We start from the raw sequence: 115,343 nt of genomic DNA on the forward strand, positions 1-115,343 counted from the left end.
TAAAGCCGACACCGGCGGAGATCGACAACGCCAGGCCGCGCAGCGCCAGCGCCACCACGCCGCCGGTCAGCGCCAGCGGCACGCCGCTGAACACCACCAGCGCATCGCGCAGCGAACCGAACGACCAGTACAGCAGCGCGAAGATCAGCAGCAAGGTGCCCGGCACAACCCAGGCCAGGCGCTGGCCGGCGGAGATCAGTTGCTCGAAGGTGCCGCCGTAGCCGATCCAGTAACCGGTGGGCAGCACGACCTCGGCCTGCACACGCTGCTGCACCTCGGCGACGAACCCGCCCAGGTCGCGGTCGCGCACATTGGCGGTGATCACGATGCGGCGCTTGCCGTCTTCGCGATTGATCTGGTTGGGCCCGAGCACGGTTTGTACCTTCGCGACCTCACGCAGCGGCACCGTGGTCGGTTCGCCGCTGCGCCAACCGGCCGCGCGACTGGACTCGTCGACATCGGCGCGCTCGCCATCGCCACGCAGCGGGATCGGCAGATCGGCCAACGCCGTCGGGTCCTGACGCAGGCCTTCGGGCAGGCGCACCACGATGTCGAACCGGCGGTCGCCTTCGAACAACTGCCCGGCCGCCTGCCCACCCACCGCCGCCGACACCGTGTCCTGCACCACGCCGGGATTGAGGCCGTACCCGGCCAGTGCGACGCGATCGGGCACCACCGCCAGCATCGGCAAGCCGGTAGCCTGCTCCAGGCTCACGTCGGCCGCACCCGGCACCGTGCTGGCGACTTCCTGCACGCGCTGCCCCAGCTTGACCAGCGTGTCCAGGTCATCGCCGTAGACCTTGATCGCCACATCCGCACGCACGCCGGAAATCAGCTCGTTCATGCGCATCTGGATCGGCTGGGTGAACTCGTAGTTGTTGCCGGGCAGCTGCTTCACCGCTTCCTCGATCTCGGCCACCAGTTGCGCCTTGGGTTTGCGCGGGTCCGGCCACCGCGCGCGCGGATGCATGATCAAGAACGTATCGGCCACCGACGGCGGCATCGGATCGGTCGCCACTTCGGCGGTGCCGAGCTTGCCGAACACATGCGCCACCTCCGGAAACTGCTTGATGCGTTTTTCCAGCGTGGACTGCATGGTGATGGCCTGTTCCAGGCTGGTGCCGGGAATGCGCAAGGCGTGCAGCGCGATGTCGCCCTCGTCCAGGTTCGGGATGAATTCGCTGCCCAGGCGCGTGGCCAATACCGCGCACAGCGCCACCGCCACCACCGCACCGAGACCGACCCAGCGGCCGTGACGCAGCGCGCGATCCAGCAAGGGCGCATACACGCCGCGCGCCCAGCGCATCGCGCGGTTCTCGTGCTCGGCGACCTTGCCGCCGAGCAACAAGGCGATCGCTGCGGGGACAAAAGTGAGCGACAGCAACATTGCACCGCTCAGCGCCAGCACCACGGTGATCGCCATCGGATGGAACATCTTGCCTTCGATGCCGGTGAGTGCGAATACCGGCAGATACACCGCCGTGATGATGCCCAGACCGAACAGGCTGGGCCGGATCACCTCTGCCGTGGCTTCGGCGGTCAGTTCGAAACGCTCGTCGCGCTTGAGCACCCGACCCAGGCGCAATTGCGCCTGGCCGAAGCGGCGCAGGCAGTTCTCCACGATGATCACCGCGCCATCGACGATCAAGCCGAAATCCAGCGCACCCAGACTCATCAAGTTGCCGGACACGCCACCGCGCACCATGCCGGTGAGGGTGAACAACATCGCCAGCGGAATCACCGCCGCGGTGATCAGGGCCGCGCGCACATTGCCCAGCAGCAGGAACAGCACCACGATCACCAGCAACGCGCCTTCGATCAGGTTCTTGGCGACGGTGACGATGGTGCGGTCCACCAGCGCGGTGCGGTCGTAGACCGGCACCGCCTGCACGCCGGCCGGCAAGCTGGCATTGGCCACTTCCAGCCGCTGCGCGGCGGCCTGCGCCACGGTGCGGCTATTGGCGCCGACCAGCATGAACACCGTGCCGAGCACCACCTCGGTGCCGTCCTGGGTGGCCGCACCGGTACGCAACTCGCGCCCCTCGCCGACCTGCGCCACATCGCGCACCCGGATCGGCACGCCTTGGCGCCGATCCAGCACGATCGCCCCGATCTGCGCGATATCGTCCACCTGCCCCGGTACCCGCACCAGGAACTGCTGGCCGTTGCGTTCGATATAGCCGGCACCGATGTTGCGGTTGTTCGTCTCCACCGCGCGCGCCACATCGTCCAGCGTGAAACCCAGGGCGACCAGGCGTGCCGGATCCGGGGTGATATGGATCTGCCGCGCATAGCCGCCGATGGTATTGACCTCGGTGACGCCGGGCACATTGCGCAACTGCGGGCGCACCACCCAGTCCTGCAGGGTGCGTAGATCGGTGGCCGTCCACGCACTGCCATCGGGCTTGCGCGCATTCGCTTTGGCTTCGACCGTGTACATGAAGATCTCGCCCAGCCCGGTCGCGATCGGCCCCAGCTGCGGCTCCAACTCGGCTGGCAGTTGCGACTTGACCTGCTGCAGCCGCTCGGCCACCTGCTGCCGCGCAAAATACAGGTCCGTGCCATCGGCAAAGACTGCCGTCACCTGCGACAAGCCGTAGCGCGACAACGAACGCGTGGACTCCAGCCCCGGCAAGCCCGCCAGCACCGTCTCCAGCGGAAACGTCACCCGCTGCTCCGACTCCAACGGCGAGTACCCCGGCGCGGCCGTATTGACCTGCACCTGCACATTGGTGATGTCCGGGGTGGCATCGATCGGCAGGCGCGAAAAACTCCACGCCCCGATCGCAATCAACACCGCCGTCAACGCCAGCATCAACCACCGCTGCGCGATCGCGAACCGAATGATGTTAGTGAGCATGACGCGCACCTCCGCGCACGCTCGGCGCAACGGCGTGCGCAGCCACACCGATCAGTGCGTAAGTACGCACGCACGACGCCGGCGCAATCGCAGCGGGCTGCCGTCGGCCGGCGGCACTGCAGCCAGGATCCGGACCCTTGCCGCTATCGCGATCGCCCCCGACACATCCGACCTTCGCAGCGCAGATTCTCACGCTGTTGCTGGTGTGATCGCCTGCGCCGTGAGTGCGTGGACGACGTAAAAAACGTTTCATCGAAGGATTGACGAGCTGTTCGCAAGCACGCACTTGCGGTCGAGGCAGACGCAAACCGGAAGCGCAGCGATCAATGATCATGCGATGCCCCCGACTTCTCGATATCGGCCTTCACCAGATAACTCTGCTCCACCACCACCGCGTCACCCGCGGTCAGACCCGACACCACCTGCACCTGCTGTGCATCGCGCGCGCCCAGTGTCACCGGCCGCACCTCGTACACATCTCCCACCCGCACGAACACCACCTCCCAGTCGCGAAACTGCTGCAAGGCCCCCACCGGCACCACCATCGCCGCCGGCTGCTGCGCCACCGTCACCCGTGCCTTCACCGCCGAGCCCGGCCGCCATAAGCCATCGCTGTTGCGCAACACCGCGCGCGCCACCGTGCTCTGACTCGCGGTGGCCGTGCCCGGCAACACGCGCTCCAATGTGGTCTGCGCCACCACGCCATCGCTGATGCGGGTCACCGTCACCGGTGCGCCGGCGGTGATGTGCCCGGCATCGGCACCGAAGATGTGCAGATCCACCCACAGGCTCGACAGGTCGGCAATCTCGAACAACGCCTGGCCTTCGCTGGCGTTGCTGCCCAGGCTGGCGTTGCGGGCGAGCACGGTGCCGCTGATCGGCGCGCTGACCGAATACGTGGTCAGGCTCAGATTGCTCTCCACCGTGGCCAGCACCTGGCCGGCGCGCACCTGGTCGCCGACATTGACGCGCAGGCTGCGCACCGGCCCGGGGAAGCGGGCGGTGGCCTGCGCCTGCGCACCTTCTGCCGGCGTCAACAGGCCTTGTACTTCGTGCTGGTCGGCGATGCTGCCGGGGCCGACCGGCGCGACCCGGATGCCGGCGTCCTGCGCGATTTTCGCCGCGATGGTGGTGCGCCCTTCATAGCTGGGATAGGCCCAGCGATGCGACCTGCCCTGCACGGTGGCGCGTACTTCCACATCGAACGAATGCGGCTCGCCGACCGTGCTGTCGGCCAACAGGCTGCCATCGTCGCGTGCGCGCAAGCGATGCACTTCGTTGACGCCGCCAAGCCGGGTCAAACGCACTTCGACACTGCCGGCTCCGGGCGGCAAGGGCTTGCCGTCGCGATACAGCCAGGCTTGATACGTGGGTGGCGTGCCGTCTTCGGCAATCGCCAGCTCCACGCTGTCGCCGCCCTGTTCGAGCAGGCGCCCGCCGTGCGCGCCTTTTTCGGCTTCCTCGCCATGTGCGTCGGCTTCACCTTCGGCACCGGGCGTTGCGTGGTCATGCGATTGTTCGCCGTTGCGGCCGCAGCCACCCAGCAGCAGCGCCAGCAACAGCGGCGCGATCAGAAAACGTGTCATCGAAGAAAATCCTGGTTGGCGCCGACGCTGTGCGTCGGGCGAACGAACGAAGAAGGTGTGCGCCGGATGCCTTGGATGCGCAGTACGCGCGGTAGGCGCGAGCAGCGCTTGGCGACTGCTGGATGCCGATGCGGTTGCAAGCGCCGAGGCCGATACCGACGCAGCGGCTCCAGGCGGATGCAGGCAGGCAGGGCGAAAATGCGCAGCGGAGGTAGCGCTCATGGCCCCACCTGCGCAGTGCTGTCGGCCACGAACGGCTGCCCGGTCAGGCGCTGGATTTCGATCAATGCGGTCTGCGCTTCCAATGCGGCGGCCAGTTGCTGCTGGCGTGCATCGCTGCGCTGTGCCTGCAGCTGCGCCCAGTCCAGATAACTGGTGGCGCCGGCGCGGTACGCGCGCTCGGCGGCGGCATCGGCGCGCGCAAGTGCGGGCAGCACATCGCTGCGCATGCGCGCCACTTCCAGCTGCGCGGCGCGGTAGCGGCCATGCGCGTCGGCCAGCGTGGTGTAGAGCGTCAGTGCCTGCGATTGGCGTTCGATCTCCAGCAACGACAGCTCCGCTTCGGCGGCGCGGATCTCCGGTTGCGCACGCGCGGCGCTGCCCAGCGCCAGCGAAACGCTGCCGAGCAGTGCGGTGGCGTCGTTGGCTTCGAGCCGGCGCACGCCCACCTGCCAGTCCAGGTCCGGGCGCGCCTGGCTGCGTGCCAGCCGCACCCGTGCCTCGCGCACGCGCTGCTCACCGTTCAAGCGCGCCAGTTCGGGGGTGGCATCGAGCAGCTGCGCCAGCACCTCGAATTCGGGAATCGCCGGCAGCTGCAATGGATCGCCGGTCACATCGCCGAAGTCCGGCGTGCGCTGCCCCCACAACACCGCCAGCTGGCGGCGCGCGGCCAGCAGTTCCTGCTGGGCGCGATCGCGCTCCAGCTCCGCGCGCGCCTGCAGGGCCTGGGCGGTCAGCAGCACCGATTCGGGCGATGCGCCGGCCTGTAGCCGCTGGCGCGCGGCACTGACGGTGAGTTGGCGCTGGGCCAGGGTTTCCAGCGCGGCCGCATGCCGCTGCGCGGCCATGCCGATGGCCAGATAGCGCCGGGCGACTTCGGCCAGCACGTCCAGGCGCGCCAGCGCCCGCTGCGGCGCCAGTGCGTCGATACGTGCCTGGGCCAGGGTGCGGCGCGCGTCCAGCTTGCCGCCGCGTTCCAGCACGCCAGCCAGGGTGACGGTGAGTTCGGCCTGGTCCAGCGCGCGGGTCGGGCCGCTGCCGAACACGTTTTCCAGTTCAGCGCCGATGCGCAACGGCGGACGCAGCGCGTCGCGCTCGGCTTCGGCGGTGAGGACCGCGCGCTGACCATCGGCCAGGCGCAGGTCGGGGTGCTGCCGGGCGACGCGCGCAATGGCGTCGTCCAGGGTCAGCACGGGTTTGGGCGGTACGTCCTGCGCCATGGCGCACGGCACGACCGCGAAGACGGCAAGTGCCGTCAGTCGCAACCACATGAGGGTGTCTCCGGAATCGGGATCGATGGACAGGCCGGCAGCCGCCGGCGATGCATCAGGCCGCGATCGGGGGACGCAATCCGGTCTCGCTCAGATGCGAGCGGTAGTACGCGAGCACGGCCACGGGCTGGGCCTGCGTGTGCGTGGACAACGGCAACCATGCCAGCGCCGGCAAGACGGCCGGATTCTGGCCGTGGCAGTAGCCGCTATGCATCAGGGCGTGCATCAGGCCGGCCCCATCGCGCTCGCCGGCATCGCCTTCGTCGGCGCCGTCATGGCCGTGCGGCGCGGTGTCTTCCAGGTGCATCTGGTCGTGCGCCAGCGCATGCACATCGCCCAGCGCGCAGGCCACCGGTGCGACCAGCACGCCCATGGCCAGCACCGCCAGCGCCATCAGGCGCAGCAAGGGGTGCAACAGGCGGGCGCGACGCAGCAGCATGGGCGCAGCGTATCGGGGCCGGGGCAGTTACACAATCGCATGCACGGCCTGGCACGCAGCGTCGTAGGAGCGGACCTGGCCGCGACGCCGTCCGGTCGGATCGAGGGCATCACGCCAAGATGCCGGATTCTCGCGCACAGCGCGCATAACGTCGGTCGCCAGCGATCACCTGATGATTCAAGCCAGGACGGCGCCGGGGTCGGGACGGCGTCGCGGCCGGGTCCGCTCCTACGTGGAGCGGACCGTTCGCCTGGGTCAGGGCGCGGCAGCGCTGGGCTTGGACGTTGCCGGGCGCGCCTTGCTTTCGGCGATAAACGCGCGCACCTGCTGCTCCAGCACCGGCAAGGTCACCGAGCCCTGCTTCAGCACCGCGTCGTGGAAGGCCTTGATGTCGAAGCGGTCGCCCAGTTCCTGTTCGGCCTCGGCACGCAGCTTGACGATGCTGATCTCGCCCAGCTTGTAGCTCAGCGCCTGGCCGGGCCAGGAGATGTAGCGGTCCACCTCGGTGGTGACCTCGTGCTCGCTCAGCGCGGTGCGGTCGCGCAGGTAGGCCAGCGCCTGCTCGCGGCTCCAGCCGTCGTGGTGCACGCCGGTGTCGATCACCAGCCGGCAGGCGCGCCACATTTCGTAGGTGAGCCGGCCGAATTCCTCGTACGGGGTCTCGTAGATGCCCATCTCCTGGCCGAGCTTTTCGGTGTACAGCGCCCAGCCTTCGCCGTAGGCGGAGATGTAGTTTTCGCGGCGGAACGCCGGCTGGTCGCCCTGCTCCAGCGCCAGCGAGCCCTGCAGCGAATGCCCGGGCGAGGACTCGTGCAGGGTCAGCGCCGGCAGGTTGTACAACGGCCGCGACGGCAGATTGTAGGTATTGACCCAGTAGGTGGTGGCGCCGCCGCGGCCGGCGGTCCAGAACGGGGCAATATCGTCCGGCACCGGCTTGATGGTGAAGCGCCCGCGCGGCAGCGTGCCGATGAACCTGCCGACCTGCCCATCCACCCGCTTGGAAATCCACGCAGCGCGATCGAGCAGTTCCTGCGGGGTCTTGGCATAGAACTGCGGGTCGGTGCGCAGGAAGCTCAGGAACTGCGCGAAGCTACCCTTGAAACCGACCTGTTTGATGATCGCGTTCATCTGCGCCTGGATGCGCGCCACCTCGTCCAGGCCGATCTTGTGGATCTGCTCCGGGGTCAGGTCCAGCGTGGTGTATTCGCGGATCTGCTGGCGATAGAACGCCTTGCCGTCGGGCAGCGCTTCGGCCGCCAGCGTGGTGCGCGCCTTGGGCATGTACTCGTCGCGGAAAAAGCTCAGCAGCTTGCTGTAGGCCGGCAGCACTGCATTGCTCAGCGCGGCCTTGGCCTGTTCGCGCAACTGTGCCTGTTCGGCGGCGGGGATCTGCGCCGGCAGCTGCTTGAACGGCGCGTAGAAGCTGGACGCGGTGGGATCCTTGACATCGGCCACGGTGGCGATGGAAACGTCGCGGCCATCCAGCACCGCGCGCGGCACGCTGAACCCGCGCGCCAGGCCGGCGCGCATGTTGGCGGTCTGCTGGTCGAAGTAGCGCGGCACGTCGTTGAGGCGCGCGATGTAGGCGCGGTACTCGGCAGCGGTCTTCATCGGCCGCTGCGCCATGAAGCCGAGATTGGACCAGAACGAGCTGTCCGAATTGAACGGCATCTCGTACAGGCGCAGGCGCACCTCGGCGGCGAGGTTTTCCACCTGCGGGCGGTAGATGGCGTAGTTGACCTGATTGGCGGGCGAGAGCTGTTTCGGGTCGATGCCGTCGAGCTGCTTGAGCACGCCGTCCCATACCGCCAGGCGCGCCTGCTGCGCGGCCGGGCCGACATCGGGTAGATGGGTGTTGTCGCCGGTGGTGTCGCTGTCTTCGTCGGCCTGGCCGGTCTCGGCCTGGCGCCAGCTCCACTCTTTTTCGTAGATGGCGCGGAAGCGCGCATCGGCGGGGCGCTCGGCGGTCAGCGTGGCAGGCGCTGGCGGTGCCGGTGCGGCGGCCTGCGCCGAGGTGGCGGCGAAGCTTGCGCCCAGCAGGGCGAGCGAAAGTGCGGCGGCGAGAGGAGATGTCACGTGCGGGCGGCCTGCGTTCGGATCGAACGTTCGATCATGGCAGCCCGGGCGGCAGCTGCCATGGGCCGGAAGTCCCAGCGCGGGGATTGGGGATTGGGGGTTGCAGAGTGAATGCGCGCGACCGGACAGGCCGGCCGCTTCAGCCTGCCTTGCGCACCACCACCAGATGCCGTTCGCCGTCCAGGCCGGGCACCTGCAGCGGATGCACCTCGCCCACCGTCCAGCCGGCGGGCAGTGCGGCGATCTCGTCGTGCGGGTAGACGCCCTTCATCGCCAGCAGGCTGCCGCCCGGGCGCAGCAGGTGGCCGCCGACGTCAATGATGCCGGCCAGCGTATCCAGCGCCCGCGCGGTGAGATGGTCGTAGGCGGCCGGCTCGTCCAGCGCCTCGGCGCGCGATTCGGCTACGCGCGCGTTGCCCAGCGCCAGCTGGCGCAGCGCCTCGCGCATGAAGCGGGCCTTCTTGCCGTTGCTTTCCACCAGGGTCACCTGCAGCTGCGGGCGGGTGATCGCCAGCGGGATGCCGGGCAGGCCGGGGCCGGTACCCAGATCGGCCAGGGTGCCGCTGGCGATGTAGGGCTGCATGGCCAGCGAATCGAGTAGATGGCGGGTGACCATCTCGCGCGGGTCGCGCACGGCGGTGAGGTTGTAGGTCTTGTTCCAACGCACCAGCAGCGTCAGATAGCGCAACAACGGCGCGGCGAAGGCCGCATCCAGGGATTGGGCCTGCAGGCCATTGGCCAGCGCAGCGGCTACATCGGGGGGAAGTGCGGCATCGTTCATGGCGCGATTATCGCAGCTGGCTGGCGTGCAGGTGCGTGCGTGCCGCGCATGGTAGCGGCGCGTGGCACGTGAGCGCGTGGGCCGCAAGCCGACGTACGTGAACTTGCCCAGCACAACGTCCAGGCCTGCGATGCCGCAAGAGCTGCCTCCCACGACAGCCGCCGCTGCACCGGCGTATGGGCATCGCTGTGGGCAGGGTCACCCGCCGCAGTGGCATATCCGTATCCGTATCCGCCATCGGCAGCCGATGACGCAGGCAAGCCTGCGCCAGCAGCGACACCACTGCCGCTGCCATTGAACGGACATGCGCCCGTCGCACTATGGTCGCGTTCGCCAGATCGCCTGTATGCCCATGTCTTTGATTGACCCGTCGTCCGCTTCGCCCCTGCCCGGCCCCGGCAACGCAGCTGCCACCGTGGATCATGGCCGCCGCCGTCTTCTCGTCGCTGGCGCCGGGCTGGCGGCCGCCGGACTGCTCAGCCCGTTCGCGCGGGCCAGCGGCAGCCCGGACCCGTTCACCCTGGGCGTGGCCGCGGGCGACCCGCTGGCCGACGGCTTTGTCATCTGGACCCGGCTGGCGCCACGCCCGCTGGAGCCGGATGGACGCGGCGGACTGACCGCTCCGGTACAGGTGCGCTGGCAGGTGGCCAGCGACCCGGGCATGCGCCGCATCGTGCGCCAGGGCCAGACCGTCGCCAGCCCGGCCTGGGGCCATGCGGTGCATGTGGAGGTCGCCGGCCTGGCCGCCGATCGCCCGTACTGGTACTGCTTCCAGGCGCTGGGCGCGCGCAGCCCTATCGGCAGCGCGCGCACCTTGCCGGCGCCGCACCAGTTGCCGGACGCCGCACGGCTGGGCTTTGTGTCCTGCTCGCACTGGGAGCTCGGCTATTTCAGCGCCTACCGCCACCTGGCCGCCGAACAGCCGGACCTGGTGTTCTTCCTCGGCGATTACATCTACGAATACAGCAACCACGGCGAAGCAGCGCAGAAGATCGTGCGCCCGCACGGCAGCGGCGAGTGCCTGGATCTGGCCGGCTACCGCAACCGCTATGCGCTGTACCGCACCGACCCCGATCTGCAGGCGCTGCACGCCGGCAGCGCCTGCGTGGCGACCTGGGACGACCACGAGGTGCAGAACGATTACGCCAACCGCTGGTCGCAGGACCCGTCGATTGCGGTCGACACGTTCCTGGCCCGGCGCGCGGCCGCCTACCGTGCCTTCTACGAACACTTCCCGCTGCGCGCGCGCAGTCGCCCACATGGCGCCGACATGCGCATCTACCGCTCGCTGGACTACGGCCAGCTGGCGCGCTTCTACGTGCTCGACGGGCGCCAGTACCGCAGCGAACAACCCTGCCCGCAGCCCAACGGCTGGCGCGGCGGGCATGTGGTGGATGACAGTTGCCACGAACGCACCGACCCACGCCGCAGCATGCTCGGCTGGGAACAGGAGCGCTGGCTGCATGGCGCCTTCGCACAGTCGGCCACGCGCTGGAACGTGATCGCGCAGGACCTATTGGTGGCACCGATGAACCAGCACGGCCGCGACGGCGTGCTCGGGCACTGGACCGACGGCTGGGACGGCTACCCGGCCACGCGCACCCGCATGCTCGATGCAATTACCAGGACCCGACTGCGCAACCCGGTGTTCTGGGGCGGCGACATCCACTCGTACTGGGTCACCGATCTGAAGGCCGATCCGGCCAACCCGGACTCGCCGACGCTGGCCACCGAATTCGTCGGCACCTCGATCACCTCCGACGGCCAGAGCAACGCCGAGCTGCAACAGACCATGGCGCTCAATCCGCACGTGCACTACGCCGAAGGCGAAACCCGCGGCTATGTCTCGGTGACGCTGACACCGGGCCGGATGGACACGCGCCTGCAAGGCATCTCCGACCGCCGCGACCGCGATGCAACCGTCTCGACGTTGAAGCGCTTTGTGGTCGAAGACGGCAAGGCCGGTGCGGTGGAGGCGTGAGCCTGCGCTGCGCTGCCGCGGGTGGCGGCGCAGCGCAGGCTCACCATCCACCACAACTTGCCTTTGCCGATCTCCACGACTGTCGCAGCACGCGTGAACCGCCTTGCCACGACCTTGCCGCGCAGAGCTTGCGGTGCGTGCTGCGCAACGCGGTGACTGCATCCATCCCCACAGGCCGGGCGCGTCGTGCAGCGCAATGGACACGCGCCGGTAAGAAGGCGGCGCTATATCTGGGCGCCGCTGCCAGACGTTCGAGGATGCCATGACCGCCTCCGATCCCGCCCGCCGCCGCGTATTGCAAGGGCTGGGTGCCGGCCTGTTGTTGCCGGCCACTGCCGGTTGGTCCGCGCGCAGTCTGGCTGCGCCGTCCGGGCGGCCGCTGATCACCGATGGGGTGCAGAGCGGCGATGTCGTGGATGGCCGGGCGTTGCTGTGGAGCCGCTGCGATCGGCCGGCGCGGCTGCGGGTGGAATGGGATACGCGCCCGAGCCTGCGTCAGGCGCGTCGCGTGGATGGGCCGGTGGCTTCGCCAGCGCACGATTTCACTGCGCGGGTGGATCTGGGCGCATTGCCGCGCGATCAGGACATCTTCTACCGGGTGCGCTTCGAAGATGCCGACAGCGGCGTCTTGAGCGCGCCGGTGCACGGCCATCTGCGCAGTGCGCCGCAGGCGCGTGGCGATGTGCGCTTTGTCTGGAGTGGTGACACCGTCGGCCAGGGCTTCGGCATCAATCCGGACATCGGCGGCATGCGCATCTACAGCGCGATGCGCGAGCGCAACCCAGACTTCTTCCTGCACAGCGGCGACACCATCTATGCCGACGGCCCGATCCCGGCCGAGCTGATCGTGGAAGAGGGCAAACGCTGGCGCAACCTCACAACCGCGGCCAAGAGCAAGGTGGCCGAAACGCTGGACGAATTCCGCGGCAACTACCGCTACAACCTGCTCGATGAGCATGTGCGCCGCTTCAATGCCGAGGTGGCGCAGGTCTGGCAATGGGACGACCACGAAGCCACCAACAACTGGTCGCCCGGCAAGCAGCTGGACGAGCGCTATCAGGTGCGCGATATCGGGGTGCTGGCCGGTCGTGCGCGTCAGGCATTTCTGGAATACGCGCCGATGCGCGGTGTGCATGCCGATGGCAACGGGCGCATCTACCGCAAGATCAGCTATGGCCCGCTGCTGGATGTATTCGTGCTGGACATGCGCAGCTATCGCGGTGCCAACAGCGACAACCTGCAGCCGCAACCGGGCGCGGACGCGGCCTTTCTTGGCCCGCAGCAACTGGCCTGGCTGCAGCGCGAACTGGCCGGCTCACGTGCGCAGTGGAAGGTGATTGCCGCCGACATGCCGATCGGCCTGCAGGTGCCCGATGGGCAGGACGCCGCAGGCCGCGCGCGCTGGGAGGCGATCGCCAATGGCGATCCGGGCGTGCCGCGTGGGCGCGAACAGGAGATCGCCACGCTGCTGCGTTTCATCAGCACAGCGCGCATTCGCAACACGCTGTGGCTGACCGCCGATGTGCATTATTGCGCGGCGCATTACTACCACCCGGATCGCGCGGCGTTTCAGCAGTTCGAACCGTTCTGGGAATTCGTCGCCGGCCCGCTCAATGCCGGCAGCTTCGGCCCGAATGCACTCGATGCCACCTTTGGCCCGACGGTGATCTTCCAGAAAGCACCGCCGGCACCCAACCTTTCGCCGCTGGCCGGATTTCAGTTCTTTGGCGAAGTGGAGATCGATGCACGCACCGGCGTGCTGACGGTGACCTTGCGCAATCTGGATGGGGTGGCGCAGTTCCGTCAGCCGATTTTGCCGCACGCTGCGACGCGGCCGGAACATGCCTGAGACGTCGGTCGGGCCAGCAACGCAAGCATCCATGTCAGGCACGTGCTGCACCCCGGTCCAGGACGCAGCGCACATCTGCGCTGCACCACGCAATGAAGCGATCGCCGCACCTATTCGGCCGGCAACGGGTAGAACGCCAGCGCAGCGCGGCAGTCCGGTGCGGCCCACCATTCGTGTAACTGCCATTGCGTGGCCTGGCCGAGCGCGGAGTCGCACCACTGCAACTGCAATGCGCCGTCGGGCGCCACTGCGTAGGCGAGCCGATGCAGGCCAAACGACAGGCCATGCCCGTACGCCTTGAGCAGCGCTTCCTTGGCGCACCACAGGCGGAAAAACAGCGCCTGTTGCGCGTCCGGTTCCAGTCCGGCCAGCAATGCGATTTCATCGGCATGAAAAAATCGCTGCGCGATTTCCAGCAAACGCGGGCGCGCGCGGATGCGCTCCAGATCCACGCCCAGCCGCACGCCCTGCCCCAGGCCGACCAGCAGGTAGTCGCCGCTATGGCTCCAGCCGGTGTCCCGGTCGGGCAAGGCTGGCTGCAGCGACGGCCGCCCGCGCTCGTCACGCCGCAGCGGCACCTGGGCAGGTTCCAGTGCCAGGGCCTGGCCCAGCAACTCGCGCGCCTGCGGTTCGCCACGCTCGCCATGCCGGTGCGGACGCAGCCACAGCTGCACCGGGCCGATGTGCCAGCTTGCGTGCGCTGTCACGCTGCGTGCACCAAGCACAACAGTCGCATGCGCGTGCGACCGCGCTCGACAGTCACTTCACGCCGGCCTGCGTTGAATGGCGCCCATGCACTACTTCCGGTGCAATCGCATGAGGAGTTCGGCAACATGGGCATCATCATCTGGTTGATCGTCGGCGGCATCGTGGGTTGGCTGGCCAGCATCATCATGCGTCGCGATGCGCAGCAAGGCATCATTCTCAATATCGTGGTCGGCATCGTCGGCGCGCTGATTGCCGGGTTCCTGTTCGGTGGCGGTATCAATCAGGCCATCACGATGTGGACCTTCGTGTGGTCGCTGGTGGGTGCGGTGATCCTGCTGGCAATCGTCAATCTGTTCACCCGTGGACGCGTGCGCTAAGCACGCATCCACTGATGGAACATTCAACGCCCGGGCTTGCCCGGGCGTTGTCGTTTCAGCCATCGACCGGAGCGCGATCCAACGGATGGTGCACCCCATCTTCCACCGGCACGGCGATGTTCAACGCATAGGGATTGACGCCTTCCAGGCAACCGACGTTGTAGCCGTACTCGTTGGGATTGGAGCGCCGCCGGTGATGCGTGTAGATGCCGCACACGCCGCAGAAGTAATGCGCCGCCGCATGCGTGTTGAACTGATACAGCCGCAGCACATCCTCGCCCTGCAGCACGTGCAGGCCATCCAGCGTCACCGAGGCGACGATGGCACCACGGCGGCGGCACATCGAGCAGTCGCAACGGCGCGGATCGAGCAGGCCGTGCGGCAGATCCAGATCGATCTGCACCGCGCCGCAGTGGCAACTCAGCCGATGCACCGGCCCCAGGGTGACCTCACCGACCTTGTGCGTGCTACGCCGCAGATGCCGCTCGCTCATGCGCCCGCCTCGGCCAGGCGCACCCAGGCCGGTGCGTGGTCGCTGGGGCGCTCCCAGGTGCGCGGTTCGCGGTCGATGCCCGCTTCCACCGCGCGTGCGCGCAAGGCCTCCGAGACCAGGGTCAGATCGATGCGCAGGCCCAGATTGCGGCGGAATCCGGCCTGGCGGTAATCCCACCAGCTGAACTGCTCGGCTTGCTCATGATGCAGGCGGAACGCATCGTGCAGGCCCAGCGCCAGCAGTTGTTCCAGCGCGGCGCGCTCGGCGGTGGAGGTGAGGATGTGGTGCTCGTTCCACACTGCCGGATCGTGCACATCGCGCCCATCCGGGGCGATGTTGAAGTCGCCCAGCACCACCAGCTGCGGATACTTGTGCAGTTCCTGCGCCAGCCAGTCGTGCACCGCGGCCAGCCAGCGCAGCTTGTAGGCGTACTTGTCGGTGCCCACGTCCTGGCCGTTGACCACATACAGGTTGACGATGCGCACGCCATCGACGGTGGCGGCGATCACGCGCTGCTGCACGTCGTCGAAACCGGGGATGCCCATCTGCACGTCCAGCGCCGGCGAGCGCGACAGGATCGCCACGCCGTTGTAGGTCTTCTGCCCGCAGAACACGCTGCGATAGCCGGCAGCGGCCAGCGCCGCATCCGGAAACTTGTGGTCTTCCAGCTTGGTTTCCTGGATGCCGACCACGTCGGGCGCGAACGTGCCCAGCCACTGTTGCAGGTGCGGCAGGCGCACGTTGAGCGAGTTGACGTTCCAGGAGGCAATCTTCATGGCGTGGCGCGGACCGTGGTTCAAACCACCAATGGTACCGCGCCGCCGGAGTGTGCTCAGGGACGCGGGGCGATGCGCACGCCGAGCTGGTTGGCGACCGGGCGCTCGCGCCCCGGGATGCCGGTGTGGATGGGGCGATTGAGCGCGCGCACGCGGCCGTCCACGCGCGCGGCCAGGGTGCTGGAGCCGCCGCCGTCCAGGTTGATGGCGGATGTGGCGCCGAGTTGCTGCAGCACTGCGGTCAGCGCGTCCAGGCTGATGCCGGCGCTATAGCCGGGCTGGCGGCCATCGGCAACCACCATCCACAGCTTCCTGCGCGCGCGATCCAGGCCCAGCGCGCTGCGTGGCTCGGGGCCGTCGTAGTACTCGGCGCGGCTGGCCTCGCGTGGCTGGCGCCTGCCGTCGAGCAGCAGCAGCGGGCCGGCACCCACACCCAGACGGGTGCCGGGCGGGCAACTGCCGCGCACGATGCCGACCGCGTTGCGCGTGCTCACGCACAACGCCGCGTTGACGCGTGCATCGCTGGTGGTGGCGGCCGAATCGAGATGGCCGGCGTCGATCGCCAGACCTTCGGCAGTGACGTCCTGCCCTGCGGCGGGCACGAATGCCTTGTCGAACAGATGCCCGCCGTCGAACGGTAGGAAGTAATCGGCATTGATCGCCAGGGCCAGATCGCCGTCGCGTACGAACGCGGTGGTGGGGTTGGCCAGGAACTCGCCACCGCCGCTGCGCTCGCCGCGCGTGCCCACCAGCTGCAGCCCGGGCGTGGCAAGGTCGACTTCGGCGATGTGCAGCATCACCGATTGTGGCCCACGCACGGCCTGCCGCCAGTAGCGGATGCCCGGCGCCAGCGTGATCGGCGCGCCGGGCGCCGGTACCGGCTGCACCAACGGTTCGATGCTGACGCGCGCGCGGGCATGGGCCTGATCCAGCGCGGCCAGCACCGCGTCGATGCGTGCCGGTGGCGTGCGCAGCAGCAGCCGCTGGGTCGGCGCGGCTTGCAACACCTGCACCAGGCCGGCGCAGCGCGCGCCGCTGCAGGCCTTGGCATCGACGCCGACGCGTGCCGGGCCATCGGCGTCGTCCGGCACCTGCAAGGCGATGCGATTGTGTTCGGCCGGTTTGCAGCGGCTCACCGCGGCCAGCACATCGTCTGGCCACTGGCCCCAGCAATCGCCGCTGACCAGGGTCTCCATCGGCACGAGGGGCGCATCGGTTGGCAGCCTTGCAGCATCGGCAGCGGTGGCGCTGCCGGCCAGCGTTGCCAGCAGTGCAAGCACTGCATGCAATAGCGCCGATGCGGCGCGGCGATCAGAACGCATAGTCCACTCCCAGGTAGTAGGCACGGCCGTTGTCGAGCTGCTCGCGCAGCAGTTGCTGGTCGGCGCCGATCACGCGGGTGAGCCGCGCATTGCTGAGATTGCGGCCCTGGACGGTCAGGCGCAGTTGCTTGCTGAAACTCCACGCCAGCTGCGCGTCGTAACTGGTGATCGCATCGTAATAGCGGTCGTTGACGCGGTTATCGGTGGCAGCGGACAGCAGTTGCTGGCCGGTGTAGTTGGCACTGACGCGCGCACTGAACCGGCCGATGTCGTACAGCAGCGAGGCATTGGCGCTGCGCCTGGGCGATTCCATCAGGCCGGGCAACGCGCGGCGCGTGCCGTCGGCCATCTGCACGTCGGCGGTACGCGGGTCGAGCAGGGTCGCATTGAACATCGCGCCCAGGTTGGACCAGGCGCCGGGCAGGAAATCGAAGCGCGTGTCGATGGCGGTCAATTCAATGCCCTGCACCTGCGCAGCACCGGTGTTGATCGCCTGGGTGGTGGTGACCTGGTAGCTGCCGACCAGGCCGCCGGGGTCGCGCTGGGTATCGGTGCTGGTCAGGCGCACGATTTCATCGCCGATGCGCTTGTGGAACAGCGCCAGCGACAGCTGCGAATCGCGGTCCGGATACCATTCCAGCGACAGGTCCAGATTGTCCGCGCGGCGCGGGCGCAGCAGCGGATTGGCAATGCTGCGGTTGATGGTCAAGCCGGTGACATCCACCACCGGGCTACTGTTCTGGCCGATGTCGGCATAGGTGGGCAAGCCAATGGTGCGGCTGCCGGCCATGCGCAGTTTCAACGCCGGGGTGATGTCCCAGGCAACGTTGGCCGAGGGCAGCAGGAAGCGGCGATCGCTGTCGGCCGATTGCTGCAGGTAGTTGCTGGTGCTGTTCAAGGGCTGCGGCAGCGCGCTGCGTACGGCGCGCTGCAGGTATTCGTTGCGCAGGCCGACCGTGGCCAGCGTGCGCTCGCCATGCCAGGTGCCCATGAGATAGGCGGCGCCGTTGCGCTCGTCGATGCCAAAGTCGCTGATCGCGCTGTTGCGTGCATTGGTGTTGGCCAGCACATAGGCGCCTGGCGAGGCCGCAGCGAAGGCGGCGACCCTGGCCGGGTCGACCAGCAACAGGCAGCTGAAATCCGCATACGGGCAGATGCGTGCGTCATCGGTGCCGATCGTCGCCAGACTCACGCGGCCGGCTGGATTGCGGCGCACTTCATCGAGGTTGTAGCGCTGCTGCAGGTCGCGATATTGCAGCCCGGTCCGCATACCCCAACCGCGCGCATCGGCATCGGCGTTCTGGCTGTAGTCCAGCTTGAATGTTGTCGTGTCGGTGCTGCTCTTTTCCACGCGGGTCAGAAAATACTGCTGCGTGTAGTTGGCCGCATTGCCGTAATACCCCGGGTCGTTCAAGGCGATGCGCGGGCGCGCAGCATCGCTAAGCGCATACGCAAAGCCCAGCCGCGCGGAAGCGGCGGCGCTGAACACATCCTCGCGGGTGTCCTGCTGATACTTGCCGGTGGCGCGGTTGAGCACGACATCCACGTGGCCTTCCGGGTTGAGCCGGAAGCTGCCGCCCAGTTGCGCGTAGCGCAGTGTGCGGGTCTGATCGAAGCGGTTGGCATCCACCTGCGCGCTGCCCTGCGCATAGCGGCCACGGTCGCCATCGGTGATCGTGGCGTTGCCGACGCGGTTGATCCATTGCGAGCGCCGCTGCTCGTCGTTGCTGTGCTCGAAGGTGCCGGCGCTGAAGGCCAGTTTCAGGTCCTGGCCGTCGTCGTATTCCAGCTTGCCAAAGACACTGCGGCGCTGGCGCAGGTTGTCGTAACTGAGCGGGCGGAAGCGGTCCGGTGCGATCGCCAGGCCGTCCGGGTCCAGGCCGGGGGTGAGGTTCTGGCGCACGCCATTGGCGTAATAGCTGTAGCTGTCGATGGCGGTATTGAGCGAGGAGGAATCGCGCCGGAAGTAATCGGCCGACAGCACCACACCGAAGCGCTGGTCCGGCCCGAAAGTGTCGCTGAAGCTGCCCTGCACCTGCCCGGACGGCGTGCTGCCCTGCAGATGCCGGCGGTTTTCCCAATCGGCCAGGTTGGCGCGCACCGTGGCAAAGCGGCCGTCGTGATCGAAGGCACTGCGCGTGCGCAGCGCGGCGATGCCGCCGATGGCATTGCTGTCCATGTCGGCGTTGAAGGTCTTGTAGATATCCACCTGCTGCGCCAGCGAGGCGGGAATCACGTCCAGCGATTGCACGCGCCGGCTGGTCTCGGTGGACGGTAGCGCCACGCCATCGATCAGCACGTTGTTGTAGTCGGGATTGAAGCCGCGCAGGCTCATGAACTGCGCCTCGCCGCGGCCGTTGTTGACCACCATCGACACGCCCGGCACCCGCTGCAGCGCCTCGCCCAGGCCGAAGTCCGGGATCGAACCGATATCGTCGGCGGCCACGCCGTCGGACACCACGGCCGCCTCGCGCTTGGCGCCGATCGCCTGGCGGATCGACAGGTGCTGGCCGGAGACCCGCACCGCATCCAGCTGCACCGGGGCGGTGTCGCTGGCGGGCGTGGCAACCACGGACTCGGCGGCATGGGCGCCCAGGCTGGCACTCACGCACAGGGCCAGCAGGCAGCGGCGGGGATACGGACGGGTGCACAAACGTGACATGGGATGACCGGCGGTGGCAGAGGCCGCCAATTTAATAACTTACTGTGAATTAATTATTTCAGCCGGACCGGGTAAGCTAGCGCCTCCCCCGTGCCACCGCTCGCCATGCCGTCCACTGCCACCGTCGCATTGCCGCCGCATTCGCCGAACTTTCCCAGCCTGAGCCGCAACGAGCGCGACATGCTCGACCGCCTGCGCCTGGCCGGCGTGCTCACCCGCGCCGATCTCAGCCGCGGCACCGGGCTGACCGTGCAGACCGCGGTGCGCCTGATCGAAGGCCTGCAAGCGCGCGGCATGGTCCACATGGGCAGCGGCGTGGCACGCGCCGGGCGCGGCAAGCCGGGGGTGGCGGTGTCGTTGAATCCGGCGCACGGCCACACCTTGGGCGTCTCCATCGCCACCGACGCGCTGAGCCTGGCGCTGGTGGACTTCGCCGGCCAGGTGCTAGCGGTCAGCGAGCTGCCGCTGGATGCACGCAGTGCCGACGCGGTGTTGCTGCAGCTGCAGGCCGGCGACGCGGCGCTGCTGGCAGGCCTGGACCACGCGGTGGGGCCGCGGCTGGGGATCGGGCTGGCGATGAGCGGGTTTTTTACCGGCGAGGACGGGCGCATCAATCCGCCAGAGCCGCTGCGTGCGCTTGGCGAGTTCGCCCTGGCACCGTGGCTGGCGCAGGCCTGCGCGCAGCCGGTGTGGATGGACAACGACGGCAGCGTGGCAGCCGCCGGCGAAGCGATGCTGGGCGTGGGCCGTCGACATCGCGACTTTGCCTACCTCTATCTCAGCTACGGGTTCGGCGGTGGCCTGGTCATCGATGGCCAGGTCATGCGCGGTGCGCGCGGCAATGCCGGTGAATTCGCCGGCATGCTGCCGGCGCAGAAGCTCGAACGTGCCACGCTGGAACTGCTGCGCGAACTGCTGGCCGACGACGGCGTGGTGTTTGCCGACGTGCGCAGCCTGCTGGCCGCCTACGACCCGACCTGGCCGGCGATCGAGCGCTGGATCGCGCGCAGCGCGCCGGGAGTGTCGTTGATCGTCTCGGCGATCACCGCGGTGTGCGACCCGGAAGCGATCGTGTTCGGCGGCCGCCTGCCGGCCGACCTGGCCCGGCGCCTGATCGCCGCCGTGCAGATCGACAACCTGCCGCGTCGCGGTCAGGCCAGGCCGATGCCGCTACTGCTGCCGGCCGAAGCACCGGCCGATGCCTGCGCGATCGGTGCGGCGACGCTGCCGCTGCAGGCGCGGTATTTCCGTTGAGTGCTGGCGCAATGCGTGCTGCGTCATCGGACGCGGGCGAGCGCAGCGCGCCATTGGCGATGCTTCAGCACGAGGCCGCGTAGCAGAGGCAACGCCATCAGGGGCTGGACGCGATGCGCAGACGACGCCGCGACAACCGCACAGGCCTGCTTCACTCCCGTTGGCCGGCGCCCTGACCCGCACAGCAGTGCGCATGCAGCTCGCGGGCCAGTGCAACCACCTGCTGTTCGGTGTGCGCATCCATGTCTTCGAACATCGCTTCGCCACGTAGCGGTTGTGCGGCCGGCAAGGGACGCCCAAACGGCTGCTCGGCGACCAGCCGCCAGGCGTCGCCATACAACGGTTCGGCGGTGCCCGGCAGCGGCGAAGACAGCAGTTGATCGAGCACCGGCATGGCGGCGCGATGGCCGCGCATGGCCAAGTCTTCTAGCGCCGCCAGCACCTGGTCTGCCTCGGCATGATCGGAAGCAGACGGCGGCGCGAACAGGCCGTCTGCCACCGCAGGCGCCTGACGCTCCAGCACGGCGCTTGCCCGCCGACGCAGCAGCTCGATCTGCGCATCCACATTGCCGGCGGCGGCCGACTGACGCAGCAGTTGATCCACCTGTGCGTATTCGCCGGCCCCGACGTGACGGCATGCCGCGCGCTGCAGCGCCTGCGGGTCCAACCGGTTTCCGGCGCCGGCCGTCGCAGCGTCGCCGAGTCGGTCGATATCGTCCAGTTCGATCCCATCGCGCATGGGCTGCGACGTCTCGGCGATCAATGCGCAGCGTGCATACCGTTGCGCACGCGCGTAGCTGGCCGCAGCGCTGTTGCCCGATGCACTCGCCACAGCAGCGTGCGAATCCGCACCTGCAGCGGATGTCGCCTGCGCTGGAGTGTCGTTGTGCATCGGCGCCGGTGGCGAAGGCGCGCCACAGCCGCACAGCGCAGCGGCCCATGCCAATCCGAGCCAGCGTGCATGCGTGGCCCACTGCGCGATCATTGCAGGGCCTGACGGTCGCGGTTGTCGGCGGGCTGCGACGCATTGTCCGCCGCAGCGGCATCATCCAACCTAGCCGAACGCGCCTGCACCAGCTGCGCGATGGCGCGGTCACGTGCTTCTTCGCGTAGCTGCGCCTCGATCATGGCGCCGACGTTGTCCAGGGTCGCAACGTGTTTTTCCTCCAGCCGGATCAGGTGATACCCGCCCGGCCCACGCACCGGCGGTGAGACCTGACCGGGCGTCAACGCACGCACCGCCGCCTCGAACGGCTTGGCCAGATACAGGCCGAACATCGACGACAGCTGGCCGCCCCCGTGCGCAGTGGCCGCATCGTCGGAGTCGCTGCTGGCCAGCTGGCCAAAATCCGCTCCGGCGTCCACGCGGCGACGCAGCGCCTGCGCGCGCGCCAGTGCCTGCGCCTGACTCAATGGATGCCCAGCACGCGCACCGCTGTCGGGCTGCTCTGCGATAAAGAGATGGCTGAGCCGGAATTCGTCGAAATCGCCGGGCCGCTCAGCAAAGCGTTGCGCGATCTGGGCCTGGGTGATCGTCGCATCCAGCAACAGGCGATTGCGTTCGGCCTGCGCCAGCACCGTGTCCGGATCGGGATCGGCGCGCACCATGGCCGCTAGCTGCGGGTCGTCGGCAAGCCCATCTGCTTTGGCACGTTCGACCAGCACCTCGCGCTCGATCTGCGAGGCAGCGCGGTCCTGGCCCGGGTGCGAATCCTGCCCGACCGGCGCGGCATCGCCTGCGGAGACTGCGCCGGCCGACAGAGGCAGCAGCGCAGCGAGTAGACAGGTAGCGGTCGTCGTTGCGCCCAGCAGCCAACGCAAACCAATCTTCCTGCTTGCCGACGTCATTGAAACCACTCCAGCATCTGACATGAGGTTTCCTTCAAAGAGTCGCATCGCGGCGATCGAACGCCATGCGGTGCCCGGTGCAGGGTCGAGCCTCCACACCGGGCACCTCTCATACGATCAGCCTGTTACGGCGCGTAATGCGATACGCGTCGGCCGTTGGTCTTGAGCACGCGCATGGTGGCCTTCGGGTCGTCGGTGGTGATCAGCCCGAAGCGCTGCGACATCAGGAAGCCGATATCTCCGCGATGGTCGGCGGTATCGGCATTTCCCTGGTAAGCCGGCGCGAATTTTTCCGCCAGCGTGTAACAGCACGAGCCGTTGTTGTTGTAGAACTTGCCGGCCACCGGACCATCGGGAATGGCCTGGAACACGCCGATGCGCTTGCCTTCGGCACGCGCGGCATTCTTCTGGCCTTGCAGCAGGCCATCGTCCTGCTTGACGTTGATCTCCAGCGTATGTGCATAGCTCTGCCACTCGACCCGGCTGGCCGGCACGTCGATGCTCGACAGCATGTTGGTGGTGTAGACCGGGATGGCGTGCACGTACCTGGAATTGCCGACAAATGCGGCCGGATGCGGGAACAACGTGGCATTGACCTTCATCGCCACCACCTGCTCGGGATGGTTGGGAAATGCGCGCAATGCAGCGGTATGCACGGCACGTACGCCATCGGCCGTCTTGACGTCGAAGATCAACGGCAGCTGCATGTTGTTGTTCTTCCAGTACGCGAACAGCTCGTCCAGGCTGTAGACCTGCCAACCGGTGACGGTGCTGCGGTCGGGCGTGAGCAGATGCAGCCTCTTGATCGTGGCCAGCGGCAGGCTGCTGACGGTCGGGTTGGCGCCCTGATTGGTTGCCGGGTTGTACTTTGCTCCGCCCACCACTGCATACACGTCGGTGGTGCGGCCAAGATTGAAATCGTGCATCAGTATCGGCATGCCGTCCTGGGTGATCTTGACGTCCAGCTCCACACCGTCCATGCACTGGACGTCGGCGGTGAGCACGGCGCGGCTGGAATTTTCCGGAAGCGCTGCATCACCGGAATATTTACCCCACAGGCCGCGATGGGCCAGGACCAGGGTGTCGGCGGTGAATGTGTCGTTGAGGATTTCGGCCATCTTGTGGGCGGTGTTGCCGCACGATGCCGCAGCAAGTTGCGGCATTGCAGCCAGCACGGCCAGTGCGCCAAGCAGGCGGCAGGCACGGGCAAGCGGATGTGGAACGAGGGCGGTCGGCATGGTCTATGTCCCGGTTGTAGAGGCAGGAAAGGCAAGGGATGGACGAGAGCCGAGGGGTCGACGCCATCGGCGGACTCGCTTGCAGCGCACTCGCCAGCCGGTCGATACCGGGGGAGAGGCCAAGCCGCGCGTGATCAGCGTTCGGCTTGCCCGTCAATTTAGTCACTCTCCATGAATTAATTGTTTCTGCGAGATGGCGATCTGTCGCGCATGCGCAGCGCCGCGATGCGCAGCGATGCATGGCCTGCCCTGCATGCGCTGCGATGCACGCGGCAGCAGCGCATTGGTGCTTGCCGGCTCCACCAAAGTTGCAGCTCCGCATACCCGCGCAGCGGGCGTTGTGCAGCTGACCGCAAGCGTTTGCCAAAACGCAGAACGCCGGCACAAGGCCGGCGTTCTGCGACTGCGCAGTGACTGTACGTCAGTGACCCGACGCACCGCTGGCACCCAGGCCGGTTTCGGCACGGATCTGCTGCGCCTTGAACGCGGCACGTTCGTTGGCCGCCTGCGGGCTGTGATCCAGGATCGAGAACAGCCAGATGCCGACAAAACCAATGGTCATCGAGAACAGCGCCGGCGAGGTGTACGGGAACGGCGCCGAGCCGGCTGCATTGCCCAGCGTGTCCACCCACACCGACGGCGACAGGATGGTGAGCACCAGCGAGGAAACCAGGCCCAGGAAGCCGCCGACCACCGCACCGCGGGTGGTGCAGTTCTTCCACAACAACGACAGGATCAGCACCGGGAAGTTGGCCGAGGCCGCGATGGCGAACGCCAGCGACACCATGAAGGCCACGTTCTGCTTCTCGAACACGATGCCCAGCAGCACCGCGATCACGCCCAGCACCAGGGTGGTGGCACGCGAGACCTTCAGCTCCGAACCCGGCGCCGGATTGCCCTTCTTGATCACCGTGGCGTACAGGTCATGCGACACCGCCGAGGCGCCGGACAGGGTCAGGCCTGCGACCACCGCCAGGATGGTGGCGAAGGCCACCGCCGAGATGAAGCCCATGAACACGTTGCCGCCGACCGCATTGCCGACCAGCACCGCTGCCATGTTGGCCGCACCCTTGCCGCCGTGGATGGTGCCGGTGGTGACGTCCGCAAACTGCGGGTTGGTCAGCACCAGCGCGATCGCACCGAAGCCGATGATGAAGATCAGGATGTAGAAGTAGCCGATCCAGGTGGTGGCCCACAGCACCGACTTGCGCGCCTGCTTGGCATCGGGAACGGTGAAGAAGCGCATCAGGATGTGCGGCAGGCCGGCGGTGCCGAACATCAGCGCCATGCCGAACGAGATCGCCGAGATCGGGTCCTTCACGAAGCCGCCCGGGCCCATGATCGACAGGCCGGCCTTGGCCGCGTCCTCCGGCGATGCACCGCCATTGGCCGCGATCGCGGTCTTCACCCGCACGCCCTCGGCAAACAGCGCCTCGAAGCTGAAGTTGAAGTGCCACATGATCGCCACCGCCATGAAGGTCACGCCGGTCAGCAGCAGCACCGCCTTGATGATCTGCACCCACGTCGTGGCGGTCATGCCGCCGAACAGCACGTAGACCATCATCAGCACGCCGACCAGGGTCACCGCCACCCAGTAGTCCAGGCCGAACAGCAGCTTGATCAAGGCGCCGGCACCGACCATCTGTGCGATCAGGTAGAACAGCACCACCACCAGCGTGCCCGATGCGGCAAAGCTGCGGATGGCGGTCGGCGCGAAGCGATAGCCGGCCACGTCGGCGAAGGTGTACTTGCCGAGGTTGCGCAGCCGTTCGGCCATCAGGAAGGTCAGGATCGGCCAGCCGACCAGAAAGCCGATCGCATAGATCAGGCCGTCGTAGCCATTGGCCATCACCGCCGCGGTGATGCCCAGGAACGAGGCCGCCGACATGAAGTCGCCGGCGATCGCCAGGCCGTTCTGGAAGCCGGTGATGCCACCGCCGGCGGTGTAGAAGTCGGAGGCCGACTTGGTCTTGGCCGCCGCCCACTTGGTGATCCACAAGGTGCCCAGCACGAAGAAGCCGAACATGCCGATCGCCACCCAGTTGGTGGGCTGCTTGTCGACCTGGCCCATGTCGCCGCCGGCGGCCAGCGCGATGCCGGCCGGTATCAGCCCGGCCAGGATCAGGAGAAGGCGCGAATACTTGCTCATTTGCGTGCTTCCTCGAGGATCTGCGCGGTCAGCTGGTCGTAGGTGTTATTGGCGCGGCGCACGTAGATGGCGGTGATGACGATGGTGAACACCATCACCCCGATCGCGATCGGGATGCCGATCGAGGTCACGCCGGCACCGATCGGCTTGGCGAGAAATTCCTTGTCGAAGGCGATCAGGCCGATGTAGCCGTAATAGGCCAGCAACATCAGCACGGTGAGGGTCCAGCCCAGCGCGTTGCGCTGGCGCTTGAGTGCGTGGTACTTCGGATTGGCATCGATCTTGGCGATCAGTGCGTCATTCGAGACGGTCATTGTCTGTCTCCTGGTAGAGCGCGGGTAAAACGACGGTGGCCTTGCCCGTCCCACCGCAGTGGAACGAGCCGCCGGTGGCAAAAACTAGAAGCTGTACTTGGTGGTGAATTGCAGGCGCGAAATGTCGCCGCTGTCGCCGTTCTCGGCTTCGCGACGGCCATACATCAGCTCCGCGCCCACATCGACCTTGGGCAGCGGCGAATAGAACACGTTGGCGCGGATGCTCTGCTGCGATTTGCTCGCAAGCGCGCCGGTATTGGCGATGTCATGGTCGTAGTTCACGCGCGAATACATGATCGTGCTGCGCAGCTTGGCGTTGTAGTCGTGGCGCCAGGCCACCCAGCCGGCAATCGTGCTGACGGTCTGGATATTGCCGTCCATGTCGATCTCCACATCCGAGCCGTTGCCCAGGCCCAGATAGCGCCCCAGGCCCTCGCCGTAGCTGAGCTGGTAGCGCAGATCGTTGTTGGAATTGATGATCCAGCGGCCGCCGCCGGCAATCGCGCCACCGAAGTCGGTGTCGTTGGTCAGCGCGCTGCGCGTGCGGTACTGGCGCGCGATCGCCGACAGGCCGAACGTGCCCCAGGTGCCCTTCCAGTTGTAGCGCGCGGTCAAGTCCGGCATCGCACCGTGGTCGGAGGCCAGGATGGTGTTGCCGCCCTGGTAGGGCGTGGTCAGCGTCTCGGGATTTTCCGCCGACACGCTGAAGGCGCCACGGGTGTAGCGGATCTGGGTCTGACGGCTGAACAGTGCGCCGTCGGTCGGCCCGACGATGTCGGCGGCCTCGGGCAGGATCGTGGAATCGATGAAGTTGGACCAGGTCTGGCCGGCCAGCCAGTTGTTCCAGCTCACGTAGGCGTGGCGCAAGGTGCCGCCGTACAGATTGTTGACCTGGTTGGCCAGCGCGTTGCCGAAGAAATCCAGTTCGATGAAGCCGGTGATCTTGTCGCCGTTTTCGGTGACGGTGTCCACGCCCAGGTTGAAGCGCGAGAACTTGGCATGGAAGTCGGTATCGGTGCTCGAGGCCTGGCCACCGACCGGGGTCTGGGTCGGGATATACAGGTAACGGCCCACCGCGCCTTCGGGCAATGCGCCGTCGGAGGTGCGGGTGGTCATGAAGTCGGCCTTGATGAAACCACCGTAACGGAACGTTGTCCCCGCCGCTGCGTTCGGTGTGATGCTGGTCAGCTGGATCGGCCGCTTGCCGGCCGGCACCGCAGGTGCGGCCGGTGCCTGTGCCTGCGCGGCGCGCACCTCGGTCACCTGGGTCTGCGTCTGCGTGATCTGGCCCTGCTGTTGTTGCTGCGCCGACACCAGCAGCTGGACCTGACGCTCGAGCTCGGCAATGCGTGCTTCCAGCGCCTTTTCCTTGGCGGTCTGCGCGAACGCCACGCCCGGCAGGATGCTCGCCACGAACAAGGCAGCCGCCAGCGGATGGCGCACCAACGGTGCAGTACGGTGTGTCATGGACCCCTCTCCCCGATAAGGCCTCGCGCTTGATGGCGATGCTGTGCGGAGCGTGAGGCAGTCCGCGCTTTGGAGCCTATTCGCCTTTGGTCGTAGCTGCAACGCAGCATTCCGCAAGGTGACCGATCGTCGCACCAGGGCCGGCAACCGATTGCCGATCGCGCGCTGCGGCGGTTAAGACCAAGGTCTAAGGCGCGGTTGAACGCCGGGACAGAATGGATGCGGCACACTGATTGCCTACCGAGGGCAGCCGCAACGTCCTCTTCCGACAAGTTCATCGCAAGTGAGGGTGCCATGGCTGATGTTTATCCCGTCGATCCCGCGTTCGCCGCCGATGCGCGCATTACGCGCGAGCAGTACGCAACGCTGTACCGCGAATCGATCGAACACCCCGAGCAATTCTGGGGCAAGGCCGCGCAGCGGCTGGAATGGTTCAAGCAACCCACCCAGGTAAAGGACGTCAGCTACGCGCTGGACGATTTCCATATCCGCTGGTTCGGCGACGGCGAGCTCAATGCCAGCGTCAACTGCCTGGACCGCCAGCTGGCTACGCGTGGCGACAAGACCGCGCTGTTGTTCGAACCCGACAGCCCGGATGCGCAGTCCTACCCGGTCACCTATCGCGAGCTGTACGAGCGCGTCTGCAAGCTCGGCAATGCGCTGCGCAATCTCGGCGTCAAGAAGGGCGACCGCGTCACCATCTATCTGCCGATGATCGTCGATGCCGCCGTGGCCATGCTCGCCTGCGCGCGCATCGGTGCGGTGCACTCGGTGGTGTTCGGCGGGTTTGCCGCCAACTCGATCGCCGACCGCGTGGTCGATTGCCAGAGCAAGCTGATCATCACCGCCGACGAAGGCCTGCGCGGCGGCAAGAAGATTCCGCTCAAGGCCAATGTCGATGCGGCGCTGAAACTGCCCGGCACCAACACCGTGGAAACGGTACTGGTGGTGCGCCACACCGGCGGTGCGGTGGAGATGCAGGCACCGCGCGATCGCTGGTTCCACGATGTGGTCGACGGCCAGCCGGCCGAGTGCGAACCCGAGCGCATGAACGCGGAAGATCCGTTGTTCATCCTCTACACCTCCGGTTCCACCGGCAAGCCCAAGGGCGTGCTGCACACCACCGCCGGCTACCTGCTGTTTGCCAGCTACACGCATGAAGTGGTGTTCGACCTGCGCGAGGACGACATCTACTGGTGCACCGCCGACGTGGGCTGGGTCACCGGCCACAGCTACATCGTCTATGGCCCGCTCGCCAACGGCGCCACCGCAGTGATGTTCGAAGGCGTGCCGAACTACCCGAACGTATCGCGCTTCTGGGAAGTGATCGACAAGCACAAGGTCAGCATCTTCTACACCGCGCCCACCGCGATCCGCGCGCTGATGCGCGATGGCGAGGAGCCGGTCAAGAAGACCTCGCGCAAGAGCCTGCGCCTGCTCGGCAGCGTCGGCGAGCCGATCAATCCGGAAGCCTGGCGCTGGTACTACGAGGTGGTCGGCGACAGCCGCTGCCCGATCGTGGATACCTGGTGGCAGACCGAAACCGGCGGCATCCTGATCTCGCCGCTGGCCGGCGCGGTCGATCTCAAGCCCGGCTCGGCCACCCTGCCGTTCTTCGGCGTGCAGCCGGCGCTGGTGGATGCCGAAGGCAAGATCCTGGAAGGCGCCACCGAAGGCAACCTGGTGCTGCTGGACTCGTGGCCTGGCCAGATGCGCTCGGTCTATGGCGACCATCAGCGTTTCATCGACACCTACTTCCGCACCTATCCGGGCAGCTACTTCACCGGCGACGGCTGCCGCCGCGATGCCGATGGCTATTACTGGATCACCGGCCGCGTGGACGATGTGATCAACGTGTCCGGCCACCGCATCGGCACCGCCGAGGTGGAAAGCGCGCTGGTCTCGCACCCGAAGGTCGCCGAAGCGGCCGTGGTCGGCTTCCCGCACGACGTCAAGGGCCAGGGCATCTATGCCTATGTCACCCTGATCGCCGGCGAAACCCCGAGCGAGGAACTGCACAAGGAACTGGTGAGCTGGGTGCGCAAGGAGATCGGCCCGATCGCCTCACCCGATCACCTGCAATGGGCACCGGGCCTGCCCAAGACCCGCTCGGGCAAGATCATGCGCCGCATCCTGCGCAAGATCGCCGAAAACGCACCCGATCAACTCGGCGACACCTCGACCCTGGCCGATCCGTCGGTGGTGGATTCGTTGGTGAGCGAGCGGTTGGCGCGCTGACGCGCGTCGGAATGGGGAATCGGGAGTGGGGAATGGTTAGAGCCGTTCCCTGAGGAGCGGGGAGTAAATGTTCGGATTGGGGACTCGTAAAAGCGGTCCCCGGTCCACTCCTCTCCACTGCAGATCTTGATTTTCAACCCCGTCACACTGACCTCGCCATTACCTCGCCGTCGCCGTCTTGCTGTTGCTTGCCTTGCTGCCTTCGCTGTTGCCTTTGCGATTCCCCACTCCCAATTCCCGATTCCCAGCCCCTCAATGACCACCCTGCTGATCGCCGATGACCATCCCCTGTTCCGTGAGGCCTTGCGCGGGGCTGTGCAGCGCGTGATGCCGGGGGTGCAGTTGTTCGAGGCCGACACGGTGGATGCGCTGTACACCCTGGCCGATGCGCAACCGGATGCCGATCTGCTGTTGATGGATCTCAACATGCCGGGCGCGCAGGGATTCAGCGCGCTGGTGCACATGCGTTCGCTGCATCCGCAGCTGCCGGTGGTGGTGGTGTCGGCACGCGAAGAGCCGACGGTGATGCGGCGTGCGATCGACCATGGCGCGTTCGGGTTCATTCCCAAGTCCGCCGATTCGGACACCATCGGCCGTGCCCTGGCCACGGTGCTCGATGGCGAGCGCTGGATCCCGGCCGAAGCGCAGAACCTGCCGCCGACCGACAGCGAAGAACGCGAAGTGGGCCAGCGCCTGCGCGATCTCACTCCGCAACAGTTCCGCGTGCTGCAGATGCTCGGCGCCGGGCGTCTCAACAAGCAGATCGCCTACGACCTGGGCGTGTCCGAGGCCACCATCAAGGCGCATGTCACCGCGATCCTGCGCAAGCTCGGCGTCACCAACCGCACCCAGGCGGTGCTGATGGCCGGCAAGCTCGCCATCGATGCCGACGGCATCGTGCTGCCGCCGCCTGAAGAAGACTGAGCGTCTTCGCCAGCCGACCTGCGTCTGTGTAGGCCGATCGCCGCAGCGAAGCGGCGCGTGAGGTCACCACCGCAGACGGCAATCAGCGCAACGGCTGGCCCGTGCAGACCTTCGACGCGCTCTGCGGCGAGGGCACATGCCACACCGCGTTTTCATTTTCGTCCTCGCCTTCATAGATCGCATAGCGCCCGTCGTCCTGGCGATGCATGGTGGGGCTGAAGGTGACGAAATCGGTGCGGCCGTCGGGGCCGATGAAATGCATGTCGCCTCCGCACACGATATTGGAATTGGTTTCCGTCCCCAGGGCAGCGCAGGTGACCTGCGAGGTCTCCGCGCGCACCACGCGACTGACGCGTGGCCGGACCAGCCCGCGATCGGCGGCCTCGCAGAAGTAATCGGCAAGCACCGTGCGCATCTCACGCTGCGACGGCATCCAGGGCGGACAGCTGCCGTACGCATCGGCGGTGCAACTTGGGACCACGGCGGCAGGCTGGCTGCGATCGGGCGCAGCAGCGAGGCTGTCTTGCAGTGACAGCATCAGGCAGGCGGCAACAGCCAGCAGGGAAACGTAGGAAAGCATCGGAGCGTGGGCTTGGAGTGCACCGGGCGTGCGACTGTACGCCATGGGTGGTTGATGCCGTGCATGCCCGCGCTGCGGCATCGGCGGGTGCGTGGCATGCTGTGCGCCTGCGGCGCGTCGGTGCGTGCCGGTGCCAGGGGATCCATGCAGCCAATCTCTTTTCCGCGCGGCCCGCTCGGGCTGGTCCTTGCGCTGGCCGTACTCGGCTGCGGCAGTGCGCAGGCCAACGACAGCAGCTTCGGCGATGACAACGGCACCATCCGGCTGTTGCATCAGCCCGATATCAGCATGGACAAGGAAGCGCTGCTGCTCAGCGAGGAGCGCGTGCAGGTGGATTACGTGTTCACCAACCACAGCGCGCGCGCGTTGAGCGTGCCGATCGCCTTCCCGATGCCGCCGATGTATTTCGGCATGGCCGATCACAGCGAACTGACCGAGTTCAACCTGTGGGTGGACGGCAAGCCGGTGACCACCACGCGCAAGCTGGTGGTGTTGCTGGACGATGGCAGCGACATCTCCAAGGCATTCGCCGCCACCGGCTGGAGCACCGACGATATCGCCGCGTTCGCCGAATCGGGCAACGTGCCGACCGGGCGCACGCCGTTGCCGGCGCGCTGGATCGACCGGGACCAGCAACCACGCTTCACGCTCAGCGAGTACTTCGTCTGGCAACAGGTCTTCCCCGCACGGGGCAGCGTGCAGATCCGGCATGCCTACGCGCCCAGCCTGTCCACCGGCGTGCCGCAGGGCAGCGCGTTCCTGCTGGAATCATATGCAAAGCGCACCTGCATCGAACCGGCCACCAAGGCCAGCATGCAGCGGCGCGAGGGTGCGCACGGCCTGGGCTGGGCCAACCTGCGTTATGTGCTGACCACCGGCAAGAACTGGAACGGCCCGATCAAGGACTTCCAGCTGACCATCCGCAAGCAGAACGCCAGCGACATCCTCAGCCTGTGCTTCGACGGCGCGCTGAAGAAGATCGATCCGCTGACCTTCCAGTTCAGGCAGGCCGACTTCGTGCCGATGCGCGATCTGGAGCTGCTGTTCGTGCGCGGCGTGGAGTGACCGGCGGGGCAGCACCGGCTAGCCGAACGCGCGTCTGCCTGCTGTCGGCGCGTTGCAGACGCACTGCAGATCAGCGCTGGTTGATCGCGCACCGCTTGTGTTCGCCTGGCGGCAGGGCACCGCGTCATCGGTCGGCAATGGTCGGTGCCAGCGGCAAGGATCAGATGACGGCGGCAACGCTCGCAGCCACTGATCGCAGGAACACGCGCAGTCATTGCAGGCACTGTTTCATCGATGGTTCGGATGGTGCTGCGTGCCCCGCAGATACGGCGCACTGCTGTGGATCGACACGCCACCGTTGCGCAATCGCTGCCTGCCGACCGCTGCGTCACTGGCAAGCCCAAGCGCAGCGGCGTGACCGCCTCCACAACCCCGCACCGCGCGACATCGCAGTTGTCGATATCACCATTGACCATCAGCTCATGCCTGGGCAAGGCTCGGGCTTGATGACGCTACTGGAGCTGGCATGGCGCGACGTTTCCCCTGGCTCTGGATCGGGCTGCTGATTGCCTGTGCATTGATCGCCGTGCTGGCATGGCAGAACAAGCAGCTGCGCGCGCAGCAGCAGTCGCTGCAGGCCCGCATCAGCGCGCCGTATGACGGCATGTACGTGCCGCGCATCGAGGTCACCGATACCGCCGGCCAGCGTCATCTGCTCGGCGTAACGCAGGGACAGGCGCAGGTGCTGTTCTTCTTCACCACCACCTGCCCGTATTGCCAGCGCTCGGCACCCACCGTGCTGCGTGCAGCGCAGCAGCTGCAGGCCAATCTGCCCGGCCGTCCGCAGTTGCTCGGCGTGTGCCAGTGCGACGCGGCGCAGGCTGCGCGCTATGCGCATGTGCATGGCTTTGATTTTCCGGTGGTCACGTTGACCGATCGTCGCGCGTTGATGCTGTTTCGCGCGCGCAACGTGCCACTGCTGATGGCCATCGACGGGCAGGGGCGCGTGCGCCATTCCCGTCTTGGCGTCTTCGATACCACGGAGCAGGTGCAGGACCTGGTCGCCGCCTTGCGCCGCACGGATGCGCCAGCGGCTTTGGCAACGGTGAAGGAGTAATGCATGAAGAAGCGTTGGGGTACCTTGCGGACGGCGTTGATGGCGGCCACGTTCCTGGCCAGTACCGGTTTCGGTGCGTTCCAGGTGATGGCGGTCGATAACGCACAGCCGAAGACCGAATCGTGTAGTGCGTGGGCCTGCAAAGCCGAATGTCCGGAGTTTGGCGGCGACCTGGGGCAGGGCAACGTCTGCTACTGCTGCGGCTGACAGCGGCTATCACACCTACTGCGCAGTTACGCTTGGTCGGTCGCTGTAGGTCTGACGGCGGGGTCCCCCCGGGCCCCGCCGTTTGCCGGCAGCACCGCGCTCAGCGCAGCGCGCGATAGCGGAAATCGCGCAACACCACTGCGCCCTGCTGTGCGGCGTAGATGCCGAGCTGCAGGCTCAGGAAGCCACCGAACACGTTGTGGTGGAAGCCGGACATTTCCATGCGCGTCGGGTGGCGGATCCACTGCCGGCCATCGTCGAACGAATAGTCGAAGGTCACCACATGCGCCTCGTTGCCCAGACGCAGGCGGATGCGTCGGTGCGTGTTGGGCGCGCGTGCCCACACCAGCTCTTCGGAGTACTCGTAAGTCTTGATGGTGTCGGGCGTAACGCCGATGCCGACGAAGGCCTTGTGGTTGTAGAACAGCAACAGGCCGCCCTCGGCATTGCCGATGAGTTCCAGCGCGACCTCGGCGACGTAGCCGCGATCGGGCACGCCGCAGGTCAGTGGCGAGCTGTCGGCCGGCGAGCTGCCGGAACAGGCCAACGTGAGCGACCGATCTGCCCGATGCACGCGCGCCTGTTCGCCGGGCCCGGGCGCATACAGGCTCCATTGGGTGCCGAACCTGTCGCTGGAAAAATCGTCCGACAAGGCGAAGCCGCTGAGCGTCGCGTTGCCGGTGGCGTTTGCGCGTGCAGGCGTGGGCAATGGTCTGGACAGATCGCCACCGGTGGCGTGGAACCAGCCATCGGCGGTCCATTCGATCGGCTCCAGCAGGGTCTGCCGGCCCAGCGTGCGGAAGCCGTTTTCGTAGCCGTGATAGACCATCCACCAGTCGCCACGCGGCCCTTCCACCAGCGTGGCATGCCCGCGCGACCACCACGGCTCCTGTTCGGACTGCGTGCGCACCAGCGGATTGCGCGGGCAGTGTTCCCATGGCCCATGCACCGAGCGCGCACGCGCGGCGATGACCATGTGCCCGGTCACCGGACCGGCGGTGCCGCCGACCGCGGTGACCAGGTACAGCCACCCATCGTGCCAGGTCAGCTTGGGGCCTTCGGGGGCGAAGTTCTCCACGATCCAGTCGTCGGGATAGCGCCAGGGCGCGTAGGCCGGTTCCACCTGCCCGTCGGTGGCCAGGCCGTCGTCGCGCAGGCGCACCTTGCGGATGCCGTTGACGAACAGGTAGCGCTTGCCGTCCTCGCCCAGCACATGGCCGGGGTCGATGCAGCCGGCGATCTGCAGATCGATCGGGTCGCTCCAGGGTCCGCGGATGTCGTCGGCCCAGATCACGAAGATCGACCAGCCGGTGTCGTCCGGATTGGCCGGGATATAGATGAAATAGCGGCCATCGTGCTTGCACAGGTCCAGTGCCCAGATCGTGCCCAGCTGCTTGCGCAGCGCCGGGCCGAGCGGCGTCCAGTTGACCAGGTCGGTGGAATGCCACAGCACGATGCCCGGATAGGAAAGGAACGACGAAAACGTCATGTAGTAGTCGTCGCCATCCTTGAGGATGGTGGGGTCGGGGTGATCGCCGGCCACGATGGGATTGAGGTAGGTGCCGTTGCCCAGGTCTGCCTTGCGCTGGCCTTCGATACCGCGCGCCCACTGCGGGGTGCGGGTGCAGGCCGCGCGTGCGTCGCCCGCCAGTGCGGCCGGCGACAGCGGGGCGACAACGGCGCCGGCGGCAAGCACCTTGAACAGGTCCCGGCGGGTGGTGGTTGGCATGGGCGTGCGTTCGTGCGGGACGGGCTGGTATCTAGCCCCAGGCATCGGACCGGGGCAACCGCGCAGGCGGCGTTATAGGAAGCGCTCATGACATCTGCGGATTTCGACATAGATCAGCTGCCGCCGGCGTGCGGAGCTTGCGCGCGGGCAAGGTGCTGGAGTCCATGCATGTCGCACGTGCTGAACCGCCACCAGCTGCGATGCTGCACTGCAGCGTGATCTGTTCACTTATGATTGCGATATTCATATGCGAACAGTCCGGCACCGGCCGGCTGGTGGACGTTGCGATGCCCAGTAACTGCTTCAACGATTGCGTGAGCACCTGTTCGGCGACCGCCAGCTGCGCGGAGCGTGCAGCGTGACCATTGCACGGCAGCGTCTGGGCAACACCGACGTGCAGCTCTCGGCACTGGGCTTTGGCGCCGCGCCGATCGGCAATCTGTATGCCGAGGTCGCTGAGGACCAGGCACTAGCCGCCGTGGCGGCTGCGTTCCAGGCCGGCATCCGCCATTTCGATACCGCGCCGTACTACGGCTACGGGCTGAGCGAGACCCGCCTGGGCCGTGGCCTGGCCGGCGTGCCGCGCGGCGCCTATACGCTGTCGACCAAGGTCGGCCGCTGCATCTACGACGATGCGCAGGCCGCCGCCGGGCGCGACGGCTTTGCGGTGGCGGGCCGCCGCGCCGAGTTCGACTACAGCGCCGACGGCGTGCGGCGCGCGTTCGCCTCCAGCCTGGAGCGCCTGGGCACCGACTACGTCGACGTGCTGCTGTTGCACGACATCGGTGCGCTGACCCACGGCGACAACCACGCCAACGTGCTGCGCCAGGCCTTGGAGGAGGCCTTGCCGGCGATGGCAGAGCTGAAGGCGGCCGGTGCCTGCGGGGCGATCGGGCTGGGCGTCAACGAGCAGGACGTGGCACTGGAGGTGCTGCCACGCTTTCCGCTCGATTGCGTGATGCTGGCCGGCCGCTACACGCTGCTGGAACAGCACGGCGCCCGCGCCCTGCTCGAGCAGGCGCAGCAACGCAACGTGGCGATCCTGTCGGCCGGCCCGTACAGCTCCGGCCTGCTCAGCGACGCACGCGGCCCCGGCGCCACCTACAACTACGCCCCGGTCGACGCCGCCACCCTGCAGCATGCGCAGCGCCTGTACGCCGCCTGCGCGGCATTCGAGGTGGATATCGGCGCGGCGGCGTTGCAGTTTCCGCTGGCACATCCGGCGGTGACCACGGTGGTGGCCGGCATGCGGACGGTGGCCGAGGTGCAATCGGCCGCCGGGCGCCTGCAGGCGCCGATCGCACCGGCACTGTGGCAGCGCCTGCGCGATGGCGGCCTGCTCGACGCGGACCTGCCCATGCCATGAGCCGCATCGACGCACACTTGCATTTCTGGCAGCTGGCCCGTGGTGACTACCACTGGCTGACGCCCGAGTTGGCACCGCTGTATCGCGACTTCGGCCCCGCCGATATCGGCCAGGCGCTGGACGCTGCCGATATTGAGGGCGTGGTGGTGGTGCAGGCCGCCGCGACCGAGGCCGAGACCCGCTACCTGTTCGAGCTGGCGCGCGCCGAGGCGCGTATTGCCGGCGTGGTCGGTTGGGTCGATTTCGCCGCGCCCGACGCCGCCGCGCGCATCGACGCGCTGGTGCAGGCCGGCGGCGGCGTGCTCAAGGGCCTGCGCCCCATGGTGCAGGACATCGCCGATGTGCAGTGGCTAGCCCAGCCCGAACTGGATGCCGCCTTCGATGCGCTGATCGCGCACGACCTGGCCTTCGACGCCCTGATCCGCAGCGTGCATGTGCCGGCGCTGCAGGCACGCCTGAAGCGTCACCCTGACTTGCGCGTGGTCGTCGATCACGGCGGCAAGCCGCAGATCGCCGCAGGCGAATTCGTCGCCTGGGCCGCCGGCATGGCTGCGCTGGCCCAGCATCCCAACGTGCACTGCAAACTCTCCGGCCTGCTCACCGAAGCAGCGCGCGGCGCCGGCGTGGAGGCGCTGGCACCGTATGTCGCGCATCTGTTCGCACGCTTCGGCCCGCAGCGTGTGCTGTGGGGCAGCGACTGGCCGGTGCTGACCCAGCGTGCCGATTACGCGCAGTGGTTCGACATCGCACAGCAGCTGGTCGCCACATACGCCGACGGCCATGCCGGAGCGGTGTTCGGCGACAACGCACGCACGTTCTATCGTCTGCCACGGCCGGCGGCCCCCACCCACGGAACCTCTTCGGTATGACTGTCTCGATCCCTGCAACTCCCAACGACCGCCTGCATGGCAAGCGCTGCCTGATCACCGCCGCCGGCGCCGGCATCGGCCGCGAAAGCGCGCTGGCCTGCGCACGCGCCGGTGCGCAGGTGATCGCCACCGATATCGACGCCGCCGCCCTGCAGGCGCTGGCGGCCGAATCGGAGGCCATCACCACCCAGCTGCTGGATGTCACCGACGCGTCGGCGGTTGCCGCACTGGTCGCGGCGCACGGCCCGTTCGATGTGCTGTTCAACTGCGCCGGCTTCGTGCACCAGGGCAGCATTCTCGATTGCGACGAGCAGGCCTGGCGGCGCTCGTTCTCGATCAACGTCGATGCGATGTACTACACCTGCAAGGCGGTGCTGCCGGGCATGCTCGAACGCGGCCGCGGCAGCATCATCAACATGTCCTCGGTGGCCTCCAGCATCAAGGGCGTGCCCAACCGCTTCGTCTATGGCGTGACCAAGGCCGCCGTGATCGGCCTGAGCAAGGCCATTGCCGCCGATTACGTAGCCCAGGGCGTGCGTTGCAACGCGATCTGCCCCGGCACCATCAAGACGCCGTCGCTGGGCCAGCGCGTCAAGGCGCTGGGCGGCGACGAACAGGCGGTGTGGAAGAGCTTCACCGACCGCCAGCCGATGGGCCGCCTGGGCGACCCGCGCGAGATCGCACAGCTGGTGGTGTACCTGGCTTCGGACGAATCGTCGTTCACCACCGGCCAGACCCACATCATCGATGGCGGCTGGTCCAACTGATCGCGGCAACGCACCGCCGTGCCGCGCACCGCAACGTGGGCGGCCAGTGCCGGATGCGACTTGTATTGGCTTGATTTGAGCACGCCGTCCTTATCCACCCGATGCATGCGCGCTAGCGTTGCTGGCCGCTCCATTCCTCACCTGCAAAGGAAGACTGCATGAAACTCGTACGCGTTGGCGCCCCCGGCCAGGAACGTCCCGGCCTGATCGATGGCGAAGGCCGCATCCGCGATTTGAGCGGCGTGATCGACGATGTGGCCGGCGAGCACATCACCAATGCCGGCCTGGACAAACTGCGTGCGCTGGACGTGTCCACGCTGCCGCTGCTCGAAGGCGAGCTGCGTTATGGCGCCGCAGTGGGGCAGATCGGCAAGTTCATCTGCGTGGGGTTGAACTACGCCGACCACGCGGCCGAATCGGGCATGGACGTGCCCAAGATGCCGATCCTTTTCATGAAGGCCACCACTGCGGTGACCGGCCCCAACGACACCGTGATCATCCCGCGCGGCTCGGTCAAGAGCGACTGGGAAGTGGAACTGGGCGTGGTGATCGGCGATGTGGCGCGCGATGTGGCGGTGGACGACGCACTGAACCACATCGCCGGCTACGCAGTCATCAACGATCTGTCCGAGCGCGAGTTCCAGCTCGAGCATGGCGGCCAGTGGGTCAAGGGCAAGAGCGCCGACACCTTCGGCCCGATCGGCCCGTGGCTGGTCACCCGCGATGAAATCGCCGACCCGCAGAACCTGTCGATGTGGCTGGAGGTCAACGGCCACCGCTACCAGAACGGGAGCACCCGCACGATGGTGTTCGGCGTGGCCGAACTGGTCAGCCACATCAGCCGCTATATGACGCTGATGCCGGGCGATGTGATCAGCACCGGCACCCCGCCGGGCGTGGGCCTGGGCCAGAAGCCGCCGGTGTACCTGAAGCCGGGCGACGTGATGGAGCTGGAGATCGAAGGCCTGGGCCGCCAGCGCCAGCCGGTGGTGGCGCATCCGCGTGATGCTGCCTGAAGCCATCGCCTTCCCGAACCTAGGTTCTCGAAGAAAAGATTGAGTGAAAGTAAGTGGCTAGGTATCCGCACGAAGCAGCCCAAAGCCCCTCTCCCCTCGGGGCACTAGGGCACGGCTTGCGCGCCACTGGCGCGCGTGCGTTGGTGCGCCCGCGCCGCAAGCGCGGGCCGGGGCGCGTAGCGGAGTTGGGGTGAGGGTACGTAGCGACATATCCAAGCAGTTCGTCGCGATGTGCGTTTGTCGTCAGGCGTGACATGTCGGCATGTGTGTTGATGTGTCGTGCGCAAATTTTTCAAGCGGCTTGCGAGGGCGTTGAAGTTCCAGGTGCTTTCGCGCGTTGGTGTCTACACGCAGTTGGTTGTGCAGTGATGCGTTGATCTGTGTTGTTCGTTGATCTGTGTTGCAAACGCATGCGTACCTGCAGCGCTTCAATACAGTCGGCGCTTCGCGTCCGTACCCTCACCCCTCTCCCGGGGGGAGAGGGGCTCTGGCGCCCGTCTCCGTTTCCGTTCTCCGTTTCAGTTTTATTTCGCGCGTTTTATTCCCGTTTCCATCGCCCAGGACTTCCATGAGCACCATCATCGCCCTCGACACCCACGACGTCCGCTTCCCCACCTCGCGCGAGCTGGATGGGTCGGATGCGATGAATCCGGATCCGGATTACTCGGCCGCCTACGTCGTGCTGCGCACCGATGCGCCGGATGACCTGGCCGGCTACGGCCTGGTGTTCACCATCGGCCGCGGCAACGATGTGCAGACCGCCGCGGTGGCCGCACTGGCCGAGCATGTGGTCGGCCTGTCGGTCGATGAGGTCATTGCCGATCTGGGCGCGTTCGCGCGCCGGCTCACCAACGACTCGCAGCTGCGCTGGCTGGGCCCGGAAAAGGGCGTGATGCACATGGCGATCGGCGCGGTGATCAACGCCGCCTGGGACCTGGCCGCACGCGCGGCGAAAAAGCCGCTGTGGCGCTACATCGCCGAGCTCAGCCCGGAACAGCTGGTCGACACCATCGACTTCCGCTACCTCACCGACGCGCTCACCCGCGACGAAGCGCTGGCAATTCTGCGCAATGCGCAACCGCAGCGTGCGCAACGCATCGCCACGCTGATCGAACAGGGCTATCCCGCCTACACCACCTCGCCCGGCTGGCTCGGCTACTCCGACGAAAAGCTGGTGCGCCTGGCAAAAGAAGCCGTCACCGACGGCTTCCGCACCATCAAGCTCAAGGTCGGCGCCAACGTGCAGGACGACATCCGCCGCTGCCGCCTGGCGCGTGAGGCGATCGGCCCGGACATCGCGATGGCGGTGGATGCCAACCAGCGCTGGGACGTGGGCCCGGCGATCGACTGGATGCGCCAGCTGGCCGAATTCGACATCGCCTGGATCGAGGAACCGACCAGCCCGGACGACGTGCTCGGCCACGCCGCGATCCGCCAGGGCATCACCCCGGTGCCGGTCTCCACCGGCGAACACACCCAGAACCGCGTGGTGTTCAAGCAGCTGCTGCAAGCCGGTGCGGTGGACCTGATCCAGATCGACGCCGCGCGCGTGGGTGGCGTCAACGAAAACCTTGCCATCCTGCTGCTGGCCGCCAAGTTCAACATCCGCGTGTTTCCGCACGCCGGCGGCGTCGGCCTGTGCGAACTGGTGCAACACCTGGCCATGGCCGACTTCGTCGCCATCACCGGCAAGATGGAAGACCGCGCGATCGAATTCGTCGACCACCTGCACCAGCACTTCCTCGACCCGGTACGCATCCAGCACGGCCGCTACCTGGCCCCGCAAGCCGCCGGCTTCTCCGCCGAAATGCACCCGGCCTCCATCGCAGAATTCAGCTACCCCGACGGCCGCTTCTGGGTCGAAGACCTGGCCACGGCAAAGGCCTAATCCAACGCACCGCCTCACCTAATCCCAGGATGTCGTAGGAGCGGCTCAAGCCGCGACAGGCTTTCCCGATTGCCTGATCGCGACCTAGGCCGCTTGTGCATGGAGCACGCGCACGACGGCTCCAGATCGCAGAATTCCACCACCCCGACGGCCGCTTCCGGGTCGAAGACCTGCCCGCAGCGAAGGCGTAATCCAACGCATCACCTAATCGCAGGATGTTGTAGGAGCGGCTCAAGCCGCGACAGGCTTTCCCGATTGCCTGATCGCGACCGAATCCGCTTCTGCCTGGCGCATCTGCGATGCAGCTGCCACGCCTGCGCTGCACCACTCACGCTGCGCCCGCATAAGACACCTGTTTCGACGCCCGGCGGCAGCGGCAAGATAACCAAGACCAGCGCCCCACAACGGAGCCAACACATCCGCAAAAAACGCAGGCCAACACCCTAACCCTGCCCGGCTCCAACAGCCGCGCTCAAGGCAAAAATCCGCCCGGCCTCGCGCCACTTCTCTCCCGGCGCACTGCCAGGCAACGGCTTTTGAAACCGCCACATCAAGTCTTCCCAGGCCTGGATACGCGGATCTGCCGCATCCCGCGCCGCCTTGGCCGCCGGATCGTAGTCGTCGCCGACCTCCATCAGCATCACCAGGCGGTCGCCGCTGCGAAAGATCTCCAGCTCCCGGATGCCGGCCCGCTGCAGCGAGGCCACCACTTCCGGCCAGACCTCGCTGGGCCGATGCCAACGCTCGTACTCGGCGATCAACTGCGGATCGTCGTGCAGATCCAGCACGTAACACAGACGCCGCGTGCTCATGCGCCCACTCCTGCAACCACCGGCGCAGCGCGGCGCGCACGCAACGCGAACAGCAGAATCACCGCAAAGCACCCACCCGGCACCACCATCGCCCAATGGATACCGGCCATGTCCGATACGGCACCCATCACTGCCGTCAGCAGCGCGCCACCGATGATGGACATCACCAGCAACGACGAGCCCAGCTTGCGCGCATCGTCATGCATGCCATCCAGGCCCAGCGCGAAGATGGTCGGGAACATCACCGACATGAACACGCTTGCGGCCACCAGCGCGTACAACCCGGTCCAACCCGGCAACGCGATGGCAACGGCGCACAACACCAGATTGATCGTGGCAAAACTCGCCAGCAACCTGGCCGGCGCCAGATAGCGCAACAGTGCGGTGCCGATGAAGCGGCCGGCCATGAACAGCACCAGCGAGATGGTCAGGTAGGTGGCGGCGGTTTTTTCGGGCGTGCCCGGCACCGCATCCTGCAGATAGCGGATCAGATAACTCCAGATACCGACCTGCGCACCCACGTAGAAGAACTGCGCCACCACCGAAAACATGAAGCGCCGATTGCGCAGCAGTTCGCCGAAGCGTGCACGCTTGGGCGCCACGCCGCTCTCGCTCTCCGGCGCGCCGGTGGGAAAGCGCACCAGCGCGATCAGGATCGCCCACAGCACCACCACTGCGCCGATGATCAGATAGGGCGTCTGCACGGCTGAGGATTCGGCGGCAAAGAACGCCTCGCGCGCGGCGGGCGCCATTGCCGCCAGTTCGGCCGGCGTGTGTTCCACCCCGGAGAAGATGAAGTGCTGGCCCACCAGCACGCCGGTGATCGAGCCCAAGGGGTTGAATGCCTGGGCCAGATTCAACCGCCGCGCCGCGCCTTCTGCCGGGCCGAGCACGGTCACCAGCGGATTGGCGGTGGTTTCCAGGAAGGCCAGGCCGCTGGCGATGACGAACAAGGCCAGCAGGAACAACCAGTAGGTATGTACCTGCGCGGCCGGATAGAACAGGAACGCGCCGCACGCATACAGCAGCAACCCGAGCACCACCGCGGCCTTGTAGCTGTAGCGGCGCATGAACATCGCCGCCGGCATCGCGAACACGAAATAGCCCAGGTAGAACGCGCTCTGGACCAGCCCGGCCTGCAGGTCGGTCAGCTCGAAGGCCTTCTTGAACTGCTTGATCAGGATGTCGTTGAGGTTGTTGGCCATGCCCCACAAAAAGAACAGGCTGACGATCAACAACAGGGGAACCATGGCGGTACGCGCCAGGTTGCCGCGCGGTGACGCGGCAATGTCACTGTGATGCATGCGACCGATCCCCTCCCAAGGCTGTGGCGCTTGCGTTGCTGTGCGGCGAGCGTACTGCGCACGCCAGCGCCATGCAAATATAAAAACTTTGTTTATATTTGCACGCAAGCGCCACTTCTCACCGCTGCCCGCGATGCCTGTACCCTGGCGCGCCGCAGCCTTGCCTGGAGCCGCAAACGGATGAGCACCGAACCCGCCAAGTACCGCGCCCCTGCCCTGGACAAGGGTCTGGACATCCTCGAGCTGCTCGCCCGCCAGGCCCAGCCGATGAGCATGGGCGCGATCTCGCAGGGCATCGGGCGCTCGCGCGGGGAGATCTTCCGCATGCTGCAGGTGCTGGAGGAGCGCGGCTATCTCACCCGCGACGGCGAGGGCGACTACGTGCTGACCAATCGGCTGTTCATGCTCGGCATGCAGCAGCCGCAGGTGCAGAGCATCAGCGAAGCGGCATTGCCGGTGATGCGGCGGCTGGCCGATGCGATCTATCAGCCCTGCCACCTGGTGGCGCCGTCCGGCGACCAGATCGTGGTGATCGCGCAGATGGACGTGCCCAGCGACCTGGGCCTGGTGGTGCGTCCGGGCCACCGCCGCCCGCTGACCCATTCCAGCTCCGGGCTGGTGCTGTTCGCGTTCCAGCAGCCCGAGGTGCAGGCGCGCTGGCTGGACCTGCTCGACGCCAGCGAGGTGCCGTTCGAGCGCGCGCAGTTCCTCGCCGCCGCCGCGCAGGCCCGCAACGATGGCTACGCCATGCAACCCAGCGAGGCAGTGGTAGGCGTGGTCGACCTGACCGCACCGATCCTGCAACGCGGCAGCGCGACCTACACACTCACCGTGCCCTTCATCGCGCGCCGCCCCGAGCTGGTCGGCCCGCACGCGGCCTTGCAGGCCCTGTGCGCGGCAACGGCGGAGATCTCCGCCGCGTTGATGTAGCCGCGGCCCGCGCCGGGAGTCTGCGTCGGCGCTGGTGCTTCTTGTTGCTCGCTTCCGAAGGCTGACTTCTGCGGTCTATCCGCAGCGCAGCCGGACCTGTGCGTGGAGCGCAGCGCGCTCTTTCCGCAGCGCTGCGATGGCAGCCTGACCATCGCACTCCACCCAACGGCTTCGCCAGCACGCGCGGCATCGCAAGCCGTGCAAATCCAGACGCCATGGAGATCGCGGCATCGTTGCCGATCGCTGCACTCCTGCACGACGTCGGGAAAGACAGCACGACGCAGGCGCTGGCTCACGCACGCGCAGCCAGACATGAGGCTTCCATCTCGCACTGCTTGCAGCACACCCCACATCAGCGGCTTTCCCGGCGTTTTTCGCTACCTGGGTCACCGGCATGCAGACCGTTCGTCGCTATAGCCAAGGCTATCGGGCGCCGCATCGCTCCGTTGCGTGGACACGCCTGCCTGGCTTTGATGCCTGAAAACAAGGCAAAAACCGCGTCACCCCTGCTCGCAATAGCCACGGCTATAAAGATCAGACCGACCTTCGCGTGCAGTGCAGGCGCACCGAACGCGGCCATGCGTTGGTACACTGCGCGCCCCTTGGGGAGTAGCCTGCTTTCGCATCGTCGGAAGCGCCTGCATCAACATACTCGGCCGTTGCGCCGTGGTGCAGGCAACCAGTTCCGGTTTGGCGAGACCAGCGGCATGCGTGCACGACGAAGGTTGGCGCGGGCGCATGTCGTTGTGACCGTGCCCAACCCGAGAATGTCGATGTCCCCTTTTTCCATTGTTTTGATCGGTTTTGCGATGTCGACCGATGCGTTTGCCGCGGCGATCGGCAAGGGCGCGGCGATGCGCAAGCCGCAGTGGCGCGATGCGCTACGCGCCGGCTTGATCTTCGGCTGCATCGAGGCGATCACCCCGGTGATCGGCTGGCTGCTGGGGCGCGCCGCGTCCAGCTATGTGTCCGACTACGACCACTGGATCGCCTTCGTACTGCTCGGTGCGCTGGGCACGCACATGATCGTGGCCGGGCTGCGAAACGATGCGGACGACGCTGAAGAAGCAACGTCCGAGACGCCGAAACGGCACGGCTTGCTCGCCCTGGCCACCACCGGTTTTGCCACCAGCATCGATGCGATGGCGGTCGGCGTGAGCCTGGCGTTTCTGGACGTGCATATCGGCGTGGTGGCGGTGGTGGTCGGGCTGTGCACCTTCAGCATGGTCACCGCAGGCGTCATGCTGGGCCGCGTGCTCGGCAACCTGATCGGCAAGCGCGCCGAGATCCTCGGCGGCTTGATCCTGGTGATCGTCGGCAGCGTCATCCTCTACGAACACCTGAGCGGCGCAGCGTAAGCATCTCCCCTCGTAGGAGCGTGCCTGCGCGCGACCAAGCGTTATCGATAATGCTTCGTCGCGCGCAGGCACGCTCCTACGCTGCAGTCGCACCGGTCAGCGCGTTTTCGCATCGTGATGCGCACTCAGGAACGCGCGTAACGAGGCCGGCTTCACCGGTTTGGTCAGCAGGCGGTAGCCACGCGCACGTGCGAGCTGCTTGAGTTCGTCGCGGCCGTCGGCGGTGAGCAGGGCACCGGCAATCGGCGCGGTGGCGACGGCCTGCAGCGCATCCAGCGTGTCCAGGCCATCGAGCCGGTCGTGCAGGTGATAATCCACCAGCATCAGGTCCGGTTGTTCGCGCGCGCGTTCCAGCGCCTGGTCCACGGTACTGGCGGTGATCACCTCCACCTGCCAGCGACCGAGCAGGGCGCGCATGCCGTCGAGGATCTCGCGGTCGTTGTCCACGCACAGCACGCGCAGGCCCGCCAGCGAATCGCCGCTGGGCAGCGCGCGCGCAACGGCCACCGGCAGCACCGGCGGCAGCGGTACCGCCGCCACGCGCGGCAGCAGGATCGAGAACATGCTGCCGCGGCCGACCTGGCTGCGTGCGCTCAGGTCGTGGTCGAGCAGGCGCGAGATGCGCTGGCAGATCGACAGGCCCAGCCCCAGGCCCTGCTCGCCCCAGTCGAACGGCTGCTGATAACGGCGGAATTCTTCGAAGATCTGCCGCATGTGGTGCTCGGGAATGCCCGGGCCGGTGTCCCACACCTGCAGCTCCACGTGCTCGCCGCGGCCGCGCATGCCCAGCACGATGCGGCCCTGGCGCGTGTAGCGCAGCGCGTTGGCGAGAAAGTTCTGCATCACCCGGCGCAGCAGGCGGCGGTCGCTGCGCACCCACAACGGGCGACTGTGCACCTGCAGCTGCAGGCCGCGGCTGGAAGCCACCGGCGCGTATTGCGCGGCCAGTTCGTGCATCAGCGCGCTGGCATCGAAATCCTCGACCGTGGGCCGCAGGCCGCCGGCATCCAGCCGCGAGACGTCGAGCAGGCCATCGAGCAACTCCTCGGCCGCACGCAGCGAGGCATCCACGCGCTCGGCCAGATGGCGTTGTTCCTCGTTGTTCTGATGGCTCTCGCGCAGCGCCGAGGCGAACAGCCGCGCGGCATTGAGCGGCTGCAACACGTCGTGGCTGATCGCGGCCAGAAAGCGCGTCTTGGATTGCTGCGCCAGCTCGGCCTCGCGCGAGCGGTCGGCCACGCGCTGCTCCAGGTTCTCGTTGGCGTCCAGCAGCGCGCGTTCGGCACGCTTGTAGTCGGTGATGTCGTTGTAGCTGGTGACATAACCGCCGCCGGGCAGCGCCTGGCCGCGCATCTCGATCACCTTGCCGTCGCTGCGGGTGCGCTCGAACACATGCGGCGAGCCGGCGCGCATGTGGCGGATACGGCGATCGATCTGATCTTCGATATCGCCCTCGCCCAGCTCGCCGCGCTCGGCGTTGTAGCGGATCAGATCCGCCACCGGGCGGCCGACATACAGCATGCCGTCCGGGTAGCCGAACAGCTGCTGATAGCGGCGATTCCACGCAGTCAGGCGCATCTCCGGGTCGACCACGCTGACCGCGGCGCTGATGTTTTCCAGCGTGGTGGACAGGATCTCGCGATTGAAGCGCAGCTCCTGGCCGGCCTCGTCCAGCACCGCCACCACCTCGCCCAGGTCCATGCCCGAGCCGCGCAACAGGCTGGTCAGCACCAGGCGTGCGGAGGCCGCGCCGATCGAGGCGGCCAGCAGGCGTTCGGTGAACTGCACCCAGGCGCGGTCGGCCACCACGGTGGGTTGCAGCTCGCGCTCCAGCAGCACCGCCTGGTCGACGAAGGCGCGGTGCGCATGCCGCTCGCCCACCACGCGCTCGGCCAGGGCCTGCAGGTCGGCCACGCGCACATGCCCGGGCCAGTCGCCGGCCACCGCCGGCCGCTGTGCGTACGGGTCCAGGAAGGGCGCGGCGCGCAGGCGTTCGTCCACCCCGGGGCGCCAGCGTGCGGAGACCAGCATCATCGCGCCGACATTGATCAGCAGCGACCAGAACGTGCCATGCGCCAGCGGGTCCCAGCCGCGCATGCCGAACAGCTGCTGCGGCTGCAACCAGGCGATGCCGAACGGCCCGTCCACCAGCCAGTCCGGCTGCAGCCAGCCCGCGCGCGTGGCGGCCGGCAGCAGCAGCGTGTAGATCCAGGTCATGAAGCCCAGCACCATGCCGGTCTCCACGCCCTTGCGGCTGGCGCCGCGCCAGTACAACCCGCCGATCACCCCGGGGGCGAACTGCGCCACTGCCGCAAAGGCCATCAGGCCGTAGGCCGCCAAGGTGGTGTCGTTGGCCACGCTGCGGTGGTAGCCGTAGGCGATCAGCGCCAGCAACAGGATGGCGACGCGACGGATCCACAACACCCGCGAGGCCACCGCCGCGCGCGCATCGGCGCTGCCGCGGCGGCGCAGCAGCACCGGCATCACCAGGTCGTTGCTGACCATGGTGGCCAACGCGATGCTGGCCACGATCACCATGCCGGTGGCGGCCGAGAACCCGCCCACATAGGCCACCAATGCCAGCACGGTGTTGCCCTGGCTCAGCGGCAGCGCCAGCACCACCGCGTCGTCGACCACCGTGCTGCCCTTGCCGAACAAGGCCACGCCGGCCGATGCGATCGGCACCACCATCGCCGAGATGATCACCAGGTACGCACCGAACAACCAGCGCGCGCGCCGGATGTCGCCGACGTCGCTGCATTCCACCACCGCCACATGGAACTGGCGCGGCAGGCAGATCACCGCCAGAAAGCTCAGCAAGGTCTGCGAAATGAAGCCCACCGACGGGGTGTGCTCGAACAAGGTGCGCGCCGAGTCGGCGATGGGCACCTGGTGGTCACTCAGCCACACCCAGGCGAACAGGCCCACCGCGACGATGGCGATCAGCTTGATCACCGACTCCAGCGCGATCGCCAGCATCATGCCGCGGTGGTGTTCGGTGGCATCGACCTGGCGGGTGCCGAACAAGGTCGCGAACAAGGCCATCAACAGCGCCACATACAATGCCGGATCGGCAAGGATGCCGCGCCCGGCACTGCTATGCCCGGTCAGCACCTCCAGGCTCATCGCCACCGCCTTGTACTGCAGCGCCAGATACGGAACGATGCCGACCAGCGCGATCACCGCCACCAAGGCCGCCAGCCGCCGCGAGCGGCCATAGCGCGAGGAAATGAAATCGGCGATGGAGACGGTGTTTTCGGCGCGTGCGATCAGCGCCAGCCGCTCGATGATGCGCCAGCCAAACAGCAGCAACAGCAGCGGGCCCAGGTAGATCGGCAGATAGCCGATGCCATTGCGCACCGCCGAGCCGACCGCGCCGTAGAAGGTCCACGACGAGCAGTACACCGCCAGCGCCAGGCTGTAGACCGCCGGCCGCAACCACGGCCGCTCCGGGTACAGCGGACGACGGTCGCCCCACCAGGCCACGCCGAACAACAGCACGGCATAGCCGACGGAGACCAGCAGCAGGATCCAGCTTGATACCAAGGGGCGTTCCTAGGCCAATGCGAACGGGGAGTTTACGCAGTGGGGAATCGGGAGTGGGAAACAGCCCGCCTGGCCGCACGTGCGTAGGAGCGCGCTCGCGCGCGACAGGGCACCGGCGGGAAAGCCTCATCGCGCGCAAGCGCGCTCCTACATCAGCTTGGCAGCTATCGCAGTTGCCCCCAATCAGGCGCCGCACCTGGCGCGCCACTCAGCCTGGTAGCCGCACCCGCACCTGGTACGTGCGTCCGGCGACAATGCCGTGCACGCGCTGGTCCGGGCAGGCGGTGCCATCCACCTCAACGTCGACGTGCGTGCGCCCCGGTTCACGCGTCAGCGTTACCTCGAACTGCGCGCCGCGGAACTGGCGCGTCACCTGGGCCTGCGGCCAGTGCGAGGGCAGCTGCGGGCGGATCGCCAATGCATCGCCTTCGCCGACCAGGCCGAACAAACCTTCCAGCACGCAGCGATATACCCAGGCCACCGTGCCGGTGTTGAACAGCTGGCTGGAACGCCCGGCCGTGCGCGGGTACTGGTGCCAGGCGCCGCGGTAGTAATTGGGCAGCGACACCGGCAGGTGGCCTCGCTGCAGCACGTCCTCGCGGGTGGGGCCGGGCAGCAGCGCGCGCAGAATCTCCCAGGCGCGGTCGGCTTCGCCGATCTGGTACAGGCTGTACAGATAGAACGCCGCCGCGTGGTTGTAGACCGCGCCGTTTTCCGCGGCGCCCGGCCACTTCTGCGTCAAGCGGCCCACGTCATCGCGCATGTGCGTGTAGGCCGGGGCCAGCATCACCGGCCCGTACGGCGTATGCAGCTGCTCGCGCACCGCCTCCAGCAAGGCCGCGCGCTGCGCGCTATCGGCGGTGCCGGCCAGCAGCGCAAAGCTCTGCGGATTGAGATAGATGCGTCCTTCCACATCCTCGGCGATGCCGAAGCGCACGCCATCGTCGGTGATGCCGCGCGCATACCAGTTGCCGTCCCACAGCTCGCGGTTGGCATCGGCGTTGATCGCCTGCACGGCCTGCGCAAACGTCTCCGCCTGCGCGCTTCGCCCATGCGCTGCGCAGATGCCCGACCACAGCCGCAATGCATACGCCGTGGCCACGGTGAGCCAGCCGGACACGCCCTTGCCGCGCCAGCCGACCATGTTCATCGGGTCGCACCAATCGCCCTGCGCGATGAAACTCAAGCCACGGGCATCACGCGCGTCCAGCAGCCACTGCATCGCTGCATCCAGTCGCTCGGCCACGCTGAGCGCCTGTCCATCGTGCGTGCGGACCACCGCATCGAGCACGCTGGCATCGCCGGTTTCGGCCAGATAGGCGCTCAGGAAGATCGGCAACCACACGCAGTGATCGGTATGCGGCACCTGGTTGATGTATTTGAGCTCGGCGCCTTCCACCAGCAGGATGCCGTCCGGCATCGCACCGCTGGGCTCCTGCTGCGAGAGTGCGTGCAACAACGCCGCACGTGCGGTGGCCGGCTGCAGGTAGGCCATGCCCATGTGGTCCTGCAGATAGTTGCGCGTCTGCGGATCGGTGGTCAGGCGATTGACGTCGCCGTGATAGAACACCTGCCGCGGCAGCCAATGGTTGACCAGGTTGTCCAGGGCCGGATCGGGCGTGGCGATCTGCGCGCAACCCCGCCCGCCCTGCAGATACTGCGCGTAGTCGCGCGCGGCGGCGGCAAAGCCAGCTTCGGACAGATAACGCGCACGCAGCGCGGCGATCTCCGCATCGTCCTTGGCCGGCCCGAACGCGAAGCGGTACACGCTTGCCGCATCGACGTCCAGCGTCAGCCGATACTGCAACGCGGCGGCCGGGTTCTCGTAGTGCGCATCGCTGTTGCCCAGCTGCTCGGCCTGGATGGCCGAGGGCGCATGCAGGCCGCCCTCGCCTTCGAAGGCCATCTGCTGCGCATCCCAGGCCACCGGCGGCTGCTCATGCAACAGGAAGGTACAGTCCTTGAAATCGCGTTGACGGAAATAGTCGTCCACCTTCTGGTACGGCGCCACGCTACGGCAGACGATGCCGCCCAGCGCCGGCTCGTAAGCGCCGCCCTGATGCATCCACGACATGTAGCCGATCGGGAAATACGGATACAGGCTGAGCCGGCGCGTACGCCCGGACTGGTTATGCACGCGGCATTCCCACAGCTCCACTGCATCGTCGGTGGGCAACGCCACGCACAGCTCCACCACGATGCCGTCGTGGCGCACCCGCCAGCGCACATCGTGCTTGCCCGCGGAAAACGCGAACTGTTCCGGCGTTACGCGTACCGGTTCGTGCGGCACCGAATACACCGCGCCGCTGTCTTCGTCCTTGAGATAGAAGAAGCGCCCGGGATGATGCGCGTAGTACGGCTGCTCGGGCATCATGAAGTTGCGCGCTTCCAGCAGCGGCGCATGCGCGTACTTGGCCGGCTCCGGCTGCATGAACTGGCCGGTGGCGTAACCACGGCAGGTCAGCTGCAGCATCATGCGGCGGTTCCACAGGAACCCGCCCGCGTTCGGCATCACGGTGGGGCTGTAGAGCGCATAACGCGTGCCGTCGGCGCTGGGCGCCAGCAACGCGGAAAGATCGTCGTTGGACGTGGCCCTGGAATCGGCGTGGGAGAGTGCAGACACGGTCAGCGGTGCTCCTGTTCGTCGCGCTTGCGCGCGGCCAGTTCGTGTTGGATGCGGCGCAACAGGCCATCATCGAGTGGATAGAAACGCATGGTCCAGGCTGCCAGCAGCGCCACCGCGCCCGGGATCACCGTCAGCAGCAGCACGATGCCGGTCAACGAGGCGGCCGACTGCGCGCTGTTGGCCACATAGCCCATGCCCGCCAGCACCCAGGCGATGCCGGCCGAAGCCAGCGCGCCACCGAGCTTTTGCGAAAAGGTCGCGGCGGCGAAGGTCATCGCGGTGGCGCGCCGGCCGGTGCGCCATTCGGTGTAGTCGGCGCTGTCGGCATACATCGAAAATGCCAGCGGCGACTTCGGCCCCAATGCCAGCCCGATCAGCATGTTCAGCGCGAAGATCGCCCACACCGCATCGGCAGGAATGAAAAACATCAGGCAACTCAACACGCCCACCACCGCCATCAGCGCGGTCATCAACTGGCGCTTGTCCCAATGCCGTGTCAGCAACGGCGTGATCGCCGCGCCCACTGCCAGCGACACCGAATAGCCACCCAGAAACAGCCCGGTCAGGTCCGGCCGCTGCACGTAGTACTTGAGGTAATACACGCCCGCACCACCGCGCATGACAATGGTGATCATGATGATCAGCGACAGTACGAACAGCACGCACCACGGCTTGTTCTGCAGCAGGTCGGCGATATCCCGGCGGATCGGCGTGCGCTGTTGCGGCGGTGGCTGCACGCGCTCGCGCGTGGTCAGCGCCACGGTCACGAACAACGCCACCGCCACCGCGCCGTACAGCATCATCGTGCGCTGCCAGCCCAGTGCATCGTTGCCGGCACCGAACCAGGCCACCAGATCCAGCGTGCAGTAATTCACCAACGTGGTGCCGGCGAACGCGGCGATGAAGCGCAGGCTGATCAAGCTGGTGCGCTGGCTGCTGTCGGCGGTGATCACGCCGGACAATGCCGAGTACGGAATGCTCACCACCGTGTAGGCCAGCATCATCACCAGGAAGCTGATCGTGGCCCACCACATGCGCCCGTTCTGATCCAGCGCAGGCGTGGTGTAGGCGAGCACGCCGGTCACCGCCATCGGCACGGCGCCCCACAACAGATACGGGCGGAATTTGCCCCAACGGCTGCGCGTGCGATCGGCCAGTGCACCCATCGCCGGATCGGCGATCGCATCGGCGATCTTGGTCAACAGGATCATCGTGCCCACCGCCGCTGCCGGCAGATGCATGGTGTCGGTGTAGAAGATCAACAGGAATGCGGAGATGTTGGCCCAGTACAGATTCAGGCCCAGATCGCCGGCACCGTAGCCCAGTTTTTCGCGCCAGCGCAGGCGCGCCGATGCAGGAGACGTTGCAGGCGATGACGGCATCGGCAGACCTTGGAGTGCGTTGAACCCGGCCGAGCGCGCCGTTACGCTGGGCGGCCCGCTCACCTGGCGAGGAGCGCCGACGCTACACCACGCATCGACTGCCGCCAACGTGAAATCCGGCAAAATGCCGAATCGATCCGGAGATATAACCTGACGTGATGGACACCGCCGCCCCCGCTACACCCGCGTCCGCTTCGCCCCTGGCCATCGTGGTGATGGGCGTTTCCGGCAGCGGCAAGACCACCATCGCGCAGGCCCTGGCAGCGCATTACGGCTACCGTTTTCTGGATGCCGACGACTACCACAGCGTGGCCGCACGCGCGCAGATGGCCGCCGGCCAGCCACTCACCGATGCGATGCGTCTGCCGTGGGTGGAGTTGCTGGCGGCCACCTTGCGCGACTGCGTACAGGCCGGCGAGTCGGTGGTACTCGCATTCTCGGGCTTGCGCGGCACGCACCGTCAATTGCTGCGCCGCAGCGGCATTCCGATCCGCTTCGTGTTCCTGCACGCGGCCCCGCACGTGATCGCCGCACGCCTGAGCGCACGCGCCGGCCACTTTATGCCGGCCAGCCTGCTGGACAGCCAATTGCAGACACTGGAATTGCCGCTGGACGAAGCCGATGTGGTGTCGGTGGATGTGGACGCCACGGTGGCGGAGGTGGTGCAGGATGCGATCGCGCAGTTGGCGCTGATCGCTCCCGCTGCAGTGCACACCGCCGTGCCCTCGCCTCAGAGCGCATAACGCGCCGGATAGCGCAGCTACATGGCTGTTTCCTTCTCCCAGCGGGAGAAGGTGCCCCGAAGGGGCGAATGAGGGGACGCGCGAAGCCTCGTGCATTTTGACGACGCAGAAGCTTCGCCCCTTACCCTCACCCCACGCCCCGCTCCGCGCCCCGGCCCGCGTTTGCGACGCGAGTGCTCCAAGGCTTGCGCGCCAGTGGCGCGCAAGCCGTGCCTTCTCGCCCCGCAGAAATAAGGCTGTTCAACACAGTGGCCAGCCTCACAAGGTGGCGCAACATTTCCTGGTTACTTTTTGTAGACCATTGATTTGCGTGCAAATACGGATGCATCGCAACCAATCATTTTTTCTATCGCAGCGGCCGCCGATCGTGATGAATCATCAGCATTTGTGCGAATAGCGAACACGTTGAACGCAATTTTTTCGAGCTGGTGGCACCAGATGCGAGCGGACCCGACCGTTGAATGAATGCGGGAAGGTGCGTGTGTTGCACGCTCGCCACAATCGGCCATCTTCACCCGGCAGATCCGGGGGGATCCAGCGCTTCCTTCCATCTATGGACATGCCGTGATGACAAATTCAATTCGCCGCTTGCGATTTCGCAGTTTGACGCTCATTCCCTGCCTGCTTGCCAGCGCAGTGGCTTTCGCCCAGGCCGGCTCCGCAACCGCACAACAGTCGGTGTCGTCGCTGGATACCCAGGCTTTTGCACGCTCCGGCCAGATCTGGCGCAGCTTCGGCAATCAACTGCCGTTCGCCAGCCCCACCAGCTGGACCACAGCCGGCGGCGGCTACTTGAACCAGCGCTTCGCGCCGGGCGAGTGGAAGATCAACCGCACCACCGTCAAAGGCCTCAAGCCGGCCTGGACCCTGACCACCACCGGCGACATCTCGGCCACGCCGAGCGTGGAAGGTGGAACGTTGTATGTGCCCGACTGGGGCGGCACGCTGTATAGCGTCGACACCCAGACCGGCAAACCGAACTGGCAGGCCAAGTTGTCCGACTACACCGGCAATGCCAACTCGGTGACGCGCAACACGCCGGCCATCAGCGCCAACAGCATCATCGTCGGCGACCAGGCCGCCGGCACCGTGCTGGCGATCGACAAGAAGACCGGCAAGCTGCTGTGGAAGACCACCGCCGAAGCCAACCCGCAGGCGCGCATCACCTCCTCGCCGGTGATCTACGGCAACCGCGTTTACGTGCCCGTGTCCTCCGGCGACTGGGGCAACCTGGACCCGACCCACACCTTCAGCTTCCGCGGCAGCGTGGTGGCGCTGGATCTGAACACCGGCAAGAAGGTGTGGCAGTTCTACAACGTGCCCGAGGGCTATACCGGCGCATCGGTGTGGGGCCAGGTGGCGATCGACCCGATCAGCCGCCGCCTGTATTTCGGCACCGGCAACAACTACAACATTCCCGCCAGCGTAGGTAACTGCGTGTCCAACGCACGCTCCTACCGCGGCAGCGAACTCACCGTGCAGGACGAACTGGCGTGCATGGCGCCGGACAACTACGTCGACTCGGTGATCTCGCTGAATCTGGACACCGGCAAGCTGGTCTGGGCCGACCGTGCACAAGGCTACGACGCCTGGAACCTGTCGTGCATCGTGGCACCTACCAATGGCCTGTGCCCGAACACCCAGGCAACCAACCTGACCGGGCCTGATTACGACTTCGGCGGTGCCGGCGTGCAGCTGTTCACCGTGTGGCGCGATGGCAAGGCCCAGCAGCTGGTCGGCGCAGGGCAGAAGAGCGGCATCTACTGGGCCTTCGACGCCAAGACCGGTGCCAAGGTCTGGTCGACCCAGGTCGGCCCCGGCGGCACCACTGGCGGCGTCGAGTGGGGCACTGCGTTCGATCCGTACAAGTCGCAGGTCTATGTGGCCATCAACAACAGCACCAACGCCACCTATACGCTGGGGCCTGCGAATACCCAGAGCCACAACGGCGGCTCGTGGGCAGCGCTGGATGCCGCCACCGGCAGGATCAAGTGGCAGGTCAAGGTGCCCGGCATCAACCGCGTGAATCCGAATGTGCCGGCCGGCGGCCAGGGCTCGCTGACGGTGTCGCCGAACCTGCTCTACGCCGGTTCGATGGCCGGCAATATGGTCGCCCTCGACGCCGACACCGGCGCCACGCTGTGGAACCACGACGCCACCGGCTCGGTGATCAGCTCGCCGGCGATCGTGGACGGTGCGCTGTACTGGGGCGCAGGCTACGGCCGCTTCAACTTCGGCACTGCCGCAACGGCCAACCAGCTGACCAAGTTCGTGCCGGAGGCCAGCCCGGCCAAGTAAGCGTCAACCCATGTGATCTGCGGCGAACGACGCACAATCACGGCAGAACGACGGCGCCACCTTCGGGTGGCGTCGTTGTGTGTCACGCCGCTACAGCCGCGTGACCTGGCACAAGCGGATCTGCCCCGCCTCCAGCCCATGCGCCTCCGCCGCACGGCGGCGCAACGCAGTGACCAGCCCGGCGGCATCCAGCACGCCATCGGCAGGTACGTCCACGCTATGGGCCAGTTGCCCCCACAGCACCGGCCGACCGTCGCAATAGCCCTCGTAGTCGGCGAAGTAATGCAGCTGGCGCAGCTCAGGTACCGACGTGGACATCGCCCTGGATCTCCGTGCAGCCCAGATGTTCCAACGCAATTTCCAGCCCCAGCAGATAGCTCTGCGCGCAGTAACCGCGCACCGTCGCAATGCGTTGCACGAACCCCTCCGGCAGGCAACGCTCCGGACGGTCCACGCTATCGTCGTGAGCCTCCACGAACGGGTACGGCAACGCGCTGAGCACACGGTGCAGGCGCGCACTGTCCACGCAGCTACCCGGATCGATCAACGCGATTTCCATCCGCGCCTGACCGGCCACACGCAAGGCATCCAGCAACTCCTGCTCGGATCCGCAAGCACGCAACGCCACCGTCTTGCCCGCATCCCCCGCGCATGCCACCAATTGCCGGATGACGGCACGCGGCAACGGCTGCGGACCACGCACCAGCGGCATCGCCGCCTCCGGCCCACGCACGATCATGATCGACATGTCAGCCTCCTCAGGCAGCAGCGCGCAACGGCGCGTGCAAGGACAGCAGACAGCGCGCGGCAATGCCCAACGACATCGCATAGGCACGCGATGCATCGTGCGGCGTAATCACCACCGCAAGCGGTGCATGCTGCGGATGCAGCCACGGCTCCAGTTCCTGCGCCCCATCGGTATGTAGCTCGATATAGGGCGTGGGTAGCGCATCCAGTGCTGCACGCAAGGCTTTCGCATGCACATGCGCGGACGGGGAAAGATCGCCTGAGTCCAACAACACCAGCTCCACCTCGGCATCGCCACCAGCCGCCTGCAACGCGGCGATCAAACTATCGACATCGGTACAAACCACCGTGCGCAACGCACGCCCGGCACACTCGGGCAACATGACCGGCAAAAATTGCGCCGGATCGGCCTGGGGACCACACAAAATCAGAATACACATCGTCTAGACTCAACGCACCACCGTGCGGGAGTACTACGGTAGATCCTGGATGCGTAAAGGCGCTATTCGCGCAATGCGGATAAGGCATAAAAACATTGTATCTGCAGGCCTAATTGACGAACTCTTGGACCCAGCTTCACGGCAACATGGAGAAACCGCTCGGATGATCATCGGCGCTTCAAGGCCATCGTCCGGGCCGGCCATAAGTCATCGGATTGCAGTGGATTTCATCGTTCTAAATGCGGCCCGATGTCAAACTCGATACATGCAACAACTGCTTTACGAAAGCAAGCCGTCAGTACTGATCGCTCGGACAGTCAAAGCCACTGAGAGGATCGACGAGTCCAAGCCTATTCCCCGAAGCAGCTCGTCGAGGCTGGCTTACAGTTTTCCATGGGTATCGCGGGAAGCTCCTGCGACGATGGGTTGGCCGAGATACCATTTATATCTATTGAGCCGAAGTGATACATCGCAACTCGTGCTAGCGCACACTAGGTGAGGTCGAACCGCCAAGCTCAATCGGTTCGATTGGATCGGCATCCGTCGCCTACTAGGACCAATGGGAAATATCACTGCCCGAGGCTGATTCAAAACTGCCTTGCTCTCTAACCTGGGTCGATCAGGTTGGCGCAACTCGAATCCAAAGCCCCTGCAGGAAACTCTGCGCAGTTCAGAAGCCCATCGCGGGTCAGCGCTTATTTCGCTGCCTGATGACATCGCTCATATGTTCGCCCCAGGTCAGACACAGGGCTTGAATATCCTTATACTGAGTGATGGATTCATCACGTCCTGCCATACGCAAAGCCGCTCTCGGATGAGTTGATAGCAGTGCCACGGTGTCGTTGCTCAACTCGATCAAGAGGCATGCCTCCGCTCCTTCAGCAATTCTTTCGCTGCGCTCTGCGTCCTTCGGTGTCTGCCCAAGAACTGAAAGAGTTGCGTGGGTGGATTCATGCATGGCCACCATCAGTGCCACCCAAAGGGAGTCTTCGGTATTTGATGGAGTACATGGGACCAAATAGTCCAGATGGAACGCTTTGCCAAACCTGGCCGAGAATGCGTAACGTTGGACGGGCTTCACCGTTTCAACTAGCGTCAAGGTTGTTTCGCCCCGAGCGGGCCAGCCACCAATACGAGCAAAGACATTGTCGAGGGCCCTTGTCGTCTTTTCCTCAGCTACCTTGGACGGCCCACAGCCATCGGCTCCTCTCACATGAAGCCGGAATGATGATGATTTGGCATAGCTGTACTTGAAGACGTCACGGGACGCGGTAGACATGCCATCTCCCAATGGAAGATATGTCCCTGATATTGACCAGGTCACTCCCGGCCATCGTACAACTGTTGTATTGAAGGCGCTTTCGACCTCGTAGCCATCGCCTTCCAACTTAACGACCTTATTGAATGCCATCTTCGGAGCGCGCACCGCAAAAGTACAACCTGGCAAAAATACAGCAATGATGATTGAAAATATAATGACAGCCGGCTTATCTATCTTCATTACCAGCCTCCATTAACGGAAGTTACTGCCTGAGCGGCAACTTCCGTTGGCCTTACATACTGGCGCACGCCACCCTGGTCCTGAACCGTGACCAGCATTCAGCTGGCACCGTGATGCTACTTGATGCACGCTTTTCTCCCTGATACATAACTGCTGAAGAAATAACGTGATCAGCCCCATCTATAGGGGTGTTCCCATAATTGATCTTTGTATTCACCCCAACTGCTGATGGGTAGGAATTTAGCCACGATTGAACCGTTTCAGGATTCTGAAAAACGAGCTTTGTTCCAGATTTTACCCATGGAAATGTAGATGAAGCAAGAAGATTTCCAGCATCATCTGATAGCGTAATGGCAACATTTCCAACTGAATTCAAATTGAAATCTGTCCCGGCCGTTTCAATATAAATATCAGTAGCGCTAATAGCCGCACTTACTAGCCCCATATTTTTCAGGACAGAAGATCTTCCGCCACCTCTGATTGTAATTTCCCCCTCCGCAGGCTGTCCAACCTTCTTGCGGATAGTAGCCGACCATTCGCAACCTGTTAGCATAAGAACAGCGGCCATTACATTGGCGGCCAGAACGAATTTACGCTTTTGCATTTTAAAATCCTTTTAATGGATAGCTTAATTGATAATTACCAAGTGACTTGTAATCTTCAAACAGCTTTAGCCAAAACGCGCAAGACCATACGATCGTTAAAAATCTAACGGGGTTTTGCGGTTCGCCTGAGCGCAAGAAGCTATGCCCTTATTGCTTTATTAATTATAATAAACATATTCTTGCTGTAACAGGCTGAATTTAAAACCATTTAGCCTCGTCGTCTGTGAATGAAGCTACCAGAAGCATCCGCTAGCGCTTCGCCCAGTAGTTACGCTGAATCCTCGCAAATCCGAGCTTGGCGCAAAATTTAGTGAATTCTTCGCCTCCCTGCGCCAATCCTCAGGCATGGCGAGAAACTACTTCTCCCGCCGCCAGTTCACCGAGCCCTTGGTCTCCACCGTGCTGGATTCGGCTTCGATATCGAAGCCACGGCTGAGCAGGTATTTCAGCGTCAGGACCGAGCCGCTGCCGACCATCGAGACGCCGTAGCCGACGTAGAGTTTTGGCGAGAGGTACTTGCCGAAGCCCACGACCGAGCCGACGGTGCTGGATTCGCTCACGCCGGCTTCGTCCAAGCCGAGCTTGGCGCCGATCTGCGAGGCGATCAGGCTGCTGCCGGCCGACAGGGCGGCCGAGGCCGCGCTGACCTGCTGGGTTTCGTCGCTGCTGGCGGTGGACAGGCCGCGGCCGAGCACCAGGTACGACAGCGCTTCGGATTGCGACATCGCCGGCTCGGACCACACATCGGCACGCGGCGATTCGGCACGGCCGCTGACGTCGATGCCGGCGGTGACATCGCCGACCTTGCGCTCGGCGCGCAGGCTCACGCGTGGGTCGGAGACGATGTTGTTGTTCCAGGTCAGCTGGCCACGGCTGATGGTCAGGTCCTGGCCGTAGGCCTTGTAGCGGCCGCGCACGTCCAGCCCGCCGTTGGCAGTCATCTCGCGACCCGGGCGCGCGCGGATCTGCATCTGCCCGCTCAGCCCGCCCTTCAGGCCGAAGCCGCTCATGTTGACCTTGTCGCCAAGCACGATGGCTAGGTCCATATCCAGCGGCGAAGCGGGCGCTTCTTCCGGATCCACCGGGTCCAGCACCACCACGTCCTCGGATACCGAGGTGCCGCGATCCAGGCGTTCCAGGTCGATGTCGGCTTCGGGCACGGTGACCTTGCCACGCAGTTGCATGGTGTTGTCGGTGATGCCGAACTGCATGTCCGGGTTGGCGATGATGCGCAACTCGCTGGTGTTGTAGGCCAGCACGTTTTCGCCGCGGATATTCAGCAGCAACGGCGTGCTGGTGCCAAACCACGACAGCCCGCCATCGATGTTGAGCGTGCCCTGCCCCGACTTGGCAGAAGCAGTGATCTTGGCCGAGCCATCCGGCAATGCGTCGAAGCGGCCCTTGCCCTCGCTCAGGGTCAAACCCATCGACGGATATTCGGCAGTGAAATTGCTCAAGGTTGCATCGCCGCCCAGCAGCGGCTTGTCGCGGGTGCCGCGCAGGCTCACATGGCCTTCGACCAGGCCCTTGGGCTGCACCACATCGGCCACCACCAGCTCGAGCCAATACAGCCGCGACATATTGAGATACAGCTCGCCGTTGAGCGGCGCGTACGCATCCCAGCCGGTGTTGAACTTGGCATCGACAAACCCGGCGCCCTGGAAGCCGATACCCAGCTTGGCCTGGATCTGCTGCGGGGTGAAATCGGCCTGCACGCTGAACTGGTCGTAGCGCAGCAACTCGCCGCGATTGGGGTTGCCGGCCACCGCCGCGTAGCGGGTTTCGCCCAGGCGAATACCGCCTTCGGGCGAGGCGATGCGGAACGAGCCTTCCCAGGCATTGCCGCGCGGCTTGAAGCTGCCATCAAGCGCGAGCTCGCCACGCAGATAGATCTGCCGCCCTTCCTGCTTGGGCAGCCACGGTTGCACCAGCGACAGCGGCAGTGCATCGCCATGCACCACCATGCCGTCGCGCGGCCAGTTGGCGCTGGCGCAGAGCGCACCGCCGGTGGCCGCGCCCAGGCAGGTGTCGGAGAGGGTAAACGCGGCGCCATCGGTGCTGAACTGCGCCGGCTGGCGCAACGCCCAGGCATCGCCCTTGGCCGGTGCGATCCGCAGCGTGGCGACCTGGCCTTGCCAACGCTCGCCATTGCGACGGACATCGCCCTGCAGCGCGACGTTGGCCATGCTGTTGGCGATATCGGCATCCAGGCGCAGCGCTTCCACCGCACCGCGTGCCTGCACGCGCACGCTGTCCAGCACCACGCCGGCTTCGATCGCGGTGCCCTGCAAGGCCAGTTGTCCGTCGCTGCCGCGCCATGGCAGACGCCCGCGCAAGCTGATGCTCTGCGCGCTGTAGTCGTTCCAGCGCAAGCCATTGCCAACCAGGTCGGCAGTGATGTCGGGCGCGTCACGACGGCCGCTGACCTGCAGCTGCCCGCGCATCGTGCCGGTGGCGCCGGGCAAGACATCATCCAGCTGCAGCGGCTGCAATTGCGCGGCAATATCCAGCTGGTCGCCGACCTTGCCTTTGGCAGTGATGCGGCTATTGCCCAGCGACAGCTGCAATTGGCCCTCGCCCTGTTCACCACGCAGGGCGAACTTGCCGTTGGCCGACAGCGCGCGTTGACGCAGTTGGCCGGTCAGGCTCGGGATATCGGCCGTGGCCTCGAAGCCCGGCGACACGCCACCGGCGGGTGCCGGCAACTGGCGGCCCTTGGAGGCGACCTTGCCGGAGAGATTGCCGTTCCAGCCCGGCGCGAAGTAGCCCGGATCGAACTTGGCCAGCTGGGCAGTGACATCCCACTGCAGCTCCGGGGTCCAGCCCACCTCACCGGTGAGATCCAGCGAGCCGCCCGGGGTCTTGGCCTGCACCTGCTTGAGCTGCGCACGTTGATCGTTGCCGCGGCTGTCGAACACCAGCGCGGCCTGCTGCCCGTCGCGCTCCAGCGTGGCGCGGCCGATCGCCGCCCACGCCTTCAGGTTACCGGCCACGCCCAGGCGCGCATCGACCAACTCCACCGGCACCACCGGCGCATCGGGGGTGGCCGGGTCCGGCGTCGGGGTGAAGCGCAGGCCACTGGCGTTGACCGCAAAACGGAAACTCGGATTCTGCGTGTCGCGGAAATCGGCAGTCCCACGCAACTGCGCGCGGCCTTCGAAGGTATCGATCACCAATGGTTCGACGGTGATGACCTGGTCCAGCAGGCTGATGTGCGAGGGCTGCAAGGTGGCGCTCAGCTCGCCCTGCTTGACGCTGCCTTGCAGGTCGGCGTTGCCGCCCTTGCCGGAGGCCTGCAGGTTCAATGCGATCGGTGTGGCCGGGGCGGCGTACTGCCCATTAGTGGCCGGCGTCAGCAGCGAGGTATCCAGCGCGTCGGTGACGGCCTTGAAGGCCCAGGTCGGATCGTCGCGCCCGGTGAACACCAGGCTGGCCTGCAGCGGTGCCGGCGCGCGGCCGGCGATGGCCACTTCCATCTTGTCCAGATCGCCGCGTGCGACCAGCCCCAGGCTGGCCGGGGTGCGCCCACGTGCGGCCGGCAGCACCGCGGTGGCGGTCAGGTCGGCGCGGTAATCGTCGTTGGGCACGTAGTCGCCGTGCAGGCGGAAGTCGCCCATGTCGGTATCGACCACCAGATTGCGCGTGCGCAATTCGCCGGTGGCCACTTCCAGCCCGCCCTGCACCTTGTGCAGGACGATCATCGGCTGCTGCAGCTGGGTGATGCGCAGATTCTCCACGGCGATCTTGTCGGCCTGGATCGCCAGCGGCACGTTGATCTGCGGCAGCGATTCGGGCCAGCTCGGCAGCGTGAATGGCTCCTCGCTCTTGCCCAGATTCAGGCTGGCATTGCTGACCTGCACCGCATCCAGCTGCAGCTTGCGCCCGAGCAGCGGGCGCAGGTCCGGTTCCAGGTACACACGCTCGGCGGTGAAGTGGATGTCCTGATAACGGAAATCGACATCGCGCAGGGTCAGTGGGCCGGCCACCGGGCCCTCGACCTTGCCGTAGGTAAAGGTGGCACCGACCGGCAAGCGCGCGGTCACCTGCGCCAGCAACACGTCACGCCCGGCCACGGTCTGCAGCAGCCAGTACACCGCGATCAGCGCCAGCAACACCAGGCCCAGCACGGTCAGCCCGGAGCCCACCCAGAAGCGGCGGCGGCGGTAGAAACGCGCGCGGCGCGGTGCGGGGGGTGGCGTCGGCGTCGGCGTGCTCACAGGTTGGCCCCGATATCGATATAGAGCTGGAACTGCGAGTCGGGGTCGTTCAGGCCATGCGCGATGTCCACGCGCACCGGGCCCACCGGCGAGCGCCAGCGCAGGCCGAAGCCGATACCGGTGTGCCAGTCGGGCGTGTCGTCGAAGGCACTGCCACTATCGACGAACACCGCGCCGCCCCAGGGGCCGCCCTTGAGGTAATGCTCGTATTCGGCACTGGCAGTGACTACGTTCTTGGCACCGAGCGCGAATTCGTCCGGCTTGGGCGTGCGCGGGCCCACTTCGCGGAAGGCATAGCCGCGGATGCTGTTGGCGCCGCCGGCAAAGAAGCGCAGGCTCGGCGGCATCGCCACCAGGTCGCTGGTCCAGGTGGCGCCGCCTTCGCCGCGCAGGATCACCCGGCCGTTGTCGCCGGCCCCCAGGAACCAGCGCAGCTGGCCGTAGAGCTGGCCGAAATTGGTATCCGAGCCGGCGCCTTCTGCACCGCCGCGGATGAATGCCTGCCCGGACACGCCACTGCGCGGGAACAGGCGGTCGTCGACATTGACGTAATTGACCTGCAACTGCGGATAGATCAGCGTGGAGGTCTCGTAGACCGCATCGGTGAAATCGCTGCCGCTGCTGAACCGCCAGCGCTCGCGCAAGGCGTTGATCGAGGCGATTGCACTCCAACGCTCGTTGATCTGGCCGCTGCGGCTGCCGGTGAGTTTGACGTTGCGCAGGTCGATGTATTCGGTCTGCTCGTCGTAGAGCCGCGCCGAGGCGGTGTACCAGCCATCCAGCCAGCGGAACGCCGGCACGCGGTAGCTGGTGGTCAGGCTCTTGCGGTTCTGCGCGTAATCCAGCTGCGTGTCCATCTTGTGGCCGCGCGAATTGACGTAGCGGCGCTCCACGCCGCCACGCACACCGGCGCCGCTCTCGTTGCCGTAGCTCAAGCCGGAGGTGTAGACGGTGCGCTTGGCGCGGGTGAGCTTCACATCCACCGGTACCCGGCCCTGGTCGTCGGCTTCTTCCGGCTTGGGCTGGATGTCGATGGTGCTGAAGTAATCCAGCTTGGTCAGCGACTCGCGCAGGCGATCCAGCTTGCCTTCGTGGTAGTAGCTGCCCTCGTCCCAATACACCAGCGGCTCGAACAGGCCAGGACGGAAATAGTCGTAGTCAAAGCGCACCTTGCCCATGTCGTAGCGGCGGCCGCTATCCCAGTTCAGATCGATATCGGCGGCGTGCTCGGCGCGCGTCACCGCGACGCGGCGTTGGGTGAAGTCGGCATCGAAGTAACCGCGCTCGGCCAGCCGGCGGGTGATGCGCACCTTGCTCGCTTCGTACTGCGGATGGCTGAAGACCTGGCCTTCGCGTGGTTCGAACTGCTTGAGATCCTGGCCCAGGTAACGGTCCTGCTCGGCCCAGCCGGTGATGGAGATATGCGACTGCCGCACGCGTACCGGTTCGCCGCGCTCAACGGTGATCACCACCGTCACCTTGTCGCCGGTGCGCGGCGCGGCCAGCTCGATGGTCGGCGAGTAATAGCCGAACGGTTCCAGCGCCTCGCGCGTCTGCCGTTCGGCCTGCGCCAGCAGATATTCCAGTCGCGACTCGCCCTGCTCCTTGCCAACGGCCTCATACAGAGACAGGGAGACCTCGATGTTCTCGATCATCTCGGCGTCGGCGTCGTCGTCCAAGCCCTTGATTTCGATCTTGTCGATGGTCGCCCGGGCCACCGCTTGCAGCGGAACGAACAGGGTGCACAGCAGGGAGAGAGCAAACGCGGCTTTAAGCATCGGCAAAGGATACCCAGCCTGGGCGTGAAGGGACAAAAAAACTGAAGAAACACGCCTATACGGCATCGGATAGAACTCGGTACAGTCGGCACGTTGTTAACGTTTCGTTGACACCCATTGCGTGCGGCCCCCCGATTGCCGCGCGCCCGTTCATACCTTTGGAGAGAGAGGTGCGTTTCATGAAACGTCATTTGCTGGTCACCGCCGTGTGCACCGCCCTGACCATGCCATCGCTTGCGATGGCACAGGATTCAGGTGAAGTGACTCAACTGGACAAGGTCACGGTGACAGGGTCGTTGATTCCCCGTTCCCAGGTCGAAACCGCGACCCCGGTGTTTTCGATCACCGCCCAGGACATCCAGCGCCGCGGCTTCAAGGACGTCTACGACGTGCTGCGCTCGCAACCGATGGCCACCGGCTCGGTCCAGGACGGTCAGTTCAGTGGCGGCTTCACTGCCGGCGCCAAATCGCTGAGCCTGCTCGGCCTGGACCCCGGCTTCACCTTGGTGCTGATCGACGGCCGGCCGATGGCCGATTACCCACTGCTCTACAACGGCCAGAGCAATTTCGTCGACCTGGCCAGCGTGCCGGTGGGCATGGTCGAACGCATCGACGTGGCGCCGGGCAACCAGTCCTCGATCTACGGCTCCAGCGCCATTGCCGGCGTGGTCAACATCATCCTGAAGAAGCGCATGGACGGCGTGCAGATGAATTACCGCATGGGCACCTACGACGGGGGTGGCGGCAACAACCAGCGCTTCCAGCTCACCGGCGGCAGCGAGATCGGTGGCGCCAACATCGTGTGGGGCCTGCAGCTCAACAATCAGGATCCGATCTACGGCTACCAGCGCCGCGACTTCGATTCCACCAGCGACAATCCTGACCCGACCCTGCGTTACGGTTCACGCATTGCCTTGCATAACCTGCCCACCACCTATCTCGATCCGGGCGCCGAAAATTGCGCTGCATTGGGACCGCTGTTCAATGGCTCGGTGCAGTACGACAACCGCGCCAACCGCGGCAACTTCTGCAGCAGTCGCACCGAGCCGGGCTACGCCAGCATCCTCAACAAGGAACGCAGCGCCAGCGGCTATGCCAACCTGAGCTATGCCTTCAACGACAACGTCGAGCTGTACTCGACCCTGCTGCTCAATCGCACCAAGGTCGAGGTCAATAGTGGTCCCCGCTTCTGGCAGACCTCGTCCGATACCGGTGGTTTTTTCTACAATCAGGACAGCCAGCAGCTCGAAAGCTATCAACGCATCTTTGCGCCGGAGGAAACCGGCAATCAAAACTTCAACAACGACCGCCAGACTGCCGACTCCTACAACATCGCGCTTGGCCTGAAAGGCGGCCTGGGTGCCAGCAACTGGACCTACGATGCCTACTACGCACGCTCGGAATATCGCATCGAAAGCCGTCAGCAGTGGCCACTGGCCGACCGCATCGAAGATTTCTTCCGCGAACAGTTCCTTGGCGCTCCGCAGGGCGAGTACTACGGCTACCCGATCTATTCACCCAACGATGCCAACTTCTATCGCGCCTTGACGCCGGCGCAGTACCGCAGCTTCAACGACGAAATCCGCACCAAGTCCCGGACCTGGACCCAGAACGTCAACCTGCAGCTGACCAACACCGAGTTGTTCAACCTGCCGGCCGGTGCGGTCGGCGTCGCCGGTGTGGTGCAGGCCGGTAATCAGTACTGGACCAACCCGACCGACCAACGCGTGATCGCTGGCGACTTCTACCAGCTGACCGGCACCCAGGGCAGCGGCAAGCGCGAGAACTGGGCGGCGGCCTTCGAAATGCGGGTGCCGATCCTGAGCACCTTGACCGCCAATCTGTCGGGCCGCTACGACGACTACAAGAACCAGGGCGGCGGCGGCGATTCCAAGTTCACCTACAAGGCCGCGCTGGAATTCCGTCCGATCGATTCGCTGTTGTTCCGCGGCAATTACGCCACCGCGTTCAAGGCACCGGACATGGCGTTTTCCTTCGCTGGCGACAGCGGCTTCTTCCAGGGCGTCAACGATTACTACCGTTGCGCACTCGAAGAACCCAACGTGCCGATCGCCGACTGCACCTATGGCGGCACCAGCATCCAGGGCCGTCGGTCCGGCAATGCGGATCTGAAGTCGATCACCGCAAAGTCCTGGGGTGCCGGCGTGGTGTGGTCGCCGAGCGCAAGCTTCAGCGTCAACGCCGATTACTACAACATCAAGATCGATGACAAGGTCAGCGACCTGAGCACCGATGCCCTGCTGCAGAACGAATCGGCCTGCCGGCTCGGCGCCCTGGATATCAACTCGCCCACCTGCGTGGACGCGCTGTCGCGCATCGATCGCACGGCCGCCGATGCGCCGGTACCCAATCGCCTGAGCAACATCCGCATCAACCCGGTCAATATTTCCAACGAGGAAATCTCCGGCGTGCTGACCAAGGCGACCTACAACCTGGCTACCGACTCCTGGGGCCTGTTCGTGTTCGACGCGCAATACAACCTCACGCTCAAGCATGAAAGTCAGCAGTTCCCGCAAGACCCGGTGCGCGACCTGCTGAGCGAGCCGTTCTTCTCCTCCGAGTTCCGCAGCATCACCAATGCCTCGATCACCTGGCAGAAGGATGCGTGGACCACCACCTTGTTCGGCCAGCGTTACGGACGTACGCCCAACTTCACCGCACAGCAAAGCACCGATGGCTATGCGGTGGAAGGCGCACGCAAGGTCGGTGCCTGGACCACGCTCAATGCCACGCTGGACTATGCGGTCAACGACGACATCTCGCTGACCGCCACGGTCAACAACCTGGCCGACACCCGGCCGCCGCGCGATCGCACCTACAGCAGCTATCCGTACTACAACATCTTCAACTACACCGGTTACGGACGTTCCTACATGCTGGAGCTCAACTGGCGTTTCGGCGCGCACTGAGTCAGCCAGGGCGGTATTTGCCAACGGCAGCCATGGGGCTGCCGTTGGCGTTTTGAGACAAGCGTTTTTGGATCGAGCGCTTGGGGATCGCCGCTGCTGCGAGTGGGCGAACTTGGAGTGGCCAGACACGACGCGGCTGGCGACACGCAGGCACTTTGTTTGCTGCCACACTGCATGCGTCGCGGCGGCATCTTCGCGTCGTTTCGCTGGCCGTTGTCAGCGTGCGTCGGTCTGGATCAGGCCGGCATGCAACAAGGCCTGCCGCAGCGGCTCCAGCTGCGCGGCGTAGCGCCGCCATTCTTCAACGTTGCGCCCATGCACGCCTTCGCGTACCTGCACGCTGCTCAGCGTGGCCGATGCGGCCGCATTGCGGGTGATATCGATCTGCCCGGGCTCGATCTGCAGCCCGCAGCGCGCCATCAACTGCTGCAACACCGTGGATGGATCGCGCACCATCTGCGCATAGTCCACATCGATCACCCGGCCCGGCAATGCCGCGCGCCACTGCGCCATCAATGCGTGATACGCCTGATAGTGACGCGCCAGCGTGCGCAGGTCGTAGCTGTAGGCGTAGGAGTCGCCGAACAGCGCGCGGTAATTGGAGAAGCACACCGCCATCGGCTCGCGTACCAGATGCACGATCAATGCCCCCGGCAAGGCGCGCGCGATCGCGCCGATCGCCACTGCATTGGCCGGTAACTTGTCGATGTACCAGCGTGCCGATCCGGCCCGCCATTGCGTCTGTTCCAGGTAACGCGCGCCGATCTGCGCGTAGTCCAGCGTCGGCAAGGCCTGCAGCAGCCGCGCATCCAGCAGGCTGCGACCGGCCTGGTCGGCGCCCCAGCGTAGTTGATGGCCGAAGTCGTTCAACTCGCCAGCCGACACGATCTGGGAATGATTACCCAGCATCCGCTCCAGCACCGTGGTGCCCGAGCGCGGCAAACCGAGCACGAAGATCGGTTGCGGGCCGTGTGCGACGGGGGCTTGCTGCGCAGCGAACACGCCCTGGCCGGCCAGCGCACCCAGCTGCGCGTACAACGCCGCCTCGGCGTCGGCGTCATGACGCAGGCGTGCATGCATCACCGCGTTGCCGTGCTGTAGCGCGTCCCATGCGGCCTCGGTCTGGCCGAGGTCTTCCAGCTCCTTGTACAGCGCGAACGCCAGCCCGGCGCGATCTTCGCTGTCGGGCTTGGCGAGCTGCAACTGTTGACGCAGTTGTTCCACATGGTTGCTGCTGGCGCTCTGCCGGCGCAGGCGCGCACGCGTCAACGCCGCGCGGCCATAGCCGGGCGTGTGCGCCAGCGCATGCTCCAGCGCCTGCGCCGCTTCATCGAGGCGACCATTGAACTGCAATTGCACCGCAAGAAAGAAACGAAAATCCGGTCCATCGAATCCGCAGGCCTGCGCGCGCTGCATCATCGTTAGTGCGTCAACATGTTCGCCCAGGGATTGATGCACGTGCGCGAGCAGGGCCAAGGTCGCGCCGTCCTGGCACCGCATCACCGACGGGTGCCGCAGCAAGGCATGCAGTGCGCGATGCTCGCCGACACGCAGCAAGGCCTGCGCCACGCGGCAACGCATTGTCACGTCGTCGCCCAGATCGTTTTCGGCCAGCCGCAGCTGCACAACCGCCTCGCGCATCCTGCCGTTGGCCAGCACGGTGCCGGCCAGCAGCACGCGGGCCGCCACATGCGCCGGCTCCACCTCCAGCAGCGCCTGCAACGCAGACGCCGCCACAGCCAGGTCGCGGCGTGCCAACGCGGCCTGCGCGGTCTGCCAGTGCGCCGCGCCGGCGGACGCGGCCATCAGCTGGACAGATGCTCGATGGCGGCGACGCTGCCGAGGCGGTCGCCGAGCTTCTTCAGCAGGGCCAGGCGATTGGCGCGTAGTTGCGCGTCTTCGGCATTGACCATTACCCCGTCGAAGAACGCGTCCACCTGCGGGCGCAACCGCGCCAGGCGCGCGAGCACGGCGACGTAGTCGTGCCGGTGCAATGCATCGCCGGTATCGCCGATTGCCGCTTCCACCGCTTCGGCCAGGGCTTCTTCGGCCGGTTCGCGCAGCAGCGTGGTGTCGATGTCGCCGGGGATCTCGCCCTCGACCTTGCGCAGGATGTTGCGGATACGCTTGTTGGCTGCGGCCAGGGCTTCGGCTTCGGGCAGCGTGGCGAAGATGCCGATCGCATCGATGCGGCGGTCGAAGTCGTAGAGGGAGCCGTGGGTCGCGCCCAGGTGCGCTCCTACGAGCCCAGTAGGAGCGCCCTCGGGCGCGACCGAGAACAGTGCGGCGACCGCGTTGAAGTGCGTGGCAGGAACGCCCTTGTCTGCGTAGTAGCCGCGTAGGCGGTCGAGGATGAAGTCGAAGAGCTCAGCGCTTTTTGGCGCAAGATCAGGGATTGTGAATCGACGGGCTTGGATTTTTGAATTTTCTTCGGGGAGTTCTTCTGTCGTGATACCGCTATCGCCGAAGTGCGACTTGATGGCTTTAGTCTCGAAAGGCGAGCTATTGATCAACGCGTTGTACGCCGAACTCAAGGCTCTCGTTAACAACTCGCGCAAATCCAGATCAAACCCACTCTCAATCACCGTCCGCGCCAGCCCCAGGGCATTACGCCGCAGCGCGAACGGGTCCTTGTTGCCGGTCGGCTTCAAACCGGCCGCAAAGCCACCGGCCAAGGTATCCAGCCGTTCTGCAATCGCCAGCACCTTGCCCAGCGGCGACAGTGCGATGTCGTCGCCGGCAAAGCGCGGCTGGTAGGCCTCGTCGATCGCCAGCGAAATCTCGCTCGGCTCACCGGCGGCCTTGGCGTAATGACGCCCGGCAATGCCCTGCAGCTCCGGGAATTCGTTGACCATGCGCGATTGCAGGTCGTTCTTGCCCAGCTCCGCGGCGCGACGCGCCTGCGCCGGATCGGCGCCCACCTGCGGCGCAATCGTCTCGGCCAGCGCCGCCACACGCGCCACCTTGTCGGCCACCGTGCCCAGCTTGGCCTGGTAGGTCACGCTGGCCAGGCCCGCGCCCATCGCCTCCAGGCCCTGCTTGAGGTCTTCGTCGAAGAAGAACTTGGCATCGGCAAAGCGCGGACGGATCACCCGCTCGTAGCCCTTGGCGACTTCGGCCACGTCCTTGGAGGCGATATTGGCGATGCCGATGAACTGCTCGGTCAACTTGCCGCCGTCGTCCAGCACCGGGAAGAATTTCTGGTTGATCTCCATGGTTTCGATCAGCGCTTCCTGCGGCACCGCCAGGAAGTCGCGCTCGAAGCTGCACAGCACCGCCGACGGCCATTCGACCAGGTTGACCACCTGCTCCAGGTTGTCGTCGCTGATGCGCGCACTACCGCCGGCCTGCCTGGCGGCGGCTTCGACCTCTTCGACGATGCGCGCACGGCGTGCGTCCGCATCCACCAGCACATGCGCCGCGCGCAAGGCCTCGACGTAGTCGCCCGGTGCCGCCAGCGACACCTCGCCCTGATGCATGAAGCGGTGCCCGCGGCTGAGGCGATCGCCACGCACACCCAACAGCTCGGCCGGAACCACGCTATCGCCGAACAGCAGCACCAGCCACTGCACTGGCCGTGCGAAGGCGTATTCGTGCGCGCCCCAGCGCATCGGCTTGGGAATCGGCATCGCGGCGATCGCCTCGCGCAGGATGTCGGGCAGCAAGTCGGCGGTGCGCGCGCCCGGCGTCACCGCGCGGTGCACAAAGCGCTCGCCCTTGGCGTCGCTGGTGCGCTCCAGCGCGGTCCAGTCGATCCCGGCCTTGGCGGCGAAACCGGCCAGCGCCTTGGTCGGCTTGCCCTCGGCATCCAGCGCGATGTTGAGATACGGGCCCAGCACCTCGGAGCGCTGCTCGGGCTGCTCGGTGGCCACGCCCGGCAGCAGCACCGCCAGGCGGCGTGGTGTGGACAGCGGCTTGGCATCGCCACGGGTGACTGCGACGCCGCGTTTTTCCAGACCGTGCAGCACGCCATCGAAGAAAGCCTGCGCCAGACCCGGCAGCGCCTTGACCGGCAGCTCTTCGGTGCCCAGTTCGATCAGCAGGGGAAGTTGTTCGCTCATAAGACGTGGACCTTTACGTGTTCCCTTCTCCGGTCGGAAGAAGGTGCCCCGAAGGGCGGATGAGGGTACGGGCGAAGCTCTGTGGAGTTTGGGTGCAGGAGGGCTACACCTCGTCCCCTCACCCCAACCCTCTCCCGGGGGGAGAGGGGTCTGCTGGTCACTTCTCCCACCGGGAGAAGGTGCCCCGAAGGGGCGGATGAGGGTACCGGCGAAGCTCTGTGGAGTCTGGGTGCAGGAGGACTGCGCCTCCGTCCCCTCACCCCAACCCCTCTCCCGGGGGAGAGGGGCTTTGGTTACTTCTTTACTCCGGGAAAGCCCAGCTTCTCGCGTTGTGCGTAATACGCCTGCGCCACGCCCTGCGCCAGCGCGCGCACGCGCAGGATGTAGCGCTGGCGTTCGGTCACGCTGATCGCGCGGCGCGCATCCAGCAGGTTGAACGCATGGCTGGCCTTGGTGACCTGTTCGTAGGCCGGCAATGGCAGGCCGACCTCGACCAGGTGCCTGGCTTCGGCTTCGCAGGCGTCGAAGCGATGGAACAGCTCGGCCACGTTGGCATGCTCGAAGTTGTAGGCGCTCTGCTCCACCTCGTTCTGGTGATAGACATCGCCGTAGCTCACCGGCGTGCCGTCCGGGCCGTAGGTCCACACCAGGTCGTAGACGTTGTCGCAGCTCTGCAGGTACATGCACAGCCGTTCCAGCCCGTAGGTGATCTCGCCCAGCACCGGCTTGCACTCCAGTCCGCCGGCCTGCTGGAAGTAGGTGAACTGAGTGACTTCCATGCCGTTGAGCCAGACCTCCCAGCCCAGGCCCCAGGCGCCGAGCGTCGGCGATTCCCAGTTGTCCTCGACAAAGCGCAGGTCGTGCACCAGCGGATCGATACCCAGGGCCTTGAGCGACCCCAGGTACAGGTCCTGGATGTTGTCCGGGTTGGGCTTCATCGCCACCTGGTACTGGTAGTAGCGCTGCAGGCGGTTGGGGTTTTCGCCGTAGCGGCCATCGGTGGGGCGGCGCGAGGGCTGCACGTAGGCCGCATTCCACGGCTCCGGTCCCAGCGCGCGCAGGAAGGTGGCCGGATGGAACGTGCCTGCGCCCACTTCCAGGTCCAGCGGCTGGATCAGCACACAGCCTTGCTCGGCCCAGTACTGGTTGAGGGTCTGGATCAGGCCCTGGAAAGTGATTGGAACGCGCCGGGAATCGGACATGCAGCAAAGGCCGTGCGGAAGGGGTGCGCTAGTATACCGGCCGACCCGCAGCGCTTTGCCGCGGAGCACCGCTGCAGGGGAACATCGAACATGGAACAGCGGCGTACGGCCGATCCAGACAGCGCAGCGGCGATCCTGCCGCGCGGCCGGTTGATGTTCGATCCGGTGGCTGCCGCGTTGCTCGCCGATGGCATGGTGGTGCCGCACGAACACGAGCGCGTGCAGTTCTCCGCCGCCGGCGTACGCAATGCCAGCGAGGTGCATCCGCTGGTGCTGCTGGCCAATCTCAAGCTGCATGCCGCGCAGCCGCCGGCCGGCGAACTCGGGCTGGAACGGCTGACCGAATGGCTGGCCACCCGCACCGGCCTGCGCTATCTGCGCATCGATCCCACCCGCATCGATGTGGCCGCGGTCACCGGTGTGGTCTCGCATGCGTATGCGCGCCGCCACCGCATCCTGCCGCTGGCGCTGGATGCCGAGCGCGTGCTGATCGCCACCAGCGAGCCACTGGCGCTGGAATGGCTGGCCGACGTGCAGCATCTGAGCCGGCGTCGCATCGAGCTGGCATTGATCAACCCGCTGGACCTGCATCGCTACACGATGGAGTTCTTCGGCGTGACCCAGTCGGTGCGCGGCGCGCGCGGCGATGTGCGCAGCGCCGAACCGGGTGCCGGCCTGCCCAGTTTCGAGCAGCTGGTGGAACTGGGCCGCGCCGGCGACGTCAATGCCGACGACCACCACATCGTGCATATCGTCGACTGGCTGCTGCAGTACGCCTACGAACAGCGGGCCAGCGACATCCATCTGGAGCCGCGTCGCGAGGCCGGGCGCATGCGCTTCCGCATCGACGGGGTGCTGCACAAGGTGCTGGAAGTACCGCCATCGGTGATGACCGCAGTGGTCAGCCGCATCAAGGTGCTCGGCCGCATGGACCTGGCCGAACGCCGCCGCCCGCAGGACGGCCGCATCAAGACCCGCTCGCCGGGCGGGCGCGAGGTGGAAATGCGCCTGTCCACGATGCCCACCGCGTTCGGCGAGAAGTGCGTGATGCGCATCTTCGACCCGGATTCGGCGTTCAAGAGCATCGAGCAGCTCGGCTTCAGCCCGGAAGAGGCCGCCGGCTGGAGCGCGCTGGTCGAGCGCCCGCACGGCATCGTGCTGGTCACCGGCCCGACCGGCTCGGGCAAGACCACCACGCTGTATTCCACGCTCAAGCGCCTGGCCACGCCGGACGTGAATGTGTGCAGCGTGGAGGACCCAATCGAAATGATCGCGCCCGAGTTCAACCAGATGCAGGTGCAGCAGAACATCGACCTGGATTTTGCCAGCGGCGTGCGCACGCTGCTGCGCCAGGACCCGGACATCATCATGATCGGCGAGATCCGCGACCTGGAGACTGCCCAGATGGCGGTGCAGGCTTCGCTCACCGGGCATCTGGTGCTATCGACGCTGCACACCAACGACGCCGCCTCGGCGATCACCCGCCTGCTGGACCTGGGCGTGCCGCATTACCTGGTGGCGTCCACGCTCAACGGGGTGCTGGCGCAGCGGCTGGTGCGCACCCTGTGCGTGCACTGCAAGCGCCCGCATACGCTCAGCGACGACGAGTGGGCGGCGATCCGCGAGCCGGGCGAAGCGCTGCCGGAGGTGCTGAACGTGCACGCGCCGGTCGGCTGCCTGGAATGCCGCCGCACCGGTTACCTGGGCCGTGTCGGCCTGTACGAGTTGCTGCCGGTGAGCCCGCGTTTGCGCAGCCTGATCCGCGCCGACACCGACCTGGCCAGCTTCAGCCACGCCGCGCGTGGCGAGGGCCTGCGCACGCTGCGGCGCACCGGCCTGGAGAAGGTCGCCGCCGGGCTGACCACGGTGGAAGAGGTGTTGTCGGTGTTGCCGCCGCGGGACTAGGCGGATCGACTGGGACTTGCACGGTTATCGGCACAGGCGACCCTCGCCTCACCCCCCGCTCCGCGCCCGGCCCACGTTTGCGACGCGGGCGCTCCAAGGCACGCGCGCCAGTGGCGCGCAAGCCGTGCCCTCTCGCCCCGGCGGGAGAGGGGCTCGCTCCGTTCTCCCTTCTCCCACCAGGAGAAGGTGCCCGAAGGGCGGATGAGGGTACGTCGGCACGCACATGCCGCCATTGGCAGGGACCAGGCCTCACCATTGACCAGGTACACGGCACGGCCGAGTACAACCAGATCAGCGGCGCACGATCACCGCGGCAACCGAGTCGGCAACCGACGTGGCACAAGCCATCTCAGCCATCACTGCTCTTACATCCACACAGCGCAAGTAGCCAGCTCCCCGCCCCCCAGCCATCAGCACATAGCCATCCGGAATAACCTTAGCTGCATGCGTTGGCACGCCACTTGAAAAAAACCGGCTGGAGCTGCCTACAATCGGGCACATCAGTCGCTGCTGGATTTCCGTCCGCATGTCCGCCTTGCCGTTCCTGATCATCGAAACCGGGCATCCCGTGCCGGAGATGAAGCGATACGGCCGTTTTCGGCACTGGATCCGCGTCGCGGCCGGGCTGGCCGAGCATGAGACCGTCGCCGTCGATGTCGCCAACGGCGGCCGCCTGCCCGACCGCGACGGCTTTGCCGGCACCATCGTCAGCGGCTCGGCCGCCTACGTCACCGACCGCGCCGACTGGAGCGAACGCAGTGCCGCCTGGCTGCGCGATGCCGCCCACCAGGGCATGCCGCTGCTGGGCATCTGCTACGGGCACCAGCTGCTGGCGCACGCGCTGGGCGGCGAAGTCGATTACAACCCGGCCGGGCGCGAGTCCGGCACCATCGCGCTGGAATTGCACCCGCCAGCCGAGCAGGACCCGTTGTTTGCCGGCCTGCCGGCACATTTCCCGGCGCATGCCACGCACATGCAAACCGTGGTGCGCGCCCCGGACGGGGCCATCGTGCTGGCGCATTCGCGGCAGGACCGTTGCCATGCCTTCCGCTGGGGGCAGGCCACCTGGGGCGTGCAGTTCCACCCCGAGTTCGCCACCCACCACATGCGCGGCTATGTGCAGGCGCGCGCCGAGTGCATTGCCCGCCACGGGCACTGCGCCCGCACGGTCGCCCGCGAGGTCACCGCCGCGCCGATCGCCCGCAAGCTGCTGCGCCGGTTCGTGCATCACGCACGCGGCCTGCAAACAGTGACCACTCATCCCGCCGCACACACGCAAAAGCAGCGATAATCGCGCCACGCCGGATGGTCCGGTGCGTATCGATCCGGAATGGGAATGAGCGAAATCCGCAAGGTGCCGGCGTCTGCCGGCGCAGAATGGCTGTTGACCGGTTTCTCGCTGTTGAAGCGGGCGCCACTGGCGCTTGGCTCGCTGGGGGTGATCTGGAGCGTGGCGGCCACCCTGGTGGTGTCGCTGTCGGTGCTGGTGCCGCTGCTGGGCCCGGCCCTGCAGTTCCTGCTGGTGCTGGCCGGCCCGCTGTTCATGGGCGGCCTGCTGTGGGCGATCCGCGAGGTCGACGAAGGCCGCATCGCCAAGCCGTCGCATCTGCTGCACGGCCTGCAGGACGGCCGCGCGCCGCATCTGCTGGTGTCGCTGCTGCCGCAGCTGATCGCCGGCCTGCTGCTGGGCGTGCTGCTGCTGGTGATGATCGGCGCCAGCGGGCTGCAGCAGTTGTCCGAGGTGATGATCAAGATCAACCAGATCAGCCAGTCCGGCGCGCAGCCGGACCCGGTGCAGATCGAGCAGCTGGCCGCCAGCCTGCCGGCCGGGCGCATCCTGCTGTGGCTGCTGCTGACCATCGCCACCTTCGCGGCGATGACGCTGGCGCTGTTCGTGATGCCGCCGCAGGTGATGTTCGACCGCAGCACCGGCGGCCATGCGCTGCGCGAGAGCCTGCGCGCCAGCCTGCACAACCTGCCGGCGATGCTGGTGTTCTTCGTGCTGGCCTTCATCGCCATCTTCGCGATCTATTTCGCGGTGATGATCGTGGCGCTGATCGTCGGCCTGGTGGCCGGCCAGACCGTGGCGATGTGGCTGGCCCAGCTGCTGCTGATGGCGGTGCTGATGCCGGTATTCGCCGGCTCGGTGTACGCCGCCTGGAAGCAGATGTTCACCCACGCAGGCGCAACCGCGCAGCCCACGGCACCGTCGCGCCCGGATGTGTTTGCCGCCTGATCGCCTTGACCCGGGATGTGCTGACAACGACACCCTGATCCGTAGGAGCGCACCCGGGCGCGACGAAGCTTTCCTCAGGAGAGCCCCGGTCGCGCCCGGGTGCGCTCCTACGGGGGTGATTGCGTTCGGGTGATGCCGGATTGCGCGCCTGCATGTCGGCACGCCTCACCGCAGCAAAAGCGCTAGGCGGGTTTCGGCCCCACTGCGCGCGAGGCGATGATGCCCAGCTCGTAGAGCAGGCACATCGGGATGGCCAGCATCAGCTGCGAGACCACATCCGGCGGGGTGAGCACCGCAGCCAGGATGAAGATGCCAACGATGGCATAGCCGCGGCCTTCGCTCAGCTGCTTGGGGCTGACCCAGCCCAGCAGCACCAGGATCACCAACGCCACCGGCAACTCGAAACTCGCACCGAAGGCGAAGAAGATCGCCAGCACGAAATCCAGGTAGGAATTGGCGTCGGGGGTAATGGCGATCACGTCCGGCTTGAACGTGGTCAGGAAGTGGAACACCGCCGGCAACACCAGGAAGTACGCGAACGCGCAGCCGATGTAGAACAGCGCCACCGCCGAAGCCAGCAACGGAAATGCGAGTTTCTTTTCGCGCTGGTACAGGCCCGGCGCCACGAAGGCCCAGGCCTGGTACAGCAGCCACGGCACGCTGAAGAACACCGCCACGAAAAAGGTCAGCTTGAGCGGTGCGAAGAACGCGCCGGCCGGGTTCATCGCGATCATCGTCTGCCCCAGCGGCAGCTGCGAAATCAGCGGCGCGGCCAGCCACGAATAGATCGCCCGCGAGAACGGCAGCAACGCCAGCAGCACCACGCCCAGGCCGATCAGGGCGCGCACCAGGCGCGCGCGCAGTTCGACCAGATGCTCGATCAGACTGCTTTCGGCCTGTGCGTCGTCGAACAGGCTCACGGCTGTTTCTCCTGGATATTGCCCGGCGCAGCCGGCTCGGTCGGCGCTTTCAGCGTGCTCGGCTCCATCGGCGTGGTGGTGGCCGGCGTCTGCGCGCCGGTGCTGCTGAGATGCGCGGCATGCGGGGCCGGCACCACGGTATCGTGCGGGGCCGGTACCAAGGTTTGATGCGGCGCCGGCGCAATCGGCTGGGCCTGGGCAATGAGCGGTGCGGCCTCATGGTCGGCCGCATCCGCAGCGCCCGCTGCCGACGTGGCAGTCGCCGCGGGCGGCAGATCCGCATGCGCCAACTCCAGCGGTGTCGCCACTGGTGTGGCCGTGCTGCGGATATCGATATCGCGCCCTACCTCGTCGTGCAGCGCGCGGGCGCCCTGCTCCAGATGCTGCTGCTTGTTGCGCAGCTGGTCTTCGGCTTCGCGCAGCGAGGCCTGCACATCCTGCAGGCTGCGCTTGAGCTCTTCGGCTTCCAGCTCGCGCTCCAGTTCCTGCTTGACCGAATCCCACTGCATGCGCGCACGGCGCACCCACAGTCCGGCAAACCGGGCCGCCTTGGGCAGGCGCTCGGGACCGAGCACCACCAGGGCGACGATCGCAATCAGCGTCAGTTCGCCAACACCTATGTCAAACACCGACGCCGCTCCGGATCAACGCGCGTCGCGATCGCGCTCGGCCTGCGCCTCACGTGCCTGCTCGGCCGTGCGGGTGTCGTCACCGAGCTTGCCGGCCGGCTTGTCGTCGTCGTGCATGCCTTTCTTGAATTCCTTGACCGCGCTGCCGAGATCCTTGGCACCGCTGGTGAGCCGCTTGGTACCGAACACCAGCAACACGATCACCAGCACGATCAGCCAGTGCCAAATGCTGAAACCGCCCATGATCTGCTCGCTTGCTGAAGAAGAAGGAAGACGCAGGATACCCCAGCGCACCGCGCAGGGGGATGACAGCCTGTCAGCGGTTGCCGTCCAGCGATTCGGTACGGATTTCGCCATCGGACACCGGCTGGAAGCCCTGCTGCGGCGGTGGCGTCGTGCTGGGCTGCATCGGCACGGTGCTGGCCTCGTTCACCACTGGCGGCGGCGTGGTGGTCGCCTGTGCCGGCGGCGGCGTTGCCGGACGCGGCGCGCTGGCGCCGTCGACGGCGGTGCCATCGGTACCGCGATTGGCGCGTGCGGTGTAGGTCGCCTCTTCCAGGCGGTCGCGGAAGGCGATCACGTCGGTGGAGGCACGCTCGTTGGTGCGGCCTTCGAAGATCATGCGCGGGGTGGCGCCGCCGCCGTAGGCGTTGAGGTCGGCGGCATCGTCGATCTGCAGCACCGCGCCGTCCAGCGCCACGCCGGCGAACAGGCCACGGGCACGCGACCACGACCAGATTTCGGCCTTGAGCTGGCCGTCGGTGGCGGCGGCGGCATTGCGGCCGACCGGGCCGGCGGCCACGCCGGCATCGGCACCGAGGGTGAACTTGCCGTTGACGATGTTGTCCAGGCTGCGGTCGTTGCGGAACACCAGCACCACGTCGGAGGACTGCACGCCGGCCTGGAAGCCGATGCTGCCGCCGGTGAGCTTGACGAACACCGGCTGCGACCAGCTGCCGTCGGCATTCTTCATCGACATCAGGCCATGCCCGCGCCGGCCGCCGATCACCAAGCCGGCCTTGAGCGTGTCGGGGATGACCACGATGGCGCGCGCCTCGTCGAGCAGCTTGTCCGGGATCGCCTGCTCGGGGATCTTCATGATCTCGTTGAGCACGCGCACCGCGTTACGCGCGCGCTGGTCCTCTTCCGGGCCGGCGACGGCATGGCCGGCGGCGAAGGTCAGCGACAACAACAGGGCCAGGCGCGACAGACGAGGCATGACAAGCTCCAAAGGACAATCCGTCAAAGATAGCAATGGCGCGACGTTAGTGGTGGCGCAATGAATCGGTGGTGAGCGCAACTGGGGGGCAGAGGCGGTCAATGGCGGCGATCGATGCGCTGTCCTCGGCAGCACCGCTGCGCTCTGCCAGAATGGTGCGCATGAACACCACCTCCGATACCGCCCTGCTGGTTGTCAATCTCGGCACCCCCGAGTCGCCCACCGCCCCGGCCGTGCGCCGCTACCTGGCCGAGTTCCTCAGCGACCGCCGCGTGGTCGCGATCCCGCCGCTGTTCTGGAAGCCGCTGCTGTACGGGGTGATCCTGCCGATCCGCGGGCCCAAGTCGGCCGAGAAATACGCCAAGGTCTGGCTGCCGGACGGCTCGCCGCTGGCGGTGTACACGCGCCGCCTGGCCGAGGGCCTGAAAGAGGTCATGCCGGACTGGCACGTGGAGTGGGCCATGCGCTATGGCGCCCCGGCGCTGCGCAAGACGCTGGATGGCCTGCGCGCGCGCGGCATCAGGCGCATCGTGGTGCTGCCGCTGTATCCGCAGTATTCCACCACCACCACCGCCTCGATCCAGGACGTGATCGATGCCTGGCGCCCAAGCGCGCCGGAGATCGCGGTGGAGGTGATCCAGGACTATTGCGAAGACGCCGGCTGGGTCGCGGCGATCGCCGATTCGATCCGCGCGCATTGGCAGGCGCATGGGCGCAGCGAGAAGCTGATGTTCTCCTTCCACGGCCTGCCGCAGCGCGTGGCCAATGCCGGCGACCCGTATCCGCAGCAATGCGAGCGCAGCGCGCAGGCCATCGTGACTGCGCTCGGCCTCGGCGCAGACGAATGGCAGATGGGCTACCAGTCGCGCTTCGGTTCGGAACGCTGGCTGCAGCCGTACGCCGAGCCGACCTTGTGGAAACTAGCCGAAGGCGGCGTGCGCAGCTTCGACCTGGTCTGCCCGGGTTTTGCCACCGACTGCCTGGAAACCCTGGAAGAAGTGGCGCTGGGCTTTGCCGAAACGCTGGCCGAACGCGGCGCCACGCTCAGCTACATCCCCTGCCTCAACGCCAGCCCGGCACACGCGCAGGCACTGGCCGCAGTGGCGCGACGCGCGTGAGGTTGGAGCCGTTTGCGTGCGACCTGGCGATCGGCCGGGTCACCGGGCTGCGCAATCCCGAACGTGGCCCGCGCCGGGTGCTGGCGCTGCATGGCTGGCTCGACAATGCCGCCAGCTTCCTACCGCTGAGCGCGCATCTGCACGCGCAGGACCTGGATCTGGTGTTGCTGGATCTGCCCGGTCACGGCCATAGCGCGTGGCTGCCGACCGGCGCCGAATACACGCTCAGCAGCGCGATCGCGATTCTGCTGCAGGTGGCCGATGCGCTGGGCTGGGAGCGCTTCAGCGTGCTCGGCCACTCGCTGGGCGGCGGCGTCGCCAGCCTGCTGGCCGCTGCGGCGCCGGAACGCGTCGAGGCACTGATCGCGATCGAGGCATTGGGCGCGCTGGCCGAGCCGGTCGAGAGCACCGCCACCCGCCTGCGCGATGCGGTGGCGTCGGCACGCACGCTGGCGCAGCGGCCGTTGCGGGTGTTTCCGTCGATGGAGATGCCGGTGCGCGCACGCATGATGGCCAACCAGCTCACCGAACCGGCCGCGCGGCTGCTGGTGGAGCGCGGGGTCTGCGCGGTCGAAGGCGGCTATAGCTGGTGCAGCGACCCCCGCCTGACTTTGCCCACCGCCATCCGCATGACCGAAGCGCAGATCGACGTATTGCTGGCCTCCATCGCCTGCCCGACCCAGGCCATCTTCGCCACGCCGGCGCAGGTGTACTTCCCCGATGCCCTGCGCGATCACCGCGTGGCGCTGATGCGCGATGCACGCCTGCAGTTGTTGCCGGGCACGCACCATGTGCACATGGAAGCGCCGGACGCGGTGGCGGCGGTGATCAACGGATTCCTGGCGTCGTTGCCGCCGCCGCACGCGTGATGCGTGGAATGCGTGCATGCGTCCTGCGCGATGCCACGGCGTTGACGTTCGTGCTTGTTGCCTTGCATGCGCCAGCAGACCTCAGTGCCAGCAGGCATCGTCAGCGGCGCACGGCATCCTGGCACCGTTGAGCTAGCGCAATGGGCCATCCAGACCGGCTTGTCGCCGCGATCGAATCCTTCGAGCAGTGGAGTTTGCCAGGGACGTTCCTGGAGACGGTGCACGCGTCGCCGCAACTGGATCCGGACGATCGCCGGCGCCTGGATGAGGTCTGGTCGATGGCCTGCGACGCCGACCATTGGGGATCGGCACGCGAGCTGCAGGCCGGCATCGCGGCCATCGAGTGTGCCCTGACCAGGCGCTTTGCGTGGCTGTCGCCGCTGGCCTGCCGGCACCTTGCGCGCGCCGCGTCTTACCAATGGCGCTAGCGCAGCCGCGTGGCGCTATGTCGCTTCGCTAGCCGCGCCATCGCGCAGCAGCTCTCCGAAAGCCCGAAGAGCATTGGCGCCCCGACTTCGCGCCTTGATCGTTGCAGGAGCGCCGCCACAGCGACGGCAACTGCATCGCGACGATCTGGCTCACTCCACCTGCAACAACCGCCGCAGTTGCGCCTTGAGCTGGCGGCCGTGCTCGTGGAAATAGCTGCGCTCGTCGCGCCAGGCGGGGAAGCGCTGTTCCACCTCGGCCCAGAACGCCGGCGAGTGGTTGGCCTGCAGCAGGTGGCAGAGCTCGTGTACCAGCACATATTCGAATGCGGACGGGCGGCCGAGTACCAGCGCCAGATCCAGCGCCATCGAGCCATCTGGCGCCAGCGAGCCCCACTGCGAGGACATCACCTTCAGCCGCACCCGCGCCGGGGCGCGCGGCAGGCCGGGCAGATAGCTCGGCAACCAGCGGCCGACATCGGCGCGCGCCTGCGCTTCGTAGAATTCCCTCAGCGTGCGGCGCAGGCCTGCATCGCCGAGCCGGGTCGGCACATGGAACTGTGCGCCGTCATCGGTGACCTCGATGCGTGCGTAGCGCCCGTCGTGCCAGCTCAGCGGCAACAAGGCACCGCGTAACGGCAGCAGTCCCGGCACGCCACGCTCCAGCGCCGGAAACGCATCCACCTGCTGATAACGCGACAATTGCGTGCTCAGCCAGTCCAGATGCGCCTGCAGAAAGCGTTCGCCGGCCACCAGGCTTGCGCGCAGTGGCAAGGTCAGCCGCGCGCCGCGTTCGTCCACACTGAGCTTGATGCGCCGCGCACGCGGGTCGCGCACGCGCAGCACCGCGATCTCGCGCCCGTCCAGCTGCAGGCGCAGGCAATCACGTTCGACAACCTGCGGGGCGGGCGCGATAAGGCGGCGGACGGGCTTGAACATGGGCACAGGATAGCGCTGCGATGTGTCAGGCGGTGAGACGAAGCGATTGATGCATTCGATGTTGGCACGACTTATTTGAGCGACTGGCAAACGACGCTGCCCACCGCCAGGTGGGCGCAGCCGACGTCGCTAGATCTGCGGCCTGGTTGCAGGGCCCTTGCCCGTCCAGCACGGCCGAGTCTCTGTGCTTTGAGCGTCGTACTGGATAGCGCGAATGAAAAAGCTGCAGAGCGGCGGATCGGCGACTTGGCTGCAAGGTCCTTGCCCGCCCACCATCGCGGGACACGCCGCAAGTACGTCCTTGTAGGCTCTTACGCGGCATCCGTGCCGCGTAAGGTCCCGCGACGGTAGGCGGGCAAGGACCAGTCAAGATGGTCGGTCTTTTGAAGCAGTCGCCCGTGCGATAGCTCAATCGTAGAGCAGATGATCTGCGGCCTGGCTGCAGGGCCCTTGCCCGCCCACCATCGCAGGACACGCCGCAAGTACGTCCGTGTAGGCTCTTACGCGGCATCCATGCCGCGTAAGGTCCCGCGACAGTGGGCGGGCAAGGGCAAACTGAGATAGTCGGTGTGCATGTTTGCAAGCAGGGCATGACCTGCGCTGGTCGGATCACTGTGCGTCGACCAGCTTCTCACTCCCCTCCTTCGCAGGCCGAGCGGTGGACAGGCTTTCAGCACGCAACCTGCAAACTTTTCAATGCCTGACGCAGCGCAGCCGGACAACACGCTTTCAAGAAAGCAACCGACCAACTGACTGGTGCGGTGTCCTTGCCGGTTGCGGGACCCTTGGCGGCATGGATGCCGCCAAGGAGACTCCACGGACGGATGCACGGCGTGTCCCGCGAGCGGTGAGGGCACCGCGCGCTCGACTCACCAGGCGTTTGACTCAAGCATCGATCGCGACGCCACGACGCCACCGCTCGACCGTTGCGCTTACTCGGCCTTGCTCAGCTTCAACGCGGTCTCCAGCAGCAGGAACAGGCGCCGGATTTCCGCGCTCATCAGCGCGAAGCGGGCGTCGAGTTCGGCGCGTGCGCCGTCGTCTTCACTGTGTTCGAGCTGGTCCAGTGCGCCATCGAGGAACTTGAGCTTGCGGATCACCAGATCGTCGCCGAGCACGAACGATAGATTGTCGTCCAGCACCAGCGCCAGCTTGGTGACCTGCTTGCCGGCTTCCAGGTGCTTGTCGATCTCGTCGCCGCGCAGTTCCTGGTGCTGGCACTTGACCACCGCGCCGCCTTCGATCGGGTCCTTCATCTCGCACTCTTCGCCCAGGCTCAGGCCTTCGGGCAAGGGTTCGCCGGCGATCCAGCCGGTGAGGATGGCGCGCGGTGCGACTTCGGCATTCAACGGCAGTGCCGGGAAGCTGCCGAGTGCGCCGCGGATCTCGCTCATCACGTTCTCGCCGCTCTTGCGGCTGGAACTGTTGACCGCGATGTAGCCGTGCTGCAGGTCCAGAATGGCATCGGTGCGCGAGCTCTTGACGAAGGCGCGCGGCAACAGCTCATGGATCAGGTCGTCCTTCAGGCGCTTGCGCGCCTTGCCACCGGGGCGACGGCCTTCCTTCTCTTCGATCTCGGCGACCTTGCGCTCGAGCAGGTCGTTGACCACCGCGCCGGGCAGGATCTTGTCCTCGCCACCGACGGTGAGCCAGAGGAAATCTTCCAGACGGTGCGAGAGCACTTCCTGCTCGTCGCGGCCGAACGGGGAGATGAAACCGCGCGAGCTCATTTCCAGCGGGCCGACCGGCTTGAGCTGCACTTGCGGCAGCAGCGTGTCGATCTCGGAAAAATCCAGCGTGGTCGGGAAACGGAACAGGGTGAGATTACGAAAGAACATGCGTCAGACCGAAGAGGAAGAAACGGGGAGGGTGGAAAGACTGCCGGCGCCGCGATGGCCGCGTCAGTCGCTGTCGTGTGCGCTGTCGCCGGCGGCGAGCCAGGCGCTGGAATCGGGATCAGGATCGGGCGGTGCTGCATCGCCATTGCGGCCCAGCGCCAGGAAATCGAACAGGGTGCGGTCGGCCAGTTGCTCGGGCCGCACATCGCCTAGCGCGCGGGCGATCTGCTCGACCCGCCCGGGCTGCTCGCGGTCCCACTGCTGCAGCATCCGCCCGACCTGCTGGCGCTGCAGGTTTTCCTGGCTGCCGCACAGGTTGCACGGAATGATCGGGAACTGGCGCGCCTGCGCATAGGCGGCGATGTCGGCTTCGCGCACGTAGGCCAGCGGGCGGATCACCACATGCGCGCCGTCGTCGCTGCGCAGCTTGGGCGCCATCGCCGCAAGCCGGGCGTGGTGGAACAGATTCATGAAGAACGTGGCCACGATGTCGTCGCGATGGTGGCCGAGCGCGATCTTGGTCACGCCATGCGCCTGCGCGTAGGCATACAGCGCGCCGCGCCGCAGCCGCGAGCACAACGAACACATGGTCTTGCCGGCCGGAATCACCCGGCTGACCACCGAATAGGTGTCCTGCTCGACGATGTCGAACGGTACATCCAGCCCGCGCAGGTAAGTGGGCAGCACCTGCGCGGGGAAGTCGGGCTGCTTCTGGTCCAGATTGACCGCCACCAGGGTGAACGGCACCGGCGCCTTGCGCTGCAACTGCAGCAGCATGTCCAGCAAGGTGTAGCTGTCCTTGCCGCCGGACAGGCAGACCATGATCTTGTCGCCGGGAACGATCATGCCGAAGTCGGCAATCGCCTGGCCCACTTGGCGCTGCAGGCGTTTGCCCAGGCGCAGCTGCTCACGCTGCAACCGCTGGCGCGGGTCGCGCGGCGCGGGGTCGGCCAGGGGTTGCGGCAGCGGCAGGACAGCGGTCATAAGCCGGCCATTGTAGCTGCCCGGCGCGCGGCGGGCCGGCGCGGCGCGTGCGCGGCTGAACGGGCGGTCAGCCGCTTGCGGGCGGGGTGTCTGGCGCTGGTTTGGCGGTGCCGGGGCGCTGGCGAGCCGATCACCGCTGGAGGTGTGCCGCAGGTGCTCGGGGCAGTGCACATCTCGCAGCGCAGCAAGCCTTTCGGCGCCGGGCTGGGTAAAGTCGGGCAGACCGCTTCACTCGGGATCGGCATGGCATCTTCAGCTTCGCTCCATCGCGCGGCTTTTTTCGGTCGCGATTGTGGTAGCGCTAACATTCTGCGCGGCGCGGGTCAGGCGCTGTGCCGGCGTCCGTCTCCAGCGCTGATTGAGAGTGCGCGCCGGTGGCGGCGGTGACGGCCTGCATGCGCAATCGCTGCGCTGCGTGGCTGGTCACTCGCGTGCGACACCTTTCCCTTCTCCCCCTCGCCTCTCTGCAGGAGTTCCACCCCATGAGCAACACCGTCTACATCGGCGCCAAGGAATATTTCCCCGGTATCGGCAAGATCGGCTTCGAAGGCCGCGACTCGGACAACCCGCTGGCGTTCAAGGTCTACGACGCCAACAAGCAGGTCGGCGACAAGACCATGGCCGAGCATCTGCGCTTTGCCGTGGCCTACTGGCACAGCTTCTGCGGCAACGGCGCCGATCCGTTCGGCCCGGGCACGCGTGCGTACCCGTGGGATATCGGCAACACCGCGTTGAATCGCGCCGAAGCCAAGGCCGATGCCGCGTTCGAGTTCTTCACCAAGCTCGGCGTGCCGTACTACTGCTTCCACGACATCGATCTGTCGCCCGATGCCGACGACATCGGTGAGTACCAGAGCAACCTCAAGCACATGGTCGGTATCGCCAAGCAGCGCCAGGCCGATACCGGCGTCAAGCTGCTGTGGGGCACTGCCAACCTGTTCTCGCACCCGCGTTACATGAACGGTGCGTCGACCAACCCGGACTTCAACGTGGTGGCGCGTGCGGCGGTGCAGGTCAAGGCCGCGATCGATGCCACCGTCGAGCTGGGCGGCGAGAACTACGTGTTCTGGGGTGGCCGCGAGGGCTATGCCTGCCTGCACAACACCCAGATGAAGCGCGAGCAGGACAACATGGCGCGCTTCTTGACCCTGGCACGCGACTACGGCCGCGCGATCGGCTTCACCGGCAACTTCCTGATCGAGCCCAAGCCGATGGAGCCGATGAAGCACCAGTACGACTTCGACAGCGCCACGGTGATCGGCTTCCTGCGCCAGCACGGCCTGGACCAGGACTTCAAGCTCAACATCGAAGCCAACCACGCCACCTTGTCGGGCCATAGCTTCGAGCACGACCTGCAGGTGGCATCCGATGCCGGCCTGCTCGGCAGCATCGATGCCAACCGCGGCAACCCGCAGAACGGCTGGGATACCGACCAGTTCCCGACCGACCTGTACGACACCGTCGGCGCGATGCTGGTGGTGCTGCGCCAGGGCGGGCTGGCACCGGGCGGGCTGAACTTCGATGCCAAGGTACGCCGCGAGTCGTCCGACCCGCAGGATCTGTTCCTGGCGCATATCGGCGGCATGGACGCGTTCGCACGCGGGCTGGAAGTGGCCAATGCGCTGCTGACCTCCTCGCCGCTGGAGCAGTGGCGCGCCGAGCGCTACGCCAGCTTCGACAGCGGCGCGGGTGCGGATTTCGCCAACGGCAGCAGCACGCTGGTGGATCTGGCCAAGTACGCGGCCGGCAACGAACCCAAGCAGCTCAGCGGCCGTCAGGAAGCCTACGAGAACCTGATCAACAAGTATCTGACCCGTTGATGTTGTGCCAATGGTCGCCTGCACGCCTGCGCGCAGAACCACGTGCAGCGTCATGGCTGTTCCGTTGCATCCGGCGCCGCCGGTGCGGCCACCGAATCCCGCTTGACCAGCAGGTGCGCGACCACATGATCGACCATCTTCGCCGTGCGCTCCTTGGCGCGAATCGTCTTCAACAGGATGTCCAGCGCGGCGTCGGCCATGGCGGCGATGGGCTGCTGCACGGTGGTGAGTTCGGGCCATACCGCAGTGGCAGCGGAGGTGTCGTCGAAGCCGACCACCGACAGATCGCGCGGCACATCCAGCCCGCGCCGATGCGCGACCGAGATTGCGGCGGCGGCCATGTCGTCGTTGCTGGCGAAGATGGCGCTGGGGCGGCGTTTGCGCGCCAGCAGTTTTTCCGCAGCGACCAAGCCGGATTTGTAGGTGTAGTCGCCCGGTTGCACCAGGTGCCGGTCCAGCCGCAGGCCCGCATCGGCCAGCGCGGCCTGGAACCCCTCGAAGCGACGCGTGCTGGCAGACAGGTTGGGGTGCCCGGCGATGTAACCGATACGCGTGTGGCCCTGCGCGATCAGATGCTCGGTGATTTCCTTGGCGGCGGCGAATTCGTCGATGCGCACACAGGCCACATCCGGGCTGAAATGGTTAGAGGCGATCGCCACCACCGGCACCTTGGCACGTACCAGTTCCAGCACCGCGGCCTTGGATTCGCACAGCGGCGGCGGCAGGATCACCCCGGCCACGCCCTTGGCAAGCTTGCGTGCGGCACGGCGTTCGGCGTCGGCATCCAGGTCGTCCCAGCAATCGATCACCAGTTGGATCGGTGTGCGCGAGGCAACCCGCAACACGCCCAGCAGCAACTCACGCAGGTAGGCGCCGCTGGGATCGCTGTAGATCAACGCAATGCGCGTGCTCTGCGCGGCAGCCAGGGCACTGGCTGCCAGGTTGGGCGTGTAGCCCAGCTTGTCGACCGCGCGCAGCACGCGTGCGCGGGTGGCATCGCGCACGCTGCCGTTGTTGTTGACCACGCGCGAGACCGTCATCGGCGAGACCTTCGCCAGCGCCGCCACCTCGTCGATGGTGGTCGCGCGGCTGGTGCGGCGGACCGATTTCCTGACCTTCTCCAAGCGTGGCCTCTTCAAGTGGGTGGCGAACCTGCACGATGCACACAACCCGCTGCAGTAACGCAAGCGCCGACTGCGTGCATGACGATGCGACGCATGGTACCGGGAAGCAGGCAGAGCGGCGATACGCCGCAGCGTGCGGTGATGCCGCTGGAGCATGCCGCATGAGCGCGCGTGCAATGCGGCGCTGCGGCGCGTATTGCGCAGCGTTGACGCAGCCGTGGTGGCTGGCGCTGACGTTGCTATGCGGATTGATGCTGGCCAGTGCCGGCGCGCGGGCCGAGGATGGCTACGACTTATGGTTGCGCTACCACCCGCTGGCCAACGCGGCGCAGTTGCGTGGCAGCGCAAGCGAGTTGATCATCGCCGGCGACTCGCCGACGTTGCAGGTTGCACGTGAGGAATTGCAGCGTGGACTGTCGGGCCTGCTTGGTGCTGCGCCGCAGTCGTCCGCCAATGTCACGCGCGATGGCGCGATCTTGCTGGGCGCGGCCGCCGCGCCGCAGATCGCGGCATTGCAGCTGCAGACCACCGGCCTGGGCCGCGAGGGCTATCTGATCCGCAGTGTCAGCGTGGACGGGCATCGCACCATCGCCATCGTCGGCGGCAGCGATGTCGGCGCGCTGTATGGGGCATTCCACTTCCTGCGCCTGCTGCAGACCGGCCAGTCGCTGGCCGCGCTGGACCTGCGCGAGTCGCCGCGGCTGCAGCTGCGCATGCTCAACCACTGGGACAACCTGGACGGGGTGGTCGAACGCGGCTACGCCGGCGCCTCGTTATGGAACTGGCAGACCCTGCCGGGCTACCTGGATCCGCGCTACACCGACTACGCGCGCGCCAATGCATCGCTGGGCATCAACGGCAGCGTGCTCAACAACGTCAACGCCAAGGCCTGGAGCCTGACGCCGCAGTATCTGGACAAGGCGGCAGCACTGGCCAAGGTGTTCCGCCCTTACGGCATTCGCGTGTTTCTCAGCGCGCGCTTCAGCGCGCCGATCGAGATCGGCGGCCTGAAGACCGCCGACCCGCTGGATCCGCAGGTGCGCCAGTGGTGGCGCGACACCGCCGACCAGATCTACGCGCGCATTCCGGACTTTGGTGGTTTCCTGGTCAAGGCCAACTCCGAAGGCCAGCCTGGCCCGCAGGATTACGGGCGCAGCCATGCCGATGGCGCCAATCTGCTGGCCGATGCGCTGGCACCGCACGGCGGGGTGGTGATGTGGCGCGCATTCGTCTATTCGCACGAGCAACCGGACGATCGCGCCAAGCAGGCGTACAGCGAGTTCCTGCCGCTGGATGGGCAATTCCGCGACAACGTGATCGTGCAGGTCAAGAACGGGGCGATCGACTTCCAGCCGCGCGAGCCGTTCCATCCGTTGTTCGGTGCGATGCGCAAGACGCCGTTGATGCCGGAGTTCCAGATCACCAAGGAGTATCTGGGCTTTTCCACCCATCTGGCCTATCTGGGCACGCTGTTTGCCGAAACCCTGCAGGCCGACACCTATGCACGCGGCAAGGGCTCGACCGTTGCCAGAACCGTGGATGGCACGCTCTTCAACGATGCAAAACGCACGCGCCTGACCGGCATTGCCGGGGTGGCCAACATCGGTGCGGACCGTAACTGGAGCGGCTCGATCTTCGATCAGGCGAACTGGTATGCGTACGGGCGGCTGGCGTGGAACCCGCAATTGTCACCGCAGGTGATCGCGCAGGAGTGGGCGCGCATGACCTTCTCCAACGATGCTGACGTGGTGACGCCCGTGGTCGACATGATGCTGCGCTCGCGCGAGGCAGTGGTGGACTACATGACGCCGCTCGGCCTGCATCACCTGATGGGGCGCGGCCATCACTACGGCCCGGCACCCTGGGATGCGGGCAGCGAGCGCCCGGACTGGGACCCGGTCTACTACCACCGCGCCGACAGTAACGGGATCGGCTTTGACCGTAGCGCCAGCGGCAGCAACGCGGTGGCGCAATACGCCTGGCCGGTGGCGCGCGTGTTCGGCGATGTGCAGCGCGTGCCGGAGCATTACCTGCTGTGGTTCCACCATGTGCCCTGGGAGCACCGCATGGCCTCCGGGCGGCCGCTGTGGGACGAGCTGGTATGGCATTACGACCATGGCGTGGACGAGGTGCATGCAATGCGAACCACCTGGCAAAGCCTCGCCGGCAAGATCGATACGCCGCGTTACCAGCAGGTTGCGAACTTCCTGGCGATCCAGCAGGACGAAGCGCAGTGGTGGCGCGATGCCAGCATCGCCTACTTCCAGCGCGTGTCCGGGCGGCCGTTGCCGGCCGGCACGGCACCGCCGGCGCATCCGTTGGCGTATTACCAGGCACTGAAGTTTCCGTATGCACCGGGGAATCCGAAATGAGCGCGCGCCTCTCGACGGTCATCATGGCAACGCTCTGCGCAGCACTGCTGCCGCGCCTGGTGCAGGCGGCCGATGCGCCGCTGCTGCATGCACTGTTTCAGGAGCATGTGGTGTTGCAGCGCGATGCGCCGATCCGGGTGTGGGGCGATGCCCCCCCTGGCACACGCGTGAGCGTGCAACTGGATGCGCAGCAGGTGCAGGCACGCGCGGATCGGCAAGGCCACTGGGAAGCACGCCTGCCCGCGCACGCCGCGGGTGGCCCGTACAGCTTGAGCGCACGCACCAGCACGGGCGTGACACAGCAGGTCAATGACGTGCTGATCGGCGATGTGTGGCTGTGTTCGGGCCAATCCAATATGGAATTGCAGGTGCATCGCACCCTGGATTCACGCAGCGAGATCGCCGATGCCGACAACCCGCGCATCCGTATGTTCAAGGTGCCGGCGCAGTCCAGCCCGACGCCGCAGCGCGGCTTCGGTGGCACTGCGGCATGGCAACTCACCACGCCGGAGACGGTGAAGGAGTTTTCTGCGGCCTGCTATTACTTCGCGCGTGAATTGCAGAAGACCGTCGATGTGCCGATGGGCCTGATCAACGCCTCCTGGGGCGGCTCGCAACTGCAGGCCTGGATCGGCGAGAAGGCACTGCGCGCTGCCGGCGACGATGGCCCGGCGCTGGATGTGCTGGCGCGTTACGCACGCGACCCGGTGGATGCCGCGCCGCATTGGGGCGCGCTGTGGGAGGCCTGGTGGCATGCGCACGGCGAAGGCGAGCCCTGGCAGGCGGATGCGCCCGGCGCCTGGCAAACCGCACCGGCGGCATTGGGCGCGTGGGACGACTGGGGCGTGCCGCAGTTGGTCGGCTTCAACGGCATGGTCTGGTACCGCACCAGCGTGGAGCTGACGCCGGCGCAGGCCGCGCAGGACGCCAGCTTGTTGCTCGGGCCGGTGGACGAGCTGGACCAGACCTGGGTCAACGGGCGTGGCGTGGGCAGCAGTTACGGCGCCGACCAGCCGCGTCGCTACAGCGTGCCGCGCGGGCACCTGCATGCCGGGCGCAACAGCATCGTGCTCAATGTGCTCAATACCTATCGGCGCGGTGGGCTGCTGGGCGATGCGCAATCACGTGCGCTGCAGTTTGCCGATGGCAGCACGCTGCCGCTGGATGCGCCCTGGCAATACCGCATCGTGCCGCCGCAACTGGGCTCGCCACCGCGCGCGCCGTGGTCGTCGGCGGCCGGGCTGACCACCTTGTACAACGGCATGATCGCCCCGCTCGGCCAGCTCGGCCTGCGTGGCGTGCTGTGGTACCAGGGCGAATCCAATGCCGGCGATGCGGTGCATTACCCGGCCTTGCTCGCTGCATGGCAACGCGATTGGCGGCAGCGCTTCGGTGCGCAGTTGCCGCTGCTGATCGTGCAACTGGCCAACTATGGCGCGCCGCCCACCCAGCCGGTCGACAGCGGCTGGGCGCAGCTGCGCGAAGCGCAGCGCCGCTTCGTCACCAACGATGCGCATGCCGGCCTGGCGGTGACGATCGATATCGGCGACCGCTACGACATCCATCCGGCCAACAAGCAGGAACTTGGCCGGCGCCTGGCGCGTGTGGCGCGGCAGGTGGTGTATGGCGAGGCGCTTGCGCCCTCCGGCCCGGTGCCGCGCAGCGCGCAACGCGAAGGCGACAGCGTGCGCATCGCCTTCGACGATGTGGACACCGCCTTGCTCAGCTATGGCGCCGATGCGCCGATCGGCTTCGAGCTGTGCGGCGCTGCGCCCAACACCTGCCGCTATGCCGTCGCCAGCTTGCACGACCAAACCATCAGCCTGCGCGTTCCCTCCGGCCTGGCCGTCACGCGCGTGCGCTACTGCTGGGCCGACAGCCCGGTGTGCACCTTGTACGACCGCAGCGGCCTGCCGGCCGGCCCGTTCGAGCTCCCCCTCACTGCCGCCACTTCTCCCTGAGCGAGACCACGATGTCACAGACTCCCGACTCCCCTGCTCCGCTGCAAGGCTCGGCCCGCGATCGCGAGATCGTCGAGGCGCGCGTCATCGTCACCTGCCCGGGCCGCAACTTCGTCACCCTGAAGATCCGCACCCGCTCGGGCATCACCGGGCTGGGCGATGCCACGCTCAATGGCCGCGAACTGGCGGTGGCGGCGTATTTGCAGGAACACCTGGTGCCGAACCTGATCGGCCGCGATGCCGGCCGCATCGAAGACATCTGGCAGTTCTTCTACCGCGGCGCGTACTGGCGGCGCGGTCCGGTGACGATGAGCGCGATCGCCGCAGTGGACGTGGCCTTGTGGGACATCCTGGGCAAGATGGCCGGCCTGCCGCTGTATCAGCTGCTGGGTGGGCGCTCGCGCGAGGGCGCGCTGGTCTACGGCCATGCCAATGGCCGCGATATCGCCGAAACCAGCGATGAGGTGGGCCGCTTCCGCGAGCTGGGCTTCATCGCCATCCGCGCGCAGTGCGGCGTGCCCGGCATCAAGAAGACCTACGGCATTTCCAGCGGCGGCAAACCGTATGAGCCGGCAGAGAGCGAATTGCCGACCGAAACGGTGTGGTCCACGCCGCGCTATCTCGGCGTGGTGCCGAAATTGTTCGAGCAATTGCGCAACGACCACGGCGACGAGATCGAGCTGCTGCACGACGCACACCACCGGCTCACCCCGATCGAGGCCGCGCGCCTGGGCCGCGACCTGGAACCGTACCGGCTGTTCTGGCTGGAAGACGCCACCCCTGCAGAAAACCAGCGCGCGTTCGAGATGATCCGCCAGCACACGGTCACCCCCTTGGCGGTGGGCGAGGTGTTCAATTCGCTGTGGGATTGCAAGCACCTGATCGAGCAGCAACTGATCGACTACATCCGCACCACGATCGTCCACGCCGGCGGCATCACCCATGTGCGACGGCTGGCCGATTTCGCCGCGCTGCATCAGGTGCGCACCGGCTTCCACGGCGCCACCGATCTGTCGCCGGTGTGCATGGGCGCGGCATTGCACTTCGACACCTGGGTGCCCAACTTCGGCATCCAGGAATACATGTTCCATTCCGACGAGGCCAACGCGGTGTTCCCGCACGATTACGTGTTCCGCGATGGCCGCCTGCATTGCGGCGAAACACCCGGGCATGGCGTGGACATCGACGAAGCCCTGGCCGCGAAGTATCCCTACGTGCCCAAGCAGTTGCCGATCGCGCGGCTGGAAGACGGTGCGATGTGGGACTGGTGATGCGCTGGCTGCCGGCCGCGCTTGCAGCACTGCTGCTTGCGGTGGCCGCGCCTGCGCGCGTGCAGGCGCAAGCACACGCCGATGTCGCCTTCGACTGGTTCGAGTATCGCGGCGACGATGCGGTGTTCGCCACGCCGCTACCGCCCGGCCACTACCGCAACCCGGTGCTGGCCGGGTTCTACCCAGACCCCAGCGTGACACGCGTGGGCGAGCGCTACTACCTGGTCAACTCCACGTTTGCGTATTTCCCGGCGATCCCGGTGTTCGAAAGTACCGACCTGGTGCACTGGACGCAGATCGGCAATGTGGTCGAGCGCCGCGAACAGCTCGACTACGACGGGCTGGGCGTGTCGCGTGGCATGTTCGCTGCCAGCATCCGTCATCATGCCGGGCGTTTCTATGTGGTGGGTACCTCGGTCGACAGCGGCGGCAACTTCATCGCCAGCGCCCGCAATCCCGCCGGCCCATGGTCGGCACTGACGTGGTTGCCGGGCATCGACGGCATCGACCCGTCGTTGTTCTTCGATACCGACGGCAGCGCCTACCTGCTCAACAACGGCCCGCCGGAAGGCACGCCGTTGTACGAAGGCCATCGCGCGATCTGGATGCAGCGCTTCGACCTCGCCAACAATCAACCGGTCGGCCCGCGCAAGGTGTTGCTCAACGGTGGGGTGGATCTGGCCAGCAAGCCGATCTGGATCGAAGGCCCGCATCTGTATCAACACGACGGTTGGTATTACCTCTCGTGTGCCGAAGGCGGCACCGGGCCGCAGCATTCGCAGGTGGTGCTGCGCAGCCGCAACGTGTGGGGGCCGTATGTCGCATCACCGCACAATCCGATCCTGACCCAACGCGACCTGCCGGCCGAACGCACGCACCCGATCAGCAATGCCGGGCATGTGGATCTGGTGGACACACCGGACGGGCAATGGTGGGCGGTGTTCCTGGCCAGCCGCCCGTATGCGGGCGAACGCTACAATACCGGGCGCGAAACCTTCCTGCTGCCGGTGCACTGGCGCGATGGCTGGCCGTCGATCCTGCCGGCCGGCGAGCCGATTCCGTCTGTCGCACAGAGCCCGCGCGGCGCCAAGACCCCGGCCGATCAAGCGCCGTTGTCCGGCAACTTCACCTGGCGCGACGACTTCGCCGGCACCTCGCTGCAGCGCGAATGGCTATCTCTGCGTGTGCCCAAACATGAGGTGGCCGATCTAAGCGCACGCACCGGGTGGCTGACCCTCCACGCCAGTGCGCAAGGGTTGGATAGCACCGCCACACCCGCTTTCCTCGCGCGGCGCCAGCAACACACGCGCTTTGCCGCAAGCACCGCGTTGGCGGTGCCCACGCAGGCCGGCGTCAGCGCCGGGCTTGCCGTCTTGCAGAATTCCAACGCGTGGTATGCGCTGGGTGTGCGACGCACCGGCGATGCGCTGGACGTCTTCCTCGACAAGCGCGAGGGCGCAAAGACCACCACGCTCGCACGCACCCGCGTCCCCGCAACGGCGCAGCTACGTCTGCAGATCAGCGGCGATGGCGGTGCGTACAGCTTTGCCTTCGATTCCGATGGGCGCGGCTGGCAATCGCTACACCGCAACGATGCTGCGGGCATGCTTAGCACCGCACAGGCCGGCGGCTTCGTCGGCAGCATGATCGGGCCGTTTGCCCAGCTGGAACCGCATCGCACCCAGGAGGACTGACCATGCATTCGCACCCCGCCCACCGCGCCACCACCCCGCGTCGCCCATGTGCGCGCGTCTTATTGCTGGCGATGGCGATGGCGCTGGCCGCCACCGGCACGCAGGCCGCAACGCCGCCGCCGTATCTGGACACCCAACGCCCGTTCGACGCACGTGCGGCCGACCTGGTGTCGCGCATGACGCTGGAAGAAAAGGCCGCGCAGATGCAGAACGCTGCCGCGGCCATCCCGCGCCTGCAGGTGCCCGAATACGATTGGTGGAACGAAGCGCTGCACGGCGTGGCGCGTGCCGGCGGCGCCACCGTGTTTCCGCAGGCGATCGGCCTGGCGGCCACCTTCGATACCCCGTTGATGGCCGAGGTGGCCACCGCCATCAGCGACGAAGCGCGCGCCAAGCACCACGCCTTCCTGGCGCGCGGCGAGCACAAGCGCTACCAGGGGCTCACTTTCTGGTCGCCCAACATCAACATCTTCCGCGACCCGCGCTGGGGCCGCGGGCAGGAAACCTATGGCGAAGACCCGTTTCTGACCGCGCGCATGGGCGTGACCTTCGTGCAGGGCCTGCAGGCGCAGCAAGGGCCGTACCGCAAGCTCGATGCCACCGCCAAGCACTTCGCCGTGCACAGCGGCCCGGAGGCCGACCGTCATCACTTCGACGTGCATCCCAGCGAGCGCGATCTCCATGAAACCTATCTACCCGCGTTCCAGGCCTTGGTGCAGGAAGGCAAGGTCGCCGCAGTGATGGGCGCCTACAACCGCGTCAATGGCGAATCCGCCTCGGCCAGCACGCGGCTGGAAGGCATCCTGCGCCGCGACTGGGGCTTCGATGGTTACATCGTCAGCGACTGCGCCGCCATCCGCGATATCTGGCAGAACCACAAGATCGTGCCCACGCCCGAGGCCGCCGCCGCGCTCGGCGTCAAGCACGGCACCGACCTGGATTGCGGCGACACCTATGCCGCGTTGCCGGCGGCGGTGCGTGCCGGCTTGATCGACGAGGCCAGCATCGATACCGCGCTCAAGCGGCTGATGACCTCGCGCATGCGGCTGGGCATGTTCGACCCGCCGGCCAAGGTGCCGTGGGCGCAGATTCCCGTATCAGCCAATCAATCGCCAGAGCACGATGCACTGGCCCGCCGCACCGCGCGCGAATCGCTGGTGCTGCTGAAGAACGACGGCCTGCTGCCGCTCAAACCCACGCTCAAGCGCATCGCCGTGATCGGCCCCACCGCCGACGACCCGATGTCGCTGCTGGGCAATTACTACGGCACGCCGGCCGCGCCAGTCACCATCCTGCAAGGCATCCGCGACGCCGCACCGCAGGCGCAGGTGGTCTACGCGCGCGGCAGCGACCTGGTGGAAGGGCGCGAAGACCCCAATGCCGCGGCACCGATCGACACCCGCTATCTGCGCCCGGCGCCAGATGCCAAGCAGAACGGCCTCACCGGAGACTACTTCCGTGGACGTGCGTTGGCCGGCCAGCCGGTGCTGACCCGCATCGACCCACGTATCGCCTTCCGCTGGGACCGCAATGCGCCCACCGACGATGCCGTCGGCCGCGGTGAACTGCAGGCCGACCGTGCGCTGGCCAAGGACGACTTCAGCGTGCGCTGGCATGGCCAGCTGCTGCCGCCGGTGTCGGGCACCTACGAGCTGCAGATTGCCGCCGACGATGGCGTGCGCCTGTTTCTGGACGGCAAGCTGCTCATCGATCAATGGAGCGAGGCCCCGCGCATGCGCGGCGGCAATGCCAGCGTCGCGCTGGAAGCGGGCAAGGCCTACGACCTGCGCGTGGAATACTTCGAGGCCACACGCGATGCCGGCGTGCGTCTGGCCTGGCGCATGCCCGGCGCCAAGCCGCCGCTGCAGGAAGCGGTGGACGCCGCACGCAACGCCGAGGTGGTGGTGTTCGTCGGTGGCCTCACCGGCGATGTCGAAGGCGAGGAGATGGACGTCAACTATCCCGGTTTTGCCGGCGGCGACCGCACCGACACCCGCCTGCCCAAACCGCAACGCGAGTTGCTGCAGGCAGTGCAGGCCACCGGCACGCCGGTGGTTGCGGTGTTGACCACCGGCTCGGCGCTGGCGATCGACTGGGCGCAGCACCACGTGCCCGCCATCCTGCTGGCCTGGTACCCCGGCCAACGCGGCGGCAGCGCGGTCGGCGATGTGCTGTTCGGCCAGGCCAGTCCCGGCGGCCGCCTGCCGATCACCTTCTACAAGGAAGACGAGCGCCTGCCCGCCTTCGACGATTACGCCATGCGCGGCCGCACCTATCGCTACTTCGCCGGCAAGCCGCTGTATCCGTTCGGCCACGGCCTGTCGTACACGCAGTTTGCGTATTCGGATCTACGCCTTGATCGCACCACGGTTGCAGCCGATGGCACGCTCACAGCCACGGTCACGCTGAAGAACACCGGCCAACGCGCAGGCGATGAAGTGGTGCAGCTGTATCTGCATCCGCTCAAGCCGCAACGCGAACGCGCCATCAAGGAACTGCGCGGCTTCCAGCGCATCACCCTGCAACCCGGCGAACAACGCCAGCTGCGCTTCACCCTCAAGGCGCAAGACGCCTTGCGCATCTACGACGAGCAGCGCAAGGCCTACGCAGTGGATCCAGGCGACTACGAAGTACAGATCGGCGCTTCCAGCGCAGACATCCGCAGCACACAACGCTTTACCGTCACCGACAAGTAGCAGCCGTTGACACCCTCGCCATGCGGACGTGGGCGAAGAACCCACTCAGCCGCGATTGCCCTAAGCCCCTCTCGCCGGGGCGAAGAGGCACCGCTTGCGCGCCACTGGCGCGCGCGCCTTGGAGCGCCCACGTCGCAAGACGTGGGCCGGGGCGCGGAGCGGGGGTTGGGGTGAGGGTACGGCCACAGGCGAACTTGCAGCACCCCCACGATTCCAAACAAAAACCCATGCCAATTCCAACGCTCTCCATCGCAACACTCGCGCACCTACCAACCACCGTCCTCACTCCCAGCTACGACCCCAAACAGACCACCATCGGCATCGTCCATCTAGGCGCTGGCGCCTTCCACCGCGCCCACCAGGCCGTCTACATCGCTGACCTGCTCGCGCAAGATCCCACCTGGGCCATCTGCGCCGTCTCGCTACACAGCCCAAGGGTGCGCGACGCCCTGCGCCCACAAGACGGCCTCTACACCCTCGCCCTGCTCGACGAGCACCCGCAGCTACGCATCATCGGCGCCATCCGCGAGGTGCTGTGCGCAGCCGACGAACAAACCGCCGTGCTCGCGCGCCTGGCCGATCCCGTCGTGCGCCTGGTCACCCTCACCATCACCGAAAAAGGCTATTGCCTGGCCGGCGACACGCTCGACCTCGCCCATCCCGACATCGCGCACGACATCGCCAACCCCGGTACACCGCGCAGCGCCATCGGCTACCTGGTCGCCGGCCTGCAACAACGCAGGCAGCAGGGCAGCGCACCGTTCAGCGTGCTCAGCTGCGACAACCTGCCCGACAACGGCAACCTGCTACGCCGCGCAGTCTTGCTGCTCGCACGGCAAACCGATCCCGCGCTTGCGGCATGGATCGACCGGCAGGTCAGCTTTCCGCGCTCGATGGTGGACAGCATCACCCCCGCCACCGACGACGCACTGCGCACCAACGTACACGCGCAAACCGGTCTGCACGACGCCTGGCCGATCCAGCGCGAGCGCTACAGCCAGTGGGTGATCGAAGACCGCTTCTGCAACGGCCGCCCCGCCTTCGAAAGCGCAGGGGTGATTCTCAGCGACGATATCGCCGGCTATGCACGCGCCAAACTGCGCCTGCTCAACGGCCCGCACTCCGCACTCGCCTATCTCGGCAGCCTGCTCGATCTGGAAACCGTCGCCGACGCCATGCGCCACACGCAACTGGCCGCGTTTGTCGAAACCCTGATGCGCGAGGACATCGCCCCCACCCTGCAACGCATGCCGGGCTTCGACCCGCGGCACTATATCGACGCCATCCTCGCCCGCTTCCGCAACCCCGCCATCCGCCACCTGCTCGCCCAGATCGCCTGGGACGGCTCGCAAAAGATTCCGGTGCGTCTGCTCGGCGTCATCAGCGATGCATTGGACGCCGGGCGCCGGGTCGACCGGCTCTGCATTCCGGTAGCGGCCTGGCTGCAGTTCGTGCGCAGGCAGGCGGCCAACGGCATTACCCTGGTCGATCCACTGAGCGAGGTCCTCAGCGACATCGCCCGTTCGACCACAGGCGATGCCAGCCATGACATCGCGGCATTCCTCACCGTGGATGCGGTGTTCGCCGCGCCCTCTGGCGATGCGTGTTTTGTGGAGGCACTGCGCGCTGCCTATGCTGCGCTGGGCACTGCAACACCATCAGAGATACAGCTGGCAATCGATGCACGGTGATGCACGGCATACGCATCGCCGGCTGACACCGCATGCCAGAAAGGCCCGATGTCCGCATGGTGCGATGTCGGGCAGCGTGTATATCGTGCCACCTGGTCGATGGCCTGCTCCGGATATGCAGGTAAGCAAATGTAGCGGGCGATTGGACGCCTAGCTACCGATTACCTGTCCAATCCTGATCAGATTGCCGCTCTCATCGACAAGCGCAAATTCCCGCATGCCCCAGGGCTTGTCGCTGACAGCATCGAGCCTGGGGATGCCGTGTGCCGGAAGCTGCGCGGCACGCATGGCGGCGTAGACCGCATCGACATCGCCAACCCGGATATAGCAGCCCGCATAGCAGGCCGCAGGATCCAGGTCCGGGTGCGCGAAGAAATGCAGCTCCACCTCGCCACGCGTCAGGATCGCGTAGCCCGCATCGTGCGGGTGCGCGTCGCCGACAAAGCCCAGCCGCCGATAGAAGGCGACCGTGTGTTCGATCGAGCGACCGGGGAGCAGTGGGATCGCACGGTCTGGCGTTTCAGCAGTGGAAGTCATCGCTTTCTCGTAGTGGGATAACGAAGCCGTCTTTGAGCACAACGATACGCCAGATACGAGGGATCGGTTGGGAGCCGTGCCGTGCTGTCTTGACTCGCTGTGTTGGCGAGTAGCAAGATCGCTCTGCTGCGGCACATTCCGCAGCCGGGTTTAGCAGCCCGTAATCACAAGGCGCACCAGCGCCCATTGCACGATGTCGGCGCTTTTCTTTTGCCCGACTTATCGCATGGGCAGGCGTGCTCGCTTTACGGCGGGCGGTGCGCGGAGACCGCAAGGTCTGCCGGTTCCTTGTGACCGGTCTGCTAACCGCGCATCGTCCGCCACCCTCGTTTAGCAGCGATGCGGCGGACTTCCTATCGCACAAGGAGTTCGATATGACCCGTCCAAAAGCAACCGCCCGTGCACGCGCTGCATCGCCTTCCAGTCGATCTGTTGTGACACGCGCCAGATCCAAGCACCGCCCGGCCGCCAGCATGACCGACGCTGAGCCAGCGGTGGATCCAGCGCTGGCGCCTACCCCGCCCTTGCGCAAGCCCGGCTTCCGCATTCCAGAGCGGGTCACCATGAGCTACCAGCACTACGACGTGCGGCGTGCCGAGGATGTCATCGGTTGCGCGGTGCCCAAGCTGCGGCTGTCCGGGCGCTGGCTGGAACACTGCGGTTTCGCAGTGGGTGATGCCTTGCGGGTGACGGTGGGACGCGGCGTGTTGTTGATCAGCCGCGTGGCGCCTGCGGTACCAGCGGTGAGATCGCGCCGCAGGTGACACGCCTGGGGCGAGCACCCTTGCCCGGCGCTTTGCGGTTCCTTCTCCCGTGCACGGGAGAAGGGACACATCCTGCTCTTGTCTGGATTGGAGAAGGGAGGCCGGCTGTTCCTGTTTGCGCGTGAGAGCAGAGGTGTCTGTTGCGGTGCGGAGCAGCAAGCGCAGGGGTGTCGGCGGCAGAGAGCATCTTGCCTGCAATGGCATCTGCACCACATCGCTCGACATGACATGCTTGGCCTCACCTACGCCCCACCCACTTTCGGACAGGTTCAAGCGCCACATGGCCATGCGCAAGAAACACGAGTTGCCGGAAAAACCCTGCATGCAATGCGGGCGGCCGTTTCGTTGGCGCAAGAAGTGGGAGCGCGTGTGGGACGAGGTGAAGTACTGCTCCGACCGTTGCCGTGGCGAGAGCAAGCGAACGCGTCCGACTCCGTGACCTACGCGGTGTGTTGATCGCCGATCGACAACACGCGCAACCCCATCGCCAAACCAGCGCACACCGACGCATGCGCGTAGTGTTGGTGCGCGACATGCTTAGACTCTATCCGTCAGGCTGACGTCCATGCCGCCGCTTGAGCTAGCCACATCCGCACTGATTGGCGAATGTCAGTGGCAGACACATGGCATCTGATGGGTCACTGTCCTTCCGTATCGATGGAGTTCTCTGCATGAAAATGGCTGTCTTCAGCACGCGCCCTTACGACAAGCGCTTTCTCGATGAAGCGAAACTACGCCTAGGCACGCAATGTGCAGCCGAGTTCGTTTATTTCGAGGCATCGCTCGATCTGCAGACGGCAGCGTTGGCGCAGGGCTGCGAGGTGGTCTGCGTGTTCGTCAACGACCAGCTCGATGCGCCCGTGCTGCAGGCACTGCACGCGGCCGGTGTGCGCGCGGTGCTGCTGCGCTGTGCCGGTTTCAACAATGTGGATCTCGCTGCGGCCACCGCACTTGGGCTGTTCGTGGCACGCGTGCCGGCCTACTCGCCCGAAGCGGTGGCCGAGCACACCCTGGCGCTGGTCATGACCCTCAACCGCCAGACGCACCGCGCCTACAACCGCGTGCGCGAGGGCAACTTCATGCTCAATGGCCTGCTCGGCCGCACCTTGCACGGCAAGACGGTGGGCCTGATCGGGCTGGGCAAGATCGGGCTGGCGACTGCGCGTATCTTTCAAGGGATGGGCTGCGATGTGCTGGGCTTTGATCCTTATCCCACGCCTGGCTTCGATGCGCTCGGGCAGCGGGTGGAGCTGGAGACGCTGTTCGCCCGCTCGGACATCGTCTCGCTGCACTGCCCGCTGACACCGGCAACGCAGCACCTGATCGATGACGCGGCGCTGGCGTCGATGAAGCCGGGGGCGATGCTGGTCAACACCTCGCGCGGTGGCTTGGTGGATACCGATGCGGTGATCCGCGCGCTCAAGTCCCGCCAGCTCGGCCATCTGGCCATCGATGTCTACGAGCAGGAAAGCGCGTTGTTCTTCCAGGACCGCTCGGGCGAGATCATCGACGACGAAGCGTTTCAGCGCCTGATGACATTCCCCAATGTGCTGGTGACCGGGCACCAGGGATTCTTCACCGCCGAGGCATTGCAGGAGATCTCCGACATCACCCTGCGCAACCTTGCCGATTTCGCTGCCGGTTCCCCATGCGCGAATCGTGTTCCGGCACCTTAGCGGCACCTTCTCGCTCACCACCTGCGCAAGTTCGACGCATCGACTCCTCTGTCGTGCTACTCGGGTTCAAGCCGGTACGGCAGTTGCCTGGCGACGCAGCGCACAGATCCGCGTGCAACCAACCGCGGCGGCCAGCCCCAGCTGACCGGTGTACCAGCTCACCTGCCGCAAGTACCCACCCAGGCGGCAGTTGACTGCATGGCCCAGTGGCCGCACCAACCTGTGGCCCCGGCGCATGTATGCATCCCGGATCACCGGCGCCACGCCCTGCAGCAGAACCGGGTCCAGCCGGCTTGCCAACAAGTGTACAAACACGTCGATACCCACCATCTCCAGCAGTGGTATGGCCGCTGCAACCTCCGGATTGGATGCGATGCAGGCAATCGCCAGCGTGGTGATGGCAATGACCGCCCTGCGGTTCAAGTTGATCGGCCACATGTCGATGGTCCTGAGCGCTCTCTGGATGTCATGCAGATCTGCACCATTCAGACATCTTGGCTTGCCTGTCGGTCACGATACCCGGACGCCCTGGCTGCCGCCGGATGTATTGAAGATGCGCGTCAGCACCAGCACGAGCAGGACCACAAAGCTCAACTCCCACACATAGAATGCGGCGCCCACGTGATCGATCATGACTTGCTGGCCAGCCTCGTTCTTGTCGAACCGGGTTGCGCGAAAGGTATCCAACCCGATCAGGCAAGCCGCTACCAACAGTGCCGCCGCCATCTTGTCCGCCTTGAGGAAATAACACAGCCATGCCAGCAGGAACAGCGGGTTACTCATCCAGGCCAGGCACTGGCCATCGAGCACCTGCATCCAGCCAAGTAGCAGGATGACAAATCCACCCAGTTGATCATCACCACCATGCAGTGCAGGAAGGCACAGCGAAATGCCGTACAGCAGGGCAGATAGCAGAAGTGGAAACAGCTTCATGGGCGTCCTTGTCTGATGATGAGGCGAGTGCATGTCCCCGCGTTGGGGAGGCTCGTTCCATCTCGGCACAAGCCAACCTGCATCACTATAGACACTGCGCGTGCCGCTTTCACGACCACGCTGCCAAGCCCGCCGACGCATCTCGTGGAGCGGCGGACGCTTCGGCCCAATGCATCGCTATGGCATGCTTGAACCCCTGCCGCACAGCGTCCGACGTCCGCCTTCCCATGGCCGCCCACAAGAAGCAGAACTTGCCGGAAAAGCTCTGCGTTCAATGCAGGCGACCCTTCTGCTGGCGCAAGAAGTGGGAAAAGGTGTGGGACGAGGTGAAGTATTGTTCGGACCAATGCCGCCGAAACAGCAAGCGGCAGCGCCCGGAACAATAGCCTGCTCACGCACAACCCGTCTCTCCCGTGCCGTCGCGCCTGAGCCGAGCGGGTTCGGCCATTCTGACAGCCGGTTGCGGCTAACGTTTACCAGCTTTTTTCGCAGCACCCGATCCACTCGCCCGCTTGGCAGCGCTGCCTTTACCTGCCACTGCCATGTTGTCCACCAGATTGGGATAGGGGCGGCCTGCTGCCTTGGCGCGTTGTCTGGCCTGTGCCTTCTGCGCCGGGGACAGCGGACCTGAGCGCGAGCGACTCTTGGGGTTGGGCCTTTTCCATGGCGCAGACGTCTTGCTTGTGCCTTTCTGCGCTGCACCGCGCGTGGAAGCGCTCTTCCCGGCTGCAGTTCGGCGGGCGACCGTCTTGTTTACCGCTTTCTTCGTCGATGCTGCCTTCTTTGCAGGAGATTTCCTGGCCGCAGTCTTCTTGACTGCCTTCTTGACTGCCTTCTTGCCGGTCGCCTTGCGGGCACCGGCCGAGGGCGCCGACTTGCGCGTCGCTGCGTTACCGGCGCTCGTTTTCTTGGTCGCGGCCTGTGTTGCCGACGGTTTCCTCGCTGGCGACGTTCCGGTTGCTTTCTTTGCGACCGCCTTCTTTCTCGCGGTCTTCTTCGGGGTGCGCTTATCCGCGGCACCGGCATGGGCGGCGGCCGTCGTGGTCGCGCTTGCTCGTTTTCCTGCCGGGGTCTTCGCGCTCGCCGCCTCTTCCAGACGCTGGTACAGCCGCGCCGCCCAGCGCTGGCCGGCATCGCCGCCCCAGAGCAGCCAGGCAATGTAGCCGGCCGATGGCGCGCTACGGTCGGCCCAGCCCTTACCAGTCTTGTCCACGTTGTGGCGCGCGAAGTACGCATGCATGCGCCGGATGGTCTGCGTGGAAAGCGATTTCCGTGCCGAAAGATCGCGCGCACGCGCAACGCCGATTGCGGTGCCACCACGCCCATGCTGCTCGCGCAACCGCAGTCCGCGTGCCGCCGCGTCGGCAACTGTCTTGGGTGGTGTTGTCGAAGACGCCTGCTTTGCCGGTTTGCGTGCCACACCTTTCTCCTGTCGTATCGCGTTGCCGTAGTGTTCGCATGCGCGGTGCTGCTGCATGTGAAGAAGCCGGCAGCCAGGACTGCCTAGGCAGCCTGCCGGGGGACATCACGGCAATGCGCAAGCACGCGCGACCTGGCGCTGGATCGGCTTGCTTGTGCGAGTGGATCATCGCGCGCGTGTCGCTACACTGGCCTGCCCACGCCATCGGAAGAGTGCTGCATGCGCCTGTTGACGAGCTGGTTCCGCGCAAGCCTGTTTGCTGCCGCGATCGGCACTTTCCCCGCGCTTGGTCAGGCCACCGACAAGGCGGTGCCGGTGGCCACCTCGGCACAAGCGAAGCAGGCAGCCTCCTGGCAGACGCTGACCCCGCACGACAGACCGCATGCGCGCCATGAGAACAGCCTGGTGTCGGTCGGCGATAGGCTCTATCTGATCGGAGGGCGCGACGACCGCCCGCTGGACATCTTCGATACCACAACACGCCGCTGGTCCAAGGGCAGCACGCCGCCGCTGGCGGTCAGCCATGCGCAGGCGGTGGTGTCGTCGGGGAAGATCTACGTCGTCGGCGGCCTGACCGGCGACTACCCGGAAGAAGCCGCGCTGACCCACCTGTTGATCTACGACCCTGCCACTGATCGCTGGCAGGCCGGCGCGGAGATTCCCAAAGGCCGTCGCCGCGGCGCGGCAGGCGCGGTGGCGCACGACGGCGTGCTGTACCTGGTCGGCGGCAACACGCGCGGCCATATGAGCGGGTATGTGCCGTGGCTGGATGCGTTCGACACCAGGACGCAGCGATGGACGCAGCTGGCCGACGCACCGCGTGCGCGCGATCACTTCCATGCAGTGGTGCTCGACGGCAAGCTGTATGCCGCCGGTGGCCGCAGGTCCTCGCACGAAAGTGGCAACACCTTGGCGCAGACGATTTCCGAAGTCGATGTCTATGACATCCAGCGCGGCACCTGGAGCGTTGCCCCGGCCGCGCTGCCGACGCCGCGCGCCGGTGCCGCCGCCATTGCACGCAATGGCCAGCTGCTGGTCATGGGCGGCGAGAGCACGCGCCAGGTCAAGGCGCACGACGAGGTCGAAGCCTACGACCCGGCCACCTCCACCTGGCAGACCCTGGCTTCGCTGCCGCAAGGGCGCCACGGCACCCAGGCCGCAGCGGTCGGCAACGCGCTGTACATCGTGGCGGGCAGCGGCAACCGCGGCGGCGGGCCGGAGCTGGATGATGTGCTGGTACTGCATGAAAGCAGCGCGCAATAGGCCATGCCGACTCCCGCGTGCGGCATGCTGCGAGAGACCCGGTTGAAAATTGTGCCTCTGCAGATGAGGATCTAATCTGCCGCATCGTTGTTCAGTGTGCAGCGCCAGGGAGTGGTCATGTCGAAACGTGGATCAGATCACACGCCATCAACGATGCCTGGCGTTGCCGGGCAATTTTCGCTGCCACTGGTACAGGCGGAAGGCGAGCCGGCAACATCGCCACTGCTGGCGGCTGCCGACCCGCGTTACAGCAATTACATCGTCTATGTCGATGAAAGCGGCGACCACGGCCTGGAGTCGGTAGATCCCAACTATCCGGTGTTTGTGCTGGCCTTGTGTGTCTTCCACAAAGGCCACTACGCGCAACACGTGGTTCCCGCCATTGAGTCATTCAAGTTCAGGCATTTCGGGCATGACGTGGTGATTCTCCACGAGCATGACATCCGCAAGGAAAAGGGACATTTCCGCTTCAATGATCGGTTGGAAAAGACGATTTTTCTGGACGAGCTGACGGGCATCATCGAGTCGCATAACTTCATCCTGATTAGCTGTGTCATCGACAAGACACGGCTGAAGGAAAAGGCCCAGACCGCAGACAATCCCTACCACCTGGCGCTCGCATTCTGCCTGGAAACACTTTTCGAACTGATGCAGGAAAAGAAGCAGGACAACGTTGCAACGCACGTGGTGGTTGAATGCCGTGGCAAGAAGGAAGACCGCGATCTGGAGCTGGAATTCAGGCGGATCTGCGACGACGCAAACCGCTGGGGCCGGCAACTTCCCTTCACCATCGTCTTTGCGGACAAAAAGGCCAACTCATCTGGCTTGCAACTGGCTGACCTCGTTGCGCGGCCCATCGGGCTATCGGTACTTCGCCCGGATCATCCCAATCGCGCATTCGACGTGCTGCAGCGAAAATTCTTCTGCACGCAAGGCCGGCGTCAATTGGGTGTCGACTATGAAGGTTGGGGCCTGAAAATTTTCCCGCCGCCAGAAAGCGAAAAGCCCCGGTGATCTCACCGAGGCTATGACGCCGACCGGGAACCCCCAGTCCACTTAGGGTGCGAGTCTAGGGTTCTGGACCGAAGAATTCAAGGTTGCCTGCTACAAAACCGGTCTGTCAGCACATCGCATCCATCAGCTGTTGTGATTGCTGAAAGAAAAACGGCTTGCAACACAAGGCGATGGGTAAAGCTCCATCGCGGCCAGGGCCGCTCCTACTAAAGCGGCGATTGCGCGAACTCCAACCCAAGCGCCTTGACCCGCACCCGCGCCAGCATCGCGTGGGAGGTCATGTACAGCGTATGGCCGTCGTTGCCGAAGGCGCAGTTGGAGATGGGTTCACCGGTTTCAATACGGCCCAGCCTGCGGCCATCGGGGGCGAACACGATGACGCCGCCGGGGCCGGTGGCGAACAGGTGGCCGTCGGCGGAGACCGCCATGCCGTCGGGCAGGCCGGGCGAGTCCTTGGCGACCAGATCGGAGGCGTCGGCGAACACGCGCTTGCCGGTCACCGCACCGGCTGCGTCGAGCGTGTAGGCCATCCAGATCGGGCGCTCCGGATCGGAATTGGCCACGTACAGGGTGCGCGCATCGGGCGACAGTGCGATGCCGTTAGGAAGGCTGAGACTGTCGTCCAGCAGATGCACGCTGCCGTCGGTGTCCAGCCGGTAGACGCCGTTGTAGCGCAGCTCCTTGACCGGCGAATCGTTCATGCCCTTCAGGCCGTACGGCGGGTCGGTGAAGAACACCACGCCATCGCTACGGCGGACAAGATCGTTGGGGCTGTTGAAACGGTGGCCTTCGAACTGCGTCGCCAGCGGCGTCTTCTTGCGCGTGGCCGGGTCGAGCCTGGCGACGATGCGCGTGCCCGAATCGGCCAGCAACACAGTGCCGCCCGGTTCGGCATACAGCCCATTGGCGCCGGCTTCGCGCAGCGTGGCCTGCTCCGGGCCGCTGTAACCGGATGGCGATAGCAGGACCGACAGGCCTGCGTCCTCGGACCAGCGATAGAGCTTGTTTTCCGGCACATCGGTGAACAGCAGATAGCCACCGTTGCGGACCCAGGCCGGGCCTTCGGACCAGGTGAAGCCTTCGCTGAGCTTCTCGATGCGCGCATCGCCAGCGACCACCTCGCTGAAGCTGCGATCGAAGCTCTGCAGATGCCCGATCGCGGCAAAGCGCGGTGGCGGCACCTCCTTCCTGGTGCAGGCGGCGAGGATTGCCAGCAGCGGAACGGCCAACAGCAGATAGGGCGGCAAGCGCATCGGTCAGTCCAGTAACGAAGTCGGGCCATGATGCCACCATGTGTGTGCAGGCCTGCTGCGCACGCCGGCGGCCGTGCTAGCGCCCGCCAGCGTGCGCGGGTACCGCCAGCACCGCATCCAGCGCCGGCTTGGGCTGGTGATTGCGATCGAACAATAGCGGATAGTTGGTACGGCCCGGCACGGGGTAATCGTTCTTCCAGGACATGCCGTCGCTGACACCCCACACGCTGACGCGTGCGAGTTTGTCGCGCTTGCGCCAGAACAGCGCGAACAACTCGGCGTAGCGATCGCGCAGCTGCGCCTGCACCTGCGGAGGCAAACCCTCGCGATACGGGTCGAGAAAGCGCTTGAATTCCGGCAGCTGGAACTGCTTGTGTGCAAGCCCGGTCCCGATGACCTGGCCTTCCCTGGTGAGCGGCAACACGTCGATGTCCAGCTCGGTGATCATGACCTTGATGCCGAGCGCGGCGTAGGCATCGATGGCGTCTTCGATATCGCGCAGGCTGGGATAGTTGAGCCCCCAGTGTCCCTGCATGCCGACGCCATCGATGCGGATGCCCGATTGCTGCAGCATCCTGACCATGCGCACGATGCCATCGCGCTTGCTCGGCCGCCATGCGTTGAAATCGTTGTAGTAGAGCTCCGCATCCGGCGCATACCGTTGGGCAAAGGTGAAGGCGTTGCGCACCACGGTGTCGCCATCGCCGACACGCTGCACCCAGTTGGTATCGCGGTAACTGCCGTCTTCGTCGATGATCTCATTGACCACGTCCCAGGCCTGCACCTTGCCGACGTAGCGCCCCGCCACGCGCTCGATGTGCGCGCGCATGCGCTCCAGCTGCTGCGCCGGCGTATTGGGCTGGCCATCAGCGGTGGTGAAGAACCAGTCCGGCGTCTGGTTGTGCCACACCAGCGTGTGACCGACCACGAACATATGCTGCGCACGCGCGTCATCGACGAAGGCATCGGCGGCGGAAAAATCGTTGATGCCGCGACGCGGCGAGACCACTTCGGCCTTCATCACGTTCTCGGGCGTGAGCGCGTTGAAGTGGCAGGCGACCAAGGCCGCGGACGCGGCGTCGTGGCCTGACACGATCTCGGCATTGACGGCCGTACCGATCAGGAAGGCATCGGCATAGACCTGCTTGAGCGTCTGCCCCGGACAGGGAGAGGTGGCAACCGCCGACGGCGCAGCGCTGGCGATCGCGCTGCCACCCACCATGCCGGCCAGCAATAAGAAGGAAAACTGCGGAGGTGCGAACATGGAGGCAGCTCGATGAGGAAGGCATGGGCAACTGACCGGGACGCAGGCACGCACACTGGAGTGCAGCGTGCGTCGCGAGGGATGCGCAAGGCCATGGCACAGTCCGCCGGCGGCAAACTCTGGCGATAACGCAGCATAGCTGCTTCCGTCTCCAAGGGCGGCGACGACCTGGGTTGGCGCGTGCATGCCGGCAAACAGTGTGCGCCACGGCGTCCAGCGGTTGCGAGTACACATTGGCGCACCCATGTTGGCCTTGCCCCAACGTCCAACGGCTGCAGAGCGACATGGCGTGTCGGCGACGACGCGGCACGGAGCGTCTGCCGTCGCGTCGATCATTGCGCGAAGATCTACGTGCCGGCGGCAGTCGCATCGATCAGCGCGCCTGCGTTGTGCAGGGCGTACCGCACCCAACCAGTGCCTGTGCGCGGTAGCAGATGCAGGCACGTCACTGAGCGATGGATAGTGGCAGTGGCCGCAACGAGTTGCGTTGCACGAAGATGACCGGCGACGCGCCCCGGATCGGGGTCCACCCGGCCGCTGGCAAGTCCTACAACGAAAAACGCCCGGGAAGGCCAAGGCCTTCCCGGGCGTTGAGCACACCTTAGTTGTTTTGGGTGAAGCTGATGCGCGGCGACGAACCACCGGAAGCGGTGCAGCTGCCAAGGGTCAGGTTGTTCTGCTCAAACGTGGTGCCGGCGTTGCCCAGACACGTCGGGGCATTCGTCGTGCCGTCGTTGACGGCCACGTTCACGGTAACACTCGAGCCACGATTGAACGACACCACCGGATTGACGCTGCCATTGCCGAAGATATTGAACTCGGACTGCCGCCAGATCTTATTGATGTTCAATGTGGAGGCGGGTTGGTTCACGCTATAGGCCTGGCCGTTGACCGAGAACGAGACGGTGTCCACGCCACCAGCGGTCGCCGAGCCGGTCAGCTTGATGCTACCGATGTTCTTCACCGCGACCAGCGGTGCGTCCACTGCGTCGCTGTTGCGATAGCAGGCGTTCTGGTCGGGATAGGCGTTCCAGCCGGATGGACAGCCGACCGCGTTGTATTGCGAAGTGCTACCGGCGAAGAACCAGTCCTGGATGAAGACAATCGGAGTGCGGCCATTGCTGGCGTCGCCGTCACCATCGGTGGAGTAGATGAACTGCTCCCAGGTCTGGCACGTGGAGTAACCGAACTGCGAGCAGGTGGTGGGATTACTGGCGGTGTCGGTATTGATCTGCAACGAATAATCGGCCACGCCAGTGGTCACACCGCTCACGCTCGGGAACGAGCCCACCGCAGAGCGCGTGAACCTGCCGGTGCGTGCGGCGTAGTCGGTGCCGTTACCGACCGTGAAAGCACCATCGGTGTGCGCGGTGGTGGCGCGACCGTTGCCATTGATGGCGGCCGGTGGCACCGACACGAGCTTGGGTGGCGCTGCGCAACGTGTCGCCTGCCAGCCATTGTTCGGGAACGCCGAGCGGAAGCAACCCTCCATCGACGGCGCTTGCTGATGGATCGTCGCTTCCCAGGACGACATGGCCTTGGCGCGGCCGGCGGCGTTGATGGCCGAGCTCTGCGTCGCAGCCCCTGCGCTGGCCACACTTCCGATGATGCAGGCAACAAGCACTGACGTTGATCCAAAATTATTCATTCCCATTCCTTATGAAGGTGGAGTAAACGATCTTCCTCGCACGGCCAGGCCGGCCATGCGCCACCAGGAAGTAATGTCCGGGAAAACGAAGTTGAAGATGCAGCAAACGCATCAACTTTGGGCTGTGTCACGTTCTTGTGTTAAGCGCGCATCCGCGAGGTGTCGATGCTGCGTTACGGCATTTCGCAATCCGGGCGGCCGATGCGCGCAGACGACGTCTCAGCATTGATTGCCAGGGGCGATAGCGAAATACGCGCCCGACGGCGCCATGCAACGCACGCGTGATCAAGCCGATATCCATCACGCGAACTCCATGACGGGGCGGCTTTCATGGAACGATTACTACGGCATGGCCGATTGCTTTGGCCGCACCCGAGCACGCTCCCCATCTAGGCGGTGTTTTTTCTACGGCTGCCTGCAAGGTGAATTACTGCAGGCGACAGCTCATGCGCAATCTCATCACTGCGCCACGATCTGCGCCTGCGCGGCGTCCAGGCTGTCCGATTCGACATGCAGCGTGATGGTGCCACGCGCGCCGGACTTGGCACGCACGATCGCCAGGCACAGCCCGTTGAACGCATTGCGCTGCGGCGCGGCGAAGGATTCCAGGTTGGTGGGATCGCCGTTGTCGGTGGCGACCAGCTCGCCCGGGCCTTCGATGCGGAAACGCAGGCGGTCGCCGGCGGTCTGCGCAGGGCGTCCATCGCGATCGAGCAGGCGCACGGTGACGAAACTCAGATCCTGCCCGTCGCCACGGATGCTGCTGCGGTCGGGCGTCACCTGCATGCGCGCGGCGCTGCCAGCGGTTTGCACCCGGTCTTCGGCCCAGGGTTTGCCTTCCTTGTACGCCTGCACGCGCAGCTCGCCGGGTTGGTAGACCACCGCGTCCCAGCGCAGCCGATACTGCAGCGGGCCCTTGCGCTTGCGCCCCTGCGAAACGCCATTGACGAACAGCTCGGCCTCGTCGCCGGAGGTGAACACATGTACCGGCGTGACCTGACCCTCGCGGCCGGGCCAGGTCCAGTGCGGCAGCAGATGCGCCATCGGCAGATCGGGGCGCCAGCGCGATTGATACAGCCAGTAGCGGTCCTTGGGAAAACCGGCCAGATCGAAGATGCCGGAGTATGAACTGCGCGAGCTGTAGTACGGCGTGGGCTCGCCCAGATAATCGAAGCCGGTCCAGACGAATTCGCCGGCGACATACCGATGCCGGTCCTGTGCCGCGAACACCTTGTCGGCGCTGGAGCCGAAGTCCACCGCATGCAGTTCGTAGGCGCTGACCTGGTGCGCGACCGAGTCGCCGCCGCGCCCATCGCGCACCGGCGCGCTAATGTCTGGCGTCACCGGAAACAAATACACACCGCGGCTGCTCAACGCCGAGGCGGTCTCGCTGCTGAGAATGGGCTTGTGCGGGAACCTGCCATGGAACGCGGGATATTGCGGTTGTTTGCGGATGCGCTCGGTGCCTGCGAATTCCGGCGCGTCGCGGATGCCTTCGCCCTGGTAGTTAAGGCTGATGACATCCAGCGCAGCGGGCAGCGGCATCTCGGGCGAGGCGTAGTTCATCGCCACCGTGGCGGGGCGCGTGGGGTCTTCCTCATGCACGATGGCGTGCAGTGTGCGTGCGATCGCCGCGCCCTGCTCGCCGGTGTACTGCTCACCGACTTCGTTACCGACGCTCCACAAGATCACCGAGGGATGATTGCGGTCGCGCCGCAGCATCGCGCGCAGGTCCGGCTCGTGCCACTGCGGGAACACCAGGTGGAAATCCAGCGGGGTCTTCTTCATCTCCCAACTGTCGAACACCTCGTCCACCACCAGCAGGCCCATGCGGTCGGTCAGCTCCAATAGCTCCGGTGCGGGCGGGTTGTGGCTCATGCGGATGGCATTGGCGCCCATCTGCTGCAGCAACTGCAGTTGCCGCTCGGCGGCGCGCAGGTTGAACGCCGCACCCAGCGTGCCGAGGTCGTGATGATTGTTCACGCCGCGAATCGGCACATGTTC

91 protein-coding genes and 1 riboswitch (2 of these 92 cut by a window edge) are annotated in these 115,343 nt (G+C 66.1%); of the genes, 40 read left to right on the plus strand and 51 right to left on the minus strand.

Features of this window, described 5'->3' with window-relative positions; all coding sequences use genetic code 11:
- From ABQY74_RS19555 to rsmG, 6 genes are all read right to left on the minus strand, one after another.
- A protein-coding gene (locus ABQY74_RS19555) for a CusA/CzcA family heavy metal efflux RND transporter (RefSeq protein WP_349794494.1) crosses the window boundary here: on the minus strand, nt 1-2,860 show its 5' portion. The gene continues 320 nt to the left of window position 1, outside the view; the window shows 2,860 of its 3,180 coding nt (coding positions 1-2,860); its start codon is at nt 2,858-2,860; its stop codon lies beyond the left edge, outside the window.
- A gap of 323 nt (nt 2,861-3,183) precedes the next feature.
- Entirely contained in the window at nt 3,184-4,446 is a 1,263-nt protein-coding gene (locus ABQY74_RS19560; RefSeq protein ID WP_349794497.1) for an efflux RND transporter periplasmic adaptor subunit, read from the minus strand.
- Nucleotides 4,447-4,664: 218 nt separating this feature from the next.
- The gene (locus ABQY74_RS19565) at nt 4,665-5,936 is read right to left on the minus strand and encodes a TolC family protein (protein WP_349794500.1); all 1,272 of its coding nucleotides are present in this window, start codon (nt 5,934-5,936) and stop codon (nt 4,665-4,667) included.
- Nucleotides 5,937-5,991: 55 nt separating this feature from the next.
- Nucleotides 5,992-6,375, minus strand: a complete 384-nt coding sequence (locus ABQY74_RS19570) for a hypothetical protein (protein ID WP_016902720.1) — start codon at nt 6,373-6,375, stop codon at nt 5,992-5,994.
- A gap of 255 nt (nt 6,376-6,630) precedes the next feature.
- The gene (locus ABQY74_RS19575; protein WP_349794502.1) at nt 6,631-8,451 is read right to left on the minus strand and encodes a DUF885 family protein; all 1,821 of its coding nucleotides are present in this window, start codon (nt 8,449-8,451) and stop codon (nt 6,631-6,633) included.
- A gap of 139 nt (nt 8,452-8,590) precedes the next feature.
- The gene (gene rsmG / locus ABQY74_RS19580) at nt 8,591-9,232 is read right to left on the minus strand and encodes a 16S rRNA (guanine(527)-N(7))-methyltransferase RsmG (RefSeq protein WP_016901826.1); all 642 of its coding nucleotides are present in this window, start codon (nt 9,230-9,232) and stop codon (nt 8,591-8,593) included.
- Between the two features lie 352 nt (nt 9,233-9,584).
- Here rsmG and ABQY74_RS19585 point away from each other — a divergent pair, with 352 nt between their 5' ends.
- The gene (locus ABQY74_RS19585; RefSeq protein WP_349794504.1) at nt 9,585-11,213 is read left to right on the plus strand and encodes an alkaline phosphatase D family protein; all 1,629 of its coding nucleotides are present in this window, start codon (nt 9,585-9,587) and stop codon (nt 11,211-11,213) included.
- Nucleotides 11,214-11,475: 262 nt separating this feature from the next.
- The gene (locus tag ABQY74_RS19590) at nt 11,476-13,062 is read left to right on the plus strand and encodes an alkaline phosphatase D family protein (RefSeq protein WP_349794506.1); all 1,587 of its coding nucleotides are present in this window, start codon (nt 11,476-11,478) and stop codon (nt 13,060-13,062) included.
- Nucleotides 13,063-13,172: 110 nt separating this feature from the next.
- Here the strand turns inward: ABQY74_RS19590 and ABQY74_RS19595 are convergent, their stop codons facing one another.
- Nucleotides 13,173-13,769, minus strand: a complete 597-nt coding sequence (locus tag ABQY74_RS19595; protein ID WP_349794508.1) for a 4'-phosphopantetheinyl transferase superfamily protein — start codon at nt 13,767-13,769, stop codon at nt 13,173-13,175.
- Nucleotides 13,770-13,895: 126 nt separating this feature from the next.
- Here ABQY74_RS19595 and ABQY74_RS19600 point away from each other — a divergent pair, with 126 nt between their 5' ends.
- Nucleotides 13,896-14,147: a GlsB/YeaQ/YmgE family stress response membrane protein gene (locus ABQY74_RS19600; protein WP_349794510.1), complete on the plus strand. Its 252-nt coding sequence runs from the start codon at nt 13,896-13,898 to the stop codon at nt 14,145-14,147.
- A 55-nt stretch (nt 14,148-14,202) separates the two neighbouring features.
- On the opposite strand, the gene ABQY74_RS19605 is transcribed toward ABQY74_RS19600, so the two are convergent.
- The 4 genes from ABQY74_RS19605 to ABQY74_RS19620 are packed head-to-tail and all read right to left on the minus strand — an operon-like array spanning nt 14,203 to nt 19,400.
- On the minus strand, nt 14,203-14,640 hold the full coding sequence (locus ABQY74_RS19605) for a GFA family protein (protein ID WP_016901809.1): 438 nt from the start codon (nt 14,638-14,640) through the stop codon (nt 14,203-14,205).
- Nucleotides 14,637-15,416, minus strand: coding sequence for an exodeoxyribonuclease III (gene xth, locus ABQY74_RS19610; protein ID WP_349794513.1), 780 nt, complete (start codon nt 15,414-15,416; stop codon nt 14,637-14,639). Before xth ends, ABQY74_RS19605 begins: the two co-directional genes overlap by 4 nt.
- A gap of 56 nt (nt 15,417-15,472) precedes the next feature.
- On the minus strand, nt 15,473-16,738 hold the full coding sequence (locus ABQY74_RS19615; RefSeq protein ID WP_349794515.1) for a phosphodiester glycosidase family protein: 1,266 nt from the start codon (nt 16,736-16,738) through the stop codon (nt 15,473-15,475).
- The gene (locus tag ABQY74_RS19620) at nt 16,728-19,400 is read right to left on the minus strand and encodes a TonB-dependent receptor (protein ID WP_349794517.1); all 2,673 of its coding nucleotides are present in this window, start codon (nt 19,398-19,400) and stop codon (nt 16,728-16,730) included. The genes ABQY74_RS19615 and ABQY74_RS19620 overlap by 11 nt, the downstream gene beginning before the upstream one ends.
- 105 nt (nt 19,401-19,505) lie before the next feature.
- Between ABQY74_RS19620 and ABQY74_RS19625 the strand changes: the two genes are divergently transcribed.
- Nucleotides 19,506-20,654: an ROK family protein gene (locus tag ABQY74_RS19625; protein ID WP_039521210.1), complete on the plus strand. Its 1,149-nt coding sequence runs from the start codon at nt 19,506-19,508 to the stop codon at nt 20,652-20,654.
- A gap of 151 nt (nt 20,655-20,805) precedes the next feature.
- On the opposite strand, the gene ABQY74_RS19630 is transcribed toward ABQY74_RS19625, so the two are convergent.
- The 6 genes from ABQY74_RS19630 to ABQY74_RS19655 form a co-directional block, all read right to left on the minus strand.
- Complete coding sequence (locus tag ABQY74_RS19630) at nt 20,806-21,393, minus strand: hypothetical protein (RefSeq protein WP_146095953.1); 588 nt, start codon at nt 21,391-21,393, stop codon at nt 20,806-20,808.
- Between the two features lie 242 nt (nt 21,394-21,635).
- The gene (locus ABQY74_RS19635; protein WP_349794520.1) at nt 21,636-22,475 is read right to left on the minus strand and encodes a peptidylprolyl isomerase; all 840 of its coding nucleotides are present in this window, start codon (nt 22,473-22,475) and stop codon (nt 21,636-21,638) included.
- Between the two features lie 152 nt (nt 22,476-22,627).
- The gene (locus ABQY74_RS19640) at nt 22,628-23,665 is read right to left on the minus strand and encodes a glycerophosphodiester phosphodiesterase family protein (RefSeq protein ID WP_228424466.1); all 1,038 of its coding nucleotides are present in this window, start codon (nt 23,663-23,665) and stop codon (nt 22,628-22,630) included.
- Between the two features lie 496 nt (nt 23,666-24,161).
- The gene (locus tag ABQY74_RS19645) at nt 24,162-25,889 is read right to left on the minus strand and encodes a cation acetate symporter (protein WP_349794522.1); all 1,728 of its coding nucleotides are present in this window, start codon (nt 25,887-25,889) and stop codon (nt 24,162-24,164) included.
- Nucleotides 25,886-26,203: a DUF485 domain-containing protein gene (locus ABQY74_RS19650; RefSeq protein ID WP_039521212.1), complete on the minus strand. Its 318-nt coding sequence runs from the start codon at nt 26,201-26,203 to the stop codon at nt 25,886-25,888. Before ABQY74_RS19650 ends, ABQY74_RS19645 begins: the two co-directional genes overlap by 4 nt.
- A gap of 84 nt (nt 26,204-26,287) precedes the next feature.
- Nucleotides 26,288-27,670: a DcaP family trimeric outer membrane transporter gene (locus ABQY74_RS19655; RefSeq protein WP_039521213.1), complete on the minus strand. Its 1,383-nt coding sequence runs from the start codon at nt 27,668-27,670 to the stop codon at nt 26,288-26,290.
- 294 nt (nt 27,671-27,964) lie between these two features.
- Here ABQY74_RS19655 and acs point away from each other — a divergent pair, with 294 nt between their 5' ends.
- The gene (gene acs, locus ABQY74_RS19660) at nt 27,965-29,908 is read left to right on the plus strand and encodes an acetate--CoA ligase (protein WP_039513479.1); all 1,944 of its coding nucleotides are present in this window, start codon (nt 27,965-27,967) and stop codon (nt 29,906-29,908) included.
- 255 nt (nt 29,909-30,163) lie between these two features.
- The gene (locus ABQY74_RS19665; protein ID WP_016901792.1) at nt 30,164-30,832 is read left to right on the plus strand and encodes a response regulator transcription factor; all 669 of its coding nucleotides are present in this window, start codon (nt 30,164-30,166) and stop codon (nt 30,830-30,832) included.
- A gap of 82 nt (nt 30,833-30,914) precedes the next feature.
- Here ABQY74_RS19665 and ABQY74_RS19670 read toward each other — a convergent pair whose 3' ends face one another.
- A complete protein-coding gene (locus ABQY74_RS19670) occupies nt 30,915-31,493 on the minus strand; it encodes a hypothetical protein (RefSeq protein ID WP_372469979.1) in 579 nt (192 codons plus the stop codon).
- Nucleotides 31,494-31,556: 63 nt separating this feature from the next.
- On the opposite strand from ABQY74_RS19670, the gene ABQY74_RS19675 reads away from it, so the two are divergent.
- From ABQY74_RS19675 to ABQY74_RS19685, 3 genes are all read left to right on the plus strand, one after another.
- Complete coding sequence (locus ABQY74_RS19675; RefSeq protein WP_349794527.1) at nt 31,557-32,477, plus strand: DUF4424 family protein; 921 nt, start codon at nt 31,557-31,559, stop codon at nt 32,475-32,477.
- A gap of 493 nt (nt 32,478-32,970) precedes the next feature.
- On the plus strand, nt 32,971-33,534 hold the full coding sequence (locus ABQY74_RS19680; RefSeq protein ID WP_349794561.1) for a TlpA disulfide reductase family protein: 564 nt from the start codon (nt 32,971-32,973) through the stop codon (nt 33,532-33,534).
- 3 nt (nt 33,535-33,537) lie between these two features.
- Nucleotides 33,538-33,741, plus strand: a complete 204-nt coding sequence (locus ABQY74_RS19685) for a hypothetical protein (protein WP_016901788.1) — start codon at nt 33,538-33,540, stop codon at nt 33,739-33,741.
- A 100-nt stretch (nt 33,742-33,841) separates the two neighbouring features.
- Here ABQY74_RS19685 and ABQY74_RS19690 read toward each other — a convergent pair whose 3' ends face one another.
- Entirely contained in the window at nt 33,842-35,470 is a 1,629-nt protein-coding gene (locus ABQY74_RS19690) for a family 43 glycosylhydrolase (protein WP_104595348.1), read from the minus strand.
- Nucleotides 35,471-35,634: 164 nt separating this feature from the next.
- Between ABQY74_RS19690 and ABQY74_RS19695 the strand changes: the two genes are divergently transcribed.
- From ABQY74_RS19695 to ABQY74_RS19720, 6 genes are all read left to right on the plus strand, one after another.
- Nucleotides 35,635-35,832 (plus strand): hypothetical protein, encoded by a 198-nt coding sequence (locus tag ABQY74_RS19695; RefSeq protein WP_104575739.1) that lies wholly within the window; start codon nt 35,635-35,637, stop codon nt 35,830-35,832.
- Between the two features lie 2 nt (nt 35,833-35,834).
- Nucleotides 35,835-36,836, plus strand: coding sequence for an aldo/keto reductase (locus ABQY74_RS19700; RefSeq protein ID WP_104575737.1), 1,002 nt, complete (start codon nt 35,835-35,837; stop codon nt 36,834-36,836).
- Nucleotides 36,833-37,705: an amidohydrolase family protein gene (locus tag ABQY74_RS19705; RefSeq protein WP_349794531.1), complete on the plus strand. Its 873-nt coding sequence runs from the start codon at nt 36,833-36,835 to the stop codon at nt 37,703-37,705. Before ABQY74_RS19700 ends, ABQY74_RS19705 begins: the two co-directional genes overlap by 4 nt.
- Nucleotides 37,702-38,472: an SDR family oxidoreductase gene (locus ABQY74_RS19710; RefSeq protein WP_181118701.1), complete on the plus strand. Its 771-nt coding sequence runs from the start codon at nt 37,702-37,704 to the stop codon at nt 38,470-38,472. The genes ABQY74_RS19705 and ABQY74_RS19710 overlap by 4 nt, the downstream gene beginning before the upstream one ends.
- Before the next feature lie 158 nt (nt 38,473-38,630).
- Entirely contained in the window at nt 38,631-39,488 is an 858-nt protein-coding gene (locus tag ABQY74_RS19715; protein WP_349794533.1) for a fumarylacetoacetate hydrolase family protein, read from the plus strand.
- A gap of 568 nt (nt 39,489-40,056) precedes the next feature.
- Nucleotides 40,057-41,376: an L-fuconate dehydratase gene (locus tag ABQY74_RS19720; protein WP_349794535.1), complete on the plus strand. Its 1,320-nt coding sequence runs from the start codon at nt 40,057-40,059 to the stop codon at nt 41,374-41,376.
- A 443-nt stretch (nt 41,377-41,819) separates the two neighbouring features.
- Here the strand turns inward: ABQY74_RS19720 and ABQY74_RS19725 are convergent, their stop codons facing one another.
- Together ABQY74_RS19725 and fucP are read right to left on the minus strand one after the other, a co-directional pair.
- Nucleotides 41,820-42,188, minus strand: coding sequence for an L-fucose mutarotase (locus ABQY74_RS19725; RefSeq protein ID WP_349794537.1), 369 nt, complete (start codon nt 42,186-42,188; stop codon nt 41,820-41,822).
- The gene (gene fucP, locus ABQY74_RS19730) at nt 42,185-43,492 is read right to left on the minus strand and encodes an L-fucose:H+ symporter permease (RefSeq protein WP_104560314.1); all 1,308 of its coding nucleotides are present in this window, start codon (nt 43,490-43,492) and stop codon (nt 42,185-42,187) included. Before fucP ends, ABQY74_RS19725 begins: the two co-directional genes overlap by 4 nt.
- Before the next feature lie 180 nt (nt 43,493-43,672).
- Between fucP and ABQY74_RS19735 the strand changes: the two genes are divergently transcribed.
- The gene (locus tag ABQY74_RS19735; protein ID WP_104563742.1) at nt 43,673-44,422 is read left to right on the plus strand and encodes an IclR family transcriptional regulator; all 750 of its coding nucleotides are present in this window, start codon (nt 43,673-43,675) and stop codon (nt 44,420-44,422) included.
- A gap of 598 nt (nt 44,423-45,020) precedes the next feature.
- Nucleotides 45,021-45,183: riboswitch (yybP-ykoY riboswitch) on the plus strand.
- Between the two features lie 12 nt (nt 45,184-45,195).
- The gene (locus ABQY74_RS19740; RefSeq protein ID WP_039521230.1) at nt 45,196-45,780 is read left to right on the plus strand and encodes a manganese efflux pump MntP family protein; all 585 of its coding nucleotides are present in this window, start codon (nt 45,196-45,198) and stop codon (nt 45,778-45,780) included.
- Nucleotides 45,781-45,876: 96 nt separating this feature from the next.
- Here ABQY74_RS19740 and ABQY74_RS19745 read toward each other — a convergent pair whose 3' ends face one another.
- The 3 genes from ABQY74_RS19745 to ABQY74_RS19755 all read right to left on the minus strand — a co-directional run bounded on the left by ABQY74_RS19745 (nt 45,877) and on the right by ABQY74_RS19755 (nt 53,334).
- On the minus strand, nt 45,877-49,326 hold the full coding sequence (locus ABQY74_RS19745; RefSeq protein WP_102581244.1) for a PAS domain-containing hybrid sensor histidine kinase/response regulator: 3,450 nt from the start codon (nt 49,324-49,326) through the stop codon (nt 45,877-45,879).
- A gap of 208 nt (nt 49,327-49,534) precedes the next feature.
- Complete coding sequence (locus ABQY74_RS19750) at nt 49,535-51,949, minus strand: GH36-type glycosyl hydrolase domain-containing protein (protein WP_372469980.1); 2,415 nt, start codon at nt 51,947-51,949, stop codon at nt 49,535-49,537.
- 2 nt (nt 51,950-51,951) lie between these two features.
- Complete coding sequence (locus ABQY74_RS19755; protein WP_046345094.1) at nt 51,952-53,334, minus strand: MFS transporter; 1,383 nt, start codon at nt 53,332-53,334, stop codon at nt 51,952-51,954.
- A 158-nt stretch (nt 53,335-53,492) separates the two neighbouring features.
- Between ABQY74_RS19755 and ABQY74_RS19760 the strand changes: the two genes are divergently transcribed.
- Nucleotides 53,493-54,077, plus strand: a complete 585-nt coding sequence (locus ABQY74_RS19760; protein WP_065049481.1) for a gluconokinase — start codon at nt 53,493-53,495, stop codon at nt 54,075-54,077.
- 284 nt (nt 54,078-54,361) lie between these two features.
- On the opposite strand, the gene ABQY74_RS19765 is transcribed toward ABQY74_RS19760, so the two are convergent.
- Complete coding sequence (locus tag ABQY74_RS19765) at nt 54,362-54,592, minus strand: hypothetical protein (RefSeq protein WP_155758624.1); 231 nt, start codon at nt 54,590-54,592, stop codon at nt 54,362-54,364.
- Nucleotides 54,593-54,644: 52 nt separating this feature from the next.
- Between ABQY74_RS19765 and ABQY74_RS19770 the strand changes: the two genes are divergently transcribed.
- Nucleotides 54,645-56,375, plus strand: coding sequence for a PQQ-binding-like beta-propeller repeat protein (locus tag ABQY74_RS19770; RefSeq protein ID WP_349794540.1), 1,731 nt, complete (start codon nt 54,645-54,647; stop codon nt 56,373-56,375).
- A 90-nt stretch (nt 56,376-56,465) separates the two neighbouring features.
- Here the strand turns inward: ABQY74_RS19770 and ABQY74_RS19775 are convergent, their stop codons facing one another.
- From ABQY74_RS19775 to ABQY74_RS19805, 7 genes are all read right to left on the minus strand, one after another.
- Complete coding sequence (locus ABQY74_RS19775) at nt 56,466-56,693, minus strand: hypothetical protein (RefSeq protein WP_016903869.1); 228 nt, start codon at nt 56,691-56,693, stop codon at nt 56,466-56,468.
- Nucleotides 56,674-57,123: a type II 3-dehydroquinate dehydratase gene (locus ABQY74_RS19780; RefSeq protein ID WP_181098537.1), complete on the minus strand. Its 450-nt coding sequence runs from the start codon at nt 57,121-57,123 to the stop codon at nt 56,674-56,676. Before ABQY74_RS19780 ends, ABQY74_RS19775 begins: the two co-directional genes overlap by 20 nt.
- Before the next feature lie 10 nt (nt 57,124-57,133).
- Nucleotides 57,134-57,562: a hypothetical protein gene (locus ABQY74_RS19785; RefSeq protein ID WP_104555641.1), complete on the minus strand. Its 429-nt coding sequence runs from the start codon at nt 57,560-57,562 to the stop codon at nt 57,134-57,136.
- A 688-nt stretch (nt 57,563-58,250) separates the two neighbouring features.
- Nucleotides 58,251-59,063 carry a hypothetical protein gene (locus tag ABQY74_RS19790; protein WP_104571196.1) on the minus strand — a complete coding sequence of 271 codons (813 nt, stop codon included), beginning with the start codon at nt 59,061-59,063 and terminating at the stop codon, nt 58,251-58,253.
- A gap of 52 nt (nt 59,064-59,115) precedes the next feature.
- The gene (locus tag ABQY74_RS19795) at nt 59,116-59,667 is read right to left on the minus strand and encodes a hypothetical protein (protein ID WP_126968713.1); all 552 of its coding nucleotides are present in this window, start codon (nt 59,665-59,667) and stop codon (nt 59,116-59,118) included.
- 357 nt (nt 59,668-60,024) lie between these two features.
- On the minus strand, nt 60,025-63,885 hold the full coding sequence (locus ABQY74_RS19800; protein ID WP_349794545.1) for a translocation/assembly module TamB domain-containing protein: 3,861 nt from the start codon (nt 63,883-63,885) through the stop codon (nt 60,025-60,027).
- Nucleotides 63,882-65,663, minus strand: a complete 1,782-nt coding sequence (locus ABQY74_RS19805; RefSeq protein WP_349794548.1) for an autotransporter assembly complex family protein — start codon at nt 65,661-65,663, stop codon at nt 63,882-63,884. The genes ABQY74_RS19800 and ABQY74_RS19805 overlap by 4 nt, the downstream gene beginning before the upstream one ends.
- A 239-nt stretch (nt 65,664-65,902) precedes the next feature.
- Here ABQY74_RS19805 and ABQY74_RS19810 point away from each other — a divergent pair, with 239 nt between their 5' ends.
- Nucleotides 65,903-68,593, plus strand: a complete 2,691-nt coding sequence (locus ABQY74_RS19810; RefSeq protein WP_181142176.1) for a TonB-dependent receptor domain-containing protein — start codon at nt 65,903-65,905, stop codon at nt 68,591-68,593.
- Nucleotides 68,594-68,809: 216 nt separating this feature from the next.
- Here ABQY74_RS19810 and ABQY74_RS19815 read toward each other — a convergent pair whose 3' ends face one another.
- The 3 genes from ABQY74_RS19815 to glyQ all read right to left on the minus strand — a co-directional run bounded on the left by ABQY74_RS19815 (nt 68,810) and on the right by glyQ (nt 73,856).
- Nucleotides 68,810-70,399, minus strand: a complete 1,590-nt coding sequence (locus ABQY74_RS19815; protein ID WP_349794550.1) for a sulfotransferase — start codon at nt 70,397-70,399, stop codon at nt 68,810-68,812.
- Nucleotides 70,399-72,654, minus strand: coding sequence for a glycine--tRNA ligase subunit beta (gene glyS, locus ABQY74_RS19820; protein ID WP_349794553.1), 2,256 nt, complete (start codon nt 72,652-72,654; stop codon nt 70,399-70,401). The genes ABQY74_RS19815 and glyS overlap by 1 nt, the downstream gene beginning before the upstream one ends.
- 293 nt (nt 72,655-72,947) lie before the next feature.
- Nucleotides 72,948-73,856, minus strand: coding sequence for a glycine--tRNA ligase subunit alpha (gene glyQ, locus ABQY74_RS19825; protein ID WP_039513568.1), 909 nt, complete (start codon nt 73,854-73,856; stop codon nt 72,948-72,950).
- 90 nt (nt 73,857-73,946) lie between these two features.
- On the opposite strand from glyQ, the gene ABQY74_RS19830 reads away from it, so the two are divergent.
- From ABQY74_RS19830 to ABQY74_RS19840, 3 genes are all read left to right on the plus strand, one after another.
- Nucleotides 73,947-75,761, plus strand: a complete 1,815-nt coding sequence (locus tag ABQY74_RS19830) for a GspE/PulE family protein (protein WP_016904251.1) — start codon at nt 73,947-73,949, stop codon at nt 75,759-75,761.
- Nucleotides 75,762-76,287: 526 nt separating this feature from the next.
- Nucleotides 76,288-77,052: a glutamine amidotransferase gene (locus tag ABQY74_RS19835; RefSeq protein ID WP_016904252.1), complete on the plus strand. Its 765-nt coding sequence runs from the start codon at nt 76,288-76,290 to the stop codon at nt 77,050-77,052.
- 45 nt (nt 77,053-77,097) lie between these two features.
- Nucleotides 77,098-77,997 (plus strand): BPSS1780 family membrane protein, encoded by a 900-nt coding sequence (locus ABQY74_RS19840; protein WP_016904253.1) that lies wholly within the window; start codon nt 77,098-77,100, stop codon nt 77,995-77,997.
- Between the two features lie 182 nt (nt 77,998-78,179).
- On the opposite strand, the gene tatC is transcribed toward ABQY74_RS19840, so the two are convergent.
- The 4 genes from tatC to ABQY74_RS19860 form a co-directional block, all read right to left on the minus strand.
- A complete protein-coding gene (gene tatC, locus ABQY74_RS19845; protein ID WP_039513578.1) occupies nt 78,180-78,917 on the minus strand; it encodes a twin-arginine translocase subunit TatC in 738 nt (245 codons plus the stop codon).
- Nucleotides 78,914-79,546: a Sec-independent protein translocase protein TatB gene (tatB, locus tag ABQY74_RS19850; RefSeq protein ID WP_349794555.1), complete on the minus strand. Its 633-nt coding sequence runs from the start codon at nt 79,544-79,546 to the stop codon at nt 78,914-78,916. The genes tatC and tatB overlap by 4 nt, the downstream gene beginning before the upstream one ends.
- A 15-nt stretch (nt 79,547-79,561) precedes the next feature.
- A complete protein-coding gene (tatA, locus tag ABQY74_RS19855; protein ID WP_016904256.1) occupies nt 79,562-79,789 on the minus strand; it encodes a Sec-independent protein translocase subunit TatA in 228 nt (75 codons plus the stop codon).
- 73 nt (nt 79,790-79,862) lie between these two features.
- Complete coding sequence (locus ABQY74_RS19860; RefSeq protein ID WP_161961306.1) at nt 79,863-80,765, minus strand: YSC84-related protein; 903 nt, start codon at nt 80,763-80,765, stop codon at nt 79,863-79,865.
- Between the two features lie 152 nt (nt 80,766-80,917).
- On the opposite strand from ABQY74_RS19860, the gene hemH reads away from it, so the two are divergent.
- The 3 genes from hemH (at nt 80,918) to ABQY74_RS19875 (ending at nt 83,180) form a co-directional block, all read left to right on the plus strand.
- The gene (gene hemH / locus ABQY74_RS19865) at nt 80,918-81,883 is read left to right on the plus strand and encodes a ferrochelatase (RefSeq protein ID WP_039529583.1); all 966 of its coding nucleotides are present in this window, start codon (nt 80,918-80,920) and stop codon (nt 81,881-81,883) included.
- A 2-nt stretch (nt 81,884-81,885) separates the two neighbouring features.
- Complete coding sequence (locus ABQY74_RS19870; RefSeq protein WP_065033378.1) at nt 81,886-82,752, plus strand: alpha/beta fold hydrolase; 867 nt, start codon at nt 81,886-81,888, stop codon at nt 82,750-82,752.
- Nucleotides 82,753-82,892: 140 nt separating this feature from the next.
- Nucleotides 82,893-83,180, plus strand: a complete 288-nt coding sequence (locus tag ABQY74_RS19875; RefSeq protein ID WP_039521264.1) for a hypothetical protein — start codon at nt 82,893-82,895, stop codon at nt 83,178-83,180.
- A 150-nt stretch (nt 83,181-83,330) separates the two neighbouring features.
- On the opposite strand, the gene ABQY74_RS19880 is transcribed toward ABQY74_RS19875, so the two are convergent.
- The 3 genes from ABQY74_RS19880 to ttcA all read right to left on the minus strand — a co-directional run bounded on the left by ABQY74_RS19880 (nt 83,331) and on the right by ttcA (nt 86,938).
- On the minus strand, nt 83,331-84,116 hold the full coding sequence (locus ABQY74_RS19880; protein ID WP_024937606.1) for a SprT family zinc-dependent metalloprotease: 786 nt from the start codon (nt 84,114-84,116) through the stop codon (nt 83,331-83,333).
- A gap of 932 nt (nt 84,117-85,048) precedes the next feature.
- Complete coding sequence (locus ABQY74_RS19885; protein ID WP_007974628.1) at nt 85,049-85,954, minus strand: recombination-associated protein RdgC; 906 nt, start codon at nt 85,952-85,954, stop codon at nt 85,049-85,051.
- Between the two features lie 63 nt (nt 85,955-86,017).
- On the minus strand, nt 86,018-86,938 hold the full coding sequence (gene ttcA, locus ABQY74_RS19890; protein ID WP_349794558.1) for a tRNA 2-thiocytidine(32) synthetase TtcA: 921 nt from the start codon (nt 86,936-86,938) through the stop codon (nt 86,018-86,020).
- Nucleotides 86,939-87,420: 482 nt separating this feature from the next.
- Between ttcA and xylA the strand changes: the two genes are divergently transcribed.
- Nucleotides 87,421-88,758 carry a xylose isomerase gene (xylA, locus tag ABQY74_RS19895; protein WP_372469981.1) on the plus strand — a complete coding sequence of 446 codons (1,338 nt, stop codon included), beginning with the start codon at nt 87,421-87,423 and terminating at the stop codon, nt 88,756-88,758.
- 50 nt (nt 88,759-88,808) lie between these two features.
- Here the strand turns inward: xylA and ABQY74_RS19900 are convergent, their stop codons facing one another.
- A complete protein-coding gene (locus ABQY74_RS19900; protein ID WP_228960737.1) occupies nt 88,809-89,825 on the minus strand; it encodes a LacI family DNA-binding transcriptional regulator in 1,017 nt (338 codons plus the stop codon).
- Here ABQY74_RS19900 and ABQY74_RS19905 point away from each other — a divergent pair.
- The 7 genes from ABQY74_RS19905 to ABQY74_RS19935 all read left to right on the plus strand — a co-directional run bounded on the left by ABQY74_RS19905 (nt 89,776) and on the right by ABQY74_RS19935 (nt 101,567).
- A complete protein-coding gene (locus tag ABQY74_RS19905; protein WP_016903660.1) occupies nt 89,776-89,940 on the plus strand; it encodes a hypothetical protein in 165 nt (54 codons plus the stop codon). The genes ABQY74_RS19900 and ABQY74_RS19905 overlap by 50 nt on opposite strands.
- A 118-nt stretch (nt 89,941-90,058) precedes the next feature.
- Entirely contained in the window at nt 90,059-92,254 is a 2,196-nt protein-coding gene (locus ABQY74_RS19910; RefSeq protein ID WP_349794685.1) for an alpha-glucuronidase family glycosyl hydrolase, read from the plus strand.
- Nucleotides 92,251-94,215, plus strand: coding sequence for a sialate O-acetylesterase (locus ABQY74_RS19915; RefSeq protein ID WP_349794641.1), 1,965 nt, complete (start codon nt 92,251-92,253; stop codon nt 94,213-94,215). Before ABQY74_RS19910 ends, ABQY74_RS19915 begins: the two co-directional genes overlap by 4 nt.
- A gap of 11 nt (nt 94,216-94,226) precedes the next feature.
- Complete coding sequence (gene manD, locus ABQY74_RS19920) at nt 94,227-95,486, plus strand: D-mannonate dehydratase ManD (protein ID WP_349794643.1); 1,260 nt, start codon at nt 94,227-94,229, stop codon at nt 95,484-95,486.
- Nucleotides 95,486-97,180 carry a glycoside hydrolase family 43 protein gene (locus ABQY74_RS19925; protein ID WP_349794645.1) on the plus strand — a complete coding sequence of 565 codons (1,695 nt, stop codon included), beginning with the start codon at nt 95,486-95,488 and terminating at the stop codon, nt 97,178-97,180. Before manD ends, ABQY74_RS19925 begins: the two co-directional genes overlap by 1 nt.
- A gap of 77 nt (nt 97,181-97,257) precedes the next feature.
- Nucleotides 97,258-99,876: a glycoside hydrolase family 3 C-terminal domain-containing protein gene (locus ABQY74_RS19930; RefSeq protein WP_349794688.1), complete on the plus strand. Its 2,619-nt coding sequence runs from the start codon at nt 97,258-97,260 to the stop codon at nt 99,874-99,876.
- 227 nt (nt 99,877-100,103) lie between these two features.
- On the plus strand, nt 100,104-101,567 hold the full coding sequence (locus tag ABQY74_RS19935; protein WP_349794690.1) for a mannitol dehydrogenase family protein: 1,464 nt from the start codon (nt 100,104-100,106) through the stop codon (nt 101,565-101,567).
- A gap of 150 nt (nt 101,568-101,717) precedes the next feature.
- On the opposite strand, the gene ABQY74_RS19940 is transcribed toward ABQY74_RS19935, so the two are convergent.
- Nucleotides 101,718-102,104 carry a VOC family protein gene (locus ABQY74_RS19940; protein ID WP_054591734.1) on the minus strand — a complete coding sequence of 129 codons (387 nt, stop codon included), beginning with the start codon at nt 102,102-102,104 and terminating at the stop codon, nt 101,718-101,720.
- A gap of 473 nt (nt 102,105-102,577) precedes the next feature.
- Here ABQY74_RS19940 and ABQY74_RS19945 point away from each other — a divergent pair, with 473 nt between their 5' ends.
- From ABQY74_RS19945 to ABQY74_RS19955, 3 genes are all read left to right on the plus strand, one after another.
- Nucleotides 102,578-102,868, plus strand: coding sequence for a SymE family type I addiction module toxin (locus tag ABQY74_RS19945; RefSeq protein ID WP_047125057.1), 291 nt, complete (start codon nt 102,578-102,580; stop codon nt 102,866-102,868).
- A 280-nt stretch (nt 102,869-103,148) separates the two neighbouring features.
- Nucleotides 103,149-103,307 (plus strand): DUF2256 domain-containing protein, encoded by a 159-nt coding sequence (locus ABQY74_RS19950; protein ID WP_172454289.1) that lies wholly within the window; start codon nt 103,149-103,151, stop codon nt 103,305-103,307.
- Between the two features lie 232 nt (nt 103,308-103,539).
- Entirely contained in the window at nt 103,540-104,544 is a 1,005-nt protein-coding gene (locus tag ABQY74_RS19955; RefSeq protein WP_115510021.1) for a 2-hydroxyacid dehydrogenase, read from the plus strand.
- Between the two features lie 66 nt (nt 104,545-104,610).
- On the opposite strand, the gene ABQY74_RS19960 is transcribed toward ABQY74_RS19955, so the two are convergent.
- The gene (locus ABQY74_RS19960; protein ID WP_115510022.1) at nt 104,611-104,982 is read right to left on the minus strand and encodes a hypothetical protein; all 372 of its coding nucleotides are present in this window, start codon (nt 104,980-104,982) and stop codon (nt 104,611-104,613) included.
- Between the two features lie 72 nt (nt 104,983-105,054).
- Nucleotides 105,055-105,477, minus strand: coding sequence for a hypothetical protein (locus ABQY74_RS19965; protein ID WP_115510023.1), 423 nt, complete (start codon nt 105,475-105,477; stop codon nt 105,055-105,057).
- Nucleotides 105,478-105,704: 227 nt separating this feature from the next.
- On the opposite strand from ABQY74_RS19965, the gene ABQY74_RS19970 reads away from it, so the two are divergent.
- Nucleotides 105,705-105,863, plus strand: coding sequence for a DUF2256 domain-containing protein (locus ABQY74_RS19970; RefSeq protein ID WP_046346114.1), 159 nt, complete (start codon nt 105,705-105,707; stop codon nt 105,861-105,863).
- An 80-nt stretch (nt 105,864-105,943) separates the two neighbouring features.
- On the opposite strand, the gene ABQY74_RS19975 is transcribed toward ABQY74_RS19970, so the two are convergent.
- On the minus strand, nt 105,944-106,954 hold the full coding sequence (locus ABQY74_RS19975; protein WP_202863775.1) for a DNA-binding protein: 1,011 nt from the start codon (nt 106,952-106,954) through the stop codon (nt 105,944-105,946).
- Between the two features lie 162 nt (nt 106,955-107,116).
- Between ABQY74_RS19975 and ABQY74_RS19980 the strand changes: the two genes are divergently transcribed.
- Entirely contained in the window at nt 107,117-108,160 is a 1,044-nt protein-coding gene (locus tag ABQY74_RS19980) for a kelch repeat-containing protein (RefSeq protein WP_349794649.1), read from the plus strand.
- Between the two features lie 117 nt (nt 108,161-108,277).
- Nucleotides 108,278-109,174 carry a DUF3800 domain-containing protein gene (locus tag ABQY74_RS19985; protein ID WP_349794651.1) on the plus strand — a complete coding sequence of 299 codons (897 nt, stop codon included), beginning with the start codon at nt 108,278-108,280 and terminating at the stop codon, nt 109,172-109,174.
- A gap of 206 nt (nt 109,175-109,380) precedes the next feature.
- Here ABQY74_RS19985 and ABQY74_RS19990 read toward each other — a convergent pair whose 3' ends face one another.
- The 4 genes from ABQY74_RS19990 to galB all read right to left on the minus strand — a co-directional run.
- Complete coding sequence (locus ABQY74_RS19990; RefSeq protein WP_349794653.1) at nt 109,381-110,427, minus strand: SMP-30/gluconolactonase/LRE family protein; 1,047 nt, start codon at nt 110,425-110,427, stop codon at nt 109,381-109,383.
- Nucleotides 110,428-110,503: 76 nt separating this feature from the next.
- Complete coding sequence (locus tag ABQY74_RS19995; RefSeq protein WP_372469983.1) at nt 110,504-111,691, minus strand: endo-1,4-beta-xylanase; 1,188 nt, start codon at nt 111,689-111,691, stop codon at nt 110,504-110,506.
- A 601-nt stretch (nt 111,692-112,292) separates the two neighbouring features.
- Nucleotides 112,293-113,339 (minus strand): hypothetical protein, encoded by a 1,047-nt coding sequence (locus ABQY74_RS20000; RefSeq protein ID WP_349794655.1) that lies wholly within the window; start codon nt 113,337-113,339, stop codon nt 112,293-112,295.
- Nucleotides 113,340-113,798: 459 nt separating this feature from the next.
- On the minus strand, nt 113,799-115,343 hold the 3' portion of the coding sequence (gene galB / locus ABQY74_RS20005; RefSeq protein WP_349794657.1) for a beta-galactosidase GalB. The gene runs 1,155 nt beyond the window's last position; only the last 1,545 of its 2,700 coding nucleotides appear in the window; its start codon lies off the right edge, out of view — the gene reads right to left on this strand; its stop codon occupies nt 113,799-113,801.

It is taken from the genome of Xanthomonas sp. WHRI 7064 (assembly GCF_040202355.2).
In the GTDB taxonomy this organism is placed as follows: Bacteria; Pseudomonadota; Gammaproteobacteria; order Xanthomonadales; family Xanthomonadaceae; genus Xanthomonas; species Xanthomonas arboricola.

Excerpts from the sequence above, each read along its gene's own strand:
- ABQY74_RS19630 (WP_146095953.1), bottom strand. The coding sequence starts at position 21,393 with ATGCGCGATGGGATCGAACTGGACGATATCGACCGACTCGGCGACGCT.
- ABQY74_RS19810 (WP_181142176.1), top strand. The coding sequence starts at position 65,903 with ATGGCACAGGATTCAGGTGAAGTGACTCAACTGGACAAGGTCACGGTG.
- ABQY74_RS19640 (WP_228424466.1), bottom strand. The coding sequence starts at position 23,665 with ATGCCGCAACTTGCTGCGGCATCGTGCGGCAACACCGCCCACAAGATG.
- ABQY74_RS19985 (WP_349794651.1), top strand. The coding sequence starts at position 108,278 with ATGTCGAAACGTGGATCAGATCACACGCCATCAACGATGCCTGGCGTT.
- ABQY74_RS19715 (WP_349794533.1), top strand. The coding sequence starts at position 38,631 with ATGAAACTCGTACGCGTTGGCGCCCCCGGCCAGGAACGTCCCGGCCTG.
- manD (WP_349794643.1), top strand. The coding sequence starts at position 94,227 with ATGTCACAGACTCCCGACTCCCCTGCTCCGCTGCAAGGCTCGGCCCGC.
- ABQY74_RS19960 (WP_115510022.1), bottom strand. The coding sequence starts at position 104,982 with ATGTGGCCGATCAACTTGAACCGCAGGGCGGTCATTGCCATCACCACG.
- ABQY74_RS19935 (WP_349794690.1), top strand. The coding sequence starts at position 100,104 with ATGCCAATTCCAACGCTCTCCATCGCAACACTCGCGCACCTACCAACC.
- ABQY74_RS19815 (WP_349794550.1), bottom strand. The coding sequence starts at position 70,399 with ATGGCCGCGTCCGCCGGCGCGGCGCACTGGCAGACCGCGCAGGCCGCG.
- tatA (WP_016904256.1), bottom strand. The coding sequence starts at position 79,789 with ATGGGCGGTTTCAGCATTTGGCACTGGCTGATCGTGCTGGTGATCGTG.
- ABQY74_RS19830 (WP_016904251.1), top strand. The coding sequence starts at position 73,947 with ATGGAACAGCGGCGTACGGCCGATCCAGACAGCGCAGCGGCGATCCTG.
- ABQY74_RS19725 (WP_349794537.1), bottom strand. The coding sequence starts at position 42,188 with ATGAGCACGCGGCGTCTGTGTTACGTGCTGGATCTGCACGACGATCCG.
- glyS (WP_349794553.1), bottom strand. The coding sequence starts at position 72,654 with ATGAGCGAACAACTTCCCCTGCTGATCGAACTGGGCACCGAAGAGCTG.
- xth (WP_349794513.1), bottom strand. The coding sequence starts at position 15,416 with ATGAAGATTGCCTCCTGGAACGTCAACTCGCTCAACGTGCGCCTGCCG.
- ABQY74_RS19940 (WP_054591734.1), bottom strand. The coding sequence starts at position 102,104 with ATGACTTCCACTGCTGAAACGCCAGACCGTGCGATCCCACTGCTCCCC.
- ABQY74_RS19770 (WP_349794540.1), top strand. The coding sequence starts at position 54,645 with ATGACAAATTCAATTCGCCGCTTGCGATTTCGCAGTTTGACGCTCATT.
- ABQY74_RS19655 (WP_039521213.1), bottom strand. The coding sequence starts at position 27,670 with ATGACACACCGTACTGCACCGTTGGTGCGCCATCCGCTGGCGGCTGCC.
- ABQY74_RS19585 (WP_349794504.1), top strand. The coding sequence starts at position 9,585 with ATGTCTTTGATTGACCCGTCGTCCGCTTCGCCCCTGCCCGGCCCCGGC.
- ABQY74_RS19620 (WP_349794517.1), bottom strand. The coding sequence starts at position 19,400 with ATGTCACGTTTGTGCACCCGTCCGTATCCCCGCCGCTGCCTGCTGGCC.
- ABQY74_RS19650 (WP_039521212.1), bottom strand. The coding sequence starts at position 26,203 with ATGACCGTCTCGAATGACGCACTGATCGCCAAGATCGATGCCAATCCG.
- glyQ (WP_039513568.1), bottom strand. The coding sequence starts at position 73,856 with ATGTCCGATTCCCGGCGCGTTCCAATCACTTTCCAGGGCCTGATCCAG.
- ABQY74_RS19685 (WP_016901788.1), top strand. The coding sequence starts at position 33,538 with ATGAAGAAGCGTTGGGGTACCTTGCGGACGGCGTTGATGGCGGCCACG.
- ABQY74_RS19885 (WP_007974628.1), bottom strand. The coding sequence starts at position 85,954 with ATGTTCTTTCGTAATCTCACCCTGTTCCGTTTCCCGACCACGCTGGAT.
- ABQY74_RS19795 (WP_126968713.1), bottom strand. The coding sequence starts at position 59,667 with ATGCAAAAGCGTAAATTCGTTCTGGCCGCCAATGTAATGGCCGCTGTT.
- ABQY74_RS19760 (WP_065049481.1), top strand. The coding sequence starts at position 53,493 with ATGGACACCGCCGCCCCCGCTACACCCGCGTCCGCTTCGCCCCTGGCC.
- ABQY74_RS19880 (WP_024937606.1), bottom strand. The coding sequence starts at position 84,116 with ATGTTCAAGCCCGTCCGCCGCCTTATCGCGCCCGCCCCGCAGGTTGTC.
- ABQY74_RS19600 (WP_349794510.1), top strand. The coding sequence starts at position 13,896 with ATGGGCATCATCATCTGGTTGATCGTCGGCGGCATCGTGGGTTGGCTG.
- ABQY74_RS19615 (WP_349794515.1), bottom strand. The coding sequence starts at position 16,738 with ATGCGTTCTGATCGCCGCGCCGCATCGGCGCTATTGCATGCAGTGCTT.
- ABQY74_RS19695 (WP_104575739.1), top strand. The coding sequence starts at position 35,635 with ATGCATGTCGCACGTGCTGAACCGCCACCAGCTGCGATGCTGCACTGC.
- hemH (WP_039529583.1), top strand. The coding sequence starts at position 80,918 with ATGGTGCGCATGAACACCACCTCCGATACCGCCCTGCTGGTTGTCAAT.
- ABQY74_RS19785 (WP_104555641.1), bottom strand. The coding sequence starts at position 57,562 with ATGTGTATTCTGATTTTGTGTGGTCCCCAGGCCGATCCGGCGCAATTT.
- ABQY74_RS19775 (WP_016903869.1), bottom strand. The coding sequence starts at position 56,693 with ATGTCCACGTCGGTACCTGAGCTGCGCCAGCTGCATTACTTCGCCGAC.
- ABQY74_RS19950 (WP_172454289.1), top strand. The coding sequence starts at position 103,149 with ATGGCCATGCGCAAGAAACACGAGTTGCCGGAAAAACCCTGCATGCAA.
- ABQY74_RS19705 (WP_349794531.1), top strand. The coding sequence starts at position 36,833 with ATGAGCCGCATCGACGCACACTTGCATTTCTGGCAGCTGGCCCGTGGT.
- ABQY74_RS19910 (WP_349794685.1), top strand. The coding sequence starts at position 90,059 with ATGCGGCGCTGCGGCGCGTATTGCGCAGCGTTGACGCAGCCGTGGTGG.
- ABQY74_RS19740 (WP_039521230.1), top strand. The coding sequence starts at position 45,196 with ATGTCCCCTTTTTCCATTGTTTTGATCGGTTTTGCGATGTCGACCGAT.
- ABQY74_RS19645 (WP_349794522.1), bottom strand. The coding sequence starts at position 25,889 with ATGAGCAAGTATTCGCGCCTTCTCCTGATCCTGGCCGGGCTGATACCG.
- xylA (WP_372469981.1), top strand. The coding sequence starts at position 87,421 with ATGAGCAACACCGTCTACATCGGCGCCAAGGAATATTTCCCCGGTATC.
- ABQY74_RS19755 (WP_046345094.1), bottom strand. The coding sequence starts at position 53,334 with ATGCCGTCATCGCCTGCAACGTCTCCTGCATCGGCGCGCCTGCGCTGG.
- ABQY74_RS19945 (WP_047125057.1), top strand. The coding sequence starts at position 102,578 with ATGACCGACGCTGAGCCAGCGGTGGATCCAGCGCTGGCGCCTACCCCG.
- ABQY74_RS19875 (WP_039521264.1), top strand. The coding sequence starts at position 82,893 with ATGGGCCATCCAGACCGGCTTGTCGCCGCGATCGAATCCTTCGAGCAG.
- ABQY74_RS19915 (WP_349794641.1), top strand. The coding sequence starts at position 92,251 with ATGAGCGCGCGCCTCTCGACGGTCATCATGGCAACGCTCTGCGCAGCA.
- ABQY74_RS19790 (WP_104571196.1), bottom strand. The coding sequence starts at position 59,063 with ATGAAGATAGATAAGCCGGCTGTCATTATATTTTCAATCATCATTGCT.
- ABQY74_RS19925 (WP_349794645.1), top strand. The coding sequence starts at position 95,486 with ATGCGCTGGCTGCCGGCCGCGCTTGCAGCACTGCTGCTTGCGGTGGCC.
- ABQY74_RS19690 (WP_104595348.1), bottom strand. The coding sequence starts at position 35,470 with ATGCCAACCACCACCCGCCGGGACCTGTTCAAGGTGCTTGCCGCCGGC.
- ABQY74_RS19565 (WP_349794500.1), bottom strand. The coding sequence starts at position 5,936 with ATGTGGTTGCGACTGACGGCACTTGCCGTCTTCGCGGTCGTGCCGTGC.
- ttcA (WP_349794558.1), bottom strand. The coding sequence starts at position 86,938 with ATGACCGCTGTCCTGCCGCTGCCGCAACCCCTGGCCGACCCCGCGCCG.
- ABQY74_RS19980 (WP_349794649.1), top strand. The coding sequence starts at position 107,117 with ATGCGCCTGTTGACGAGCTGGTTCCGCGCAAGCCTGTTTGCTGCCGCG.
- ABQY74_RS19840 (WP_016904253.1), top strand. The coding sequence starts at position 77,098 with ATGAGCGAAATCCGCAAGGTGCCGGCGTCTGCCGGCGCAGAATGGCTG.
- ABQY74_RS19605 (WP_016901809.1), bottom strand. The coding sequence starts at position 14,640 with ATGAGCGAGCGGCATCTGCGGCGTAGCACGCACAAGGTCGGTGAGGTC.
- ABQY74_RS20000 (WP_349794655.1), bottom strand. The coding sequence starts at position 113,339 with ATGAATAATTTTGGATCAACGTCAGTGCTTGTTGCCTGCATCATCGGA.
- ABQY74_RS19860 (WP_161961306.1), bottom strand. The coding sequence starts at position 80,765 with ATGCCTCGTCTGTCGCGCCTGGCCCTGTTGTTGTCGCTGACCTTCGCC.
- ABQY74_RS19780 (WP_181098537.1), bottom strand. The coding sequence starts at position 57,123 with ATGTCGATCATGATCGTGCGTGGGCCGGAGGCGGCGATGCCGCTGGTG.
- ABQY74_RS19805 (WP_349794548.1), bottom strand. The coding sequence starts at position 65,663 with ATGCTTAAAGCCGCGTTTGCTCTCTCCCTGCTGTGCACCCTGTTCGTT.
- fucP (WP_104560314.1), bottom strand. The coding sequence starts at position 43,492 with ATGCATCACAGTGACATTGCCGCGTCACCGCGCGGCAACCTGGCGCGT.
- ABQY74_RS19965 (WP_115510023.1), bottom strand. The coding sequence starts at position 105,477 with ATGAAGCTGTTTCCACTTCTGCTATCTGCCCTGCTGTACGGCATTTCG.
- ABQY74_RS19975 (WP_202863775.1), bottom strand. The coding sequence starts at position 106,954 with ATGCAGCAGCACCGCGCATGCGAACACTACGGCAACGCGATACGACAG.
- ABQY74_RS19625 (WP_039521210.1), top strand. The coding sequence starts at position 19,506 with ATGCCGTCCACTGCCACCGTCGCATTGCCGCCGCATTCGCCGAACTTT.
- ABQY74_RS19995 (WP_372469983.1), bottom strand. The coding sequence starts at position 111,691 with ATGTTCGCACCTCCGCAGTTTTCCTTCTTATTGCTGGCCGGCATGGTG.
- ABQY74_RS19665 (WP_016901792.1), top strand. The coding sequence starts at position 30,164 with ATGACCACCCTGCTGATCGCCGATGACCATCCCCTGTTCCGTGAGGCC.
- rsmG (WP_016901826.1), bottom strand. The coding sequence starts at position 9,232 with ATGAACGATGCCGCACTTCCCCCCGATGTAGCCGCTGCGCTGGCCAAT.
- ABQY74_RS19560 (WP_349794497.1), bottom strand. The coding sequence starts at position 4,446 with ATGACACGTTTTCTGATCGCGCCGCTGTTGCTGGCGCTGCTGCTGGGT.
- ABQY74_RS19590 (WP_349794506.1), top strand. The coding sequence starts at position 11,476 with ATGACCGCCTCCGATCCCGCCCGCCGCCGCGTATTGCAAGGGCTGGGT.
- ABQY74_RS19970 (WP_046346114.1), top strand. The coding sequence starts at position 105,705 with ATGGCCGCCCACAAGAAGCAGAACTTGCCGGAAAAGCTCTGCGTTCAA.
- ABQY74_RS19710 (WP_181118701.1), top strand. The coding sequence starts at position 37,702 with ATGACTGTCTCGATCCCTGCAACTCCCAACGACCGCCTGCATGGCAAG.
- ABQY74_RS19570 (WP_016902720.1), bottom strand. The coding sequence starts at position 6,375 with ATGCTGCTGCGTCGCGCCCGCCTGTTGCACCCCTTGCTGCGCCTGATG.
- ABQY74_RS19670 (WP_372469979.1), bottom strand. The coding sequence starts at position 31,493 with ATGCCGCAGCGCGGGCATGCACGGCATCAACCACCCATGGCGTACAGT.
- ABQY74_RS19955 (WP_115510021.1), top strand. The coding sequence starts at position 103,540 with ATGAAAATGGCTGTCTTCAGCACGCGCCCTTACGACAAGCGCTTTCTC.
- ABQY74_RS19720 (WP_349794535.1), top strand. The coding sequence starts at position 40,057 with ATGAGCACCATCATCGCCCTCGACACCCACGACGTCCGCTTCCCCACC.
- ABQY74_RS19930 (WP_349794688.1), top strand. The coding sequence starts at position 97,258 with ATGGCGCTGGCCGCCACCGGCACGCAGGCCGCAACGCCGCCGCCGTAT.
- ABQY74_RS19735 (WP_104563742.1), top strand. The coding sequence starts at position 43,673 with ATGAGCACCGAACCCGCCAAGTACCGCGCCCCTGCCCTGGACAAGGGT.
- ABQY74_RS19835 (WP_016904252.1), top strand. The coding sequence starts at position 76,288 with ATGTCCGCCTTGCCGTTCCTGATCATCGAAACCGGGCATCCCGTGCCG.
- ABQY74_RS19990 (WP_349794653.1), bottom strand. The coding sequence starts at position 110,427 with ATGCGCTTGCCGCCCTATCTGCTGTTGGCCGTTCCGCTGCTGGCAATC.
- ABQY74_RS19675 (WP_349794527.1), top strand. The coding sequence starts at position 31,557 with ATGCAGCCAATCTCTTTTCCGCGCGGCCCGCTCGGGCTGGTCCTTGCG.
- acs (WP_039513479.1), top strand. The coding sequence starts at position 27,965 with ATGGCTGATGTTTATCCCGTCGATCCCGCGTTCGCCGCCGATGCGCGC.